Origin of the sequence: Actinomycetospora endophytica (assembly GCF_021026375.1) — a bacterium.
GTDB classification, from domain to species: Bacteria; Actinomycetota; Actinomycetes; order Mycobacteriales; family Pseudonocardiaceae; genus Actinomycetospora; species Actinomycetospora endophytica.
The window spans coordinates 112871-224583 of sequence record NZ_JAJNDB010000002.1 but is presented as its reverse complement, the minus strand read 5'-3'; the positions used below and the strand labels follow the sequence as shown (position 1 = coordinate 224583).

107 protein-coding genes, 1 tRNA gene and 2 pseudogenes are annotated in these 111713 nt (G+C 73.3%); 43 read left to right on the top strand and 67 right to left on the bottom strand.

The window, feature by feature from the left end:
- The first annotated feature begins 487 nt into the window (after positions 1-487).
- Positions 488-1588: a rolling circle replication-associated protein gene (locus LQ327_RS11970; protein ID WP_230733665.1), complete on the top strand. Its 1101-nt coding sequence runs from the start codon at positions 488-490 to the stop codon at positions 1586-1588.
- A gap of 177 nt (positions 1589-1765) precedes the next feature.
- Here the strand turns inward: LQ327_RS11970 and LQ327_RS11965 are convergent, their stop codons facing one another.
- Positions 1766-4408: a P-loop NTPase fold protein gene (locus LQ327_RS11965; protein ID WP_269069870.1), complete on the bottom strand. Its 2643-nt coding sequence runs from the start codon at positions 4406-4408 to the stop codon at positions 1766-1768.
- A 152-nt stretch (positions 4409-4560) separates the two neighbouring features.
- Positions 4561-4992 (bottom strand): NUDIX hydrolase, encoded by a 432-nt coding sequence (locus tag LQ327_RS11960; RefSeq protein WP_230733662.1) that lies wholly within the window; start codon positions 4990-4992, stop codon positions 4561-4563.
- Positions 4993-5067: 75 nt separating this feature from the next.
- Here LQ327_RS11960 and LQ327_RS11955 point away from each other — a divergent pair, with 75 nt between their 5' ends.
- The 8 genes from LQ327_RS11955 (at position 5068) to LQ327_RS11920 (ending at position 9564) form a co-directional block, all read left to right on the top strand.
- Positions 5068-5844, top strand: coding sequence for a GntR family transcriptional regulator (locus LQ327_RS11955; RefSeq protein ID WP_230733661.1), 777 nt, complete (start codon positions 5068-5070; stop codon positions 5842-5844).
- A gap of 107 nt (positions 5845-5951) precedes the next feature.
- Positions 5952-6374 (top strand): hypothetical protein, encoded by a 423-nt coding sequence (locus LQ327_RS11950; RefSeq protein ID WP_230733660.1) that lies wholly within the window; start codon positions 5952-5954, stop codon positions 6372-6374.
- The gene (locus LQ327_RS11945) at positions 6371-6733 is read left to right on the top strand and encodes a WhiB family transcriptional regulator (RefSeq protein ID WP_230733659.1); all 363 of its coding nucleotides are present in this window, start codon (positions 6371-6373) and stop codon (positions 6731-6733) included. Before LQ327_RS11950 ends, LQ327_RS11945 begins: the two co-directional genes overlap by 4 nt.
- Positions 6733-7989, top strand: coding sequence for a hypothetical protein (locus LQ327_RS11940; RefSeq protein ID WP_230733658.1), 1257 nt, complete (start codon positions 6733-6735; stop codon positions 7987-7989). Before LQ327_RS11945 ends, LQ327_RS11940 begins: the two co-directional genes overlap by 1 nt.
- Complete coding sequence (locus LQ327_RS11935) at positions 7986-8216, top strand: hypothetical protein (RefSeq protein WP_230733657.1); 231 nt, start codon at positions 7986-7988, stop codon at positions 8214-8216. The genes LQ327_RS11940 and LQ327_RS11935 overlap by 4 nt, the downstream gene beginning before the upstream one ends.
- Positions 8213-8563: a hypothetical protein gene (locus LQ327_RS11930; RefSeq protein ID WP_230733656.1), complete on the top strand. Its 351-nt coding sequence runs from the start codon at positions 8213-8215 to the stop codon at positions 8561-8563. The genes LQ327_RS11935 and LQ327_RS11930 overlap by 4 nt, the downstream gene beginning before the upstream one ends.
- A gap of 3 nt (positions 8564-8566) precedes the next feature.
- On the top strand, positions 8567-8749 hold the full coding sequence (locus tag LQ327_RS11925; protein WP_230733654.1) for a helix-turn-helix domain-containing protein: 183 nt from the start codon (positions 8567-8569) through the stop codon (positions 8747-8749).
- Positions 8749-9564, top strand: coding sequence for a hypothetical protein (locus LQ327_RS11920; protein ID WP_230733653.1), 816 nt, complete (start codon positions 8749-8751; stop codon positions 9562-9564). Before LQ327_RS11925 ends, LQ327_RS11920 begins: the two co-directional genes overlap by 1 nt.
- Positions 9565-9633: 69 nt before the next feature.
- Here LQ327_RS11920 and LQ327_RS11915 read toward each other — a convergent pair.
- Positions 9634-9706, bottom strand: a tRNA-Thr gene (locus LQ327_RS11915).
- A gap of 293 nt (positions 9707-9999) precedes the next feature.
- Here LQ327_RS11915 and LQ327_RS11910 point away from each other — a divergent pair.
- On the top strand, positions 10000-11376 hold the full coding sequence (locus LQ327_RS11910; protein WP_230733651.1) for a threonine/serine exporter family protein: 1377 nt from the start codon (positions 10000-10002) through the stop codon (positions 11374-11376).
- A gap of 36 nt (positions 11377-11412) precedes the next feature.
- On the opposite strand, the gene LQ327_RS11905 is transcribed toward LQ327_RS11910, so the two are convergent.
- Positions 11413-12504 (bottom strand): LacI family DNA-binding transcriptional regulator, encoded by a 1092-nt coding sequence (locus LQ327_RS11905; RefSeq protein ID WP_230733648.1) that lies wholly within the window; start codon positions 12502-12504, stop codon positions 11413-11415.
- Positions 12505-12697: 193 nt separating this feature from the next.
- Between LQ327_RS11905 and LQ327_RS11900 the strand changes: the two genes are divergently transcribed.
- Genes LQ327_RS11900 through LQ327_RS11890 form a run of 3 tightly spaced genes read left to right on the top strand, consistent with a single transcriptional unit; the run spans position 12698 to position 15437 of the window.
- Entirely contained in the window at positions 12698-13627 is a 930-nt protein-coding gene (locus LQ327_RS11900) for a metal ABC transporter solute-binding protein, Zn/Mn family (protein WP_269069869.1), read from the top strand.
- Positions 13628-13683: 56 nt separating this feature from the next.
- A complete protein-coding gene (locus LQ327_RS11895; protein ID WP_230733646.1) occupies positions 13684-14526 on the top strand; it encodes a metal ABC transporter ATP-binding protein in 843 nt (280 codons plus the stop codon).
- Positions 14523-15437 (top strand): metal ABC transporter permease, encoded by a 915-nt coding sequence (locus LQ327_RS11890; RefSeq protein WP_230733644.1) that lies wholly within the window; start codon positions 14523-14525, stop codon positions 15435-15437. The genes LQ327_RS11895 and LQ327_RS11890 overlap by 4 nt, the downstream gene beginning before the upstream one ends.
- Here the strand turns inward: LQ327_RS11890 and LQ327_RS11885 are convergent.
- A pseudogene (locus LQ327_RS11885) lies at positions 15407-16285 on the bottom strand (MEDS domain-containing protein); the annotation flags it as partial. The gene LQ327_RS11890 and the pseudogene LQ327_RS11885 overlap by 31 nt on opposite strands.
- A gap of 67 nt (positions 16286-16352) precedes the next feature.
- Here LQ327_RS11885 and LQ327_RS11880 point away from each other — a divergent pair.
- Positions 16353-18077 carry an adenylate/guanylate cyclase domain-containing protein gene (locus tag LQ327_RS11880; RefSeq protein ID WP_230733642.1) on the top strand — a complete coding sequence of 575 codons (1725 nt, stop codon included), beginning with the start codon at positions 16353-16355 and terminating at the stop codon, positions 18075-18077.
- Between the two features lie 145 nt (positions 18078-18222).
- Positions 18223-19098 carry an alpha/beta fold hydrolase gene (locus LQ327_RS11875; protein WP_230735027.1) on the top strand — a complete coding sequence of 292 codons (876 nt, stop codon included), beginning with the start codon at positions 18223-18225 and terminating at the stop codon, positions 19096-19098.
- A 166-nt stretch (positions 19099-19264) separates the two neighbouring features.
- Here the strand turns inward: LQ327_RS11875 and rlmB are convergent, their stop codons facing one another.
- Both rlmB and cysS read right to left on the bottom strand, forming a co-directional pair.
- Entirely contained in the window at positions 19265-20368 is a 1104-nt protein-coding gene (gene rlmB, locus LQ327_RS11870; protein WP_230733640.1) for a 23S rRNA (guanosine(2251)-2'-O)-methyltransferase RlmB, read from the bottom strand.
- Positions 20368-21792 carry a cysteine--tRNA ligase gene (cysS, locus tag LQ327_RS11865; protein ID WP_230733632.1) on the bottom strand — a complete coding sequence of 475 codons (1425 nt, stop codon included), beginning with the start codon at positions 21790-21792 and terminating at the stop codon, positions 20368-20370. Before cysS ends, rlmB begins: the two co-directional genes overlap by 1 nt.
- A gap of 138 nt (positions 21793-21930) precedes the next feature.
- Here cysS and LQ327_RS11860 point away from each other — a divergent pair, with 138 nt between their 5' ends.
- From LQ327_RS11860 to LQ327_RS11845, 4 genes are all read left to right on the top strand, one after another.
- Positions 21931-23055: an NDMA-dependent alcohol dehydrogenase gene (locus LQ327_RS11860; RefSeq protein WP_230733629.1), complete on the top strand. Its 1125-nt coding sequence runs from the start codon at positions 21931-21933 to the stop codon at positions 23053-23055.
- A 2-nt stretch (positions 23056-23057) separates the two neighbouring features.
- Positions 23058-24023 (top strand): AAA family ATPase, encoded by a 966-nt coding sequence (locus LQ327_RS11855; RefSeq protein ID WP_230733621.1) that lies wholly within the window; start codon positions 23058-23060, stop codon positions 24021-24023.
- 173 nt (positions 24024-24196) lie between these two features.
- Positions 24197-24976, top strand: a complete 780-nt coding sequence (locus LQ327_RS11850; protein ID WP_230733619.1) for a VWA domain-containing protein — start codon at positions 24197-24199, stop codon at positions 24974-24976.
- 137 nt (positions 24977-25113) lie between these two features.
- Positions 25114-26034, top strand: a complete 921-nt coding sequence (locus tag LQ327_RS11845) for a TIGR03619 family F420-dependent LLM class oxidoreductase (RefSeq protein WP_230733617.1) — start codon at positions 25114-25116, stop codon at positions 26032-26034.
- Positions 26035-26066: 32 nt separating this feature from the next.
- Here the strand turns inward: LQ327_RS11845 and LQ327_RS11840 are convergent, their stop codons facing one another.
- From LQ327_RS11840 to LQ327_RS11820, 5 genes and pseudogenes are all read right to left on the bottom strand, one after another.
- The gene (locus tag LQ327_RS11840) at positions 26067-26858 is read right to left on the bottom strand and encodes an ESX secretion-associated protein EspG (RefSeq protein ID WP_230733615.1); all 792 of its coding nucleotides are present in this window, start codon (positions 26856-26858) and stop codon (positions 26067-26069) included.
- The gene (locus LQ327_RS11835) at positions 26855-28306 is read right to left on the bottom strand and encodes a hypothetical protein (protein ID WP_230735118.1); all 1452 of its coding nucleotides are present in this window, start codon (positions 28304-28306) and stop codon (positions 26855-26857) included. The genes LQ327_RS11840 and LQ327_RS11835 overlap by 4 nt, the downstream gene beginning before the upstream one ends.
- Positions 28307-28371: 65 nt before the next feature.
- The gene (ispF, locus tag LQ327_RS11830) at positions 28372-28836 is read right to left on the bottom strand and encodes a 2-C-methyl-D-erythritol 2,4-cyclodiphosphate synthase (protein WP_230733613.1); all 465 of its coding nucleotides are present in this window, start codon (positions 28834-28836) and stop codon (positions 28372-28374) included.
- 113 nt (positions 28837-28949) lie between these two features.
- Positions 28950-29621: pseudogene (gene ispD, locus LQ327_RS11825) on the bottom strand (2-C-methyl-D-erythritol 4-phosphate cytidylyltransferase); the annotation flags it as partial.
- Between the two features lie 14 nt (positions 29622-29635).
- A complete protein-coding gene (locus LQ327_RS11820) occupies positions 29636-30118 on the bottom strand; it encodes a CarD family transcriptional regulator (RefSeq protein ID WP_116707106.1) in 483 nt (160 codons plus the stop codon).
- Positions 30119-30458: 340 nt separating this feature from the next.
- On the opposite strand from LQ327_RS11820, the gene LQ327_RS11815 reads away from it, so the two are divergent.
- Both LQ327_RS11815 and radA read left to right on the top strand, forming a co-directional pair.
- Complete coding sequence (locus LQ327_RS11815; protein WP_230733609.1) at positions 30459-31010, top strand: copper chaperone PCu(A)C domain-containing protein; 552 nt, start codon at positions 30459-30461, stop codon at positions 31008-31010.
- A gap of 38 nt (positions 31011-31048) precedes the next feature.
- Complete coding sequence (gene radA / locus LQ327_RS11810) at positions 31049-32467, top strand: DNA repair protein RadA (protein ID WP_230733607.1); 1419 nt, start codon at positions 31049-31051, stop codon at positions 32465-32467.
- Here radA and LQ327_RS11805 read toward each other — a convergent pair.
- Entirely contained in the window at positions 32464-33339 is an 876-nt protein-coding gene (locus LQ327_RS11805; RefSeq protein WP_230733605.1) for a DUF4232 domain-containing protein, read from the bottom strand. The two genes, radA and LQ327_RS11805, sit on opposite strands and share 4 nt — an antisense overlap.
- A gap of 110 nt (positions 33340-33449) precedes the next feature.
- On the opposite strand from LQ327_RS11805, the gene LQ327_RS11800 reads away from it, so the two are divergent.
- From LQ327_RS11800 to LQ327_RS11790, 3 genes are all read left to right on the top strand, one after another.
- Positions 33450-34373 carry an HhH-GPD family protein gene (locus LQ327_RS11800; protein ID WP_230733603.1) on the top strand — a complete coding sequence of 308 codons (924 nt, stop codon included), beginning with the start codon at positions 33450-33452 and terminating at the stop codon, positions 34371-34373.
- Positions 34374-34382: 9 nt separating this feature from the next.
- Positions 34383-34703, top strand: coding sequence for an antibiotic biosynthesis monooxygenase family protein (locus tag LQ327_RS11795; RefSeq protein WP_230733601.1), 321 nt, complete (start codon positions 34383-34385; stop codon positions 34701-34703).
- A 107-nt stretch (positions 34704-34810) separates the two neighbouring features.
- Positions 34811-35560: an SIR2 family NAD-dependent protein deacylase gene (locus LQ327_RS11790; protein WP_230735025.1), complete on the top strand. Its 750-nt coding sequence runs from the start codon at positions 34811-34813 to the stop codon at positions 35558-35560.
- A 40-nt stretch (positions 35561-35600) separates the two neighbouring features.
- On the opposite strand, the gene LQ327_RS11785 is transcribed toward LQ327_RS11790, so the two are convergent.
- Positions 35601-36707 (bottom strand): winged helix DNA-binding domain-containing protein, encoded by a 1107-nt coding sequence (locus tag LQ327_RS11785; RefSeq protein WP_230733599.1) that lies wholly within the window; start codon positions 36705-36707, stop codon positions 35601-35603.
- A gap of 121 nt (positions 36708-36828) precedes the next feature.
- On the opposite strand from LQ327_RS11785, the gene LQ327_RS11780 reads away from it, so the two are divergent.
- Positions 36829-37809 (top strand): helix-turn-helix transcriptional regulator, encoded by a 981-nt coding sequence (locus LQ327_RS11780; RefSeq protein WP_230733597.1) that lies wholly within the window; start codon positions 36829-36831, stop codon positions 37807-37809.
- A gap of 3 nt (positions 37810-37812) precedes the next feature.
- Here LQ327_RS11780 and LQ327_RS11775 read toward each other — a convergent pair whose 3' ends face one another.
- From LQ327_RS11775 to LQ327_RS11760, 4 genes are all read right to left on the bottom strand, one after another.
- On the bottom strand, positions 37813-38583 hold the full coding sequence (locus tag LQ327_RS11775) for a DedA family protein (protein ID WP_230733595.1): 771 nt from the start codon (positions 38581-38583) through the stop codon (positions 37813-37815).
- Between the two features lie 316 nt (positions 38584-38899).
- Positions 38900-41476 carry an ATP-dependent Clp protease ATP-binding subunit gene (locus LQ327_RS11770; protein ID WP_230733593.1) on the bottom strand — a complete coding sequence of 859 codons (2577 nt, stop codon included), beginning with the start codon at positions 41474-41476 and terminating at the stop codon, positions 38900-38902.
- A 433-nt stretch (positions 41477-41909) separates the two neighbouring features.
- Positions 41910-42284: a nuclear transport factor 2 family protein gene (locus LQ327_RS11765; RefSeq protein WP_230733592.1), complete on the bottom strand. Its 375-nt coding sequence runs from the start codon at positions 42282-42284 to the stop codon at positions 41910-41912.
- Positions 42281-42982: a DUF4386 domain-containing protein gene (locus LQ327_RS11760; RefSeq protein WP_230733590.1), complete on the bottom strand. Its 702-nt coding sequence runs from the start codon at positions 42980-42982 to the stop codon at positions 42281-42283. Before LQ327_RS11760 ends, LQ327_RS11765 begins: the two co-directional genes overlap by 4 nt.
- A gap of 84 nt (positions 42983-43066) precedes the next feature.
- On the opposite strand from LQ327_RS11760, the gene LQ327_RS11755 reads away from it, so the two are divergent.
- From LQ327_RS11755 to LQ327_RS11745, 3 genes are read left to right on the top strand one after another with little or no spacing between them, the layout of a single operon-like run.
- Positions 43067-43573 carry a MarR family winged helix-turn-helix transcriptional regulator gene (locus LQ327_RS11755; RefSeq protein WP_230733588.1) on the top strand — a complete coding sequence of 169 codons (507 nt, stop codon included), beginning with the start codon at positions 43067-43069 and terminating at the stop codon, positions 43571-43573.
- Positions 43570-44547, top strand: a complete 978-nt coding sequence (locus LQ327_RS11750; protein ID WP_230735023.1) for a ribose-phosphate diphosphokinase — start codon at positions 43570-43572, stop codon at positions 44545-44547. Before LQ327_RS11755 ends, LQ327_RS11750 begins: the two co-directional genes overlap by 4 nt.
- Positions 44547-45032 (top strand): GNAT family N-acetyltransferase, encoded by a 486-nt coding sequence (locus tag LQ327_RS11745; protein ID WP_230733586.1) that lies wholly within the window; start codon positions 44547-44549, stop codon positions 45030-45032. Before LQ327_RS11750 ends, LQ327_RS11745 begins: the two co-directional genes overlap by 1 nt.
- Before the next feature lie 4 nt (positions 45033-45036).
- Here LQ327_RS11745 and LQ327_RS11740 read toward each other — a convergent pair whose 3' ends face one another.
- The 5 genes from LQ327_RS11740 to exaC all read right to left on the bottom strand — a co-directional run bounded on the left by LQ327_RS11740 (position 45037) and on the right by exaC (position 49016).
- Entirely contained in the window at positions 45037-45657 is a 621-nt protein-coding gene (locus tag LQ327_RS11740; RefSeq protein WP_230733584.1) for a TetR/AcrR family transcriptional regulator, read from the bottom strand.
- Between the two features lie 70 nt (positions 45658-45727).
- Positions 45728-46096, bottom strand: coding sequence for a histone-like nucleoid-structuring protein Lsr2 (locus LQ327_RS11735; protein WP_230733582.1), 369 nt, complete (start codon positions 46094-46096; stop codon positions 45728-45730).
- A 195-nt stretch (positions 46097-46291) separates the two neighbouring features.
- Complete coding sequence (locus tag LQ327_RS11730) at positions 46292-46891, bottom strand: cysteine hydrolase family protein (protein WP_230733580.1); 600 nt, start codon at positions 46889-46891, stop codon at positions 46292-46294.
- A 114-nt stretch (positions 46892-47005) separates the two neighbouring features.
- A complete protein-coding gene (locus LQ327_RS11725) occupies positions 47006-47446 on the bottom strand; it encodes a DUF779 domain-containing protein (protein ID WP_230733578.1) in 441 nt (146 codons plus the stop codon).
- 46 nt (positions 47447-47492) lie between these two features.
- A complete protein-coding gene (exaC, locus tag LQ327_RS11720; RefSeq protein ID WP_230733576.1) occupies positions 47493-49016 on the bottom strand; it encodes an acetaldehyde dehydrogenase ExaC in 1524 nt (507 codons plus the stop codon).
- Between the two features lie 301 nt (positions 49017-49317).
- Here exaC and LQ327_RS11715 point away from each other — a divergent pair, with 301 nt between their 5' ends.
- Positions 49318-50760 (top strand): GAF domain-containing protein, encoded by a 1443-nt coding sequence (locus LQ327_RS11715; protein ID WP_230733574.1) that lies wholly within the window; start codon positions 49318-49320, stop codon positions 50758-50760.
- A 72-nt stretch (positions 50761-50832) separates the two neighbouring features.
- On the opposite strand, the gene LQ327_RS11710 is transcribed toward LQ327_RS11715, so the two are convergent.
- The 21 genes from LQ327_RS11710 to dacB form a co-directional block, all read right to left on the bottom strand.
- A complete protein-coding gene (locus LQ327_RS11710; RefSeq protein ID WP_230733571.1) occupies positions 50833-51696 on the bottom strand; it encodes a type III pantothenate kinase in 864 nt (287 codons plus the stop codon).
- Between the two features lie 11 nt (positions 51697-51707).
- Positions 51708-52145, bottom strand: coding sequence for an aspartate 1-decarboxylase (gene panD / locus LQ327_RS11705; RefSeq protein ID WP_230733570.1), 438 nt, complete (start codon positions 52143-52145; stop codon positions 51708-51710).
- Between the two features lie 52 nt (positions 52146-52197).
- On the bottom strand, positions 52198-53127 hold the full coding sequence (gene panC / locus LQ327_RS11700; protein ID WP_230733567.1) for a pantoate--beta-alanine ligase: 930 nt from the start codon (positions 53125-53127) through the stop codon (positions 52198-52200).
- On the bottom strand, positions 53124-54065 hold the full coding sequence (locus tag LQ327_RS11695; RefSeq protein WP_230733564.1) for a Rossmann-like and DUF2520 domain-containing protein: 942 nt from the start codon (positions 54063-54065) through the stop codon (positions 53124-53126). Before LQ327_RS11695 ends, panC begins: the two co-directional genes overlap by 4 nt.
- 403 nt (positions 54066-54468) lie before the next feature.
- The gene (locus LQ327_RS11690) at positions 54469-55977 is read right to left on the bottom strand and encodes a PrsW family intramembrane metalloprotease (RefSeq protein ID WP_230733563.1); all 1509 of its coding nucleotides are present in this window, start codon (positions 55975-55977) and stop codon (positions 54469-54471) included.
- 47 nt (positions 55978-56024) lie between these two features.
- Positions 56025-56714, bottom strand: a complete 690-nt coding sequence (locus LQ327_RS11685) for a DUF6779 domain-containing protein (RefSeq protein ID WP_230733561.1) — start codon at positions 56712-56714, stop codon at positions 56025-56027.
- 50 nt (positions 56715-56764) lie between these two features.
- Positions 56765-57232 (bottom strand): DUF3180 domain-containing protein, encoded by a 468-nt coding sequence (locus tag LQ327_RS11680; protein WP_230733559.1) that lies wholly within the window; start codon positions 57230-57232, stop codon positions 56765-56767.
- Positions 57229-57753, bottom strand: a complete 525-nt coding sequence (folK, locus tag LQ327_RS11675) for a 2-amino-4-hydroxy-6-hydroxymethyldihydropteridine diphosphokinase (RefSeq protein ID WP_230733557.1) — start codon at positions 57751-57753, stop codon at positions 57229-57231. The genes LQ327_RS11680 and folK overlap by 4 nt, the downstream gene beginning before the upstream one ends.
- Positions 57750-58139 (bottom strand): dihydroneopterin aldolase, encoded by a 390-nt coding sequence (gene folB / locus LQ327_RS11670; RefSeq protein ID WP_230733555.1) that lies wholly within the window; start codon positions 58137-58139, stop codon positions 57750-57752. Before folB ends, folK begins: the two co-directional genes overlap by 4 nt.
- Positions 58136-58957: a dihydropteroate synthase gene (gene folP / locus LQ327_RS11665; RefSeq protein WP_230735021.1), complete on the bottom strand. Its 822-nt coding sequence runs from the start codon at positions 58955-58957 to the stop codon at positions 58136-58138. Before folP ends, folB begins: the two co-directional genes overlap by 4 nt.
- Positions 58958-59037: 80 nt before the next feature.
- Positions 59038-59682 (bottom strand): GTP cyclohydrolase I FolE, encoded by a 645-nt coding sequence (gene folE / locus LQ327_RS11660; RefSeq protein WP_230733553.1) that lies wholly within the window; start codon positions 59680-59682, stop codon positions 59038-59040.
- A gap of 86 nt (positions 59683-59768) precedes the next feature.
- Positions 59769-62351 (bottom strand): ATP-dependent zinc metalloprotease FtsH, encoded by a 2583-nt coding sequence (ftsH, locus tag LQ327_RS11655; protein WP_230733551.1) that lies wholly within the window; start codon positions 62349-62351, stop codon positions 59769-59771.
- A gap of 249 nt (positions 62352-62600) precedes the next feature.
- The gene (locus LQ327_RS11650; protein WP_230733549.1) at positions 62601-64163 is read right to left on the bottom strand and encodes a helicase HerA-like domain-containing protein; all 1563 of its coding nucleotides are present in this window, start codon (positions 64161-64163) and stop codon (positions 62601-62603) included.
- Between the two features lie 182 nt (positions 64164-64345).
- On the bottom strand, positions 64346-64996 hold the full coding sequence (locus LQ327_RS11645; RefSeq protein ID WP_230733547.1) for a hypothetical protein: 651 nt from the start codon (positions 64994-64996) through the stop codon (positions 64346-64348).
- Positions 64997-65030: 34 nt separating this feature from the next.
- Positions 65031-66254: an ABC transporter permease gene (locus LQ327_RS11640; RefSeq protein WP_230733545.1), complete on the bottom strand. Its 1224-nt coding sequence runs from the start codon at positions 66252-66254 to the stop codon at positions 65031-65033.
- Entirely contained in the window at positions 66251-66964 is a 714-nt protein-coding gene (locus tag LQ327_RS11635; protein WP_230733543.1) for an ABC transporter ATP-binding protein, read from the bottom strand. Before LQ327_RS11635 ends, LQ327_RS11640 begins: the two co-directional genes overlap by 4 nt.
- Complete coding sequence (locus LQ327_RS11630) at positions 66961-68736, bottom strand: efflux RND transporter periplasmic adaptor subunit (RefSeq protein WP_230733541.1); 1776 nt, start codon at positions 68734-68736, stop codon at positions 66961-66963. The genes LQ327_RS11635 and LQ327_RS11630 overlap by 4 nt, the downstream gene beginning before the upstream one ends.
- Before the next feature lie 93 nt (positions 68737-68829).
- Positions 68830-69384 carry a hypoxanthine phosphoribosyltransferase gene (gene hpt, locus LQ327_RS11625; RefSeq protein WP_230733539.1) on the bottom strand — a complete coding sequence of 185 codons (555 nt, stop codon included), beginning with the start codon at positions 69382-69384 and terminating at the stop codon, positions 68830-68832.
- Between the two features lie 46 nt (positions 69385-69430).
- Positions 69431-70438 (bottom strand): tRNA lysidine(34) synthetase TilS, encoded by a 1008-nt coding sequence (gene tilS / locus LQ327_RS11620; protein WP_230733530.1) that lies wholly within the window; start codon positions 70436-70438, stop codon positions 69431-69433.
- Positions 70439-70457: 19 nt separating this feature from the next.
- Entirely contained in the window at positions 70458-71549 is a 1092-nt protein-coding gene (locus LQ327_RS11615) for an Rv3626c family coenzyme F420 biosynthesis-associated protein (protein WP_230733523.1), read from the bottom strand.
- A gap of 24 nt (positions 71550-71573) precedes the next feature.
- On the bottom strand, positions 71574-73085 hold the full coding sequence (gene dacB / locus LQ327_RS11610; RefSeq protein ID WP_230733522.1) for a D-alanyl-D-alanine carboxypeptidase/D-alanyl-D-alanine endopeptidase: 1512 nt from the start codon (positions 73083-73085) through the stop codon (positions 71574-71576).
- Positions 73086-73302: 217 nt separating this feature from the next.
- Between dacB and LQ327_RS11605 the strand changes: the two genes are divergently transcribed.
- Entirely contained in the window at positions 73303-73797 is a 495-nt protein-coding gene (locus LQ327_RS11605; RefSeq protein WP_230733520.1) for an inorganic diphosphatase, read from the top strand.
- Between the two features lie 63 nt (positions 73798-73860).
- Here the strand turns inward: LQ327_RS11605 and LQ327_RS11600 are convergent, their stop codons facing one another.
- Positions 73861-76641 (bottom strand): MFS transporter, encoded by a 2781-nt coding sequence (locus tag LQ327_RS11600; protein ID WP_230733518.1) that lies wholly within the window; start codon positions 76639-76641, stop codon positions 73861-73863.
- On the bottom strand, positions 76638-77183 hold the full coding sequence (locus LQ327_RS11595) for a MarR family winged helix-turn-helix transcriptional regulator (protein ID WP_230733517.1): 546 nt from the start codon (positions 77181-77183) through the stop codon (positions 76638-76640). The genes LQ327_RS11600 and LQ327_RS11595 overlap by 4 nt, the downstream gene beginning before the upstream one ends.
- Positions 77184-77317: 134 nt before the next feature.
- Here LQ327_RS11595 and LQ327_RS11590 point away from each other — a divergent pair, with 134 nt between their 5' ends.
- Positions 77318-78133, top strand: coding sequence for an enoyl-CoA hydratase/isomerase family protein (locus tag LQ327_RS11590; protein ID WP_230733515.1), 816 nt, complete (start codon positions 77318-77320; stop codon positions 78131-78133).
- A gap of 154 nt (positions 78134-78287) precedes the next feature.
- On the opposite strand, the gene LQ327_RS11585 is transcribed toward LQ327_RS11590, so the two are convergent.
- The 3 genes from LQ327_RS11585 to LQ327_RS11575 are packed head-to-tail and all read right to left on the bottom strand — an operon-like array spanning position 78288 to position 81100.
- Positions 78288-79499, bottom strand: a complete 1212-nt coding sequence (locus LQ327_RS11585; RefSeq protein WP_230733513.1) for an acetyl-CoA C-acetyltransferase — start codon at positions 79497-79499, stop codon at positions 78288-78290.
- Between the two features lie 33 nt (positions 79500-79532).
- On the bottom strand, positions 79533-79985 hold the full coding sequence (locus tag LQ327_RS11580) for a MaoC family dehydratase (RefSeq protein ID WP_230733511.1): 453 nt from the start codon (positions 79983-79985) through the stop codon (positions 79533-79535).
- A 59-nt stretch (positions 79986-80044) separates the two neighbouring features.
- Positions 80045-81100: an LLM class F420-dependent oxidoreductase gene (locus LQ327_RS11575; protein ID WP_230733509.1), complete on the bottom strand. Its 1056-nt coding sequence runs from the start codon at positions 81098-81100 to the stop codon at positions 80045-80047.
- Positions 81101-81129: 29 nt separating this feature from the next.
- Here LQ327_RS11575 and LQ327_RS11570 point away from each other — a divergent pair, with 29 nt between their 5' ends.
- Positions 81130-81588, top strand: a complete 459-nt coding sequence (locus LQ327_RS11570; RefSeq protein ID WP_230733507.1) for an acyl-CoA thioesterase — start codon at positions 81130-81132, stop codon at positions 81586-81588.
- Here LQ327_RS11570 and LQ327_RS11565 read toward each other — a convergent pair.
- The 4 genes from LQ327_RS11565 to LQ327_RS11550 form a co-directional block, all read right to left on the bottom strand.
- Positions 81567-82190, bottom strand: a complete 624-nt coding sequence (locus LQ327_RS11565) for a flavin reductase family protein (RefSeq protein ID WP_230733505.1) — start codon at positions 82188-82190, stop codon at positions 81567-81569. The genes LQ327_RS11570 and LQ327_RS11565 overlap by 22 nt on opposite strands.
- A 47-nt stretch (positions 82191-82237) precedes the next feature.
- Positions 82238-82993 carry a hypothetical protein gene (locus tag LQ327_RS11560; protein ID WP_230733503.1) on the bottom strand — a complete coding sequence of 252 codons (756 nt, stop codon included), beginning with the start codon at positions 82991-82993 and terminating at the stop codon, positions 82238-82240.
- A 789-nt stretch (positions 82994-83782) separates the two neighbouring features.
- Positions 83783-84688 carry a DMT family transporter gene (locus LQ327_RS11555; RefSeq protein ID WP_230733501.1) on the bottom strand — a complete coding sequence of 302 codons (906 nt, stop codon included), beginning with the start codon at positions 84686-84688 and terminating at the stop codon, positions 83783-83785.
- A gap of 123 nt (positions 84689-84811) precedes the next feature.
- Positions 84812-85378, bottom strand: a complete 567-nt coding sequence (locus LQ327_RS11550; RefSeq protein ID WP_372460656.1) for a hypothetical protein — start codon at positions 85376-85378, stop codon at positions 84812-84814.
- A 202-nt stretch (positions 85379-85580) separates the two neighbouring features.
- On the opposite strand from LQ327_RS11550, the gene LQ327_RS11545 reads away from it, so the two are divergent.
- Genes LQ327_RS11545 through LQ327_RS11525 form a run of 5 tightly spaced genes read left to right on the top strand, consistent with a single transcriptional unit; the run spans position 85581 to position 88346 of the window.
- Positions 85581-85970, top strand: a complete 390-nt coding sequence (locus tag LQ327_RS11545; protein WP_230733497.1) for a YidH family protein — start codon at positions 85581-85583, stop codon at positions 85968-85970.
- Positions 85967-86284 carry a DUF202 domain-containing protein gene (locus LQ327_RS11540; RefSeq protein ID WP_230733495.1) on the top strand — a complete coding sequence of 106 codons (318 nt, stop codon included), beginning with the start codon at positions 85967-85969 and terminating at the stop codon, positions 86282-86284. The genes LQ327_RS11545 and LQ327_RS11540 overlap by 4 nt, the downstream gene beginning before the upstream one ends.
- Positions 86285-86287: 3 nt before the next feature.
- Entirely contained in the window at positions 86288-87649 is a 1362-nt protein-coding gene (locus tag LQ327_RS11535) for a chloride channel protein (RefSeq protein ID WP_230733493.1), read from the top strand.
- Between the two features lie 23 nt (positions 87650-87672).
- Positions 87673-87945 carry a type II toxin-antitoxin system Phd/YefM family antitoxin gene (locus LQ327_RS11530; protein WP_230733483.1) on the top strand — a complete coding sequence of 91 codons (273 nt, stop codon included), beginning with the start codon at positions 87673-87675 and terminating at the stop codon, positions 87943-87945.
- Positions 87945-88346 carry a type II toxin-antitoxin system VapC family toxin gene (locus LQ327_RS11525; RefSeq protein ID WP_230733481.1) on the top strand — a complete coding sequence of 134 codons (402 nt, stop codon included), beginning with the start codon at positions 87945-87947 and terminating at the stop codon, positions 88344-88346. The genes LQ327_RS11530 and LQ327_RS11525 overlap by 1 nt, the downstream gene beginning before the upstream one ends.
- A gap of 1 nt (position 88347) precedes the next feature.
- Here the strand turns inward: LQ327_RS11525 and LQ327_RS11520 are convergent, their stop codons facing one another.
- Together LQ327_RS11520 and LQ327_RS11515 are read right to left on the bottom strand one after the other, a co-directional pair.
- On the bottom strand, positions 88348-89685 hold the full coding sequence (locus tag LQ327_RS11520; RefSeq protein WP_230733478.1) for an NAD(P)/FAD-dependent oxidoreductase: 1338 nt from the start codon (positions 89683-89685) through the stop codon (positions 88348-88350).
- A gap of 16 nt (positions 89686-89701) precedes the next feature.
- Complete coding sequence (locus LQ327_RS11515) at positions 89702-90997, bottom strand: acyl-CoA dehydrogenase family protein (protein ID WP_230733477.1); 1296 nt, start codon at positions 90995-90997, stop codon at positions 89702-89704.
- A gap of 375 nt (positions 90998-91372) precedes the next feature.
- Between LQ327_RS11515 and LQ327_RS11510 the strand changes: the two genes are divergently transcribed.
- Both LQ327_RS11510 and LQ327_RS11505 read left to right on the top strand, forming a co-directional pair.
- Positions 91373-92356 carry a carboxypeptidase-like regulatory domain-containing protein gene (locus LQ327_RS11510; protein ID WP_230733475.1) on the top strand — a complete coding sequence of 328 codons (984 nt, stop codon included), beginning with the start codon at positions 91373-91375 and terminating at the stop codon, positions 92354-92356.
- On the top strand, positions 92353-93174 hold the full coding sequence (locus LQ327_RS11505; RefSeq protein ID WP_230733473.1) for a YceI family protein: 822 nt from the start codon (positions 92353-92355) through the stop codon (positions 93172-93174). The genes LQ327_RS11510 and LQ327_RS11505 overlap by 4 nt, the downstream gene beginning before the upstream one ends.
- Before the next feature lie 201 nt (positions 93175-93375).
- On the opposite strand, the gene LQ327_RS11500 is transcribed toward LQ327_RS11505, so the two are convergent.
- The 9 genes from LQ327_RS11500 to LQ327_RS11460 form a co-directional block, all read right to left on the bottom strand.
- Positions 93376-94263, bottom strand: a complete 888-nt coding sequence (locus tag LQ327_RS11500; protein WP_230733471.1) for a type IV toxin-antitoxin system AbiEi family antitoxin — start codon at positions 94261-94263, stop codon at positions 93376-93378.
- A gap of 344 nt (positions 94264-94607) precedes the next feature.
- Positions 94608-95648 (bottom strand): YoaK family protein, encoded by a 1041-nt coding sequence (locus tag LQ327_RS11495; protein ID WP_230733469.1) that lies wholly within the window; start codon positions 95646-95648, stop codon positions 94608-94610.
- 92 nt (positions 95649-95740) lie between these two features.
- Positions 95741-97753: an MFS transporter gene (locus LQ327_RS11490; protein WP_372460672.1), complete on the bottom strand. Its 2013-nt coding sequence runs from the start codon at positions 97751-97753 to the stop codon at positions 95741-95743.
- 220 nt (positions 97754-97973) lie between these two features.
- Positions 97974-98645, bottom strand: a complete 672-nt coding sequence (locus LQ327_RS11485; RefSeq protein ID WP_230733468.1) for a hypothetical protein — start codon at positions 98643-98645, stop codon at positions 97974-97976.
- A 122-nt stretch (positions 98646-98767) separates the two neighbouring features.
- Positions 98768-99148, bottom strand: coding sequence for a 4-carboxymuconolactone decarboxylase (pcaC, locus tag LQ327_RS11480; protein WP_230733466.1), 381 nt, complete (start codon positions 99146-99148; stop codon positions 98768-98770).
- Complete coding sequence (locus tag LQ327_RS11475) at positions 99145-100527, bottom strand: lyase family protein (RefSeq protein ID WP_230733464.1); 1383 nt, start codon at positions 100525-100527, stop codon at positions 99145-99147. The genes pcaC and LQ327_RS11475 overlap by 4 nt, the downstream gene beginning before the upstream one ends.
- A gap of 49 nt (positions 100528-100576) precedes the next feature.
- Complete coding sequence (locus LQ327_RS11470; RefSeq protein WP_230733462.1) at positions 100577-101116, bottom strand: type 1 glutamine amidotransferase domain-containing protein; 540 nt, start codon at positions 101114-101116, stop codon at positions 100577-100579.
- A 161-nt stretch (positions 101117-101277) separates the two neighbouring features.
- The gene (locus LQ327_RS11465; protein WP_230733461.1) at positions 101278-101775 is read right to left on the bottom strand and encodes a DUF309 domain-containing protein; all 498 of its coding nucleotides are present in this window, start codon (positions 101773-101775) and stop codon (positions 101278-101280) included.
- Positions 101732-102748: a TerC family protein gene (locus tag LQ327_RS11460; protein WP_230733459.1), complete on the bottom strand. Its 1017-nt coding sequence runs from the start codon at positions 102746-102748 to the stop codon at positions 101732-101734. The genes LQ327_RS11465 and LQ327_RS11460 overlap by 44 nt, the downstream gene beginning before the upstream one ends.
- A gap of 211 nt (positions 102749-102959) precedes the next feature.
- On the opposite strand from LQ327_RS11460, the gene LQ327_RS11455 reads away from it, so the two are divergent.
- Positions 102960-104210 (top strand): phosphodiester glycosidase family protein, encoded by a 1251-nt coding sequence (locus tag LQ327_RS11455; RefSeq protein WP_230733457.1) that lies wholly within the window; start codon positions 102960-102962, stop codon positions 104208-104210.
- A gap of 254 nt (positions 104211-104464) precedes the next feature.
- Here LQ327_RS11455 and LQ327_RS11450 read toward each other — a convergent pair whose 3' ends face one another.
- The 3 genes from LQ327_RS11450 to LQ327_RS11440 all read right to left on the bottom strand — a co-directional run bounded on the left by LQ327_RS11450 (position 104465) and on the right by LQ327_RS11440 (position 108013).
- A complete protein-coding gene (locus LQ327_RS11450; protein ID WP_230733455.1) occupies positions 104465-104911 on the bottom strand; it encodes a DUF4190 domain-containing protein in 447 nt (148 codons plus the stop codon).
- Positions 104912-104989: 78 nt separating this feature from the next.
- Complete coding sequence (locus tag LQ327_RS11445) at positions 104990-107026, bottom strand: acyl-CoA dehydrogenase family protein (protein WP_230733453.1); 2037 nt, start codon at positions 107024-107026, stop codon at positions 104990-104992.
- A gap of 183 nt (positions 107027-107209) precedes the next feature.
- Positions 107210-108013: a TetR family transcriptional regulator gene (locus LQ327_RS11440; RefSeq protein WP_230733451.1), complete on the bottom strand. Its 804-nt coding sequence runs from the start codon at positions 108011-108013 to the stop codon at positions 107210-107212.
- A 74-nt stretch (positions 108014-108087) separates the two neighbouring features.
- On the opposite strand from LQ327_RS11440, the gene LQ327_RS11435 reads away from it, so the two are divergent.
- From LQ327_RS11435 to LQ327_RS11425, 3 genes are read left to right on the top strand one after another with little or no spacing between them, the layout of a single operon-like run.
- Entirely contained in the window at positions 108088-109377 is a 1290-nt protein-coding gene (locus tag LQ327_RS11435; protein ID WP_230733450.1) for an acetyl-CoA C-acetyltransferase, read from the top strand.
- A 9-nt stretch (positions 109378-109386) separates the two neighbouring features.
- Entirely contained in the window at positions 109387-110772 is a 1386-nt protein-coding gene (locus tag LQ327_RS11430) for a 3-oxoacyl-ACP reductase (protein ID WP_230733448.1), read from the top strand.
- A 52-nt stretch (positions 110773-110824) separates the two neighbouring features.
- Positions 110825-111679, top strand: a complete 855-nt coding sequence (locus tag LQ327_RS11425; protein WP_230733446.1) for a MaoC/PaaZ C-terminal domain-containing protein — start codon at positions 110825-110827, stop codon at positions 111677-111679.
- Positions 111680-111713: the final 34 nt, after the last annotated feature.

Below are 111713 nucleotides of genomic sequence, written 5' to 3'. Positions count from 1 at the left end.
AGGCCCTGACGGATCTTGTGGCGAGGCCGCGCGTCCGCATCCGGTCACAGGCACCTGCGAGACGGCCTCTCCGAGAGGTCCCGCCGTGTCCCCCTCACCCAGCTCGAGCATCCGGTCCAGCCCGTCCTCGTCCAGGTCGGCGCGGGCGGCGTGGGCTGTGCTGCCTGATCCGTGGCGCTCGTACTCCCCTGCGCCTGTTTCCTCTGCTTCGTCGGTGGCGGCCGTGGGAGGCGGGGCCGGCCCGCCGGCCCGGGTCGAAGACAGGAGCGGCCGGCGGGAGCCGGCCGCGTCCGACCCGGCCGCTGCCCCGGCGTCAGCCGAGGGCCCCGCGCCTGGGCTTGTTCTATGTGCCATATCGGGCCGCAGGCCCACGAACACGACCGATGACCTCGATGAGACCCCGGCCGGCACCGAGGTTCCGGACAGCGCGGCCGGGCTGTGGACCCCGGCGTTCCCCTCCCCTGAGCTGGTCGATGCGGCCGCCGCGATGCTGCCCGCCGTCCGCGAGGAGCCCGGAACTCTGGCGGAGGGACCGCGGTGGGAGCTGACCGTCGGACCGGGCATCTTCGCCGTCGCCTGTCGGGACTGGGCGAGGCGGGAACGCACCGAGGAACGGGCCCGTTCGGCCCGGGTGAAGGACGTCGACTCGGCGGTTGCCGCGTTCGTCGCCACCGGGGAATGGCCTGAGCCGCCGACTCCCCGGACGACGATCACGTGCTGGTCGCGCAAGAGCAGGGCGAACATGGTCCGCCGGCTCTGCGAGCTCGACTACACCCCGCTCTACGCCTCGGGGCGGCTCCCGGCGATGGTCACGCTGACCTACCCCGGCGACTGGCTCACCGTCGTCCCTACGGGCGCCGTGCTCAAGCGGCACATGAAGGCGTTGCGGAAGCGCTATGCCCGCGCCTGGGGCGAGGAGTGGCGCTGTGTGTGGAAGCTGGAGTTCCAGCGCCGGGGCGCGCCCCACGTGCACATGCTCTGCACCCCGCCCCACGGCACCGCCCGCACCACCGGCGAGAGGTTCGCGGTGTGGCTGTCCCGATCGTGGGCCGAGGTCGTCGACCACCCCGACCCTGAGCAGCGCCGCCGCCACCAGCGCGCCGGGACCGCCCTCGACTACGCCGATGGCCTACGTGCCACCGACCCACGCCGGGTCGCGGCCTACTTCACCAAGCACGGGCTCATGGCCGCTAAGGAGTACCAGCACGACGTCCCACCCGAGTGGTCCGACCCCGGCACCGGGCCCGGCCGCTTCTGGGGCGTGTGGAACCTCAGCCGCGCCACCCGCACCGTCCGCGTCTCCCCCGAGCACGGCATCCGTGCCGGCCGCATCGCTCGCCGGTGGGCCAAGGCCCAACACCGCACCCGCCAGACCTGGAGACCACGTGTCGACCAGGCCACCGGCCGCATCCGCCATCGACGCAGCCGGACTCGCGTCCGCCTCATGACACACGGCAACCGCGGCTGGATCGCCGTCAATAGTGGGCCGAGCTTCGCTGCGGCGGTCGCGCATTGGGCTATCGCCGTCCCAGCTCCGTACGCGGTTAACCGCAATGAGGAACGGGTTGAGACGAGCTTGGCCAACTAAAGCCTAAACGCACAAACGGCCGTATCAGAGTCGGTCCGTTGGGAGCTCACGCAGCGCGCCGAACAGAAAAGCGCTATCGAGGATGATTCGGGAGAAGCAAGCTCATATCGACCCCCTCCCGCTGGGCCGGTCATCCGTGCGCTTCACCGTGCACATGGACAAGACGCCTCGCTGGCCTCATGTGCCGTCGTGCGCGGAGCCTGTCGCGTCATCACCTTGCTTGAATGTTTGAGTTGGGTCGGCGTCACTTGGTGCGCCGCTGCACGCGCGAATTGCGTCCTCTGTTAGAAGGCCTCCTCGAAATTTCAGAAGAGCCTGCACTTCAAGACTCTCAACGAGAGGTCGCAGCTCGTCCGGCAACCGGCCGGCTACCGCCGATGCGTCCGCGTGAGCAAGTCCAGCTGCGAACTCCGGATGCTCGGCTAATGCGTGAGCAAGTGAGGGCCATCGCATCAGGATGACGGTCCAAACTGCGAGGGTGTCGCCGTCGATCGCGACACCCTCAAGAGTCCGGGTCGCCCGCAACATGCTGTAGAAGTTCACAAAGCTCTTCACGCTTCGAGGCGTAGGCTCCAAAAGTGTAGAGAACTTTTGTAGGTTGTGCTCCGTAAGGCGAGCAAGGTCAGGGTCGGCCAACTTCTTAATTGCAATCGGTGCAACTCGCGAACGCACGACAGCGGACGTCCTCGAGAGAACATTGACGACCTCCTTCTCGCTTCCGCTGCTCATCACGCGATCGCGCACCCGACTTTCTTCTGGATCGGAATTTGAAGGAGAATGCTGGCTACCAGGCGCAACTTCGAGCAAACGGTCTAAGAAATCTCTCGCAACACCGGATCCAAGCGAAGGGACCTGAACTGTGAGCTGAAAGAGCTTAGCGAGAAACAGGTAGCCAAGTGGCCGGCCCGATTCGCCAATCGCTCCTGCGAATTTCTCATAGACCGTCTCATAAGCCGTCCGAATCCAAGCTCCGTCGCCCGCCACGATAAAATAGGGTGCGGCATGCAGTCGGCCATTCGCTGGTCCATCTTTTACCAAGGTCTGAATCGAGTCCAACAAGGCCACTGTAAATTTCTCGTCACACCGATCCAGATCGTCAATAAATACCACGGGCCGGTTGCGAAATTGACTGAGCAACCAGTCAAAGTGTGCCGACACTTCTTCCATGGGATTGCTATGGCTGTTCTCCAGCCGTTGTGCCCCTCGCGCAGAATCCCAAAATACGAATCGTGCGAAGAGCACAGTTCCCGACCAGATGGCTGCTATCGCCGCCGCGACTCCGCCTACACTCTTGAGCGTGCTCTCAGTTCCCGAAAGGTTGAATAGGGCAGAGCCAAATAGCAAGAGAGCACCAACGATGCCGATCGTCAAAAGGGCAGATGTCAGTAAGTATGGCGAACTCCCGCGACGAGCGCGTGCAAGCACTTCTTTGACTCGGAGTATCGGGCGAGACAACATTGCGCGGTCCAGCACGAGAGTTGTTCGTAGGGTGGTTAGTAGTCCCCACCACGGAGGGCTAATAGAAGAGTTCTTCCAGGCATCGAAGCGGATGACTTCAAAATCGTCGGGGAGCTCCTGCTCTATAAGCGAGAGAAGGGTCGACTTTCCGGAACCCCAACGGCCGTCAACATGGATCAGAAACGAGCTACCGGCGTCCATCTGCGAGAAATCGCGAAGGCGCGACGCCACGAGTGCAGCGAGTGCCTCGCGGTTAAGTTCATCCGAGTCAGCGGGCGAATCGGCGAGCCACTTGGGGTGGACGTCTCGGCGCATGAGCGCCGCTTCGAAGAGAGAGGTTCGCTCAAGTACTTCCCCTATGCCATCACCTTCTAATAGCGGAAGACAGAATTCACCCACGAGGCGGTGGATGGAATATTGTTCGTCGCTTCGCCCCACAAGAGCAGAGTCCGCGAGTCGAGCGAGCACCTCTTTGGCATCCTCGATGGTCAGCTCACAGACGACCGAAACGACGTAGGTATCGAACGGCCTATCGGCCACGGATAGCCTTCTAAGAGCCGTTTGATCCTTTCTGTCGATCGAACCGTAAGCCTGCTGCAGAATTGAGCCCGCTATGTACCGGCCACTCGTGCCCATGTCCACTTCACGCTCAAGTCTCTGCACCAAGTCGGAGGCCGAGACCTGCAGTAACAGAGTAGCGACCATACTTGCGACGAAGGGGCTCCCCCCAATCAGTGCGACAAGCCTGTCCACCATTCCAGCATCGTGAACCTCGCTCGGAATCACCGCCTGTGAGACTAAAATCTGGCGCACTTCATGATCTGTCATCGGAGGCACGTCGATGATCTCAACTTCGACGGGCCAGGCCACCTGTTCCCCGGCTCTCGATGTAACTACAACCAGGCTTGCGGAGGGTCCGAACTTCACTAGATCTTCTAATAGTTCTGATCGAGCCATCAAATCGTCTATAACAACTAGAAGTCGCCGTTTCCGAAGTGCGCGGCCAATTAGGCCGACGAACTCGAGTTCGCCTCGATCATCCGAGGCATCAGCCAGTCTCAACGTCAACGCTATTTCTTTTGCGATCTCCGATGACTGCCTGTGGCTGGCCGACACGAACACGAGTTGATCGAACTCGTCGGCCACGGACTCCATCCACGCCCTCGCGGTGGAGGTCTTTCCCATCCCGCCTGCGCCCGCAAGTATCGCGACGCTTAGGCGCGCCGTGCCTGTTCTAGCGCTTGCAAGGATAGCGTCCAGATGCTCTTCGACAGAGCCACGGTAAATGTACGGAGGATTGACCTCGTCGCGGACTCCAGGAGCGGACGACGCAATCGGCTCGCCGCTTCTACCAGTTGGCATCTCTTCGACCTTCTCGTGCTACTGAACCGTGCCTGGTCGTTTCGAACCATCTGCGCGTCCGCCGAGACTTGAGGTGTCAGAAGTAGCTGAACGACTCTCCTCGGACACTTGCGACACGCTGCCGTCATTCTACCGTGAATCCTCAACTCGCACTAGAGACTGCCGACGATTTGCTCGCCGTCATGCGACCTAACAGCGACTTGAGACCCGAAAGCGTCGCGAATTCTAACGGAGTAAGCCGGGGCCATTAGCTTCTCAGCGCGGTCCAACGTTAGCCATCGCACGCTTGCGCTCTCTTCCGTCGCACCGACAGGCCCACCTTCTATTCTGCATCGGAAGACTAGGGCAACGACGCCAGCGCTGAGGTTCTTGTAAATTCCTGTCAACCGCTCGACAGCGATCAGCGCTCCGGTCTCCTCCAGAACTTCGCGCCTAACGCCTGCCTCGGGGGTTTCCAGCAGTTCCAACACACCGCCGGGAGGCTCCCAGTGACCATTGTCTCGACGTTGGATCACGAGGACACGGTCTTGGGCGTCGACAACGATGCCGGCGACGCTCACCGAGTGCTTTGGCGTGTCAGCCACTGTCGCCTCCTGACGTCCGTCAACGTTCGGTAGCGTTCGGTACTGATCGTAGAGGTCCAGTCGTCTGGAGGAGTCGTGCAGCTCGGTGCCATCGACCGCGCCGACGACCGGCCGCCCTACCGGCAGATTGCCGACCAGCTCCGGGCGGTCATCGACCGCGGCGACCTCGTGGCCGGCGACAAGCTCCCGAGCGAGGCCGTGCTCATCGAGCACTATGGCGTGGCCCGAATGACGGTCCGGCAGGCCGTCCAGGAGCTGCGCAACGAGGGCCGCGTCGTCGCCGAGCACGGCAAAGGCACCTTCGTCCGCCAACCGGTCCAGGTCCGACGGCTCGCCTCCGAACGGTTCGCCCGACGTCACCGGGAGGCCGGCCTCGCCGCGTTCAGCGTGGAGGCTCAGAAGACCGGCTTCACACCCAACGTCGACCAGCTGGAGATCGCGACCGGCCCGGCCAGCCCGGAGATTCGGGACCGCCTGCGCCTGGGCGACGACGAGCAGGTCGTGAGCCGGTCCCGGCGCTACCTCGCCGATGGGCAGCCGGTCGAGATGGCGGTGTCCTACCTGCCCGCCTCGGTCGCCGCCGGCTCCCAGATCGTCGAGGCGGACACCGGCCCCGGCGGCATCTATGCCCGCCTGGAGGATATGGGCTTCGAGTTGGACCACTTCACCGAAGAGGTCTCAGCCCGGATGCCGACCGCCGAGGAACGCCGACGGCTCCAGCTCACCGACGGTGTGCCCGTCGTGGTGCTCGTCCGCACCGCCTACGACACGACCGGCCGTCCACTGGAGGTCTGCGACACCCTCAAGGCAGCCCCGGCCTACGTGCTGGAGTACGACGTCCCGGCTCGCTGACCTGCACGAACAACGGGCTTATAACGTCGATCCAACTCCTCTAGACGACTATCTGGGTCGTGTTAGTCTTAAGACGTCTAGAGGAGTACAAGCGAGGAGAAGACGACGTGATCCAGAACTTCGCCATCGACCAGGCCGCGACCTTCGAGTCGCTGCTGTTCCTGTCCTGTGAGCCCAAGACCGCGTTCGGGGACTCGTTCCGGCAGGAGACCACCAAGGACGGCGACCCCAAGTGGGAGGCCCAGCTTGTCGCGCGGTTCCGCCAGTTCGGCCGGGCCACCAACGAGATCATCAAGGTCGGCCTCGCCTCCGAGCGACAGCCCGCCACCGACCTCGCCCCGGCCACCCCGGTGGAGCTGATCGGCTTCGAGATCGGCGTGATGGACAAGAAGGACCGCAACGGCAACGTCACCGGCGCCCAGGTCTGGTATCGCTGCCAGGAGGTCCGCTCCACCGCGTCCACGACGTCCCGTTCCCGGGGCGGAAACCAGAGCGGCCAGGCGGCGTCGTCCGAGGCGGCGGCGTCATGAGCTGGCAGACCGGCGCCGCGTGCCGCGACGCCGACCCCGAGCTGTTCTTCCCGCCCACCGACGACGACACCAGCCTGATCACGGTCCGCCACAAGCTCGCCGTCGCGCCGATCTGCCGCGCCTGCCCGGTCGCCACCGACTGTCTGCGGTGGGCGCTCGACACCGGCCAGGACCACGGCCTGTGGGCGGCCACGACGCCCACCGACCGGCGTGCCATCCGCCGCGCCCGGCTGGCCGGCGTCCCGGACCCGGTCGCCGACGACGAACCGATGTGCCCGGCCTGCGCGCTGCTGTTCCCGATGCCCGCGGTGGACGGGCAGCTGTGCTCGCGCTGCTCGGAGCGCAAGGAGCCCGCCTGATGAGCACCGAGCGCACCCCGGCGCGGCGCCACCCGGTCCGCTGGCACACCGGCGGCCCGGGCGGCGCCCGTCGTCTCCTGGGCCGTCTGCGGGCCCGCCTCGAGGAACAGCAGCGCGCCGAGACCCACCGGATGCTCGAGGCGGACATGCGCGGTCTCTGGCGCGAAGCGTGCACCGGCGTCGGGCTCTGCCAGTACATCGACGTCGCGGCCGGCCTGACCGTCCGCACCCCACGGTTCGGTGCTCTGCGCCTCGGCCGGTCTGGGAGCTCGTTCACCGTCGAGCTGATGCCCGGCGGCGAACCGCAGGACATCGAAGCCCACGCGCCGCGCCTGGCGCACTCCCTCGGGTTCGCCGGACTGCGCGTCCAGCCCGTCGCCGGGCGCTGGGTCCGCGTCGTCCTGCACCACCACGACCCCCTAGCGTCGATGTTCCGGCTCCCGCACACCGTCATCGGCCGTGCCGACGAGGCCGTGCTCCTCGGACGGGCCGAGGACGCCCGGCTGATCGAGCACGCGCTGGCCTCGCCCGGGCACATCGCCGTGCAGGGCCAGAACGGGTCCGGCAAGACCCAGCTCTCCTACGGGCTGCTGGCCCAGCTCGCCGCCGCCGCAGACGTCCTGATCACCGGCTCGGACATCACCGGTCTGCTGCTCGGGCGGGTGTGGGACGGCAGCGCCCACCGCGAATGGCAGGTCACCGGCTCCCGCGACCTCGTCGCGCACGCCGAGCACCTCGACCGGCTCGTGGCCTGGATGGACCAGCGCCTCGACGCGATGCCCCCTCGGCAGGACTCGATCACGCCGACCGCACAGCACCCGCTGGTGCTCGTCGCCCTGGAGGAGTTCCCCGGCCTGCTCCGCGCCGCCCAGGCCAAGGACCGCAAGCTCGCCGAACGCATCACCTCGGCCGTGCTGCGGCTCCTCTCCGAGGGACGCAAGGCCGCGTTCCGGGTCCTCATGCTCGCCCAGCGCTTCGAGGCCAACGCCGTCGGCGGCGGCTACGCCCGCGACCAGTTCGCCCTCCGGCTCTCGTTCCGCGTCCCGGCCGACAGCCTCGTGATGCTCCACGGCGACGACGCCCGTTCCCTCGGGACCGAGCACGCCAACGCCGCCCCCGGCATCGCCTACCTCTCCGCCCCCGGACACGACTGCACCCGGCTGCGGGCGGCGTACGTGGGCGGCTACGGCGCCTTCTGCGACCGCATCGCCCGCGACGCCCGCCGGCCCGACCGACGCCGGGAGGACGCCGCGTGAGCCTCATCGCGATCGTCGTCATCGCCGGACTGGTCACGGTCCTGCTCGCCAAGAGCCACAAGGCCGGCCCTGCCGTCGCCTCCGGCGTGATCACCCTCTGCTTGCTCTTCGCCGCCTTCCCCTCCCTCGGCCCCGCCGTCACCAGCGGCACCGCCGAGTTCGCCCACCAGCTCGGCGACGCCACCGACCGCGCCGCCGCCGTCCCGGACCAGGAGGCCCGGCGATGACCACCCCCATCGCCCGCGACATCGAGCGCGCCGCCGAGAACATCCGCGCCGCCAACCACGCCACGATGCGCTGCCCCCTCGACGGCCCAGACACCTACAGCGCCGTCGGGAACCTCGCCGAGCTCCTCGGCCGCCTGCCCCAGGTCCTCGACTACCTCGCCCGCTCGCTGCGCCGCGCCGACCCCGCCGAGCACTACGACGACCGCGGCCACGACCCCGCCCACACGCTCGACCACGCCGACGCCGACCTCGTCGACGCCCGCCACCAAGCCGGCGCCCTGATCGACCACCTCACCGCCGCCCACAACCACCTCGGCCACCTCGGCCGCTGGCTCTCGGAGGACTGACCCATGGATGCCTTGCTGTTCACCGCCGAGGAAGCCGCCGAGCTGCTCAAGATCAGCCGCTGCAAGGTCTACGACCTACTCCGCAATCACGACCTTCGCTCGGTGAAGATCGGCGGCTCTCGACGCATCCCCCGCTCGGCCCTGGAGGAGTACGTCGCCCGCCTCCTCGACACGGAGGCCGCCTGATGGCCGAGGAGAAGCGCCGGCCACGCCGGGCCAACGGTGACGGATCGATCTACCAGCGCTCCAGCGACGGCAAGTGGGTCGGGAGCGCCTACGTCTATACGTCCTCCGGGCAGGTCAAGCGCCGGCCGGTGTACGGATCGAGCTACGACGACGTGCGGGCCAAGCTCGATGAACTCAAGGTCAACTCGGCCAAGGGGATACCGGTCCCGGACCGCTCGTACAGCGTGGCCCAGTGGTTCGAGCGGTGGTTGGCCACGATGCGCTCAGAACGCCGCCCCACGACCTATGTGGGCTACGAGAACGCGGTCCGGCTCTACATCATGGTCGCCCCGATCGACACCACGGCCATGGTCCGCAACATGGTCGCCCCGATCGACACCACGGCCATGGTCCGCAACATGGTCGCCCCGATCGACACCACGGCCATGGTCCGCAACATGCTGGGCGCGGATCTCACCAGGAGTCTGGCCCACTCGTTCGGCGCCATACCCGTATCGGACCTGCTGGGCGTCTGGAACGAGGCGGCAACGTTCAGTGCGGCCACGCCGCATACCGACGGCGTCTTGACCCGACTGCAGACCGACGTCCCGTCGTTGCCGCCCGCCGCCTTGGTCGGCGTGATCATGTGCTTGGTCTGGCTTGTGCTGATGGGTCTGTTGTCCAGCGCTGCGTTCGAGAACTCCGAGGTCGCGAAGGAGTTCATCTCACTGACGGGGCTGAGTCCCGCGTTCGTCTCGACCGCCCTCGCCGGATGGAGTGGATACGCGGTCAAGCAGTGGCAGGCGAGGCAAGACGCTTCCAAGCCAGACGACTGATCGAGCCCACTGCTACACGCGCTGCTACATCTCGATCTTGGTCTGTCCGGGACACCCCGTCTGACGTTGAGCCGGCGCGGGGAATCGAACCCCGGACCTTTCGCTTACAAGGCGAGTGCTCTGCCGATTGAGCTACGCCGGCACCAGGCACCATCGTAGGGGCCGCACCGCGCGCCAGGTCGGGGGCCGTCCGGGGTGCGGATCACACCGACGACCGAGCCGTTCCCCGACAACGCCCCAACCATCGAGGCGTCCCACGAGGTGACATCCATGAAGATCCCCGGGATGCGGCGGTCGTCGCACGACCACGCGACTCCCGAGACCGGAGAGGAGGAGCCGCCCGTGGGGGTGGCCCAGCGAGCCCGTTCATTCCGCCGACACGTCCCCCTGCCGTCCGCCGATGAACTCCGGCGTGCGGCGATCGACGCACCCACCGTGCGCGAGAACCTGCTGCCGGCGATCCCCGGCCCGCAGGTCGCCGACGAGACCCTCGTCCTGCGCGTGCTCGACCTCGCCCTGCGCATCGGCGAGGTGCAGCTCGCGACGGGCGCGGGCGCGGCGGTCGCGCACGACACGATGCTGGCGATCGCCGGCGCCTACGGTCTGCCGACGTGTGACGTCGACATCGCGTTCTCGACGATCACGATGTGCTGTCACCGCGGCGTCGAGGCCGGTCCGGTGACGACGATGCGCAACGTCCGGTACCGGACCCAGGACTACACCCGGCTCGCCACCATCGACGCCCTGATCAAGGACATCGTCGACCAGGACGTCCCGCTGACCTCGTCCGAGGCCTTCGAGCGGCTCGCCACGGCCGTCGACGCCGCCCACCCCTACCCCCGCTACGCCGCGGGGCTCGCCCGGTCGGCGTTCGCGTCGGCGGTCGCGATGCTCATCGGCGGTGGGGCCGGGGTCGCGCTCGCGACATTCCTGCTCACCGGCATCGTCTGGGGCGGCGCCCGCTGGCTCGGGCGCCGCAACGTGCCGATGTTCTTCCAGCAGGTGTTCGGCGCGATGGTGGTGACGACGGCCGCGATCGGGCTCGCGTACTCGGGCGTGCTGCTCGACGCGCCGTACTACATCGTCGCGGCCGGGATCATCGTGCTGCTCACCGGACTGTCACTGGTGGGCCTCGTCCAGGACGCGATCACCGGGTTCCCGCTGACCGCGGCGGGGCGCGTGGTGGAGGTCGTGCTGGCGACGGCGGGTCTGCTGGTCGGCGTCGTCGTCTCCATCAACCTGGCGGGCCTCGTCGGCGGCCCGTCGGCGACGTCCTACGCGCTGACGATCCCGCGGGACCTCACCCCGCAGGCCGACCTCGGGTCCCTGATCGCCGCAGCGGCCGCCGGCCTGTTCTTCGCGCTCTCCGCCTACGCCCCGCTGCGCTCGCTGCCGGTGGCGGCGATCGGCGGGGCGGTCGCCTGGGGGATCTACGCGACCGGGGTGCAGCACGGCATGGGGCAGGTCGTCGCGTCCGCGCTGGCCGCCGCCGTCATCGGGCTCGTCGCGATGGTGCTGCCGCAGCGGCTCAACCTGCCGCCGCTGGTGCTCGTCGTCGCCGGGATCATGCCGCTCCTGCCCGGTCTGACCCTCTACTCCGGGTTCGCGCAGCTCGCCGGCAGCGGCGGTGGGACCAACGGTGCGGTGAGCCCGATCGGCAACGCCAGCGTGACGATCCTGCTCGCGCTCACGATCAGCCTGGGTCTGGCCGCCGGGGTGTCCTTCGGCGAGCAGATCGGCTGGCCGCTCGCGAAGGCGCAGCGCCGGCACGCGACGGCGAACGTGCGCAGCCGGCGCCCGCGGATCTTCTGAGGGGAGGGGCTGCCCGCGGTCCACACCGCGGGCGGCTCACTCCGCCGGCGGCCCGCTCGTGTCGCGCACCATCAGCTCCGTCGGGAGCAGCAGCGTGCGCGACCGCTGCCGGTCGCCGCGGTCGAGCAGCAGCTCCCCCGCGGCCCGGCCCTTGTCCAGCGAGGGCTGACGCACCGTGGTGAGGCCGACCCGCTCGGCGGCGGGCACGCCGTCGAACCCGGTCACCGTGATCTGGCCGGGCACGTCGCGGCCCGAGGCGCGGACCGCCCCCAGGGCACCGAGGGCGAGGATGTCCGAGGTGCAGATCACGGCGGTGACGTCGGGGTGGCGCTCGAGCAGCTGCTCGACGGCGGTCGCCCCGGCCGACTCGGTGTGGTCGAAGCGCTCCACCACCGGGACCGTCGACCAGTCCACGCCGAACTCGGTGAACCCGTCGCGCAGGCCGGCGATACGACGACGCTGGACCTCGTAGCGCGCCGAGTCCTGCCGCGCGACCGGGGCGAACCCGTCGTTGCGGTCGGTCGAGAGGCGCATGCAGAGCACGCCGACGCGCCGGTGACCCAGCCCGCCGAGGTGCTGGGCGAGCTCGACCATGGACGCCTGGTCGTCGATGCCGACGCGGTCGACGTCGGGCACGTCGGTCGGCTGGTCGCAGACCACGACGGGGACCGGGCGCTCGAGGACGGCCGCGAAATGCTCGTCGTCGTCGGGCATGGAGTACACGACGAAGCCGTCGACGCCGGCGCGGGCGACCGCCCCGACGTCCTCGGCCTCGGGACTCACCGGGACGAGCAGCAGCCCGGAGCCGTTGTCCTCGCACGCGAGCGCGAGGCCCTCCAGGAACTGGATGGCCACGGGGTCGCGGAACGCGTAGGAAAGTGCTTCGGTGAGCAGGAGTCCGACGGCTCCGGCCTTGCGGGTGCGCAGCGAGCGTGCCACGGGGTCCGGGCCCGGATAACCGAGGCGGCGCGCGGTGTCGAGTACGCGTCGCCGGAGTGCCGGGGAGAGCTGGTCGGGCCTGTTGTAGGCGTTCGAGACCGTCGTCCGGGACACCCCGAGCTCGGCGGCCAGTGAGGCCAGCGTCGCGGTACGACGCGTGGACCTCCGCCCCTCGAGTGCCTCTGCCACCTGCGCAACGTAGCGACTATATCGATCTAGGGCCACCGCTCGTCGCCGTTTCGCACTCCGTCCGTGTCGTGGACGCCACGCTCGCCACCGATAACGAGAACGGTTATCGTTTGCGAGCCACCTGAGGATGCGGCGTTGCTGACGTTGGGCGTCAGCGCTGCCGCATCGCTGACACGACCCCGGAGCCGCCCCCATGACCGTCGCCCGCCGCGCCGTCCTGTCCGCAGGCGGCACCGTCGCCGCCCTGGCCCTGGTCGCGGGCTGCGGGAGCTCGGGGGACCCCGCCGCCTCCGGGAACGCCGCGCCGGGGACGCTCACCGTCGTCGCCAGCACCAACGTGTGGGGCGCCGTCGCGAGTGCCGTCGCCGGGCCGGACGCCCAGGTGCGCTCGATCATCGCCGACCCCGCCGGCGACCCGCACTCCTACGAGAGCACCCCCGCCGACGCCGCCGCGATCACGAACGCGAACCTCGTCGTCGCGAACGGCGGCGGGTACGACACGTTCGTCGACAAGGTCACCAGCACCGACGACAGCGCGAAGGCGAAGACGGTCGAGGCGTTCGACCTGCGGCCCGACAAGGCCGACGACAACGAGCACGTCTGGTTCGACCCCACGACGGTGAAGGCGGTCGCCACGCAGGTCGCCGACCGGCTCTCCGCGTCGGAGCCCACGCAGGCGGCCGGCCTGCACCAGCGGGCGCAGGCGTTCGAGGCCCAGGTCGACCGGATCGCCGCGCAGACGGCCGCCATCGGGCAGTCGAAGCCCGGCACCAAGGTCTTCTCCACCGAGCCGATCGCGCACTACCTGCTGCGCACCGCCGGGGTCACCGACGCCACCCCGCAGGACTTCGTCGAGGCCATCGAGAACGAGACCGACCCGTCCGCGGCGTCCCTCGTCCAGGTCGGCAACGCCCTGAGCGCGAGGCAGGTCTCCGCCCTCGTGTTCAATCCCCAGACGGAGACCCCCGTCGTCACCGGCCTGCGCGACCGGGCGGCCGGGGCGGGTGTGCCGGTCGTCGACGTGACCGAGACGCTGCCGGCGGGCGTCACCGACTACCTGCAGTGGGTCGAGGCCGAGCGGGCGGCGCTCGCGAAGGCCGTCGGCGCACCCGCCCAGGGGTGACCCGCGGCGCCCGGCGACCACCACCGCCGGGCGCAGCCGAAGCCGAGAGGACGAGCATGAGTGCAGCGCAGACCCGTCAGGGGACGGTGTCGCTGTCCGGCGCCGAGCTGCGTCGCGGGCCACGCACCCTGTGGTCCGGTCTGGACCTGGACATCCACCCCGGCGAGTTCGTCGCGGTCCTGGGCCCCAACGGCTCCGGGAAGACGACGCTGCTGCAGGTCCTGCTCGGGCTGCTGCCGCTCTCGGCGGGCGAGGTCCGCGTCCACGGCGAGGAGCCCGCGCGCGGCAGCTCCGCGGTCGGCTACATCCCGCAGCAGCGGGCCCTCGACCCGCTCACCCCGCTGCGCGGGCGCGACCTCGTCGGGCTCGGCCTCGACGGGCACCGCTGGGGCCCGGGCCTGCGCGGCCGCGCCGCCCGCCGTCGTCAGGTCCACGCGGCGCTGGCGCAGGTGGACGCGCTCGACTACGCCGACGCCCCCGTCGGGTCGCTCTCCGGTGGCGAGCAGCAACGGCTGCGGGTGGCCCAGGCCCTCGTCGGGGACCCGTCGCTGCTGCTCGCCGACGAGCCGCTGCTCTCGCTCGACCTCGCCCGCCAGCGCGAGGTGGTCGACCTCGTCGACCGGCGCCGCCGCACCCACGACACGGCCGTGGTCTTCGTGACCCACGAGCTCAACCCGGTGCTGCCCGTCGTCGACCGCATCCTCTACCTCGTCGACGGCCGGTTCCGGATCGGGACGCCGGACGAGGTCATGACCTCGGAGAACCTCACCGAGCTCTACCGCACCGACGTCGAGGTGGTCCGGGTGCGCGGCCGGATCCTGGTGGTCGGCGCGGAGGACGCCCCGGTGCACCACCACGAGGAGCCCGCGGCCGGCCGCCAGGAGGTCGGCGCGCGATGAGCACCACCCTGGAGCTGCTCGACGTCGGGTTCGTCCGCCAGGCGCTGCTCGCCGGCGCCGTCCTGGCGTTGCTGGCCGGGCTGCTCGGCCCGCTCGTGGTCGGGCGCGGCATGGCGTTCGCCGTGCACGGCACCGCCGAGCTCTCGTTCGCGGGCGGCGCGGGTGCGCTGCTGCTGTTCGGGGCGGGCGCGGTCGGGTGGGGCGCACTGGTGGGTGCGGTCCTCGTCGCGCTGGTGTTCGGGGCGCTCGGGCTGGCCGCGCACGAGCGCGACTCCGTCATCGGCGTGCTGCTCTCGTTCGGGCTCGGACTCGGCGTGCTCTTCCAGTCCCTCTACACCGGCCGGTCGGCGAACAAGTTCGGGCTGCTCGTCGGGCAGATCGTCGGGGTCGACACCGGGGACCTCGTCTCGCTCGCGGTGACGGGCGTGGTCGTCGTCGGGGTCCTCGGCGTCGCCTACCGCCCGCTGCTGTTCGCGAGCCTGGACCCGACGATGGCCGCGGCCCGCGGCGTGCCGGTGCGGGCGCTCTCGATCGCGTTCGCGGTGCTGCTCGGCGCGACGACGGCGCTCGGCGTGCAGATCGTCGGGGCGCTGCTCGTGCTCTCGCTGCTCATCACACCGGCCGCCGCGGCCGCCCGGGTGACGGCGAGCCCGCTGGTCGCGACGGTGCTCGCGGTGGTGTTCGCCGAGGTTGCGGTCCTGGGCGGGATCGTGCTCTCCCTCGCGCCCGGGCTGCCGATCAGCCCGTTCGTGGCCGGGATCGCGTTCGTGACCTACCTGATCTGCCGCGTCGTCGGCTCGCTGCGGACCAGGCGCCGCGCGAGCCGGACCCGTGTCCCGGCCTCGTCGACCGCCACGTCGACGTCGTCGCAGAGCACCCTCGCCAGCCAGAGCCCGCGCCCGCGGTCCTGATCCAGCGGCGGCGGCACCACCCCGGGGAACGGCTCGCGGAAGCAGCCGGTGTCCCCGACGAGGCACACCGCCTCGCCGTCGGCGACCCACGTCCAGAGCACCCCGGTCCCGGCGCCGTGCTCCACCGCGTTGGTGGCGATCTCGCTGGTCGCGTAGACGAGGTCCTCCCCCGCCTCGGCCTCCAGCCCACTCGCCGCGATCGCGACCGTCAGCTCGTGGCGCAGCCACCCGAGGTCGTCGGCGGCGAAGCTCCAGCGCCGCGCGCCCTGCGGGGCGGCCGCGACGGGGACCTCCGGCAGCCCGCTCACCACCTCGGACGGGTCGCGGCGCGCGGCGTTGGGCACCGGGCGGTCGAGGGCGTCCGCCCCCACCAGCTCGCGGTGGGTGGCGAGGTACGCCGTCGGGATCCCGTCGGCGTGGACCGGCAGCGGGCCGGGCCCGAGGCGGTAGGCGCACAGCAGCGTCACGGGCAGGCCGCGCAGCGCCTCGTCGAGCGCCGCCTCGAGGCGCAGCCAGAAGGTGTCCGCGAGGCCGAGCCCGGGCTGGTGCTGGGTGACGACGAGGCTCCGCCGCCCGTCCCGGGCCGCCTCCACCACCGACGTCGCGCGCCGGGCGGCGAGCTGGAACGCGTCGGAGCGGGCGGGGCGGGTGGGGTCGAGGAACTCGAGGTCGGCGAGGACGTCCGCGGCGAGCCCGTCGCGCACGACGGCGGCGGTGGGCGCGTCCAGCGCGACGGTCACCGCGTCGCCGGCGCGGGCCGCGCGCTCCAGCGACGGGACCAGCGCGGCCCCGAGCACCGCGGGGTCGGTGTAGGAGACCCCGCGATGCACCAGATCGGGCACCGCCATGCCCGCATGGTAGCGATCACCTTGCCGGGACCGGACGGGCTCGGGGCCGCCGCTAGGGTCGGCGTCCATGACGCGGCGGGTCGCCCACGAGTCGGCGGTGGCGCGTCGGGACCGTGACATCGCCGGGCTCGGCCTGTTCACGCGCCTGACCCTGGTGCTCGTCGTCGTGCTCCCCAACCTCGTCGGCGCCGGCGTCGTCCTGGTCCTCGCCGCCTGGGTGCTACCGACCGACGTGCTGATCTCCGACCCCGGCGCGCTGACCCGCAACCTGCTGGTCTTCGGGCCCTACCTCGCCGTCGCGGTGGTGTTCGGCGCCTGGTGGGGGCACCGACGGATGCGGGTGCCGCCGGTGCCCGCGGGTGCCGACGACGCGACCCGGGAGCGGGTGGTGCGGCGGCTGCGGCGGGTCGTGCTGCGCGGGCCGCTGCGGCTCGCGCTCGTCCAGGCGGTGCTCTGGGCGATCGCGGCGGTGCTGTTCGTGCTGCTCAACGTGTTCTCGTCGGGGCGGCTGGGCTTCCAGGTCGGGTCGACGGTGGTGCTCGGCGGGGTCGTGGTCGTCTCCATCACCTACCGGCTGGTCGAGGTCGTGCTGCGCCCGGCCGTGCGCCGCGTGCTCTCGGTGCGCCCGCCGTCGGGCGGGGTGCTGCCGGGCGTGCTCATGCGCACGGTCGGCGGCTGGCTGTTCGGTACCGCGGCACCACTGCTCGGGGTGCTGCTCGCGGCGAGCGGGGCGCTGGCGTTCGGTGGCTACTCGGTGGACCGGCTCGCCGTCGTCGTGATGGTCCTCAGTGCCGTGGCGCTGGTCTTCGGCGGCACCGTCATCACGCTGACCGCGATGTCGACCGCCGCACCGGTGCTCGCCGTCCGCCGGGCGCTGCGGCGGGTGGAGTCGGGCGACTACGACGTCGACGTGCCGATCTTCGACACCACCGAGCTCGGCCTCCTGCAGGCCGGGTTCAACACCATGGTCGCCGGGCTGCGCGAGCGGGAGCGGGTGCGCGACCTGTTCGGCCGGCAGGTCGGCGAGGACGTCGCCCGCAACGCGATGGAGAACGAGCTCGAGCTCGGCGGCGAGGTGCGCGAGGTCGCGGTGCTCTTCGTCGACGTCGTCGGCTCCACGACGCTGGCCGCGACCCGCCCGCCCACCGAGGTCGTCGAGCTGCTCAACCAGTTCTTCGCGCTGGTCGTCGACGTCGTCGAGGAGCACGGCGGCTGGATCAACAAGTTCGAGGGGGACGCGGCGCTCGCCGTGTTCGGGGTCCCGACGGGGCTGTCGGACGCGGCCGGGGCTGCGCTCGGCGCGGGGCGGGTGCTGGGTTCGCGGCTGGCGGCGGAGGTGTTCGACGCGTCCGGGCAGCAGGTGCGCGCGGGCATCGGGATCTCGGCCGGCGAGGCGGTGGCCGGCAACGTCGGGGACCGGCGGCGCTACGAGTACACCGTCATCGGCGACCCGGTGAACGAGGCCGCGCGGCTGTGCGACGTGGCGAAGGAGACGCCCGACGGCGTGGCGGCGTCGGGGGCGGCGCTGTCGCGGGCCTCGGCGCGGGAGGCGGAGCGCTGGACCGGGATCGGGAGCCGGCACCTGCGGGGGCGGACGGCGGAGACGGAGGTGGTGGTGCCGCGTCGGTCCGCGGGTTCGCCGCCCGAGGATTCGAGCTCGAGCGGCCCCGGTTCGAGCGCCCCCGGTTCGAGCGCCCCCGATTCGAGCGGCTCCGGTTCGAGCAGCCCCGATTCGAGCGGCTCCGGTTCGAGCAGCCCCGATTCGAGCGAAGGTGCCCTTCAGTCGAACTAGCCGCTCGTGGGCGCCCCTCGCCGGAACCAGTAACCCGTCGTCGTACTGAGCGAAGGGCCCCCTCGCTCAATAGATTCGACGGTGGGCGCCCCTGGCCGGAACGCGCCCGACCACATCGCCGACGCGAGGGAGCGCCGTGACCGAGATGCCCGCCCCGTTCCGCGAGGAGCGGATCGACGCCGACGGTACGACGATCCACGCCGCGGTCGGCGGCTCCGGCGACCCCGTCCTGCTGCTCCACGGCTATCCGCAGACCCACCTGATGTGGCGCCACGTCGCGCCGGCGCTCGCGGCCGACCACACCGTCGTCGTGCCCGACCTCCGCGGCTACGGCGCCAGCGACAAGCCCACGCCGGACGCGGCGAACCGGACCTACGCCAAGCGTGAGATGGCCGCCGACCAGCTCGCCGTGATGCGCGCGCTGGGGTTCGAGCGGTTCGCGCTGGTCGGGCACGACCGCGGCGCCCGCGTCTCCCACCGCCTCACCCTCGACCACCCCGAGGCGGTCTCCCGGCTCGCCGTCCTGGACATCGTCCCGACGCGGCACGTCCTCACCCACGTCGACCTCACCCTGGCCCGCGGGTACTTCCACTGGTTCTTCCTGTCCACGGGCGGGGACGTCCCCGAGACGCTGCTCGCGGGCGCGCCGGAGTTCTGGATCCGGACGATGGTCGAACGGCTCCTCGCGCCCGGGTCGTCCATCGAGCCCGAGGTCATGGACCACTACGTGCGCGCGTTCTCCGACCCGGCGACGATCGCGGCGACCACTGCCGACTACAAGGCCGGCGCCACCACCGACCTCGCCGACGACGAGGCCTCCCACGCCTCCGGCGCGCGGGTGGACTGCCCGGTGCTGGTGCTGTGGGGCGAGCAGTCGTTCGTCGGGAAGGCCTACGAGCCGCTGGCCGTGTGGCGGGAGTACGCCGCGGACGTCTCCGGGACGGGGCTCCCGGTGGGCCACTTCCTGCCCGAGGAGGCTCCGGAACAGGTGCTCGCGCAGCTCCGGGCGTTCCTGGGCTGAGCCGGCGCGGCGCCCTGCCCGACGAGGGGCACTCCACGCATCCCGCGCGGCCGTCCGACCTGCGCTGTGTGCCCCTGATCAACGGCGCAAGACCGGCTCAGCCCGCGCGAGGGGAGGATCCGGTCGCTCTGTCCGACCGAGGGCTCCCCTCGTGCGGGGAGAAGAGTCAGCCCGAACGACGACGCCGCGCGACCTCCGCCAGCGCGACCCCCGCCGCCACCGACGCGTTCAGCGACTCCACGTCGCCCGCCATCGGGATCGCGACCGTCCCGGTGCACGTCTCGCGCACCAGCCGCGAGAGCCCCTTGCCCTCGGACCCGACGACGAGCACCAGCGGCCCGCCCGCGGCGTCCGGCCCGGCCACGGCGTCAAGGTCGTCGATCGTCTCCGGCACCTCGCCGTCGAGACCCACCGTGACGAACCCGTCGTCGTTCCAGGCGCCGAGCGTCCGCGACAGGTTGGTCGCGCGCCCGATCGGCATCCGCGCCGCCGCGCCCGCCGAGGTCCGCCACGCGACCGGCGTCATCCCGACCGAGCGCCGCAGCGGCAGCAACACACCGTGCGCCCCGAACGCCGCCGCCGAACGCACGACCGCGCCGAGGTTGCGGGGATCGGTGACACCGTCGAGCGCGACCAGCAGCGGCTCGACCTTGGCGAGGTGCGCCGCCTGCCGGACCTGTTCGAGCAGATCGTCGGGGTGCAGGTACTCGTAGGCGGGCACGGTGAGCGCGAGCCCCTGGTGCACCGCGCCGTCGGCCATCCGGTCGACGTCGCCGCGCGGCACCTCGAGCACCGAGATGCGCTGGTCACCGGCCGCGCGCAGCGCCTCGCGGACGCGGTCGTCGATGTCGATGCCCTGCGCGACGTGCAGCGCCGTCGCCGGGATAAACGCCCGCAGGCTCTCCACCACCGGATTGCGCCCGACGACGACCTGGGGCCCGTCGGGCGCGTCACGCCGGCCGGAGGCGCTGCGCGGCCGGCCCTGGCCGCCGCCACCACCACGGTTGCCACCGCCGCCGCCACCCGGGCCACCGCCTCCCGGACCACCGCCGCCGTCGGGAGCCGGTCGACGCGGCGCGGCGGGACCCTGACCGCTCTTCCCGGTCGACCCGCCGCCGCGGTAGGCCTTGTGGTTGGGGCGCTGGTCCGCGGGCGGGGTCGGGCCCTTGCCCTCGAGACCCTTCGCGCGGTTGCCGCCCGAGCCCTTGGTGGGGCCCTTCTTCGAACCGGGGTTGCGTCGTGCTCCGGGGCGGCGGGAATTGCCGGCCATCAGCTCTCGTCGTCCTTCAGGGTCCAGATCGGACCGTCGGAGGTGTCCTCGATCCCGACGCCGGCCGCGGTCAGCTGCTCGCGGATGGCGTCGGCCCGGGCGAAGTCCTTGTCACGGCGGGCGGCGGTGCGCTGGACGAGCAGGTCCCCGACGAGGGCGCCGAGCGCGGAGCGCGCGTGGTCACCGCCACCGGTCCGGTCCGCGCCCGCGGCCCAGTGCGGGTCCATCGGGTCGAGCCCGAGCACGCCGGTCATCTCCCGCACCGCGGATGCCGCGGCGACCGCGGCGTCGCGGTCGCCGTCGTCGAGTGCGGTGTTGCCCGCCCGGACCTGCTCGTGCACGACGGCGAGGGCGGCCGGCGTGCCGAGGTCGTCGTCCATCGCCGCGGTGAAGGCCGCCATCGTCTCCGGGGCGGCCGTGGTGCCCACGGCACCGATCCGCTCGTGGACGCGCCGCACGAACGTCTCGATCCGCCGGTAGGCGGCCGAGGCCTCGGCCAGCGCGCCCTCGGAGTACTCGACCGTCGACCGGTAGTGCGGCGCGACCAGGTAGTAGCGCAGCTCCACGGCCCGGACCCGCTCGAGCACCGCGGGGATCGTGAGCGTGTTCCCGAGCGACTTCGACATCTTCGAGCCGGACATCGTCACCCAGGCGTTGTGCATCCAGTACCGCGCGAACGCGTCACCCGCGGCGTTGGACTGCGCGCGCTCGTTCTCGTGGTGCGGGAACACCAGGTCCAGCCCGCCGCCGTGGATGTCGAACGTCGGCCCGAGGTAGTGCGTGGCCATCGCCGAGCACTCCAGGTGCCAGCCCGGACGGCCCCGCCCCCACGGCGTCGGCCAGCTCGGCTCGTCGGCCTTGGCGGCCTTCCACAGCGTGAAGTCGCGGGGGTCGCGCTTGCCGCGGGACGGCGCCTCGCCCTGCTCCATCTCGTCGACCCGTTGCCCGGACAGCGAGCCGTAGTCCGGCCAGGTCCCGACGGCGAAGTAGACGTCGCCGGAGCCGGAGTCGCAGGGGTAGGCGTGACCGGCCGCGATCAGGCGCTCGATCAGCTCGATCATCTCGGTGACGTGCCCCGTGGCGCGGGGCTCGACCGAGGGCGGCAGGCAGCCGAGGGCGTCGAACGCGGCGGTGAACTCGCGCTCGTGTGTCGCCGCCCACTCCCACCACGGCCGGCCCGCCTCGGCGGCCTTGGTCAGGATCTTGTCGTCGATGTCGGTGACGTTGCGGACGAGCGCGACATCGAGGCCCTTGTGGGCGAGCCACCGGCGGAGCACGTCGAAGTCGACGCCGGACCGGACGTGGCCGACGTGAGGCACCGCCTGCACCGTGGCCCCACACACGTACAGCGACGCCCGGCCCTCGTGCTGCGGGGAGAACTCCCGCAGCGCGCGTGCAGCGGTGTCGTACAGGTGCAGGCTCACCACGCGGATCCTACGGACGGGGGCGAATCGCGTCCGAGACCGGTCCACCTGTCCGCAAACCCTGGTCCCCGCGTGATCCAGAACATAGGGTGCGGCTGAGCACGTTCTACAGGCCCGTTGCGCGAGGAGTGGTGAGCGTTGTCAATCACGTGCCGTACGTCGTTGGTCCGGTCGGCCCCGGGCAAGTACGAGACGGCGACCGTCCAGGTCGATGATCCCCGGCAGGACGAGATCCGGGTCAAGATGGTCGCGTCGGGGCTCTGTCACTCCGACGACCACATCGCCACCGGTGACATCCCGGTCGGCGTCTACCCGTTCGCGGGCGGCCACGAGGGCGGCGGGATCGTCGAGTCGGTCGGCCCGAACACCAAGGGCTTCGAGGTCGGCGACAAGGTCCTGTTCTCCTTCCTCCCCGCCTGCGGCAAGTGCAAGTGGTGCTCCACGGGGCACTCGAACCTCTGCGACCTCGGCGCCGGCCTGCTCGCGGGCACCCGCTGGGACGACCCCTCGACGCGCCTGCAGCTCGAGGACGGCTCCCCGGTCGGCCAGATGTGCGGTATCTCGACCTTCACCGAGTACACGACGGTGGCCATCGACTCGGCCATCCGCGTGCCGCAGGAGACCAACCTGACGTCGGCGTGCCTCCTCGGCTGCTCGGTCGGCACCGGCTGGGGCTCCGCGGTGAACACCGGCGACGTCATGCCCGGCGACACCGTGATCATCCAGGGCATCGGCGGCATCGGCGCCAACGCCGTCCAGGGCGCCGCGCACGCCGGCGCCGCGAACGTCATCGCGGTCGACCCGGTCGCGTTCAAGCGCGAGAAGGCCCAGGAGCTCGGCGCCACCCACGCGGTGGACTCGATCGAGGAGGCCACCGAGCTCGCCAAGGGCTTCACCAACGGCCAGGGCGCCGACGTCTCGATCGTCACGATCGGCATCACCAAGCCCGAGCACGTCGGCAACGCCTTCGCCTCGATCCGCAAGCAGGGCACCGTCATCGTCACCGGTCTCGGCGACATCACCGAGGTCGGCGTGCCGATCCCGATCGGCGAGCTGACGCTGTTCGAGAAGAAGATCAAGGGGTCGCTGTTCGGGTCGTCGAACCCGCGCGCCGACATCCCCAAGATGCTCGACCTCTACAACCACGGGCACCTCAAGCTCGACGAGCTCGTGACGAAGCACTACAAGCTCGACGAGGTCGCGCAGGGCTACGAGGACATGCACGCGGGCAAGAACATCCGCGGCGTCGTGGTCTTCGACTGACGTTGACCGCCCTCCACAACGGCGTGCTGCCCCGGGCCGGTGTCCTGCCGGCCCGGGGCATGCTCGACGCGGCCCGCGCCGCCGTCGTCGGACGCCACACCGAGTCCGAGGTCCTCGCCGCCGCGCTCGCGTCCGGGCGCAGCATCCTGCTCGAGGGCCCGCCCGGCACCGGCAAGACGACCCTGCTGCGCGCGCTGGCGGACGGCGCGGGCGTCGGGTTCGAGCTGGTCGAGGGCAACGCCGAGCTCTCCCCGACCCGGTTGGTCGGGCACCACGACCCGTCGCGCGTGCTCACCGAGGACTACCGGCCGGAGAACTTCGTGCCGGGGCCGCTGGTGCGTGCGCTGCAGAGCGGGGCGCTGCTCTACGTCGAGGAGCTCAACCGCGTCCCCGAGGAGACGCTGAACGTGCTGCTCGGGGTCCTCTCGGAGCGCCGCCTGCACGTGCCGCGGCTCGGCGTCGTCGACGCAGCCGAGACATTCCGGCTGGTCGCGGCGATGAACCCCTCCGACGGCGTGGGCACCGGCCGGATCACGCCCGCCCTCTACGACCGCTCCTGCCGGGTCGCCTTCGACCACCAGAGCGCCGAGGAGGAGCTGGCCATCGTCCGGCGCGTCGAGTCCGAGGCGCCCTCCGAGGCGTTCGCGCGGCGGGCCGTCGAGGCGGTGCGGGCCACGCGTTCGCACGCCGATCTGCGCCTGGGCTCCTCGGTCCGCGGGGCGCTGGACCTGGTGGCGCTGGCCTCGTCGCTGGCGTCGCTGCGGGACGAGGCCGCGCCCACGGAATCGACCGGGGCGGACGCGGCCCGCGCCGCGCTCACCGGACGGGTCGCGCTGGTCGAGGGCTCGCCGCGCACCGTCGAGGAGGTCGTCACCGCGATCTGGGCGGCCACGGCGCCCGCTGACGACACCTCGGATTCCGGTTCCGGCTCCGACGGCGGCTCCGGGGACGCTCCGGGAAAAGCCTGACCCCGGGTCGCTCGCCCGGGGCGCCCCCGCAGGTCGTATCGGACCCGGCCCAGGTCGCGGATCTGCTGCGCGACCAGTCGCGCCGCACGACCACCCGCGCCGAGCTGGAGAACCGGCACGGTGACGGCCTGGCCCAGGTCAGTCCGCGGGTCGGCGTGCTCGACGAGGCCGCGATGTCGGACCGCTCGGTCGAGGACCCGGACGGCGCGGTCGACCTGCTCGCCGACCTCGCCCGGGCCACCGACCCGACCCTGCGCGCCGCCGCCCGACGGCTCGCGGCGCGCCTGGTGATCCGCGCGCCGCGGCTGGGGCGCGAGGAACGGCGGGGGACGACGAAGCTCGCCACCGTCCACCGGGAGGGCCCCGACGTCGACCTCGACGCGACGCTCGAGCGCTCACCCCGGCCGACCGAGGGCGACCTGCGCTGGCGGGGCTGGCGCTCCTCCACCCGCGCGACGGTGCTGCTGGTCGACGCGTCCGGCTCCGTCGCCGGGCGACCCTTGTCGACCGCGCTGACGACGGCGGGTGCGCTGGCCGCCGGGCTGCGTCCGGGCGACGAGCTGGGCGTCGTGGCGTTCTGGTCGCGGGCGGTGGTGCTGCGGCCGCGTTCGTCGGTCCGTCCCGCGTCCTCGGTCCTGGACGCGCTGTTCGACCTGCGCGGCGGCTCGACGACCGACCTCGCGCTCGGACTGCGCACCGCGCTCGCCCAGCTGCGCGACGCCCGGGCCGCGGAGCGCGAGATCGTCGTGCTCACCGACGGCGCCTGGAACGAGGGCGAGGACCCGGTCCCGGTCGCGGCGCGGGCCGGGGTGACGGTGTCCGTGCTGCGCACCGTCGACTCCGCCGAGGCGGTCGCGGCGTGCTCGCGGCTGGCGGGCGCCGGGGGCGGGCGGCACGCGGCCCTGTTGCGCGCCTCGGACGCCCCAGCCGCGGTCGCGGCCGTGCTGCGCTGAGCCGCCCTCTCCGCTAGCCCTCCCGCCTGGCCCTCCCCCGGCCCCTCCCGCTCACCCCGGAACGCACGAACGGCTCGTTCGTCACCATCGACCGGCACGAACGAGCCGTTCGTACCCGCCGGTGGAAGGGTCGCGGCGTGCCCGTCGATCTCGGTCTGACCCTGCCCCAGTTCGGTGCCGCGGCCGGCGACGCCGCGCGGCTCGGGCGGTTCGCCGCCGACGCCGAGGCGGCGGGAGCGGCCTCGTTGTGGGTCGGTGACCGGCTGCTCGCCGCGCGCGACCCGGAGATCGGCTACGGCGGCGCCGACACCATCCCCGTCGAGTTCCGCCGGGCCCTCGATCCGTTCGCCCTGCTGGCGGCCGCCGCGGTCACGACGACGACCGCCCGGCTCGGCTCGAGCGTGCTCGTCGCCCCGCTCTATGCGCCGGCGATCCTGGCGCGGTCGCTGGCCACGGTGTCGGCGCTGTCCGACGGCCGGCTCTTGGCCGGGCTCGGCATCGGCTGGTCGCCCGAGGAGTACGCCGCGGCCGGTGTCGGGTTCGACCGTCGCGGCGCCCGGCTCGACGAGCTGCTCGACACCCTCGACGTGCTCTGGTCCGGCCGCGGCGAGGGCCTGGACGGCCGGTTCTGGACGACGCCCGCCTCCTGGGTGGAGACGCCGTCCCCGCGCGTGCCGATCTACGTCTCGGCGTTCTCGGAGCCGGCGCTGCGCCGGGTCGGCCGGCGCTGCGACGGGTGGCTGCCGGTCGCGCGGCTGACGGAGCGCGCGGTCGAGTCGGCCGACAAGGCCGTCGAAGGGCTCACGACGATGCGCGCCACGATCGACGAGGCCGCGCTCGCCGCCGGTCGTGATCCGGCCGACGTCGGGACCGAGCTGCGGATCAACCTCACCGCGGACGTCGACCGCGACGAGCTCGCGGAGGCCGTCGCACTGCTCGCGGACCGGACCGGGTTCCGGCGGATCTTCCTCGACCCGATGTACCGCGACGACTCCCTCGAGGACCGGTTGGCGACGTTCACGCAGGTGCGCTCCTCACTGGGTGCGCCCGGCTCGTGAGCACTGATCCGTGCTCCGGCACGGATCAGTACTCATGTGCCGGCCCGGCGCTGGATCTCGTGGGCGATGCGGACGCGGTCGGCGGGCACGACGTGGGCGTCGCTCCCGACGACCTCGACGACGATCCGACCGGCCACGGTGTCCACGACGGTCAGCGGACCCACCCGGTGCCGGCCCGCCCCGCGGTAGAGCGCCGCGCCGAGCTGCATCTGCCGGCGGGGCGGATCGGCCCGCAGTGCGGCCAGGCGGTGCGCGACGGCGGGGGCGAGGTCGTGGACCGGTCGGTCGCCGAACAGGGCCGCCGCGGGCACCGTCATCGGGACGCCGGGGAGCGCGGGGTCGTCCGGCAACCGCGCTAGCAGGCCGGCCGCGAGGACGCCCACGGCGGCGCCGGGCGTGGTCGCGGATGCCCCGCGGGAGGCGAGGTCCAGGACGAGGCCGCCGCGGTCGGCGTCGGGCTCGACGACGACGGCGAGCTGGCCCGAGACCGCGGCGTACCCGTGCCGTGCGACGGCGGAGGGGCCGTCCCAGCAGCGCAGGTCGACGTCGACCTCGGGGCGGGCGAGCACGGCGAGGGCGTCCGCCAGGTCACCGATCGGGACGGGAGGCGTGCCGGGTCCGCCGGTGCGCGCCAGCCCGCGGGTCTGCAGCGCGGCCAGGGCGGCGCGGTCGGCGGCGTCGCGGGCGGAGAGCGTGGCGCCGTGGTCGGGGACGTCCAGCAGCGGCGGCCGGTCGCCCAACCGGAGGTGGCGCCAGGCGGCGAGGAACGCGTCCCGGTCGAGGCGCAGCCGCCGTGCGGGCACCTCCGGGACCGGGGCGGTCACTCGCCGATCACGGGTGGGGCGACGCGGGGGAGCTCGCCCGCGATGGCGTCCGGGTCGTCCTCCTGCAGGTATCCGGCGCGGGGGATGCGCTGGTCACCGCTCCCGCCGCCCCCGTAGCCGCCGAGCGGCGCGAACGGCAGGGCGCCGCGTTCTCCGACTGCTGCCGTCCCGGCACGGCCGCCGAGGGCGGACTCGAGGATCGGGTTGCTGCCGGTGCCGGTGCGGGCGCCCGGTTCCAGACCTGGTCGTCCGGTGGCGGGGTCGGGTGAGGGGCGGACGCCGTCGGGGGTCGGGGAACCGAGTCGCGGTGACTCGGTTGCGCCGGAAGCTCCCGACCCGAGCCGGCCCGCTGCTCCGGCACCCGCCGATCCGCCGCTCACGCCCGGCTCTCCTGCGCCGGGCCCGATCGCCCCCGTGCCCCGCGTCCCGCCGGCCGAGGGAGCGCCCTCGGCGGCCCCCGATCCGACGCCTCCCCCGCGTGCGCCTCCCGCCCCGACCCCACCGCGTGCGCCGCCCGCACCCCCGACCGCGCCGGAGCCGCCGCGTGCGCCGCCGGCCGCCCCCGCCCCAGCGCTGCCCGTCCCGCCCGCGCCCACCCCGCCGGTCCCGCCGACGCCGCCTCGCGCCCCACCGGCTCCGTCCGCAGCCCCGGGGCCCACTCCGCCGCCGGACCCACCCGCACCTCCGGCCGGCGTCGTCCCGGCCACTCCGCCGCCACCCGATCCCGTGCCCGGGAGACCGCCCGACGCCGCACCCCCGGCGCCGGGGACACCCGACGTCGTACCCGCGTTTCCCGAGCCGCCGGGCAGGCCGGCCGGGCCCGTGGCCGCAGAGCCCGAACCGCCGTCGGCCGCCCCCGACCCGCCCGGACCGAGCCGACCCGCCGTCGTACCCCCCGCCCCGGCCGGGACCACCGTGACCTGCGGTGCTCCGCCCGCGGGCGCGGCGAACTGTGGTAGCGCCGAGGAGCGCAGGGCGCTGGCGTCCTGGTAGCGGCCCATCGCCGAGCGGGCCTGGCGCTCGGCGTCGAGCGAGGCCCGGTCCGCCCGGTCCGCGTCCAGCGCGGCCAGACTGCCCGCCTCCTCCCACGTCATCCGCGTGACGGGCGCCCGCGCGGACTCGGGCGCGGGCGGCGGCACCGCCGCGCGGGTGCTCGCCAGCGCGCGGGACTGCTCGTGCGAGACCGACCCGACGGCGTCGCTGAACGCACGGGCCTGATCGGCCCACGCCCCCATCGGCCCGACCGCCCCGCGGGCCGCGTCGGCCGCCGCCCCGGCACGTGTCGCCGTGATGCCCTGCGTCGCGTGCTCGACGGAGCCCGCGACCTCCCGCAGCCGCGACGCCAGCTGGTTCCACGCGCCGCCCGCCTCGGAGAACCCGGAGCCGCGGCCCTGCAGCTGGGACCAGATCTCGGCGTGCGAACGCGCCTCCCAGTTCACGTCGAACACGCCGGCCTCCCCTCCCAGGGCAGGCAAGCACACCGCCCCGTCACGCGGGGGCGGTTCGGGAGAAGTCAGGCGGGGAGGAGCAACGCGGTCGCGACGGCGGCGAGCCCCTCGCCGCGCCCCGTGAGACCGAGCCCGTCGGACGTGGTGCCGGACACCGCGACCGGGCCGCCCGCGGCCTCGGAGAGCACCTGCTGGGCCTCGTCGCGTCGGGTGCCGATCTTGGGACGGTTCCCGATCACCTGGACCGCGGCGTTGCCGAGCACCCACCCGTCGTCGCCGACGAGCCGCCGGACCTCGCCGATCAACCGGACGCCCGACGCTCCGGCCCACTCGGGGCGCCCGGTGCCGAACACCGCGCCGACGTCACCGAGTCCGGCGGCGGAGAGCATCGCGTCGCAGAGTGCGTGGGCGGCCACGTCGCCGTCGGAATGACCCGCACAGCCGGGGAGGCCGTCCCAGAGCAGGCCCGCCACCCAGCACGGCTCGTCGTCGGCCAGCGGGTGCACGTCCGTACCGATGCCGACCCTCATCGGGTGATCTCCGTCCCGGGCGCACGTGAGCAAGGCGTCGTCCTGACGTCAGGTTTGTCAGCATCGGAGCAGCACGCCGACGGGGGACCATCGCTGATACCGGGTCGGGCCCCGAGGAGCGCCTCGGCCATCGCGAGGTCGAGCGGCGTCGTGATCTTGAACCCACGGGGATCCCCCGGCACCGTGACGACCTCACCGCCGATCTCCTCGACCAGCCCGGCGTCGTCGGTGGCCCGGGCCGCGGCCGACGAGCCCTCGGCCGCGGCGTGCGCGCGCCGCAGGACGTCCGCGGCGAAGCCCTGCGGGGTCTGGACGGCGAGCAGCCCGGTCCGGTCGACGGGGCCGACGACGCGCCCCGTCGGATCGACCCGGCGGACGGTGTCGGCCACCGGGCTGGCCGGGATCACGGCGCCGTGGCCCTCGCGGACCGCGGCGACCACGGCACGCACGACGTCGGGCGGGCACAGGCACCGCGCGGCGTCGTGCACCAGCACCACGTCCGCGTCGTCGACCACGGCGAGGCCGAGCGCGACGGACGCGACCCGGTCGTCACCGCCCACGACCACCCGGACGGATCGGCGCACCGCGGCCCGCATCTCGTCCACGTGATCGACGGGCGCGACCACGACGACGTCGTCGACCACACCCGAGGCGAGCAGGCCCTCGACGGCACGAGCCACCATGACCTCGCCCGCGATCGTGACCAGGGCCTTCGGGCGACCGGCACCGAGCCGTTCACCCGACCCGGCCGCCGGCACGATCGCGGCGACGTGCCCCGCGGACACCGGTGCGGAAGAACTCAGGAAGCGAGGACCTGGTCGAGGAGCGACTCGGCCGCCACCTCGTCGGTGCCCTCGGCCAGCGCGAGCTCGCTCACCAGTATCTGCCGGGCCTTCGCCAGCATGCGCTTCTCGCCCGCGGACAGGCCGCGGTCCTTCTCCCGACGCCAGAGGTCGCGCACGACCTCGGCCACCTTGTTGACGTCACCCGACGCGAGCTTCTCGAGGTTCGCCTTGTACCGGCGCGACCAGTTGGTCGGCTCCTCGGTGTGCGGGGCGCGAAGCACCTCGAACACCCGGTCCAGGCCCTCCTGGCCGACCACGTCGCGAACACCGACGATCTCCGCGTTGTCCGCGGGGACCCTGACGGTCAGGTCGCCCTGGGCAACCTTGAGAACGAGGTACTTCTTCTCCTCGCCCTTGATCGTCCGGGTCTCGATCGCCTCGATGAGAGCGGCACCGTGGTGCGGGTAGACGACGGTCTCGCCGACCTTGAAAACCATGTGTCCCCTAGCCCCTTTCGCTGCTACCAGGTTAACACGTCCGCGACACGACCACGGAGGGGGATCGGCCCGTCTTCGCAGGTCAGGGGGTTGACAATCGGGGAATCGCCGTGCTCCCCGAGGTCGGGAGGGCTGTGGGCGACCGCCGGGACCGACCGCGACCCGACCCGTTGCGCCACCCGGACGGGCGCAGGCCACCGGCAGCGCGCACGCCCGTCGGGCGCGCGGGGGCTAGGGTGTCGCCGACCCGACCGGGACGGGCACCACCACGAGCGACGCGACCCCACGACTCGACAGCGCTCCGGCCCGACCGCACCGCCGCCCCTGGAGGACACGCGTCATGACCCGCCGCCCGACGGGACGTCCGCGCCGTACGGCACTGCTCGTCGCGACCCTCCTCGGCGCAGCCGCCGTCGTCCTGTCCGGCTGCAGCGCCGGCGCGGTCACCCAGACCGACACGACGGTGTCGTCCGTCGCGGGCTCCGAGGGGCAGGTCGGCCAGATCGCGCTGCGCGACGTCACGCTGGACCCCGGCTCGGCCGTCACCGTGCCCGTCGGCGCGACCGTGACGCTCAAGGGCACGCTCGTGAACCAGGGTCTCGCCGACGACCAGCTGCTCTCGGTCTCGAGCCCGTACGTCTCGCAGGTCCGCAGCGAGGGCACCACGACGATCCCGGGCGAGGCCGCGACGCAGATCGTCGGCTCCGAGCCGGGCCCGGTCGGGAAGCCCTCGCCGACGCAGATGAACGGGACCCTCCGGCTCACCCTCGCGGGCGTCACGCAGGTCCTGCACGGCGGCCCGACCTACCCGGTGACCTTCACCTTCGCCAAGGCCGGCTCGATCACGCTGCCGGTGCCGGTGCAGACGACGAGCCCGGTGCCCGCCTCGTAGGTGCGAGGCCGTCGGGGGTCGGGCCTAGTGTCCGGCGCGTGACCACGAAGTCGGGGACGTCCAAGGCGAAGAGCCGGCCGTTCGAGTGCACCGCGTGCGGGCAGCCCGCCGCGAAGTGGCTCGGCCGCTGCCCGGGGTGCGGCGGCTGGGGGACGATCGAGGAGGGCCTGCCGGCGGCGGCCTCGGTCGGCACGCCCGGCGCCGCTCCCCGCGCCACCACCCGCGCCGCCAGCCCGGTCCGGCCGATCGGCGAGGTCGGCCTGGAGACGGTGGTGTCCCGGCCGACCGGGGTGGGCGAGCTGGACCGGGTGCTCGGCGGCGGCCTCGTCCCCGGCGCGGTGGTGCTCCTCGCCGGCGAGCCCGGGGTGGGCAAGTCGACGCTGCTGCTCGAGGTCGCCGCCCAGCGGGCACGTGGGGGCGGCACGGTCCTCTACGTCACCGGTGAGGAGTCCGCGGGCCAGGTCCGGCTGCGGGCCGAGCGCACCGACGCCGTCGTGCCGCACCTGTTCCTCTCCGCCACCGCGGATCTCGAGGAGGTCGCCGCGCACGTGGAGTCGGTCGACCCGGGCCTGCTGGTGGTCGACTCCATCCAGACCGTCGGTTCCGCCGACATCGAGGGCACGCCCGGCGGGGTGTCGCAGGTCCGGGCGGTGACGAGCGCGCTGGTCGCGCTGGCCAAGCAGCGCGACCTGCCCGTGGTGCTGATCGGGCACGTCACCAAGGACGGTGCGGTCGCCGGTCCCCGCACGCTGGAGCACCTGGTCGACGTGGTGCTCTCCTTCGAGGGGGACCGGCACTCCACGCTGCGGATGGTGCGCGGCCTGAAGAACCGCTTCGGCCCGTCGGACGAGGTCGGCTGCTTCGAGATGTTCGACGGCGGGATCCACCAGGTCACCGACCCGTCCGGGCTCTTCGTCGGGGCGATGACGGGCACCGTCCCCGGTCAGGCGGTCACCGTCGCCATGGAGGGCAAACGGCCGCTGATGGCCGAGGTGCAGGGCCTGGCGTCCAAGGTGGGCTCCGAGGCACCGGCCCGCCGGACCGCGTCCGACCTCGACACCAACCGCGTGCTGAAGATCCTCGCGGTGCTGCAGCAGCGGGCCAAGGGGTTCTCGTTCACCCAGCACGACGTGTTCGCGGCGACCGTCGGCGGGATGAAGCTGCGCGAGCCCGCGGCCGACCTCGCGATCGCGCTGGCCATCGCCTCGTCGTTCCGGAACGCGCCGCTGCCCTACGGCCTCGTCGTGATCGGGGAGGTCGGGCTGACCGGCGAGATCCGGCGGGTGCCCGCCACCGACCGCAGGCTCGCCGAGGCCGCGCGGCTCGGGGTCCCCAAGGCGGTCATCCCGTTCAGCCCGGGCATCACGGCGCCGGAGGGCATCGAGCTCACGCAGGTCGACAACCTGGAGGGCGCGCTCGACGCCGTCGGGCTCCTGGTGAAGCGGGACAAACGCTAGGAGGTGATGGTGAACTTCGCGGGATCGCTGATGGTGCCGTCGAGCCGGGTGAGCAGCTCGTAGTCGCCCGGGGGGACGACGCTGCGGTCGCCGCTGCAGCCGGGCGACGACCGGCGGCCCGCCCAACGGACGGAGAACACCGTCTCCTGGCCGGGGGCGAGGGTCCGGACGTCGTTCGAGTGCGCGGGCGAGCAGTCGTTGCTGCCCCAGAGCCCGTCGCCCGGCTTGATCACAACTGCCATGGCCTGACGGGCGGCGTCGAGGTCGCGGGAGCACGGGGTGGAGCCGGTGTTGGTGATCACCAGGCTGAAGAGGGGGTGCTCGGCGGCGGTGTAGCGGGGCTTGTCGGTGCGCGCGGTGATCCGCAGGTCACCGTCGGCGCAGCGCGGCGGAGCGGCCGCGGCCTGCGGGGCGGAGACACTCGGCGAGGCGGGAGCGCTCGGGGCGCTCGGCGCGGCCGGGGACGACGGGGTGGCCGCCGTCGTGGTGGACGACGCACCCCCGCCTGGCCGGCCTTCCCCGCCCGGGTGCGCTCCGCCGGGCTGCGAGTCCGCCCCGGGGAGCGCGGCGGCGCCCGGCCGCGATCCGTTCCCGGTCTGCGAGGGGGTCCCCGGGAGGACCCGCGAGCCGAGCAGGGCCGCGGCGTCGGACGGCGGGGGCAGCGCGCCGCGGGACGCCACGGGCTCCGGCGGGCCGGACGCCGGAGCCGGTGCCGGAGGCGCGGCGGCGGGCACGTCGGACCCGCCGTCGGCGGACACCGCGGCCGCGATCGCCCAGACCAGCAGCGCGAGGACGAGGACGGCGGCCGCGATGGCGACGGCCCGGCGTCGCCAGTACACCGACGGCGGGAGCGGACCCACCGGCTGCAGCATGCCGGGAACGGTAGGAGCGTCGTCGGCGCGCGCGACCCGCCCGCGCCGGGGGGTCGAGGGAAGTCACCCGTGCGTGGATCACCTGGTCGAGCGGGGCAGGATCGGTCCCGATGACCCTCGCGCCCGACACCACCCTGGCCGACCGGCTGCTGCCCTGGTACGTCGCGCACGCCCGCGACCTGCCCTGGCGCCACGCCGACGTGACCGGTTGGGGCGTGCTGGTCAGCGAGATCATGCTCCAGCAGACGCCGGTCGCGCGGGTCGAACCGATCTGGCACGAGTGGATGGCCCGCTGGCCACGTCCGTCCGACCTGGCCGCGGCGCCGACCGCGGAGGTCCTGCGCGCCTGGGGCAAGCTCGGTTATCCCCGCCGCGCGCTGCGCCTGCAGGCCGCGGCCGCCGTCGTCGCCGCCGAGCACGACGACGTCGTCCCGTCCGACGTCGAGACCCTGCTCGCCCTGCCGGGCATCGGCGCCTACACCGCGCGTGCGGTCGCCGCGTTCGCCTACGGACGGCGCTGCCCCGTCGTCGACACCAACGTCCGCCGGGTCGTCGCCCGCGCCGTGCACGGCCGCGCCGAGGCCGGCGACGCCTCGGCGCGTGATCTCCCCGAGACCGAGGCGCTGCTCCCCCTCGACGACGCCGCCGCGGCCCGCACCTCGGCCGCGCTGATGGAGCTGGGCGCGACCGTGTGCGTCGCGCGGGGCCCCCGGTGCGCGGACTGCCCCGTGCACGATCTCTGTGCCTGGCAGCACGCCGGCCGGCCGGCCCGGGACGGCCCGGTGAAGAAGGCCCAGCGCTGGGCGGGCACCGACCGCCAGGTCCGCGGGCGGTTGCTCGACGTGCTGCGCGGCGCCCCGGGACCGGTCGAGGCGCCGGCCCTGGAGTCGGCGTGGCTGACCGATCCCGCGCAGCGCGCCCGCTGCCTGGACTCGCTGCTCGTCGACGGGCTCGTCGAGCAGCTCGCCGACGGCCGGTTCGCGCTCCCGGGCGAGCCCGTCGACACACAGGCCACGCACGACCCGTCGTCGTAGGGTCGGGGCATGGCCGTCGTGAAGATCAATGCCATCAAGGTCCCCGAGGGCAACGGGGAGGAGCTGGAGCGCCGCTTCGCCGCCCGCGGCGAGTCGATCAAGGAGACGCCCGGCTTCCTCGGCTACGAGCTGCTGCGCCCCACGGCCGGGGACGACCGCTACTTCGTCTACACCCGCTGGGAGTCCGAGGAGGCCTTCGCGGCCTGGCGTGACGGCGGGGCGGCCGCCGCGGCGCACGCCGGTGAGCGCAAGCAGCCGGTCTCCTCGGGTGCGGACCTGTACGAGTTCGAGGTGGTGCTCTCGGTCGGGAAGGGCGGCGGGGAATCCTGAGCTCCCCCGAGCCCGACGAGGCTCAGGCCGGCGATCCCGACGACCTCGCGCAGGCGGCGGACCTGCTCGCCGGCGCGACGTCGCTGGTGATCGCCGCCGGGGCGGGCATGGGCGTCGACTCGGGCCTCCCGGACTTCCGGGGACCCGAGGGCTTCTGGCGCGCGTACCCGCCCTACCGGCGGCTCGGGTTGCGGTTCGAGGAGCTGGCCGACCCGGCGCACTTCGACGACGACCCCGAGCTCGCCTGGGGCTTCTACGGCCACCGGCTGGCGCTCTACCGCGCGACGGTGCCGCACCCCGGCTTCGGCGTGCTGCGCGGCTGGGCGGACCGACTGCCGACGCGGGTGTTCACCTCCAACGTCGACGGTGCGTTCCAGATGGCCGGGTTCGACGACGAGGACGTGACCGAGTGCCACGGCGCGATCGGCACGCTGCAGTGCTCGCGCCCGTGCCGCGAGGACACCTGGTCCGCGGACCGGGTCGAGGTGGCGGTCGACGAGACGACGATGCGGGCCGTCCCGCCGCTGCCGGGGTGCGATCGCTGTGGAGCGCTCGCGCGGCCGAACATCCTCATGTTCGGGGACGGCTCGTGGGTGCCCGGCATGCACGGCGAGCGGATGGCCGCCCACCGGGCCTGGCTGCGGGCGCAGGACGCGGCCGGGGTCGCCGTGGTCGAGCTCGGGGCGGGAACGGCCGTCCCGACGGTGCGGCGCCACGCCGAGCTGGCCTCGGCGTCGTCGGGGCGGCTCGTCCGGATCAACGTGCGGGAGCCGGAGGTCCGCCACGGGCACGGGGTCGGCCTCGCGGCAGGTGCGCAGGCGACGCTCGAGGCGTTGGACGCGCGGCTGGGCTGGTGAGGCGGCCGTCAGCGATGGCCCTCCGCTGACAGTTCTGACGTCAGGATGAACCTGTTCTGACATCGGCCAGCCGCAGCCCCCGCGCCGCCGCGACCCGCTCCGCCTCCTCGTCGAGACCCGACCACGACCCGTCGTCGAAGGCGGTGACCGCGAGCGTCAGCGTCCGGCCCGAGGCCTGCGGCCGCCAGGTCCCGACCACCTCGCCGTCGGCCAGCACCGCACCCGGGTGCCCCAGCGACGGCCACAACGTCCGCCGCCGGCCGGTCTCCGGGACGAGCAGCGCCCGGTCCCGTCCGGCGAGCAGCGGGTCGAACGGCGGCAGCAGCCGCAGTCGAGGCGGCGTGGGCGGGTCGGTGAGCAGGTCGAGCCGGTCGGGTGCCACCCACGCCCGCCGCCCCTCGACGGTCACCTCGGCGAGCCCGGCCGCGTCGACGGCCGGCCGCAGCGGCCCGGCCCCGGTCCCCACCCAGGCCGCGAGGTCCGCCGTCGTCACCGGCCCGAGGACCCGCACGGCTGCCGTCACGAGCCGGGCGACCGCGGCGGGCGAGCCCGGCCCCGACGGCGGTGTCCACCCGGGCGGGCGCGGGGTGAGCCGCAGCGTGCGGGCCGACGCGTCGAGCCCGATCCCGGCGGGGCCCGCGCCCAGGCGCAGCAGCTGGTCGTGGACGTGGGTGGCGCCGCAGGGCACGCAGTCGTACTGCAATGCGCGCGGCAGCACGGCGGAGACGGCGCCGCTGACCTCGCCCTTGGTCATCGGGTCCCGGACGACGTCGGCGAGCGCGCCGGCGACCGTGTCGATCGCGGCCAGCGGGGTGGTCCCGGTGCGCTCGACGCCGGGTCCCGACCAGTTCAGCCGGGCCGCGGCATCGTCGTCGTCGAGCGGGCGCAGGGCGTCCGCCCACGACCGCAGCGATCCGGCCCCGTGCCAGTGCGGCGCCCCGCGGTGGGTCCAGGCGAGCTCGAGGCCCCGCTCAGCAGGGGTCTCCGGCGCGCCAGGAAGACGGGCGGCCAGCGCGATCGCGGCGGCGGGGCCGAGGTGCTGAACGCCGAGCGCCAGGACGGCCGCGGCGCCGTCGTCGTCGTCGACCCGTCCCAGACCCTGCGCGGCGATCCGGAACGCGATCGCGCGCTCCCTGCTCACGTCCATCCGGCCAGCCTGCCGGTCGCCGGCTGACACGTGCTGTCAGGTCCGGCCGACGGGATCGCGTGAGGACACGGCGTGGGGAGGGTGACAAGAGCTGTCAGGTCATGCGGTAGGACTGTGACCCGTGCGTGCGAGCCGACTGCTCTCCCTGCTGATGATGCTGCAGGCGCGCGGCCGCATGACGGCGCGGGAGCTCGCCGACGAGCTCGAGGTGTCCATCCGCACCATCTACCGCGACATGGACGCCCTGACCGAGTCCGGCGTGCCGGTCTACGCCGACCGCGGTCCCGACGGCGGGTATTCGCTGCTCGAGGGCTACCGCACGCAACTCACCGGGATGTCCGCCGAGGAGGCCGACTCGCTCGCCCTGTCCGGCATGCCGGGCGCCGCCGCCGAGCTCGGACTGGGGCGGGTCCTCGCCGCGGCCCAGCTCAAGGTGCAGGCGGCGCTCCCGACCGAGCTGGCCGAGCGCTCCGCCCGCATCGCGGAGCGCTTCCATCTCGACGCACCCGGCTGGTTCCGGGAGGCCGACCACGTCCCGACGCTGACCGGGATCGCCGACGCGGTGTGGAACCAGCGGGTCGTGCGGATCCGCTACCGGCGGTGGGGCGACGAGGAGGTCGAGCGGGAGCTGGAGCCGCTCGGCATCGTGCTCAAGGCCGGGGTCTGGTATCTGGTGGCGCGGCCGCACGGCGTCGGGGATCCGCGCACCTACCGGGTCGCGCGGGTGCTCGAGCTGGAGACGCTCGACGTGCGCTTCGACCGGCCCGAGGGGTTCGACCTGTGGCGGTACTGGAACGAGCGGTCCTCCGAGCTGACGGCGTCGCTGTACCAGGCGGAGGCGGCGGTGCGGCTCTCGTCGTTCGGGATGGAGCTCGCGCCGGTGGTGCTGCGGCCGCACACCGCGCGGGCGCTGGCGGAGCGGGAGTGGCCGGTCGACGACGGGGGGTGGACGAGTGCGGTGATCCCGATCGAGTCGATCGCGGCCGCGCGCTCGGAGCTGCTCGGGCTCGGCGCGGAGATCGAGGTCGTATCGCCGCCCGCGCTGCGCGAGCAGATGCGTGACACCGCGGCGGCGCTGGCGTCGTTGTACGGGCCCGGCTGAGGATCAACGCCCGGCGGTGCTCGGCTGTCCCCGTCGTCCCGCCCGGAAGGAGATGACGAGGATGAGCGCGATGCTGACCCACAGCGCGTACTGATCGACCTTCAGCACGACGTCGACGGCGGTCTGGCCCAACCCGTACCCCAGGCCGGCGACGAGCCCGACGACGAGGGCCGACCCGATCGCGTCGAGCACCAGGAAGACCACCAGCGGCAGCCCGGCGAGCCCCGCCAGCAGGAACAGCGGCACGGACGGCACCCCGGGCAGCGCCGCGGCGATGACGATCAGCCCGATGGTCCACGGCGGCCATGACCGGACGCGCTCGACGAACCGCGTGGCGCGCCCGGGCGGGGTGAAGAACCGGACGCCCTTCGCGCCCCACCGACGGCCGGCCCACCAGAAGAGCCAGTCGAACTTGATCATGCCGAACACGCCGGCCGCGACGACGAGCCACACATCGGTGCCGCCGATCCGAGCGAACGCCGACGCCGCGCCGACCGCCGACAGGCTGCCGGTGACGGCGCTCAGCGCGACGGGGTGCGTGGCGAGCAGGAACGGTCGGACCGGCAGCGATCCCAGCAGCAGGACGGTGACCGCGACCGTCGAGAAGATCAGGACCTTGTCGGCGCGGGCCATCGGGTGCTCCCACGGCCGGATGTCGCGCCACTGCTGCTTGGCGGCCTCGATCTCCTCGGGGGTGTACTCGCGACGGGACCACGGCCGCCGTGGGGAACCCTTCGTGGACGGTGTCGGCGCGCCCTCGTCCGGCTCCCCCACGTCACTCTCCTCGCGCCGCTGGTCCACCTCTCCGGGCCCGACGCTAGCGAACGGGCGGGCGCCGACGAGAGATCCGATCGCCGGGCCGCCCCGAGTTCCGAGCGAGGGGCACGTTCGGTCGATCTATTCGAGCGAAGGGCCCCTTCGCTCAGAACGAGCGCCCGCCCGGCGTTCTGGCGGTGGGCGCCCATGGCCGATCTATTCGAGCGAAGGTGCCCTTCGCTCAGAACGGGGACGGAACAACCCGGGCCCCGCACACACGACGACGCCCCGGCCACCACGAGGGTGACCGGGGCACCGGGTCGTGCGGGGTGGATCAGCCGTCCGCCTGGTCCGCCTGGTCCGACGTGCCCGAGGTGCCGACCGTGGCCACCTCCGGGGTGTCCGGAACCGGGGTCGGCTTGGCCTCACCGCGGAACGTGAACGTCGCCGATTCGGGCGCGGCCTTCGTCCGGCCCTGGTCGTCGGTCTCCGGCGTCCAGCCCTCGACGTCGACCAGCACGATCTGCCCGGGCTCGATCTCCCCGAACAGGATCTTCTCGGAGAGCTGGTCCTCGATCTCGCGCTGGATCGTGCGACGCAGCGGCCGGGCACCGAGCACCGGGTCGAAGCCGCGCTGGGCGAGCAGCTTCTTCGCGTTCTCGGTGAGCTCGATCGACATGTCCTTGTTCGCCAACTGCTTCTCGGTGCGACCGATCAGCAGGTCGACCATCTGCGTGATCTCGTCCTCGCGCAGCTGGTGGAACACGATGATGTCGTCGATGCGGTTGAGGAACTCGGGACGGAAGTGCTTCTTGAGCTCGTCCGTCACCTTGTTCTTCATGCGCTCATAGTTCGAGCCGGTGTCCTGACCCGACTGGAACCCGAGGCCGACCGCCTTCGAGATGTCCTGCGTACCGAGGTTCGACGTGAACACGATGACCGTGTTCTTGAAGTCGACGATCCGGCCCTGACCGTCGGTCAGGCGGCCGTCCTCCAGCACCTGCAGCAGCGTGTTGTAGACCTCGGAGTGGGCCTTCTCGATCTCGTCGAAGAGGACCACCGAGAACGGCTTGCGGCGCACCTTCTCGGTGAGCTGGCCGCCTTCCTCGTAGCCGACGTACCCGGGGGGCGCGCCGAAGAGCCGCGAGGCCGTGTAGCGGTCGTGGAACTCGCCCATGTCGATCTGGACGAGCGCGTCGTCGTCACCGAACAGGAACTCGGCGAGTGCCTTGGTCAGCTCCGTCTTCCCGACGCCCGAGGGCCCCGCGAAGATGAACGACCCGGACGGCCGCTTCGGGTCCTTGAGGCCGGCCCGCGTGCGGCGCATCGACTGCGAGACCGCCTTGACGGCGTCCTCCTGGCCGATGATCCGCTTGTGGAGCTCGTCCTCCATGCGGAGCAGACGGGTGGTCTCCTCCTCGGTGAGCTTGAAGACGGGGATGCCGGTCCAGTTGGCCAGCACCTCGGCGATCAGCTCGTCGTCCACCTCGGCGACGACGTCGAGGTCACCCGACTTCCACTGCTTCTCGCGCTCGGACTTCTGGCCGAGGAGCTGCTTCTCCTCGTCCCGCAGGCGCGCGGCCTTCTCGAAGTCCTGCGCGTCGATCGCCGACTCCTTGTCCCGGCGGACGTCGGAGATCTTCTCGTCGAACTCGCGCAGGTCCGGCGGCGCGGTCATGCGGCGGATGCGCATGCGGGCGCCGGCCTCGTCGATCAGGTCGATCGCCTTGTCCGGCAGGTATCGGTCGTTGATGTACCGGTCGGCCAGCGTCGCGGCGGCCACGAGGGCCGGGTCGGTGATCGAGACGCGGTGGTGCGCCTCGTACCGGTCGCGGAGCCCCTTGAGGATCTCGATGGAGTGCGCCACCGACGGCTCCCCCACCTGGATCGGCTGGAAGCGGCGCTCGAGCGCGGCGTCCTTCTCGACGTGCTTGCGGTACTCGTCGAGCGTCGTCGCGCCGATGGTCTGCAGCTCACCGCGGGCGAGCATCGGCTTGAGGATCGACGCGGCGTCGATCGCGCCCTCGGCGGCACCGGCACCCACGAGCGTGTGCAGCTCGTCGATGAACAGGATGATGTCGCCGCGGGTGCGGATCTCCTTGAGCACCTTCTTGAGGCGCTCCTCGAAGTCACCGCGGTACCGCGAGCCGGCCACCAGCGACCCGAGGTCGAGGGTGTAGAGCTGCTTGTCCTTCAGCGTCTCGGGGACCTCGCCCTTGACGATGGCCTGGCCGAGGCCCTCGACGACGGCGGTCTTGCCGACGCCGGGCTCGCCGATGAGGACCGGGTTGTTCTTGGTCCTCCGGGAGAGGACCTGCATGACCCGCTCGATCTCCTTCTCCCGGCCGATGACCGGGTCCAGCTTGCCCTCGCGGGCGGACTGGGTGAGGTTGCGACCGAACTGGTCGAGCACGAGCGACGACGACGGGGTGCCCTCGCCACGCTGGCCGCCGGACTCCGTGGGCTCCTTGCCCTGGTAGCCCGAGAGCAGCTGCAGCACCTGCTGGCGCACCCGGTTGAGGTCGGCCCCGAGCTTGACGAGGACCTGGGCGGCGACGCCTTCGCCCTCGCGGATCAGCCCGAGCAGGATGTGCTCGGTGCCGATGTAGTTGTGGCCGAGCTGCAGCGCTTCGCGCAGCGACAGCTCCAGCACCTTCTTGGCCCGCGGGGTGAACGGGATGTGCCCACTGGGGGCCTGCTGACCCTGGCCGATGATCTCCTCGACCTGCTGGCGTACGCCCTCCAGGGCGATGCCCAGCGACTCGAGGGCCTTGGCGGCGACGCCTTCGCCCTCGTGGATCAGCCCGAGCAGGATGTGCTCGGTCCCGATGTAGTTGTGGTTGAGCATCCTGGCCTCTTCTTGGGCCAGGACGACCACCCGCCTCGCGCGGTCGGTGAACCTCTCGAACATCCGTCACTCCTGACTGCTGCGCCGGCGGACTCCCGCGCACCGCCCCGTCGTTGCCGACACGGCCCGCACGGACCCTGGCTGGTGCCCCCGCGACCCGGGCGCACCCGGAGCGCGATGACTCGACACCGTACGACCATCGTATCGGTCGCGGGCGCCGCCACCGGGTGTCGCTGGTTGCGGCACCGTGACGGCGGACACGTCGATCTTCGGTGGTCGTGCGTGGTCGGAGCGGGCTCGTGCCCGCCCCGCACGGTCACCGCCTGGTCACCGTGTCGTTGCCAACGATGCCAACTGGACCACTGTTCCGGGAAGGCGTTCGCGGAGGGAGAACGCCCGGATCGGGCGATGCCCGGGGAAGTTCCGGCGCCGCGGGCAGATGCTGCACGCGCCCCACCCCGACCCGGACCTCACCGGCCCCACCCGACGACGGCCGTCACGCCACTCCCTCCGGGATCGGCCCGGACAGGTGGAGCCCGAGCACCCGCCACCGCCCGTCGTCGCGGCGCAGCACCAGGGTGATCCGGAACCGGCCGTCGGCCCGGTGCCCGCCGTAGCTCGCGCGCTGGTCCTGCACCCCGACGACGAGGGCCGTGTCGCCCCGCACCCGGGTCGTCCCGACGGCGAGGGTGACCGACTCCACACGCAGTCCGTCGCGGTGCCGGCGCCGCCACGCCGGGCCGTCGAGGACGAACCCGACCGGCCCGACGGCGAGGAAGTCGTCGGCCAGCAACCCGGCCGTCGCCGCGTCGTCGCCCGAGGCCTCGGCCGCCTCCCAGCGGCGCACGACGTCCTCGACCTCGGCGCTCATCGGACCGGCTCCGGGTCGCGGGCCTCGGCGACCCGACGCCGGGTCACCGGCAGCACGGCGCTGACCCACACCAGCCAGATCAGCCCGCCGAAGCGCACCACGGGGAGCAGGTACTGCAGCGGCGGCACCACCAGCGACAGCACGGCCACCACCGCGACGGCGGCCAGCACCAGCCCGGCCCACGCGAGCGGCGACGGCACCGTCCGCCCCAGCAGCGTCGGCACCGAGACGCCCGCGATGAGCAGACCGAAGGCGACGACGAAGCCGGCCCCGCCGGCGGCGAAGGACAGCTGGTTCATCCCGACGACGGCGGCGCTCGGGTCGCCGGGGAGGGCGGCGAGGGCGGCGCCCGCCCAGGCCGCGACACCGGAGAGCGCGAGCATCCCGGCGGCGAGGAGCCCGCCGGCGAGCCCGAGCGTCGGGCCGGCCACCCGCAGGCCGAGCCGGTGCAGCCGGTGGTGGACGGCCGCGACCCACACCGCCAGCGGCACCGCGGACGCCAGCAGGAGGGTCGCCGACAGCTGCGCGGCGACGACGTGGTCGCGCAGCAGCGCGAGCGTGGTCGCCGGGTCCGCGTCCGGACGGGTGCCGGGATGCAGCACCGCGGCCGCGACGGTCAGCGCGGCCCAGGCCAGGGCGGGCGCGAGAAGGGGTGGCCCGCCGCGGCGGGCGTGGGTGGGGACGGCGTCGGACGTCATCACGGGTTCCTTCGCTGGAAGAATCGTTACAAGTTGTCATCGTTGACTCGGAGATACGATCCGTCAAGAGGTACCGTTCGGTCCGTGGACGAACGACGGCCGACCGGAGCGGCGTTCCTGCTCACCCAGCTCGGCACCCACGCCGCGCGCCGCTTCGCCGACCGGGTGTCGGCGGTGGACCTCACGCCGCCGCAGTCCGGGCTGATCCGCGCCGTCGCGCAGGAGCCGGGACGCAGCCAGCAGGCGCTGGCCGCACAGCTGGGGACCCCGGCGACGCGGCTCGTCGCGCTCGTGGACGCCCTGGAGAAGCGCGGCGTGCTGGAACGGCGGCGCAACCCCGACGACCGGCGGCTGTACGCGGTCCACCTCACGCCGGCGGGCGAGGAACTGCTCGCCGACCTCGGCCGGCTCGCCGCGGAGCACGAGGCCGACCTGCTGGCCCCGCTCTCCCCGGAGGAGCGGCGCTCGCTCGCCGGGCTGCTGGGTCGCGTCGCGGCCGCGGAGGGCCTCACCCCCGGCGTGCACCCGGGCTACCGTGACCTCCCGGACGACGACCGTGGACCCCAGGGAGCTCCGCCGTGCGGGACATGACGATCTTCTCCGGTTCGGCGCACCCGGAGCTGGCCCAGGCGATCTGCCGCCAGCTCGACGTGCCGCTCTCCCCCTCGCGGCTGACCCGCTTCACCAACGACTGCCTCGAGGTCCAGCTCCAGGCCAACTGCCGCGAGCGCGACGTGTTCCTCGTCCAGCCGCTGGTCCCGCCGGTCCAGGAGCACCTCGTCGAGCTGCTGCTCATGATCGACGCGGCCCGGGGCGCGTCGGCCGCGCGGATCACGGTCGTCATGCCGCACTACGCGTACGCGCGCTCGGACAAGAAGGACGCCCCGCGCATCTCGATCGGCGGGCGGCTGGTCGCCGACCAGATCGTCGCCGCGGGCGCGGACCGGATCCTCGCGACGACGCTGCACTCGCCCCAGGTGCACGGCTTCTTCTCGGTCCCGGTGGACCACCTGCACGCGCTCTACGAGCTGGCCGGCCACCTGCGCGGCGTGGACCTCTCCAACGCCGTCGTGATGTCCCCCGACCTCGGCAACGCCAAGGAGGCCAGCTCGTTCGCCCGCATCCTCGGGGAGCCGGGGCGCCCGCTCCCGGTCGCGGCGGCGGCCAAGCAGCGGATGCCGGACGACCGGGTCGAGATCTCGTCGATCATCGGCGACGTCGAGGGCCGCGACGTGATCGTGCTCGACGACGAGATCGCCCGCGGCTCGACGATCATCGAGCTGCTCGACCGGCTGCGGGATCTCCACGTCGCGTCGGTGCGGGTGGGGTGCACCCACGGACTGTTCACCGAGGGCGCCCTCGACCGGATCGCCGCGCGCGACGACGTCACCGAGATCTTCTGCACCGACACCGTGCCGAGCCCGTCGGCCCACGGGACCGACAAGCTCACGGTCGTCTCCGTCGCGCCCGCCCTCGCCGAGGCGATGCGACGGATCCACAACGGCGAGTCGGTGAGCGTCCTGTTCGACCCCGCCGGGGCCGAGCTCGCGGGGCCGGACCGCTGATGGACGTCCGGGCGTTCGCCGACCACGACTGGCCGCAGGTCTGGGCGCTCGTCGCCGGGGCCGCCCGTGACGGCGACACCTACGCCTACGACCCGGGGATGACCGAGGAGAGCGGCCGGCGCGCGTGGCTGCGTCCCCCGCCGGGACGGGTGCTGGTCGCAGCCGACGGCGAGGCCGTGCTCGGCACCGTCAGCATGGGGCCGAACCGCGACGGGCCCGGTCGCCACGTCGCGAACGCGAGCTTCCTGGTCGCGCCGGACGTCCGCGGCCGCGGGGTCGGGCGCGCGCTCGTGCGCGCCGCGCTGGAGACGGCCCGCGCCGACGGCTACGCCGGGATGGTGTTCAACGCGGTCGTCGCGACCAACGTCCACGCGGTGCGGCTCTACGAGCAGGAGGGGTTCGCGATCGTCGGCACGGTCCCCGAGGCGTTCACGCACCCGACGGCGGGCCGGGTCGGCCTGCACGTCATGTACCGGGCCCTCTGAGCCGTCACGCCGTCGGTTCCCGGGCGAGCAGCGCCCCGGTCCCGGTCCGGGTGATCTGCTCGACCAGTTCGAGCCGTTCCAGGGGCACCCCGCCGGCCAGCCACCGGGTGACCAGGTGGGTCGTCCCGGCCACGACGAACACCGCGGCCGTCCGCAGCCGCTCACGGTCCTCGGGGCGCAGCCGGAGCACCTCGTCGAGGACCAGGTCGGCGAACTCGTCGACCGCGTCGTCCCGCCGGGCCAGGAGACGCGGCTGGCCGGGCGACTCGGCGTAGAGGCGCGCGACCGCCGGGTTGCCGTCGAGGGTCTCGGTGAACACCTCCACGGCCCGGGTCGCCCGGGCGCGGGTGTCGCCGTCCACCTCGCGCAGCGACGCCACGATCGCCCCGTGCAGGCCGGCGTAGACGTCGTCGGCCAGGGCGGCGAGCACGGCGTCGCGGTCGGCGAAGGCCTCGTAGAAGTACCGCTTCGTCAGGCCCGCGCGGGCGCACACGGCCTCGACCGTGAGGCCCACGACGCCGACCCCGCCGACGACGTCGAGCGCACCCGAGAGGAGGCGGGCCCGGCGATCCGTGCGGCGTTCCTCCGCGCTGGCCCCGCGATAGGTCCTGACGGCGGGCGACACCCCTCCATGGTGACACGGATCTCCGACAGCCCGTGTCGCACCGTCGAGGGGACCCCTCCGGAAAGACAGATCAGGAATGTGCCTTGTGGTAGGCCTCGCTGACCTCGGAGGGAATGCGGCCGCGTTCGGAGACCGTCATGCCCTGCTTGCGGGCCCATTCCCGGATCGCCTGGTTCTGCTCGCGGTCGACCGACGCGCGGCCACCGCCGCGGCGCGTGGTCGCTCCCGAGGCCGGAGCCGCGCCACGCGACGAGCGCCGGCGGCCGGACAACCGCCGGGAGTGCGCGACGTAGTCCGCGAGGATGTCACGCAGCTTCGCGGCGTTCGAGTCGGACAGGTCGATCTCGTAGGTGGCCCCGTCGATCCCGAACTCGACCGTCTCGTCGGCCTCGGTCTCGTCCAGGTCGTCCACGAGGGACACGACCACTTTCTGCGCCACGCGGCAATTCCTTCCACGACCCCCGATGAGGCCGGCATGACGGCGAGACGCGCCGCACTACCGGAATGGTTCGCGGCGGAGCGTAAATGTGCCGACCACGCCGTGTCGAGTCGACCCGGCCGATCACGCCGACCTCACGGGAATCGTGTGCCGCACCCCGCCACGGATTTCCCGCGGCGGGGTGCGCTGAGCTGCTCAGTCGGGAACCGAGGACTCGTCGTGCACGACCACGGCGAACATGTCGGAGAGCGCCGCGAGGCTCGCCTGCTGCAGCGAGGAGGCGGGCACGGTGCCGTCCGGACCCGGCAGGGCCCGCGTCGCGGTGGCGCCCGCGACGACCGTCGGGGCGAATCCGAGGTTGAACGCGCTGCGCGCCGTCGAGTTCACGCACATGTGCGTCATGAACCCGGCGAGGACCAGGTTCGTGACGCCCGCGCCGCGCAGGTACTCCTCGAGGTCGGTGCCGACGAACGAGCTGGGGAGGTTCTTGACGACCCGGTGCTCGCCCGGCTTCGGGGCCACGGCGTCGACGATCGCGCCGATCTCGGCGTTCGTGTCGTACGGCGTGCCCGCGCCCGCCTCGTGCTGGACGTGGACGATCGTCGAGCCGGCCGACCGGGCCCGGTCGAGCAGCCGCGCGGCCTGCTCGATGGCCGGGTCGACGTTCTCGAGCGCCATCACGCCCTGGGTGTAGGTGTTCTGGAGGTCGATCATGATCAGCGCGGAGCCGGTCAGCGAGGCCGGGTCCCCGGACATGCCGGTGAGTTCACGCAGGGTCGCGCTCGGGGTGGTCATTCGTTCTATCTCCTCGTCGAGATGGGTCGAGAACGGGTCGTGACGCACCGAAGGGCACCTCCGGCCGCCCGGAGCGGTCGGAGGTGCCCTTCGGCGTGGAGAGCTACGGGAGGCTCACCGGCCCTCGAGGGCCCGCCATTCGTCGTCGGAGAACAGCCGCGAGCGGATGATGAACCGGACGCCTTCCGGCGCCTCGACCGAGAATCCGCTGCCGCGTCCCTTGACGACGTCGACGGTGAGGTGGGTGTGCTTCCAGTACTCGAACTGCGAGGCCGACATGTAGAAGCCGATCGGCTTCTCCAGGCCCTCGACCTTGAGGTCACCGAGGTGCACGTCCTGGCCGCCGATCTTGAACTCACCGTCCGGGTAGCACATGGGGGCGCTGCCGTCGCAGCACCCGCCGGACTGGTGGAACATCAGCGGGCCGTGGATGTCGGTGAGCGTCACGAGGAGCTCGGAGGCCTGCGGGGACAGGGCGACCCGTTCGGTCGTCCCGGAGCCCGGCACCTCCGGCACCTGATCGGTGACGTCGGTACTCGTGCTGATCTGCGTCATGAGATCCCCTCCTCCTGCCGGCCGGACCGTGTCCTGATCGGTGGGATCAGAAGAAGCCCTGGGCGTTCTCCGAGTAGCTCACCAGCAGGTTCTTGGTCTGCTGGTAGTGGTCGAGCATCATCTTGTGGTTCTCACGACCGATACCCGACTGCTTGTACCCGCCGAACGCCGCGTGGGCCGGGTAGGCGTGGTAGTTGTTCACCCAGACGCGGCCGGCCTGGATGTCACGCCCTGCACGGTAGGCCGTGTTGGTGTCCCGCGACCACACTGCGGCACCGAGGCCGTAGAGGGTGTCGTTCGCGATCGAGATCGCGTCGTTGTAGTCGGAGAACTTCGCGACCGAGACGACCGGACCGAAGATCTCCTCCTGGAAGATCCGCATCGAGTTGTTGCCCTCGAACACGGTCGGCTGGATGTAGTAGCCGCCGGAGAGGTCGCCACCGAGGTCGGCCTTCTCGCCACCGGTGAGGATCTTCGCGCCCTCCTGGCGGCCGATGTCGATGTAGGACAGGATCTTCTCGTACTGGTCGTTCGAGGCCTGCGCGCCGATCATCGTGTCGGTGTCGAGCGGGTTGCCCTGCTTGACCTGCTCGGTCCGCTTGACGGCCTGGCTCAGGAACTCGTCGTAGATGCCGCCCTGGATGAGCGCACGCGACGGGCAGGTGCAGACCTCGCCCTGGTTCAGGGCGAACATCGCGAAGCCCTCGAGCGCCTTGTCGTAGAACGCGTCGTTCTGCGAGGAGACGTCGTCGAAGAAGACGTTGGGGCTCTTGCCACCCAGCTCGAGGGTGACCGGGATCAGGTTCTCGGAGGCGTACTGGGAGATCAGACGGCCGGTGGTGGTCTCACCGGTGAACGCGATCTTCCGGATGCGCGGCGAGGACGCGAGCGGCTTGCCCGCCTCGACGCCGAAGCCGTTGACGATGTTCAGCACGCCGGGGGGCAGCAGGTCGCCGATGACGTCCATGAGGACGTGGATCGAGGCCGGGGTCTGCTCGGCGGGCTTGAGGACGACGGCGTTGCCGGCCGCGAGGGCGGGCGCGAGCTTCCAGATCGCCATGAGGATCGGGAAGTTCCAGGGAATGATCTGGCCGACCACGCCCAGCGGCTCGTGGAAGTGGTAGGCGACCGTGTCCTCGTCGATCTGGGACAGGTGGCCCTCCTGGGCCCGGATCGCACCCGCGAAGTAGCGCAGGTGGTCGATCGCGAGCGGGATGTCCGCCACCAGGGTCTCGCGAACGGCCTTGCCGTTCTCCCAGGACTCCGCGACGGCGATCTTCTCGAGGTTCGCCTCGATGCGGTCGGCCGCCTTGTTCAGGATGTTGGCGCGCTCGCCGACCGAGGTCTTGCCCCAGGCCGGAGCGGCGGCGTGGGCCGCGTCCAGGGCCTTCTCGACGTCCTCGGCGGTGCCGCGGGCGACCTCGGTGAAGACCTGGCCGGTCTGCGGGGTCGGGTTCTCGAAGTACTGGCCCTTGGCCGGGGCGACGTACTCGCCCCCGATGTAGTGGTCGTAGCGGGGCTTGAAGCTGACGACGGAGCCGTCGGTGCCCGGGGCCGCGTACGTGGCCATGCCTGATCCTCCCGATATTCGACCTGGCAGGCGGCTCTTTCCGCCCGCCGATGTGACGCACGATGTGCGCCCACCTGTGACGTAGGACGCTAGGAAGCCCGGGGTTGCAGCCGCGTTGCACGCGGACGCGGCGCTCACGCGAGGGTCACATCCGTAGATGCGGGTCACTGGACCGATCGAGTTAGGATTGCCTCACTAGCAGTCCGGGAGCACGATGGAAGGTCGACACGATTCCACGAGGTGGTGGATGACGAGAGGTCTCAGGGGTTCCGGGGCCGACGCACTCATCTGGGGAGATCCCATGGAGCGCGCGGCCCTCCTCGCGCGCGTGCGCGATGCGGTGCTGGCCGGCGGGTCGGCCGAGGTGGCGCCCCGGGACGTGGTCTCGGACTCCTGGCGCCGCTCGCTCGCGGCCCACGTCGACCCCGATCACGGGGCACCGACCCATGTCTTCGACGATCGTGAGCTCGCCGCGGTGCGGGAGTCCCACCCGCTGGCGCCGGTGCTGCCGATCCTGCGGACGACCTTGCTCGAGATCGCCGACGAGGCGATGCACGTCATGATCGTCACCGATGCCCAGGGCCACATCCTGTGGCGCGAGGGCGCGGCTGGGATGCTGCACATCGCGGACGACCTCGAGCTCGCCGAGGGCTTCCGGTGGAGCGAGGACTCCGCGGGCACCAACGCCATGGGCACCACGCTGGCCTCGGACTCCCCCGTCCAGATCCACTCCTCCGAGCACCTGGTCGCGCAGTACCACCGGTTCACCTGCGCCGCGGCCACGATCCACGACCCGGACTCCGGCGAGGCGGTCGGCGCCGTCGACCTCACCGGTCCGGTGCGCACGTTCCACCCGAGCACCCTGGCGCTGGTGTCGGCGGCGGCCAAGCTCGCCGAGAACCACCTCGCGACCCGCCAGGCCATCCGGGACGAGCGGCTGCGGGCCAGGAACCTCCCGCACCTCACCGGGCTGGGCGACGCGCCCGGTGCCCTGCTCAGCCCGGCCGGCCGCGTGCTCGCGGCGACCCCGCACGGCTGGATCGACGACCGGATCACGCTACCCGGCGCGGGCGAGCGGATCGGGCTCGGCGAGCACGGCGAGGGCGTGCTCGAGCCCCTCGCCGAGGGCTGGCTGCTCCGGCTGGAGCGTGCGTCCTCGGTGCGGCACCGCCCGACGCTCGCGCTGCCGTTCCTGGGTGTGCCACGGCCGGTCGCGCGCCTCGACGGCCGCCCGGTGCGGCTCAGCGCCCGCCACGCCGAGCTGCTCGCGCTGCTGGCGCTGCACCCCGAGGGGCTGACGGCCGACGCGCTCGCCGTCGAGCTCTACGGCGAGCGCGGCAACCCGGTCACCGTGCGCGCCGAGATGCACCGGCTGCGGGCGCTGCTGGAGGGCACCCCGAACGGCACCGGGGCGGTGCGGACGGGGCCCTACCGGCTCGAGGCCCGCGTCGACGCCGACTTCCTGACGCTGCGGGAGGCGGTCCGGGCGGGCCGGCTGCCCGACACCGAGCTCGTCGGGCGCGGCGAGCTGCTGCCCACCTCGGACGCGCCGGGCATCCGCGCACTGCGCGACGAGCTCGACGTCGGGGTGCGGTCGGCCGTGCTCCGCAGCGGCGACACGGCCGCGCTGTGGGCACTCGCGCGCACGCCGGCGGGGCGCCAGGACGCCGAGCTGGTCGAGCGCCTGCGCCACGTGCTGCCGGTCAGCGATCCCCGGCACGCGGAACTGTTCACGCCGGAATAGGTGCGCTTCGCGCTTGTGAGCACTAATTGAGGCTCTGGCGTCAATTAGTGCTCACAGGCGACGGAGTCGCACCTACCGACGACGACGCTCCTCCCGCGCCCGGGCGGCGGCGCGCACGCGCACGAACACCGCCCGCAGGCCCTGGAGCGTGAGGTCGGGGATCTGGTGGGTCACCGTCGAGCACTCCGGCGCCACGACCGGCGCGAGCCCGCCCGATGCCACCACCGCGACCGGCCGCCGCCCCTGCCCGTCGCGGGAGGCGATGTCATCGGCGAGCCGGGTGACGAGGCCGTCGACCATCGCCGCCGCGCCGAGCACGAGCCCGACCTGCATGCTCTCGACCGTCGAGCGCCCGAGCGCCGACCGCGGCGCCACCAGCTCCACGGGCCGCAGGCCGGCCGCCCGCGTCGAGAGCGCCTCCGCCGAGACCGCCACGCCCGCCGCGATCGCGCCCCCGAGGAACTCCCCGGACGCCGAGACCGCGTCCACCGTCGTCGAGGTCCCGAACACGACGACGACGCACGGCCCCCCGACCCGCTCGTAGGCCGCGAGCGCCTGCACCACGCGGTCGGCGCCGACCTCCTTGGGGTTGTCGACGAGCAGCGGCACGCCGGTGCGGACCCCCGGCTCGACGAGCACCTGCTCGACGCCCGGGAAGTGCCGCTCGCACATCCCCCGGAGCTCCCGCAGCAGCGCCGGCACGGTGGACAGCGCCGCGACACCGTCGACCTCGGCGAGCAACGGCCCGAGCATCCCCCGCACGGTGAGCGCCAGCTCGTCAGCCGTGGCACGCCGCTCGGTGCGGATCCGGGCCGACCACCGAGCCGTCGCGCGGTCGGCGCCGCCGGCCTCGTCGTCAGGATCCTCCGTGGTCTCCGGACGGGGGTAGAGCGCCAGCGCGGTCTGGGTGTTGCCGACGTCGATGCAGAGCAGCACCCGGACCGGCCCTAGTTCAGCGCGGCCTGCGCCCGGGTGCCGGGCACGAGCAGCGAGGACTCCGGCGCGTTCTCCGGGACGCGGGCCGGGTCGGCCGACTCGTCGAGCACGCGGTTGGCGTCGTCGACGAAGACCACCCGCGGCTGGAACTCCCGCGCCTCGGCGTCGTCCATCTGCCCGTAGGCGATGAGGATGACCAGGTCGCCCGGGTGGACCAGGTGCGCGGCGGCACCGTTGATCCCGATGACACCGGACCCCTCGTCGCCGGAGATCACGTAGGTCTCGAGGCGGGCGCCGTTGGTCACGTCCACGATCGCGACCTGCTCGCCCGGCAGCAGATCCGCCGCGGCCATGAGGTCGGGGTCGACCGTGACGGACCCGACGTAGTGCAGGTTTGCGTCGGTCACCGTCGCGCGGTGAATCTTCGACTTGAGCATCGTGCGCAGCATCAGATTCTCCCCACGGGCAGGTACTGGTTCGTCGTGGTCGGCGTCGACACGGTCATCCGGACAGCCCCGACTCCTTGCGCACCACGGAGACCGCGGCGTTGTCGATCAGGCGGGTCGTCCCCGCCCGGGCGGCGATCAGCAGCCGGGCGGGGCCGATCTCGGGAGCCGGGCCGAGGTCGGGGTCGCGCAGCTCGACGTACTCGACGTCGAGCCCCGCCTCGCCCTCGAGGACGCCGCGGGCGGCGGCCACGACCGCCGCGGGGCCCTGCTCCCCCGCGTACCGGCCCGCCGTCAGGGCGGCGGAGATCGCGACGGCGGCGCGCCGGCCGTCGTCGTCGAGGTAGGCGTTGCGCGAGGACCGGGCCAGGCCGTCCTGCTCGCGCACCGTGGGGACGCCGACCACGTGCACGTCGATGTCCAGGTCGCGCACCATCCGGCGGATCAGTGTGAGCTGCTGGTAGTCCTTCTCGCCGAAGAACACGACGTCCGGGGCGGCGATCGCGAAGAGCTTGTTGACCACGGTCAGCATCCCGCCGAAGTGCCCCGGCCGGGCCGCGCCCTCGAGCTGGTCGCCGAGCGGGCCCGGGTCGATCGAGGTCGCGAAGCCCGCCGGGTACATCGTCTCGACATCGGGGGCGAACACCAGCTCCACGCCCTCCTCGCGGCACATCTGGAGGTCGGCCTCGAACGCCCGCGGGTAGCGGTCGAAGTCCTCGTGCGGCCCGAACTGGCGCGGGTTCACGAAGATCGACACGACGGTCGTCGAGCCGGGGATCGAGCGGGCCCGGCGCATCAGCTCGCGGTGGCCCTCGTGCAGGGCCCCCATGGTCGGCACGAGCGTCACCCGGCGCCCGCCGCCGCGCAGCGCCTTGGTCACGCGGCGCAGCGTGTTGGGGTCCGAGTGGACGGTCAGGTCGTCCCGGGCGTAGCGGGGCTTCGGACGCCCGGTCTCGTTGGTACGCAGGCTGGACGGGCGGGTCACGGCGAGTGCCTCTCGAGCGCGTCGGCGATGTTGGCGGTGTCGTCCGGCCCGATCAGGCCGCCGTCGCGGGCGCGCTCGGCGGTCCGGCGGGCGAGGGCGCGGTAGAGATCGGCCGACGCGGGTGCGCGCCGGTCGAGTTCGCGCAGGTGGGTCGCGACGGTGCCGGCGTCGCCCCGCGCGACGGGTCCGGTGAGAGCCCGGTCCCCGTGACGCAGCGCATTGTCGAGCGCCGCGGACAGCAGCGGGGCGAGCACCCGTTCGGCGGGCTCGATCCCGGCGTTGGTGAGGATGTCGGCGGCCTCGCGGACCAGCGTGATCAGGTGGTTCGCGCCGTGGGCGAGCGCCGCGTGGTACAGCGGGCGGAGCTCCTCGGGGACGCGGACCGGCTCGGCCCCGATCTCGACGACGAGGGCCTCGCCGACCAGCCAGGCCGCCTCGGCGTCCTCGGTGCTCGCGTCCCCGGCCGTGACCCCGACGCACGCGCCGGCGAGCCGGGTGACGTCCTCGGCCCGCCCGGTGATGGTCATCGCCGGGTGCAGCGCGATCGGCAGGACGTCGTGCTCCGCGGCCGGGCCGAGGACGCCGACGCCGTGCGCGCCGCACGTGTGCACGAGAATCTGGCCCGGACGCAGGCATCCGGACGCCGCGAGGCCCCGGACCAGTCCGGGCAGCACGTCGTCCGGGACGGCGAGCAGGGCGAGGTCGGCCTTCCGGACCACCTGGTCGGGCGGGAGGATCTCCGCGTCCGGGAGGAGCTCCTCGGCACGGGCTCTCGACGCGCGGGACACGGCGGAGGCGGCGACGACCGAGTGGCCGGCACCGGCCAGCGCGGCGCCCATCACGGCGCCGACCCTCCCGGCGGAGACGACCCCGACGTCGAGACGGGCCGGTCTGGGCTCAGGCGTTGCCGGCCCGGCGTCCTTGCCGGAGGCAGTCACGTGGACACCCCTCACTACGGTCGTCGTTCCCGTCCCGCGCAGCGGGTACCGGACGATGCGACCGCGAGGGTAGACGCGGAGTGACCCGGACACGGCGTCCGGGTGATCGGCTTCACCGCGGGGGTCGGCGCCGTGCGTCGCCGCGAGGGGCACTCGGCGCAGGTTCCGAGCACGCGCGAGCGGCGTCATGTGCTCGTGATCAACGTTCGGGGCGGGCTCCATCCGACGAGGGGCACTGTGCGCAGGTGCTGAGCGGGCGCGAGCTGCTTGTAGTGCTGTTGATCAGCGTATGGGGAGGGCCCTCTCCGACGTGGGGCACTCGGCGCAGGTTCCGAGCCCATGCGAGCTGCCTCATATGCTCGTGATCAAGCCGACGGGGCGGCGGCTCCGGCGGCCGAGTTGATCAGCGATCCTCCGGCCGCCCGTGCCGCGGCCCCGACCCCGGCTGGCCCGGACCCGGCTGCCCCGGATACGGCTGCTGCCCCGGACCCGGCTGCCCCGGATACGGCTGCTGCCCGGGATACGGCTGCGCGGGAGGCGGCGGGCCGGGCGCGTACCCGGGCGGGCCCGGCTGCGGCGGGATCGGCCCCGGCCCGGGCGGACCGGGCGGCCCCGGCTGCGGCGGCATCGGCCCGGACGGCGGGCCGGCGGCGTGCCCGGGCGGACCAGGCTGCCGCGCCGGGCCGGGCGGAGGCGGACCCGCGTACGACGGCCCGCCAGGCTGCGGCAGCGCGCCCGACGGCGGGTACGGCCCACCCGGGCCGGGCGGCCCCTGCTGCGGGACGCCGGGCGCGGTGACCGCGGCCATCCGGGTGCGGCGCACGTTGTCGAGCAGTTCGTCGTGCCACTCGGGCTTCGGGGGGATCGCCCCGCGGTCGGCCCGGGCGCGCAGGAACGCCAGCTCCGAGACCGCGTGCTGGTAGTGCACGACGGCGTCCGCGGCCGGCTTGCCCGCGGTGCGCTTGACCGCGGCGCGCCAGCGTCGGCGTCCCGCCATGCTGCCGAGCAGTGGCACCTCGCTCTCGGCGATCCAGCCGGCCGCGGCGAACCCGGGCATCTGCCGGGCCAGGACGTCGCGCTCCCGGCGTCGCTGCCACAGCACCAGCGCGACGATCGCGAGGAACATCGGCAGCATGATCAGGATGTAGACGCCGAAGAAGCCGGGCCCGAGCTGCGTGGCCGAGTTCCACAGCGCGTGCAGGATCACCGCGAGCACGTACCCGACCAGGATCGCCAGGGCCCCGCCGGCCCGGGAGCGCACGGTCGCCGCGATGCCGACCCCGATGCCCGTCATCGACGTGAACAGCGGGTGGGCGAACGGCGAGAGCAGGCCGCGCAGGATGAAGGTCGCGACGATGCCCGCCGTCGGGGTCGCGCCGGCCTCGGTGAACGCGCGCCCGAAGTAGATGATGTTCTCGGTGAACGCGAAGCCGGCACCGACGAAGCCGGCGTAGACGATCCCGTCGACGATCCCGTCGAACTCGCGCCGCCGGAGCAGCAGCAGCCCGACGAGGAACGCGCCCTTGACGAACTCCTCGACCAGCGGCGCCGAGACGACGGCGCCGACCACGTCGCCCTGGCCCTGCCCCAGCAGCAGTTCGGCGGCGATCACCGCGCTCGAGTTGATGACGAGCGCGACGAGCGCGGCCAGGCCGGCGCCCCAGAGGAACGCGGTCAGCAGCAGCCGCGGCGGCTCGGGCTCCCACCGGTCGATCCACGCGAAGGCCAGCAGCACCGGGCCGACCGGCAGCAGGGCACAGATGGCGCCGACGATGACGCCGGCCGAGCCGATCTCGGTGCTCGCGAGCCCGACCGCCGCGAGCGCACACACCCCCAGCACGATGAGCCCGAGGATGGGCCAGACGAGCGTGCGCCGTTGTTCGGGCGCAAGCCGGACCGGGGTGGCGATCACCCTGCCGCAGGGTAGTGGCGCGGCAGTCGGAGTACCGAACGGGGACGTCAGCGCCTGCGGCGGCGGCCCTCTTCGGAGTGCGCGGCCAAGAGCTCGGCGACGGTGCGCCCGTCGGTCGCGGGTCGCGACGACGGGGGCGGCGGACCGGGCGCACGCCGCGGCGGGCCCGGGGGCGGTCCGGCCGGCGGGGTCGGCGGACCGGAGGGTGAGATCGGTGGGCCGGACGGCCGGCCCCCGGCCACGACCTGCAGCGCCGGACGGACCGCGTGCGTCTCGGTCTGCTCCAGGTGGGACCGCAGCCGCTCCAGCTCGGCGCGCAGCCCGGCGATCTCCTCACCGGACTCGGCGGCCACCTCGCGGCGGACGGTCCGTTCGACGGTGAGCTCGTGCTCGCGCCGTGCGTCCACCTCGGCGGCCAGCTCGAGCTCGTAGGTGCGGCGCAGGGACTCCTCGCGCGCCGCGGCGTCCCCGCTGCGGGCCGCTCCACTGCGGCGGGCCAGCGCCGCGACCGCGAGCAACGTCGCCCACAGCCCGGCGATGACGCCGAGGCGCAGCATCCGCCCGTCCTCGCTCACGACGACCACGACGGCCGCCACCACCGCGAAGGCCCCGGTCAGGGCGAGCAGGATCCGGACGACCGGGTCACCGGCCCGTCCGGCGCCGCCGTCGGATGCCGGGGGAACCCCTCGACGTCGGGACCCGCGGTCCCGGCCGGCGGCACCCTCCTCGGATGCCATGGAGCTCAGCCTAGGCGAGAGCGGATGTCCGGTTACGCCCTGGTGGGTGATCAGTGGTCCGGGGCGGGCGGGGCGTCCTGATCGTCGGGAGTACGACAGCACCACTCGAGGCCCAGCGCGGCCGCCACGAGGACCGCCGCGCCCACGATCCCGATCACCGCGGCGGTCGTGTCCGACGCGGCCGCCGCGACCTGGTCACGCCGGGGCAGCACGTACGCGAGCACCCCGACCCACACCCCGCCGACGAGCGCCCCCGCCACCGCGGAGGCCTTCGCGAGGGCGACCGCCCGGGCCGCGGACAGTGCGTCGACGGGGCGCGCGCCGGGCCGGCGCCGGATCCGGCGGTAGAGCACCACCGCCACCCCGGCCTCGACCAGCCCGAGCACCAGGAACGTCAGCCCCGCCGGGGCGGGCAGCGGGGGCAGCGAGTTGTAGAACAGCCCGACGAGGAGGTTGGCCGCGAGTCCGGCGGCCACCGCGACGACGAGCAGGATCGACGGGCTGGTCCGGGTCGTCACCGGTCGTCTCCCCCTCCTCCGTCGTCGTGTCGCACCACGCCGTCGCGCTCGTCGGCCGGCAGCGCCGCGAGCAGGTCCGCGACCCGTCCGCGACCCGGCACCGTCGTCGTCGGCTCGATCTCCGCCCATGGCACCAGCACGAACGCGCGCTCGGACAGGCGGGGGTGCGGCAACAGCAGGGTCGGGTCGTCGCTGGTCACGCCCGTCCCGGCGTCCTCGACGATGAGCACGTCGACGTCGAGGGTGCGGGGGCCCCAGCGCACGGCCTCCGGTGAGCGGTCCCGGGCCCGGGCCCGCTCGGCGCGCTGCGCCCGGTCGAGCCAGTCGTGCGCGCCCGCGTCCGGGTCGTCGACGGCGACGACGAGGTTGAGGAAGTCGTCCTGGGCCACCCCGCCCCACGGCGCCGTGGTCCAGATCGACGACACCGCCGTCGTCCAGGGGGCGAGGACCTCGAGCGCATGGCGCAGGTGGGCCTCGCGGTCACCGACGTTGGACCCGAGGGAGAGCACGGCGCGCGTCACGACCGGCTCCGCGTGATGCGCACCGCCACGTCGTCGAACGGGCGGGCGATCGGCGCCTGGGGCTTGTGCAGCTCGACCTCGACGCCCGCCACCCGCGGGTCGGAGAGCACCGCCGCGGCGACGTCGGCGGCGACCGCCTCGATCAGCGAGCGCGGCGGTCCCTCGACGACGGCGGCCGCGGCCTCGGCGAGCGCGCCGTAGTCGACGGTGTCGGCGAGGTCGTCGCTGGCGCCCGCGGCGGTGAGGTCGGTCCACAGGACCAGGTCGAGGACGAAGTCCTGGCCGTCGCGGCGCTCGTGGTCGAACACGCCGTGGTGGCCGCGCACCCGCAGGCCCCGCAGCTCGATCCGGTCGGCCGGCCGGTCGCCCGGCCCCGGAGTGCTCACGAGTCCGCCCGGGCCGCCCGGGACGTGCCCCAGTGCCACGCGGCGGCCACCGCCACCGCGTCCAGCGAGGCCGCCACGTCGTGCACCCGGACGCCCCAGGCGCCGGCGTTCGCGACGAGCGCGGTGACCGCCGCCGTCGCGTGCTCGCGCCCCTCCGGGCGGCGTGGCGTGCCCTCGTCGTCGGCGAGCAGGGCGCCGAGGAACCGCTTCCGGGACGCACCGACCAGGATGGGGAAGCCGAGCGAGGTGAAGACGTCCAGCTTGCGCAGCAGCTGCCAGTTGTGGGCGGCGGTCTTGGCGAAGCCGAGGCCGGGGTCGAGCACGAGCAGCGCGGGGTCGACCCCGGCGAGCACCGCGCGGTCGACCTGCTCCACGAGCTCGGCCCGCACCTCACCCACCACGTCCTCGTAGCTGGCGAGCTCCTGCATGCGCTGCGAGGGCCCGCGCCAGTGCATGAGGACCCAGCCCACGCCGGCCTCCGCGACGACCCGGGCCATCTGCGGGTCGGCGAGCCCGCCGGACACGTCGTTGACCAGCTCGGCGCCCGCCTCGATCGCGGCGGCCGCGACCTGGGCCCGCGTGGTGTCGACGCTGACCCGGACCCCGGCGGAGACCAGGTCGGAGACCACGGGCACGACCCGGGCGGCCTCGGTGTCGGCGTCGACCCGGGCGGCCCCGGGGCGGGTGGACTCGCCGCCCACGTCGACGTACGTGGCGCCGCGGACCGACATCGCGACGCCGTGGGCGACCGCGTCGTCCCGGTCCAGCCAGCGGCCGCCGTCGGAGAACGAGTCGGGCGTGACGTTCAGGACGCCCATGACCAGGCAGTGGTTCGGGCGGGCCACCGGCCGGCCGGGACGGGATCCGGACGCGGGCGGCTCGGCTGCGGGCGCCACGCTCAGCCGCCCCGGATGAGTCCGAGGGCCTCGGCGCGGGTGCTCGCGGACGACTTGAGGGTGCCGCGGACCGCGGAGGTCGTCGTCCGCGACCCCGGCTTGCGCACCCCGCGAGCCGACATGCACTGGTGCTCGGCGTCGATGACGACGATGACCCCGCGGGCCTCCAGCGTGCGGTCGAGGGCGTCGGCCACCTGCGTGGTCAGGCGTTCCTGGACCTGGGGCCGGCGGGCGTAGAGATCGACGAGCCGCGCGAGCTTCGACAGGCCCGTCACGCGTCCGTCGGGGCCGGGGAGGTACGCCACGTGCGCGAGCCCGTGGAAGGGCAGCAGGTGGTGCTCGCACATCGAGAACATCGGGATGTCCCGGACCAGGACGAGCTCGTCGTGGTCCTCGGAGAACGTCCGCTGGAGCACCGTGTCGGGCTCGGTGCGCAGTCCCGCGAACAGCTCCTCGTAGGCGCGCGCGACCCGCGCGGGGGTGTCCCGCAGGCCCTCGCGGTCCGGGTCCTCCCCGATACCGATGAGGATCTCCCGGACCGCGGCCTCGACCCGGGGCCCGTCGAACCCCGGGACGGAGCCCTCCGCGGGGTCGTGCCCGTTGCTGCGGTCCGCCGTCGACCGGACGGCGTCCTCGCTGGTCGTCACGTCTCCCTCACCCCGGTATTCGCTGCGGGACGGGGCTGGACCTGCAGTCGGACATGAGCCTCCCGCAGGAGGGTGGCCGCCGTTGGTCAGCTCTCCGATCGGCCATCGGGTCGACGACCGTCCGGATCACCGTACGGGTTCGGTGCACCCTCGCCGGGTGAGTTGAACGACCCACCGTTCGAGGGGTCCGCGTCGGGAGCGTTGCGCCACCCGGACGACGGGGCTCCGTCCTCCGGCGCCGCGTGCTGTCCGCCGGACGAGTTCCAGCCACCTGGCGACGAGCCGGTGCCGTGCTGGCCGTACGGACGCTGGCCCGGCTCCCAGGAGGTGCCGCGCGGCGTGGTCGCCGGGGTCCACCCGGGCGGGGCACCGTAGTTCGGCGGGACCGACGACGGCGGCTGCGAGGAACCACCCGTGCGGTACACGTCCGGGATGCCCCAGCCCGACTGGCCACGGCCCGAGGAGTCGCCGGCCTGCCGACCCTGGTCCGCGCCCGGCCCAGCGGCCGTGGGTGTCCCGACCGGCGGCGTGTTCGGGGCGCCCCAGCCGTTCTGCCCGGGGTTCTGGCCGGCGCCGTTCGGGCCGGGCCCGTACTGGCCCGAGCCGTTCTGCGCGGAGCCGTTCTGCGCCGAGCCGTTCTGGCCCGCACCGTGCCCGTTGCTGCCGGAGCCGACGCGCGCCGGCTCGCGGCGCTCGTCCTCCGGCGGCCACGGCTCGCCGCGCTCGGTCGCGATCTCGCGCCGCGTCTTGATCGGCGGGCGGTCGGACGGGGTGCGCTCGCCGAAGTCGTTGAACGCGGTGATGCGGGGCCGCTTGGTGACCGAGGCGAACAGCCGCTCGAGGTCCTTGCGCTGCAGCGTCTCGTGCTCGATCAGCTCACCGGTCAGCGTGTCGAGCGCGTCGCGGTGGGTGTTGAGGATCTCCCACGCCTCGGTGTGCGCCGCCTCGATGAGCTTGCGCACCTCCTCGTCGATCTCGTGGGCGACCTCGAGCGAGTAGTCCGACTGCTTGCCCGCGGTGCGGCCGAGGAAGGGCTCGCCCTGCTCCTGGCCGTACTTCACCGCGCCGAGCTTGGCGCTCATGCCGTACTCGGTGACCATCGCGCGGGCGATCTTCGTCGCCTGCTCGATGTCGGAGGACGCCCCGGTGGTCGGCTCGTGGAACACCAGCTCCTCGGCCGAGCGACCGCCCATCGCGAAGACCAGGCGCGCGATCATCTCGGAGCGGGTCATGAGCTCCTTGTCGTCCTCCGGGACGACGAGGGCGTGGCCGCCGGTGCGACCGCGCGGCAGGATCGTCACCTTGTAGACCGGCTCGATGTCCGGCATCGCCCAGGCGGCCAGCGCGTGGCCCGCCTCGTGGTACGCGGCGACCTTCTTCTCCTGCTCGGAGATGATCCGGCTCTTGCGGGCCGGGCCGCCGATCACGCGGTCGACCGACTCCTCGAGCGCGGCCCCCGTGATCTGCTGCTGGTTCAGCCGGGCCGTGAGCAGCGCGGCCTCGTTGATGACGTTCGCGAGGTCGGCGCCGGAGAACCCGACGGTGCGCTTGGCCAGCCCGTCGAGGTCGGCGTCCGGCGCCAGCGGCTTGCCCTTGGAGTGCACGTCCAGGATCGCGCGCCGACCCGCGAGGTCGGGCGCCGCGACCGGGATCTGGCGGTCGAAGCGGCCGGGCCGCAGCAGTGCCGGGTCGAGGATGTCGGGGCGGTTCGTCGCGGCGATGAGGATGATCCCGCCGCGCGCGTCGAAGCCGTCCATCTCGACGAGCAGCTGGTTCAGGGTCTGCTCGCGCTCGTCGTGACCGCCGCCCATGCCCGCACCGCGGTGGCGACCGACGGCATCGATCTCGTCGACGAACACGATGCAGGGCGAGTTCTGCTTGGCCTGCTCGAACAGGTCACGGACACGCGAGGCGCCGACACCGACGAACATCTCGACGAAGTCCGACCCGGAGATCGTGTAGAAGGGCACCCCGGCCTCGCCCGCCACCGCGCGGGCGAGCAGCGTCTTACCGGTGCCGGGCGGGCCGTAGAGCAGCACGCCCTTCGGGATCTTCGCGCCGAGCGCCTGGTAGCGCGTCGGGTTCTGGAGGAAGTCCTTGATCTCGTAGAGCTCTTCGACGGCCTCGTTCGCGCCCGCGACGTCACCGAAGGTCGTCTTCGGCATGTCCTTGTTGAGCTGTTTCGCCTTGGACTTGCCGAACGAGAGGACGCGGTTCCCGCCGCCCTGCGCGTTCATCATCCAGAACAGCAGCACCAGGACGAGGCCGAGCGGGATCAGGTAGATCAGCATCTGGCCGAGCAGGGACTCCTGGGTCACCTGCGTGTCGAACCCGCCGCGCGCCGGGTTCTGGCGCAGCTCGGCGAAGATCTGACTCCCGGCGGCCGCCGGGTACTGCGCGTAGATCTGGTTGGTGCGGACGGGGGCCCCACTGGTGCCGTCCGCCGGCGGCACGTCCACGGGGTTGACCAGCGTCATCCGCAGACGCTGCTCCTTGTCCTCGAGCGTGACGTCCGCGACGTTGTGCGCGTCGATCTGCGTGAGGGCGAGGGACGTGGACGCCTGCGTGTAACCGCGGGTGTCGCTGAACAGCGACGACACGGCCAGGTAGACGACGAAGAGCACCACGATCCAGATCAGTGGATTGCGGAGCAGGCGCTTGCGGTCCATGCGGTGGCGGCCGGTGCGGCCTCGACCCTCCCCGGGTTGACTGCTGCCGTGTCGTCTCCCGGACGCGGCGTGACGGCGCAGGCGCCGTCTCGACGACGGCGACCCCGCGACGCCTGCCCGTCCGGGCTGCGTTCCAGGGAAGCCCTGATCTGCTCAATGTACCCCGGAGCACCGACACCCGGTCGTCCGCGGCGGCCGTCCGGCGTCACCGCGGCGTCCGCCGGGCGCGAACGTCCGACGCCCACCTACTCAGCGTCGTCGTGCGGTCCCGAAGAGCCCCCGGCTGATCTCCCGGCCCGCGGCGCTCGCGGCCGAACGGAGGAACGACTTCACCATCGGGTTCGACATCGCCTGCTCGAAGATCCCGGGGCCCTCGTGTTCCTCCTGCCGCGGGGCCTCCGGCGGCGGGGCCTGCGGCGCGGGGGCCTGGGGCGCGGGAGCCTGCGCCTCGGCCGGGGCGCTGGTGGCCCCGGTGCGCGCCGAGAGCCGCTCGTAGGCCGACTCCCGGTCGATGGTCTCGCCGTACTTGCCCCAGATCGGCGACGCCTTCGCCGACTCCGTCACCGCGGGCTCGCCGATGGCGGCCATGAGTGAGCGCGGGGCCCGCAGCCGCGTCCAGGCGACTGGGGTCGGGGCGCCCCGCTCCGAGAGCACGGTGACGATGGCCTCGCCGATCCCCAGCGAGGTCAGCGCCGTCTCGATGTCGTAGACCGCCGACTTCGGATAGGTCCGCGCGGTCCGGGTCAGCGCCTTCTGGTCGTCCGGGGTGAACGCGCGCAGCGCGTGCTGCACCCGGGCGCCGAGCTGGGACAGCACGTCGTTGGGGATGTCGGTGGGCAGCTGCGTGCAGAAGAAGACGCCGACGCCCTTCGACCGGATCAGCTTCACCGTCTGCTCGATGCGGTCGAGGAACGCCTTCGACGCGTCGGCGAAGAGCAGGTGCGCCTCGTCGAAGAAGAAGACCAGCTTCGGCTTCTCGATGTCGCCGGCCTCCGGGAGGTCCTCGAACAGCTCCGCGAGCAGCCACATGAGGAAGGTGGAGAAGAGCGTGGGGTCCGCCTGCTGGTCGGCCAGTTCCAGCAGCGTGACGACGCCCTTGCCGTCCTCGACGGTCAGCAGGTCGGACGGGTCGAACTCCGGCTCGCCGAAGAACTCGTCGCCGCCGCGGGCCTCGAGGTTGACCAGCGCCCGCAGGATGACGCCCGCCGTCGCCGCCGAGACCCCGCCGATGCCCTTGAGCTCGGCCTTGCCCTCGTCGGAGAGCAGGTGCTGGATGACCGCGCGGAGGTCCTTGGTGTCCAGCAGCGCGAGGCCCTGCTGGTCGGCCCAGTGGAAGATCAGGCCGAGGGTCGACTCCTGGGTGGCGTTGAGGCCCAGGACCTTCGACAGCAGGATCGGGCCGAACGCGGTGATGGTCGCGCGGACCGGGACGCCGATCCCGGAGGCGCCGAGCGAGAGGAACCGGACCGGGAAGGCGGTCGGCGCCCAGTCGTCACCGGTCTCCTGCGCCCGCTTGGTCGTGCGGTCGCTCGTCTCGCCGGCGCGCGCGAGCCCGGAGAGGTCGCCCTTGACGTCGGCGAGGAGCACCGGAACCCCGGCGGCCGAGCACTGCTCGGCGAGGTTCTGGAGCGTCTTCGTCTTGCCCGTGCCGGTCGCGCCCGCGACGAGGCCGTGGCGGTTGAGGGTCGCGAAGGGGATGCGGACACGGGCGGACGCGTCGGCGGCGTCGTCCACCACCACCGCACCCAGCTCGAGGGCGGCCCCCTCGGTCGCGTACCCGGCGGCGATCTCGCTGGCGGCGTTCCCGGTCACGAGCGGGAGACTAGCGCCTCGCGCGCGACCGGTCGCCGTTCTCGCGCACCCGGACGTCCTCGCGTCGGCGGGGCCGGTTCGACCTTCCCGGCCGCCTTGATCACCAGCACACCACACAGCCCGCACCCGCCGTCGACGTGCCTGACGTACCCCTCGACGCCGACGAGCCCCTAGACCGGCCGCTACCTCGCCGGCAGGTCCACCCGCGTCGCGATGGTCTCGCCGCGCTGGTCCCGTTCCCCCGCGATCGTGACCTGCGAGCCGACACGCAGTGCGGAGTTTCCACCGGCCGCCGGGGTCGCCACGACGGTGCCCGGGGTCGTCTGCAGCGCGGTCAGCGTCCCGTCGGCCGCGCGGACCGTCACCACCGGCGACCCGCCCGGCGGGGTGTCCACCGACTCGATCACCCCGACGGCGTTCGGCACCGATCCCGGCCCGGTGGCCGGCGCCGTGGCCCGCCCGATCAGCAGACCCGCGGCGAGGAACACGACGGCGCCGAGGACCAGCAGCAGGATGCGGGTCGAACGCGCCATCCCCGGCCGGTTCAGGCGTTCGGCGACGGTCGTGTCGTCCATGGGGCGGTCGAGGACCTCCGCCGACGTGGCGGGGGTGGGCGGGGGCGGCGGGTCCTCCCAGCCGCGGGCGGGCCCACCGCCGCCCCCGACGGTCGCGGGCCCGAAGGCCGGCTGCCGGCTGGGCGTGTGGATCGGGCCGGTGTCGTCGCCCCGGGTCCCGTCCGACGAGGCCGGGGCGCTCTCGCCGACGACGGTCGGCGCCTCGTCCGCCGTCGTCCCCGTCGACTCGTGCGGACGCGACTCGTCCTCCTGCGCCATCCCGGCTCCTCCTTGGCGGTCCGTGCCCGCGCCGTCACTCACGTCGCAGGGCCTCGATCGGGCGCAGACGCGCCGCGCGGCGCGCCGGGTAGCCACCGAAGAACACCCCGATGGCGATGGACACGACGACGGCGGCCACGACGGCCGCGGGCACGACGACCGCGCGGAAGCCGCCCGGCAGCGGGATCAGCGTGCCCGCGATGCCGATCCCGACCCCGATCACGCCGGCCAGGGCCGACAGGATCGTCGCCTCGACGAGGAACTGCCCGAGGATCGCCCCCGGTGTCGCGCCGAGCGCCTTCCGGATTCCGATCTCCCGCGTCCGCTCGGTCACCGAGACCAGCATGATGTTGGTGATCCCGATCCCGCCGACCACGAGCGAGATGGCCGCGATCCCGGCGAGCAGCGCGGAGAGCGCACCGAGCGTCGAGTTGAGGACCTGGGCGATCTGCGCGGAGCTGATCACCTGGTAGTCGCGGTCGTTCGGGTTCGTGATGCCGTGGCGCCGGTCCAGGATCGACTCGACCTCGGACTGGGCGGCGGCCTGCGTGTCCGTCGACTGCGAGCCGATGAGCATCTGGTCGAGGTTCCCGAACCCGGTGAACGTGCTCTGCACGGTCGTGATCGGGGCCAGGACGTTCGAGTCCGGGTTCGACAGCCCGCCGCCCTGGCCCTTGTACTTCAGGATGCCGATCACCTGGAACGGGGCGCCGTTCAGCAGGATGGTCCGGCCGGTCGGGACCGAGCCGACACCGAAGACGTCGTCGGCCACCGTGCGCCCGATCACCGCGACCGGCTTGGCCTGGTCGACGTCGGCCTGGTCGTAGGCGCGTCCCACCTCGACGACCGAGTTCGAGCCGGGGAAGTAGGCCGCGGTGCTGCCGATGACCGTGGCGTTCTCGGAGTTCCGCCCGGCCGCCGCCGTCGTCGTGGTCTGCACGACCGGCGCGACGTAGGTGACGTCGGGGGCGCCCTGCGGGTCGCCGAGCGCCGCGGCGTCCTGGGAGGTCAGCGGACGGGCGGCCGAGCCCGCCGTCGACCCCGCGGTCTCCCCCGGCGAGCGCGCGAACACGGTGATGCTGTTCGCGCCGAGCCCGGAGATCTGTCCCTGGATGTACTGCGCGGCCCCGTTGCCCAGCGACGTCAGCAGGATGACCGCGGCGATACCGATGATGATCCCGAGCATCGTCAGCAGCGACCGAAGCCGGTTGGCCAGCAGCGCCCGGACGGCGAACCGGATGATCTCGACACTGCTCACGAGCGCAGCCCGACCTGGTCGCGCAGGCGCCCGTCGGTCACCACGACCGTCCGGTCGGCGCGTTCGGCGACCTCGCTGTCGTGGGTGATGAGCACGATCGTGCGGCCCGCGGCGTGCAGGCCGTCGAAGAGGCTCAGGACGTCCGCGGTGCTCTGGGAGTCCAGGTTGCCGGTGGGCTCGTCGGCGAGCAGCAGGGCGGGCCCGGTCACCAGGGCCCGCGCCACGGCGACGCGCTGCTGCTGGCCGCCGGAGAGCTCGTTGGGCCGGTGGTCGGCGCGGCCCGCGAGCCCCACGAGATCCAGCGCCGCGAGCGTGCGCTCCCGACGGTGCCGCCGCGAGATCCCCGCGTAGACCATCGGCAGCTCGACGTTGGCGAACGCGGTGGTGCGGGGGATGAGGTTGAACGACTGGAACACGAACCCGATCTGCCGGTTCCGCAGCACCGACTGCTGGCGCTCGTCCAGGTTCGCGACGTCGAGGCCGTCGAGCAGGTAGCGACCCGACGTCGGGGCGTCCAGACAGCCCAGGATGTTCAGCAGCGTCGACTTCCCCGACCCCGACTGCCCGATCACGGCGACGTACTCGCCCCGGCGGACGAGGAGGTCGACCTCCCGCAGGGCGTGCACCGCGGTGTCGCCCTCGCCGTAGACCTTCGACAGGTTCCGGACGTCGAGGACCGCAGGGTCCGCCCCGACGGCGGGGGTCGTCATCGCCCGCCGCCACCGCCGCCGCCGGCACGACCGCCGCCGCTCGGCAGCGGCGCGGGCGCCGAGGTGGGCAGCACGACGAGGTCGCCGGTGGAGAGGCCCGAGGTCACCTGGGTGACGGTGTCCGAGGCCAGCCCGGTGCCGATCGTGCGCTGCACGGTGCTGCCGTCGGGCTGCAGGACCTGGACCGTGGCCGAGCCGGAGTCCGGCCCGCCGACCGGCGTCACCGCCACGGACGGCAGGAACGTCACGTTGTTCGCCTGGCGCGTGGTGATCGAGACGCTCGCCGACATCCCGGGACGCAGTCCCGGCGGCGGCGCCGGCATCAGCACGGCGGTCCCGTACTGCACCGTCGACTGCGAGCCGGGGAGCAGGTTGACCGACGAGACGGTCCCCTGGATCTTCTGGCCCTGCAGCGCGTTCACCGACACCGCGACCGGCTGCCCGTTGGCGACGTTCCCGACGTCGAGCTCGGGCACCTGGGCGAGGACCTGCATCGCGCCGAGGTTGGCGATCGTCATGACGGCGGGCGCGGTCTGGGCCGCGGTGACGCTCGACCCCGCGCTGGCCGTACCGCCGCCCCCGGAGCTCCCGGAGGAGCCGCTCGATCCGCTGCTCCCGCCACTGCTCCCGGAAGAGCCGGAGCTCCCGCCGCTCGACGCGGACTGGCCCGACCCGGCGCCGCTCGAGATCGCCGAGCCGTCCGGCAGCCGCCCGCCGCCGGGGTTACCGGTCGCGGTGTTGCTCATGACGATGCCCTGCGGTCCCGCGAGCTGCCCGACGATCCCGTCGAGGCTCACGACGGTGCCGTCCTCGGGCGCCACCAGGTCCAGGTTCTGCGTCGCCTGCTGGGCGTTGATCTGGCTGGCCTTGTCCTGGTCGAGCTTGGCCCGGGCGCTCCGGACGGCCGCCTCGCCGGGGTCCTCGGAGGTCTGGGCCGTCGAGCCGGACGAGCCGGAGGTCGAGGCCGTCGAGCCGCCGGCCGTGCTGGAGCCCGACGTCGAGCCGGTGGCGGCGGTGCTCCCACCGGTCGTCGAGCCGGTGGCACCGCCGGTCGTCGTTCCGCCGGTGCCCCCCTGCTGCTCGGGCGCCGGGGCGACGTCCTCGACGCCGCGGTTCGACCCGGCGAAGTTACCCAGCAAAAGGCCGTTCTGTTGCGGAGGCTGCGCCGGTGGCGGAGGGGGCGCGTGCCGGACAGGCGGGCCGGGCGGCGGAGGCGGCGGGGGCGGCGGGGGCGCGGGCGCCGCGGGAGCGATCCGAGCAGAGTTCGTAGTGGCCGAGTTGCCGCCAGCCGCGGCCCCACCGGCCGTCATCCCGGTCGCCGTACCAGCGCCGGCCCCGGCCTGCGTCTGCGTCCCCGACGCCGAGGACTGCGACGACTGCGGGTGGTCCTTCTGGTACTCGGCGTCGTCGAGCGCCTGCTCGTCGGACGAGACCAGCGCGTTCGCAGCCTTGAGGTTGGCGTCCGCGTACTCGTTGTCGAGTCGCGCCACCGTCTGCCCCTTGGTGACGTGGTCACCCAGCCGCACCCGGATCTCCGCGATCTTCCCGCTGGTCGAGAAGTTCAGCGTCGCGCTGGAGGCGGAGGTGACGGCGCCGGCGGCGGTCACCGTCTCGGCGACCGTGCCCCGCCCGACCGGCGTCGTGCGCAGCCCCGTGTCCGTGCTCGACGAGGACTTCGTCAGCGCGTACACGGTGCCGCCCGCGGCGAGCAGCAGAACGAGCACGATGGCGCCGTTCACGATCAGGAGTCGGCGGGACCGACCGGGCGTCATGCGCCGCAGACTAGGGCCACATGGATCTGCGGCTGCGCCGGGGGTGTGACGATCCGGGAGCCGACTCCCGAGTGTGTGACGCCCAGGTGACGCTCAGGCGTACACCGAGGGGTGCAGGGTGCCGATGTAGGGCAGGTCGCGGTATCGCTCGGCGTAGTCCAGCCCGAAACCGACCACGAACTCGTTCGGGATGTCGAAGCCGATGTAGCTGACGTCCACGTCGAGCTTCGCGGCCTCGGGCTTGCGCAGCAGCGTGACCACCTGCAGCGAGGCCGGGCCCCGCGACTCGAGGTTCTTCCGCAGCCACGACAGGGTCAGCCCGGAGTCGATGATGTCCTCGACGATGAGCACGTGGCGTCCGGAGATGTCCCGGTCGAGGTCCTTGAGGATCCGCACGACACCCGACGACGAGGTGGCGGACCCGTAGGAGCTGATCGCCATGAACTCGAGCTGGGTGGGGACGGGCAGCCGGCGCGCGAGGTCGGTCATGAACATCACCGCGCCCTTGAGGACGCCCACGAGGAGCAGGTCCGGCTCGTGCGGTCCGGGGTCCCCGTAGTCGGCGGCGATCCGGTCGGCGAGCTCGGCGACCTTGTCCTGGATCTCGTCGGAGGTGATGAGCACGGACGCGATGTCGCCGTCGTACACCTTGAGCGGACTCCTTCGTCGGGCTCGTCGATCTTCCCCAACCGTTCTACGCGCCGGGTCCGCGCGGGGCCCGGCGCACGGCCAGCTTCCCACGCACGCGGGTGACCTCCAAGCCGCCCGGTAGTGACGGTGACCCCTGTCCACGCCACCGGGCGACCAGGGCGTCGACCCCGCGCAGCTGCGCGTCGCCGAACCCGCGCGCCCCGGCAGCGGTCAGCCAGGCCCGCAGGACCCGCCGTCGCACGGCCGCCGGGAGGTCCGCGAGCGCTGCCGCGTCGAGCCGGCCCTCGTCGTCCCGGGCGGCCGCGAGGACCTCGTCGGCCTGGCCGGAGAGCGCGCCGTCGTCGTCGGCGAGCTGCGCCGCGGTGCGGGCGAGCGCCTCCGCGACGCCCCCGGCGAGGACGTCCTCGAGCAGCGGCAGCACCTCGTGCCGGAGCCGGACGCGGGTGTAGCGCGGATCGTCGTTGTGCGGGTCCTGCCAGGGCTCGAGCCCCGCCTCGTCGCAGGCGGCCCGGGTCACGGCGCGGCGGATCCCGAGCAGCGGGCGGCACCACGGCGGGCTCCAGGCCCGCATTCCGGCGAGCGAGCGTGCCCCCGACCCGCGCCCGAGGCCGAGCAGCACGGTCTCGGCCTGGTCGTCGAGGGTGTGCCCGAGCAGCACCGGCGCCCCGCCCCACGCGCGCGATTCCTCGCGCAGCGCCGCGTACCGGGCCCGGCGGGCCGCGGCCTCGGGGCCGTCGCCACCCGCCGTCACCGTCACCCCCGTCACGCGCGCGTCGACCCCGAGCCCGGCGAGCGCGGCGCAGGCCTCGCCCGCCCTCTCCCCCGACCCGGCCTGCAGCCCGTGGTCGACGACGACGCCGTGCACGACGATGCCGCGGGCGGCGCCGACGTGGGCGGTCGCGGCGGCCAGCGCGAGCGAGTCCGCCCCACCGGAGCACGCGACGACGACGGCGGGTGCCGGCACCGCGTCGTCGGGGGCGGGAAGGGCCTCGTCGAGCGCCGCCCGGACCGCGCGACGGATCTCCGCGGTCGCGGGCGGGACGCGGGGCATCGGACGCGCGCGGGGCCGGTCAGCCGTGGACGCGCTTCACCCAGGCCGAGGGGTCGGTGATCTCGGCGCGGCGCGGCAGGGTGTCGGGCGAGGTCCACACGGCGTTGAAACCGTCCATCCCGATCTTGCCGACGACGTCGTCGACGAACACCCGGCCCTGCTCGTACTGCTGGATCTTCGCCTGGACGCCGAGCAGGACCCGCAGCAGCCGGTCGACGGGTCCGCCGCCGCGGCGCCGCGCGGTGAACCGGCGCCGGATGACCTCGACCGAGGGCACCACCGCGGGGCCGACCTCGTCCATGACGTGCTCGGCGTGCCCCTCGAGCAGGGTGGTCAGCGCGAGCAGGCGGTCCAGGATCTCGGTCTGCTCGGGCCCCTGCAGCAGTTCGAGCAGCGAGACGTCGGTGCGGGAGCGCAGCGCCTTGGCGATGTCGGGCAGGCGCTCGAGCGCCGCCGTCACGCCGCTCTCCATGCCGGAGGCGAACGAGGTGACCTCGTCGCGGAAGTGCTCGCGCAGCCACGGCACGGCGGTGAACTGCAGCCGGTGGGTGGCCTCGTGCACGCAGACCCAGAGCGCGAAGTCGTCGGCGTCGACGTCGAGGGCCTCGCGCGCCGCCATGATGTTCGGCGCGACCAGCAACAGCCGGCCGGCGTGCTCCGGCCCGGCGAACGGGTCGTACTGGCCGAGCACCTTGGTGGCCAGGAACGAGAGCAGCCCGCCCATCTGGGCGGCGGCGACGGTCGAGGTCACCTCGCCCGCCGCACGGGTCAGCGCGCTCGGGCTCCCGGAGCGCACCGTCGGCAGCCGGACCTCGGAGGTCAGCTCGGCGATGCCCTCGGTGGCCGAGCTGATCCACCCGGGCCGGTCGACGACGGCGGCCTCCGGGATCGGCAGGTCGACGCCGAGGCCGGTCAGCTCCCGCACGTGCCCCTCGCCGACCCGGGCGCCGTCGGCGAGCCGGGCGACCTCGGCGGCGGCCTCGGCGGCCGAGACCGCGGGCCCCGGCGGGACCAGGCGCGAGCCCGTCGCGGCGGCGAGCCCCCAGCGCACGGGCAGGCCGGTGGTGGCGGTCTCGGGGGCCGCGGCGTCGGGGGTGTCCTGGACGGTCACTCCCCCACCGTACGGCGGCCGGGCTCAGCGGCAGCCGCACCCGCGCAGTGCGGCGGCCAGCGCGTCCAGCCGGGGCCGGGCCCCGACCGGGTCCGGACCGTTGGACATGAACGCGAACACGAGCAGCCGGCCGTCGACGTCGGGCACCACCCCGGCGAGCGCGTTGGTGCCGGTGAGCGTGCCGGTCTTGGCCCGCACCCAGCCGCGGGCGTCGCCGTTCGGGGTCCCCGCGGTGTAGCGGTCGACCAGCGTCCCGGTGCCCGCCGCGACCGGCAGCCCGTCGAGGATCGGGCGCAGCGCCGGCGTGCGCGGGTCGGAGCCGACCGGGGCCGCGGCCGGGGTGAGCACCGACGCGAGCACCGAGGCCGGGATCCGGTCGTTCGTGGACAGCCCGGAGGTGTCGGAGAGCTTCACCGCGGAGACGTCGATCCCGTGCGCGGTGAGGATCTTCGTCACGGACGAGGCGGCGCCCTCGAACGAGGCGGGCGCCCCGGCCTGGCGGGCCACCTCCCGGCCGATCGCCTCGGCCAGGATGTTGTCCGAGTTGGTCAGCGCGGTGTGGATGAGCTCGGTCAGCGGCGGCGACGAGACGCTGCCCAGGGGCGCGGCGCCTGCCGGTGCCTGCCCCTGCTTGACCGCCACCGTGGCGCCGAGCCGCTGGCCGAGCGCCCGCGCGGTGTCCTCGGTCGGGGTGGCCGTGCGGGGGCCGTCGAGCGCGGTCGGGTCGAGCCGGCCGCCGTCGAGCATGGCCGGGACCATCGGGGTGAGGTTGCCGCCGGCGATGTCGGCGGGGTCCCAGCCGGGTGCGAGCGGGGCGCCGCTGTAGCGGGAGTCGTCCACGTACACCGTCGTGAGGGGCTTGCCGCCGCGCGCGGCCTTCACCTGGGCGACCAGGTCGTCGAGGTGGGCGGCGCCGGGGTAGACCGACTGCCGGCCGTCGGGCAGCGAGGACAGCGTCGGGTCGCCGCCGCCGACGAGGACCACCGAGTCGGGGGTCGGGCCGGCCACCACCGTCGTCGTGAACCGGGTCTCGGGATCCAGCGACATGAGCGCGGCGCTCGTCGTCAGGAGCTTGGTCGACGACGCCGGGACCTGCGGCTCGGCCGGGTTGCGCTGCCAGAGCGGGGTCTGCGGGTTCGTCGGGTCGATGACCACCCCGGTGAGGTCGCCGAGCCCGGCGACCTTGCCGTCGAGCACGCCGGCGACGCCCGACGCGGTCGGCGCGGGCCCGTCGGAACCCAGCGCGGTGAGCTGCGGGACGAAGGTCACGGGGGCCGGCGGGTCGACCGAGGCCGACACCGGGAGCCCGAGACGGCGGGCCAGGCCGGGCGCCGTCAGGACCGCGGCGGTCCCGGCGCCGACGACCAGCAGGAGCACGACGAGGCCGATGAGGAGGCGCTGGACGATCTTGCGCGACCTGGGGACGTCGGCGCGGTGGCTGTGCCGACCCCGCCCCTGACCTGGGTCCTCGCCTGACGTGCCGTCGTCACCCGGCGGGGTCGCCCCCGCGCGGTGACCGACACCACTCGCCGTCACGATCCCCTCTCTCCGGTCGGGGTCCGGACTGTCCGATCGTGCGACCAGACCCACTCCCGTCCGTCGTGGCGTGCCGGCCGCGATGCGACACACTAGACGCGACCGACGACGGGTTCCCGGGTCCGGTCGGGTGAGACGGACCCGGGTGCGACGGGGACCTCCCCTCCAGACATCAGATGCGGCCGGAGCCGCGAAGCCGAAGCAGTGAGGACGCGCCGTGGAGTTCGACGTTCTGATCGAGATCCCCAAGGGTCAGCGGAACAAGTACGAGATGGACCACGAGTCCAACCGCCTGCGCCTGGACCGGACCCTCTTCACCGCGACGCAGTACCCGGCCGACTACGGCTACATCGAGAACACCCTCGGCCTCGACGGCGACCCGCTCGACGCCCTCGTGCTCGTGCAGGAGCCGACCTTCCCGGGCTGCCTCATCCTCGCCCGCACCATCGGCATGTTCCGCATGACCGACGAGAAGGGCGGCGACGACAAGGTGCTCTGCGTGCCCGCGGGCGACCCGCGCCAGGAGCACCTGCGCGACATCCACCACCTCTCGGAGTACGACCGGCTCGAGATCCAGCACTTCTTCGAGGTCTACAAGGACCTCGAGCCCGGCAAGAGCGTCGAGGGCGCCTCGTGGGTGGGGCGCAGCGACGCCGAGCAGGAGATCCGCGACTCGCTCAAGCGGGCCGAGCAGCAGGGCGTGCACCACTAGCCGCCCCACCGACGACGACGGGCGCCCCGGGGATTCCCCGGGGCGCCCGTCGTATGTGTCGGGTCAGCGGGTGACCGGCAGCGGGTACGTCTCGGCGTCGAGGGCGTCCGGGACCGGGGCCGACGACGCCGGCTGCGGCGGCTCGACGACGAGGTCCACGGCCTCGTGCCTGCCGCGGGCGACGGTGACCTGCGCGGTCACCGGGGCGTAGCCGCTCGCGGTGAGCAGGTAGCGCCCCTCGGCGAGGTCGGTGACCGCGAAGTGCCCGGCGGTGTCGGTCACGGTCGACGCGACGACCCGGCCGTCCGCGCCCATGAGCACGACGAGCGACTCGGCCACCGCCCGGCCCGACGACGAGAGCACCTGGCCCCGCACGCCGAAGCGCGCGACCGGCACCCGCACGTCGTGGCGCGTGGTGCGCCGTCCGGCGGGCGTCGGCTCGGCGACGACGAGTCGCTCGGCCACCGGCTCACGTCCGGGGGCCAGCACCGCGACGGTGTAGGTCCCCGGCTCGAGCTCCGGGCACTCCCAGGTCCCGTCGGCGCCGGTGCGGCGCACCGCCCGCACCCCGCCGCCGGGGTCGGTGACGGTCACCGTCGCGCCGACGACCGGGATGTCGGCTGCGTCGCGCACCGCCCCGCCGACCGGGGTCGACCGGCGCAGCCCGAACCGGCGCCGCACCGGCACCCCGTCCAGGGCGACGAGCTCGGCGTGCGGCCGGAACACCCCTGGCGTCGCGAGGACGACGTAGCTGCCCGGGGCGGGCGCGTGCAGCCGGAACGACCCGTCGGCCGCGGAGAACGTGCGGTCGACGACGGTGCCGTCGAGCGCGTGCAGCGCCATCGGTACCCCGACGAGCGCGCCGTCGGTCGGCCGGGCGAAGCGGTCGTCGGCCGTCTCGCCGGCCGGCTGGTCGGCGGCGTCGACGAGCGTCCCGAGGACGACCGAGTCACCGTGGTGCTCGGGCGCCTCGTGCCGGCCGTGCCCGGCCGGGCGCGGACCCGGCGTCGGACGCCGGCCGTCGAGCCGGACCAGGCGGTCGCCGCCCGCGGCACCGGCCGCGCCCACCGGGGGCGCCGAGACCGGGACGTCCATCGCGCCCCGGCCGGGGCCGGTGACCTCGGCGGCGGCGTCGACCGAGCCGGGGCCCGCGCCGGGGCCGGACTCCTCGGCCTGGCGGGCCTGGATACCCGACGTCGTGCGCAGCGGGACCTCCTTGAGGAACCAGATGAGCACGAAGCCCACGAAGATCACGCAGGCGGCGACGAGGAACACCAGGTCCATCGACTGTGCGAAGCCGGCGAAGAACGGCTCGGCCAGGCGCGGGTCCATCCGCTGCAGGATCGAGGAGTCCTGGACGACCTGCGCGGCGCCGGTCGCCGGGTTCACCGCGGCGGCGTTGACCGGGTTCGAGGCGACCGCCGGGTCGGCCAGGGCGGCCTGGAACGACGGGGTGCCCGCGGCGCTCCGGAACGCCGAGATGATGTTGCCGCCGACCGTCGAGAACAGGATCGACAGGAACACCGAGACGCCGAGCGTGCCGCCCATCTGCCGGAAGAACGTGGCCGAGGCGGTGGCGACGCCCATGTCCGAGGCGGGCACGGCGTTCTGCACCGCGAGGACGAGGGTCTGCATGCAGTTCCCGAGCCCGAGGCCGAACACGACCATCAGGATCGCGATCTCCCAGTACGGGGTGTCGGCGTGCAGCAGGAAGTGGAAGAGCAGCATGCCGACGGTCATCAGGCCGAGGCCGATCACCGGGAAGACCTTGTATCGCCCGGTGCGGCTGGTGAGCTGACCGGAGATGATCGAGGCCACCATCAGCCCGCCGACCAGCGGGATCATCTGCAGCCCGGCCTGCGTGGGCGTCGACCCGTTCACGATCTGCAGGTACTGCGGAACGATCGCGATGCCGCCGAACATGCCGATGCCGGTGATGACCGCGATGACAGTCGTCAGGGAGAACACGCCGTTGCGGAACAGGCGCAGCGGCAGCAGGGCGTCGTCGCCGTAGGCGCGCTCCGCGATCACGAAGCCGATCAGGCCGACGATGCCGATCACGTAGCAGAGGATCGCGTCCGTCGAGCCCCAGCCCCAGCTCTGGCCCTGCTCTGCCACGATCAGCAGCGGCACGAGCGCGATGGCCAGCGCGACGGCGCCGGGCCAGTCGATGCGGCGCTCCCGACGGGTGTGGGGCAGGTTCAGCACCCGCCACACGACGGCGAACGCGAGGATCCCGATCGGGACGTTCACCAGGAAGACCCAGCGCCAGCCGTCGATGCCGATGATCGAGGTGGTGCCGGCGAAGAAGCCGCCGACGACCGGGCCGATGACGCTCGACGTCCCGAACACCGCGAGGAAGTAGCCCTGGTACCGGGCGCGCTCCCGGGGCGGGACGATGTCACCGATGATCGTGAGCGCGAGGCTCATGAGACCGCCGGCGCCGATCCCCTGCAGGGCGCGGAATCCCGCCAGCTCGTACATCGACGTCGAGATCGTGCAGAGCACGGAGCCGATGACGAAGACGCCGATCGCGAACAGGAAGAACGGCTTACGGCCGTAGAGGTCCGAGAGCTTGCCGTAGAGCGGCGTCGAGATGGTCGCCGTGATCAGGTAGGCCGTTGTGGCCCAGGCCTGCAGGTTCAGGCCGTGCAGGTCGTCCGCGATGGTGCGGATCGACGTGGAGACGATGTTCTGGTCGAGCGCGGCCAGGAACATGCCGAGCATCAGCCCGGACAGGATCGTCAGGATCTGGCGGTGGGTGAATCCGCCGGTGGTCGGCGCGGGTCTCGCGCCGGCCGTCGTAGCGACCGCCGCGGTGCTCGACGCGGTCGTGCTGGTCATCGGTCCTCCTCCGCGCCCTGGGGGGCGGGGACGTCGTCGTGGGTTTCGGGGTGGTTGGCCTCGAGCGCGGTGGTGAAGCGGTCCATCAGTTCGACGAGCCGCTCGCGGTCGGCCTCGTCCCAGTCGCTCGTGATCCGGCTGATCTCGCGGTTGCGGAGGTCGCGGTTCTCCTCGAAGACCCGGTGGCCCTCCTGGGTGGCGGCGAGCAGGCACGCGCGGCCGTCGGCGGGGTCGGGGCGTCGCTCGACGTACCCGATCCGGACGAGCGCCGCGATCTGCCTGCTGACCGTGGAGGGGTCGGAGTGCACGGCCTCGGCGAGCGCGTTCGAGCGGTGCGGCCCGTCGATGACGAGCCGGGCCAGCAGGACGTACGCGGCGCGCTCGACGCCGTTGCCGTCCTTGCCGACCTTGGACACCCGCTTGCGCTCGATGAGGCGGATGAGCCGGATGAGCTGGAGGCCGATCCGGTCCGAGGTCACCCACTGCTCGTCGGTGCCCTCGGGGATCGGGGGTCCGGGTCGAGCACCGACTGCTGCATTCATTGCGTGCTCCGTACAATCGCTTGGTCGGTACAACTATGCACCCGACCCGCACGCTCTGCCAGCGGGGGTACCCGCTCGGGGGATGTGATCCGGGAGTCACCCCCTCCCAGGGGACGGCGCTAGCGTGCGCGCCCATGAGCGACGAGGCCCCCGGACCCGACGTGCGTGTGCGCTTCGCCGACCGCGTCCGCTACGAGCGCACCGGCCACGTCGCCACCATCACCTACGACCGGCCCGACAAGCTCAACGCCATCGACGGCGCGATGCGCGACGGCCTCAACGAGGCGTTCGCCCGCCTGAGCGCCGACGACGAGGCCTGGGTCGGCATCGTGACCGGCGCGGGGCGGGCGTTCAGCGCCGGCGCGGACTTCGGCTCGGAGCGCAACCCGGCGGGCGAGTTCCCGGGATCGTTCTGGGAGCGCCCGACGGTGAACTCGTTCGAGTCCGGCTGGGAGCTCCACAAGCCGGTGATCGCCGCGGTGAACGGGCTCTGCCTGGGCTACGGCCTGACCCTCGTGACGTGGTGCGACTTCGTCGTCGCCTCCGACCGCGCGACGTTCGGCTACCCGGAGGTCAAGCTCGGGGTCCCGACGATCGTGGGCGCGCTGCGGCTGCCCCAGCGGATCGGCTGGCAGCCGGCGATGGAGCTGCTACTGACCGGGGAGACGGTGTCGGCGGCGCGGGCGAAGGAGATCGGGCTGGCGCTGCAGGTGGTCGAGCACGACGACCTGCTGCCCGCCGCCGGGCGCCTCGCCGACCGGCTGCTCGCCGGGGCACCCCTGGCGCAGCGGGCGATCAAGGAGGTCGCGCGCCGGGGCCCGGAGATGTCGCAGACCGACGCGATCCGCTTCGGCGAGACGATGCGGCGCGTGGCCGGGGCGACCGAGGACGCCCAGGAGGGTGCCGCGGCGGCCCGGGAGAAGCGGCCGCCGCGCTGGCAGGGTCGCTGATTCCCTTCTCGACGAGGAGCACACCAGGCAGGTTCACCGCCGCCGAGCCCTGCCCCCCGTGCTCATGATCATGGCGGCCGGGCGGCCGGGCGGCCGATGTCAGGAAGGGTTCATCCTGACGTCAGATGTCAGCGATGGACCATCGCTGACGAACTCAGGCCAGCCGCTCGAAGATCGCCGCGAGACCCTGACCGCCGCCGATGCACATCGTCTCGAGCCCGTAGCGCGACCCGCGGCGGTCCATCTCGCGCAGCATCGTCGTGAGGATCCGGACCCCGGTGGCGCCGACAGGGTGGCCGAGCGAGATCCCCGAGCCGTTCGGGTTGACCCGCTCGTCGGAGATCAGGTCGATCCCCCACTCGCGGCCGACCCCGAGCGCCTGCGCCGCGAACGCCTCGTTGAGCTCGATCACGTCGAGGTCCGCCAGCGACAGGCCCGCCCGGCCCAGCGCCTGCTCGGTCGCGGGGACCGGCCCGATCCCCATGATCTCCGGGCCGACCCCGCCGAGCCCCCAGGACACCAGTCGCGCCAGCGGGCGCAGCCCGAGCTCGGCGGCCTTCTCCGGAGTGGTCACCAGGCAGACCGCGGCGCCGTCGTTCTGGCCCGAGGCGTTGCCGGCGGTGACCGTCGCGTCGGGGTCGGCCTTGCCCAGGATCGGGCGCAGCTTCGCCAGCGACTCCAGCGACGCGTCCGGCCGGATGTGCTCGTCCTGATCCACCACGGTGTCGCCCTTGCGGCCGTGGATCGTCACCGGCACCAGCTCGTCGGCGTAGCGACCCTCCTTGACCGCCGCGGTGGCCTTCTCGTGCGAGCGCACCGCGAGCCGGTCCTGCTCGTCGCGCGGGATCGAGTAGCGCTTCCGGACGTTCTCCGCCGTCTCGATCATCCCGCCCTTGACCGGGTGGTTCACGCCGCCGGCCAGCACTCGGCCCTGCGCGAGCGAGTCCTTCATCTCGAACCCGCCCGCCTTGGTGCCCCAGCGGACCGCGTCGGTGAAGTACGACGCCCCGGACATCGACTCCGCCCCGCCGGCCAGCACCAGCGACGCCCCGCCGGTGGCCACCGACATCGCCGCGTAGAGCACGGCCTGGAGCCCGGAGCCGCAGCGCCGGTCGATCTGCAGCCCGGGCACCGTGACGTCCAGGCCCGCGTCCAGCGCCGCGACGCGCCCGATCGCCGGGGCGTCCATCGTCGGGTAGCAGTGCCCGAAGACCACGTCGTCGATCTGGTCCGCGGTGACGCCGGTGCGCTCGACGAGCTCGCGGATCACCGTCGCGCCCAGCTCCTGCACCGGGACGTCCCGCAAGGCCCCGCCGAACCCCCCGACGGGGGTGCGGATCGGCTCACAGACGACGGCGTCAACCACGGCAGGTCCTTCCGGGGAGAGCTATTTTCGAACTCAGAATAGATAACGCAGGACGACCTCGGCGACACAGGCAGGCTTCGGCTGGTCCTCGATCTCCACCGTGCCCCCGATCGTCGCCTGGACGCCACCGCTCACGTCGGTGACGTCGAGCAACTTCGAGTGCCCGCGCACGCGGCTCCCGACCGGAACCGGCGCGGGGAAGCGGACCTTGTTCATGCCGTAGTTGACCGTCATCGAGACGCCCTCGACGGCGAACGTGTCCCACCCGAAGGCGGGGATGAGGGCGACCGTCAGGAACCCGTGCGCGACGGTCCCGCCGAACGGCCCGCCCTTCGCCCGCTCCGGGTCGACGTGGATCCACTGGTGGTCGTCGGTGGCGTCGGCGAACAGGTCGATCCGCTTCTGGTCGACCGTGATCCACGAGCTGGTGCCGAGGTCCTCCCCGACCACCGCCCGCAGTTCCTCCACGCCCTGGAACGTCCGCATCGTCGCGCCTCCTCGATCGGTCCTCCCCGGCCGGCCCGTGTCCCGGCCGGGACGTGCCCCTACAGCCCGGCGGCGATCTCCTTCGCGGCACCGGTCAGCGCCACCCGGTCGGCCGGGGTGCCGCCGAGCGGGGTGAGGTTGAGGGTCGTGACGCCGGCCTCGGCGAACGCGGCCATGCGCTCGGCGACGTAGGACCGCGGGCCGATCAGCGAGATGGCCTTGAGCAGCTCCTCCGGGACGGCCGCGGCGGCCTCGTCCTTCCTGCCGTCCAGGTAGAGGTCCTGGATGGACTTCGCCTCGTCCACGAAGCCGTACCGGCAGGCGACGTCGTTGTAGAAGTTCTGGCCGCGGGCCCCCATGCCGCCGACGTAGAGCGCGACGAAGTGGCGCATCCCGTCGAGCATGGCCGTGGCGGTGGCCTCGTCCTCGGTGATGCAGAACGAGGTCTGCAGGTAGACCTCCAACGGCTTCAGGCCGGCCTCGCGCTTGGCGAGACCTGCCGCCAGGGAGTCGCCCCAGACCTCCTGCGCCTTCTCCGGCACGAAGAAGATCGGCTGCCAGCCGTCGGCCTTCTCGGCGACCAGCGTCACGTTCTTCGGACCCAGGGCGGCGACCACGATCGGGATCGACTCGCGCACCGGGTGGTTGATGAGTTTGAGGGGCTTGCCCAGGCCGGTGCCCTGCTCCGGCGGCAGCGGGATCGTGTAGTTCTTCCCCTGGTGCTCGAGGCGCTCGCGGCGCCACACCTGCCGACAGATGTCGATGATCTCGCGGGTGCGGCCGAGCGGGGCGTCGTAGCGCACCCCGTGGAAGCCCTCGATGACCTGCGGGCCGGACGCCCCGAGCCCGAGCGTGAACCGGCCGCCGGAGACGTAGTCCAGACCGGCCGCGGTCATGGCCGTCAGCGTCGGCGTCCGGGTGTAGATCTGCAGGATCCCCGAGGCGATCTGGACCCGCTCCGTCCGGGCGGCGATGAACCCGAGCTGGCTCACCGCGTCGTAGCTGTAGGCCTCGGGGACGAAGACGATGTCGAGCCCGGCCTTCTCGTGCTCGGCCAGCTCGGCCATCGTCTCCTCGAAGCCGCCGCTGTAGTTCAGACCCATCCCGATGCGCACGCCCGGGAGCCTGCCACGATCCTGCGTCCGTGAGCACCACGAGCGGGGAGCACTCCGCGACGCTGGTCGTGCGCGGGTACGAGACCGACGCCAACGGCCACCTCAACCACGCCGTCTACCACCAGTACGGCGAGCACGGCCGGGTCGAGACGTTCCGCGCGGCCGGGGTGGAGATCGCGCCGCTCGCCGCGGCCGGGCTGGGCCCGGTGATCCTCGAGACCACGGTCCGGTTCCTGGCCGAGCTGCGGGTGGGCGAGGAGGCGGAGGTCACGACGGCGATCCGGTTCGGCACCGGGAAGTCGTTCCGGATGGACGCCGAGATCCGCCGGGGCGGGACGGTGTGCGCGACGCTCACCGGGGTGATGGGAGTCCTCGACCACACGACCCGCCGTCTGGTCGCGGACCCCCGCGGCCGGCTGCGTGCGCTCTCCGCCGACCCCGACGGCTTCGACCGGGTCTGCGGCGTTCAGGAACCCGCGGGGTCGTAGCCGTTCGGCCAGTCCTCGACCCGGATGCGCGGCTTGTCCAGCACCCGGCCGATCGTCGACCACTCGTCACGGCCCAGGCGGGCCAGCGGCTTGAGCAGCCCGACCTCCGGGTGCCCGTCCACGAGCACCTCGTCGGCCACCGCGGCGTGCACCACCCGACCGAGCACGACCGTCGAGTTCCCCAGGCCGAGCGTCGAGTGCAGCGTGCACTCCAGCGCCACCGGGGACTGCGCCACGCGAGGCGGGCGGACCCGCTCGGACGACTCGGAGTCCAGCCCCACCTCGGAGAACTCGCCGCGCTCCCGGGGGAAGTTCGTCGCGGTCGCGTTGACCTCCTCGAACAGCCACTCCGGCGTCAGCGAGATGGTGAACTCGCCGGTGGCCTCGGCGTTGGCCAGCGAGTCCTTCCGCCCCACCGACGTGAACTGCACGATCGGCGGGTCCACGCACGAGACCGTGAAGAACGAGTGCGGCGCGAGGTTGTCGATCCCGTCGGGCGAGGTCGTCGCCACCCAGGCGATCGGCCGCGGGACGATCACGGCGTTGAGCAGCTGGTAGAAGCCTCGGGCGCCGATCTCGGTGGGATCGAAGGCGGTGCGCACGGCGGGAGGACCTCCTCGGGGAGCGAGCGCGCCCCGATCGGTCGCGCTCAGGGGGTGGGGACGTCCAGCGTGGCGCCCGGTGCGCGTTCCTGCGACCGGGTGGTGGTCGTCGTGGCCGGCGCGCTCGTCGTCGTGCGCGTGGCGGTGCGTTCCCCGGAGGTCGTGGTCTCGCCGGCGGAGGTGGTCTCCCCGCTGCTGGTGGGGGCCTCGGTCGTCGTCGTGGCGGCGCGGGTGCCGAAGACCTCGCCGATGCTGGTGCCCTCGCCACCGGAGAGCGGCGAACCCTTGACGCGCTCGATCCCGGTGACCACGACCATCGCGATGAGGAAGATCACGATGCCGGTCGCGACGAGCACCGCGATCCGCTTGCCCCGCCCGGACCGGGTCGGCGGCGACACCTCGTCGAGGGTGATGACGCGGGTCGGCGACTCGTCCGCCTCGGGCGGCATGGCCATGGTCTCGAGGGCGGCCGGGGCGACGCGTGTCCGGTCGGCCTGCTCCGGCGACATCACCGCGGTGGCGTTCGCGCCGGGGCGGGCGCGCGTGCGGTGCGCGTCGATGCTGGTGCGGACCTTGTTGCGGGTGCGCTCCAGGGAACGCTGGTAGATCGCCTCACCGACGGTCGTCACGACGGAGGCGACCGCGGCCCCGGCGACGGTGCCGCCCGCGCCGCCGAGGAATCCGCCCGCGGCCGCGGTGGTCACGGCGGCCATCGCCTGACCGGTGACGCGGACGCCGGACAGGCCACTGCTCGCGGCCGGTGGGGTCGTGGGCGGCCCGCCGGTCCCGGACGAGGGGGGCACCGCCGCCGTCGGTGCGTCGGACGGCGCGGGCGGTGGCCGGCCGCCGCCGTATCCCTCGGGCCCGCGGCCGGGACCGTCGGAGCCGCGGCCGGGTCCGTCCGGGCCACCACGGGCGCCCTGGCCCGCGGGGCCGCCCGGCGGACGGTTCACGGGCGGGGGGCCCGTCGGCCGGCCCGGGCCGGGTCGGGCGCCCTGGCCCGGCGGTGGCCCGGATGGCGGAGGACCTCCGAGCGGCGGGCGACCGGGAGGCGGCGTCGACGGACGGCCCGGGGACGGACCTCCCGACGACGGGTGCGGGGCACCCGGAGCGGACGGATCCGGTCCGGGTCCGCCCTCACTCCCCCGACCGTCGATGACGTCCGCCGGAACCGCGCAACATGACGGGACGGGAGCCCCGCTCGCTGTTCGCGGAGTCCTCGCGCCGGAAGGAACGGCGCTCGAGGCTCCGGTCGATGCGGCCGAAGGAACGCCTGACTTCATCGTAAATCGGCGTCTGGGTCATGCCCGGAGACCCTACGACGGTCACACTTCGCCACCCGCCCGACCCTGACCACCCCTGTGAGGGGTTTGACCCGTCGATGACCAGGGGAAACGGTGATCGACGGACGGTCCGGAGCCACGACGCGGCGCCGAAGTGGAACAGGAGGAACCTCCACTCCACGCCATCGGACGAACGATGTGATCAAACCGACACTCTGCGTCACATTCGGTCGCGGTCCCCGGTGAACGGCGTGACGAGGTCGTTCGAGAGAAGGAACTCTCCGACACCGGACCGCCCGACCCGATGCGTCAGCCGGGCCCGTGCGCCGGGGTCGGGCCCGCGCGGATGAGCGCCACCAGCCCCACGACGGTGACCGCGGCACAGAGCACCGCGAACCCGGCCCCCGTCACGCCGCCCTCGAAGCGCTCGTCGAGCACGAGGATCCCGATGAGGCCCGCGACGACCGGGTCGATGGTCGTCTGGGTGGCGAGCCCGGCGTCGAGCCCGCCGTCGCGGTAGGCGAGCTGGAGCAGCAGCACCCCGATCACCGGCAGCACGAGCACCGCGATCCCGGCGACGACCACCCCGGCGTCCAGCGGGCCGCGGTGCAGCCCGTGGAGCACCGGGCGCACCAGGCCCGACGTCACCCCGGCGCACAGTCCGGCCCCCGCCGCGCGCGACACCGCCCGGGAGCGCCACCCGAGCCGGTTGCCGACCAGCGCGATCGCGACGAGCGCGGCCGCCGCGGCGAGCGCCGTCGCCACGAGACCGCCGGTGCCCGCCTGCCGGGTCTCGCCGTGGTGCGGGGCGAGCGTGAGCAGGCCGGCGAGACCGGCGACGAGCAACGCCGCCGACGCCCACTCCGCCCGCCGGATCGTGCGGTGCTCGAGCCGGGCGTCGAGCGGGAGCGCGAGGACCAGCGCCAGCACCCCGACCGGCTGGACGAGGGTGACCGACCCGAGGCCCAGGGCCACCACGTGCACCGCGGCACCACAGCCCATCGACGCCAGCCCGGTCCACCACAGCGGCATCCGGGCGAGGGCACCGAAGAACGCCCGTCCGTCACGCGGATGGGTGCCCTCGTTCGCGGCGCGGGACGTCGCCAGGCGCTGCAGCGCGGCGGCCAGCGCGTAGAGGAACGCCGAGCAGAGGGCCAGCAGGACGGCGGCGACGGGATGGGACTCGAACGGCGGCCCCGGGGCGGGGGGTCTCACGCGCCCGACCGCCTCACCGTGCTGCCTCCTCGACCCGTCGTCCCCGTCGGTGCCGACCGTACGGCGGGCCGGGCCGGACGTGCGCGTACCCCCGCCGTCGTCACCGGTCGTCGCCGCCGGGCGTCAGCCCCCGCCGGAGGGTGGGGGACCGCCCGGCAGCGGCTGCGACTGCTCGCTGAACCTCCCCGTCCACGCGGCCCGCGCGCCGGACTCCCCGATCCGGTAGACGGTGACGACGGACCCGAGGGCGAGGACCACGGTGAGCACCGCGATCACGATCGTCGCGACCGTCCCGCCCGGCGGGGTCGCCCGGGCCGTCTCGGGCGCGAGGGCGGCGCCGGGGCCCTCGCGCCGCGCCCGGTCCCGGACGTCCAGCACGTGCCGCGCCGCGAGCACCACGGCCACGACCGCCAGGCCGATCACCCACGGGAGCATCGTGTCGCCGAGCTCGGTGTGGGTGTGCACCAGCGCCGAGCGCGCCACGTGGTGCTCGAGCCACTCGCCCGCGTCGGTGGTCAGGGGCACCGCGACGAGGGCGAGGAGGGTCAGGACCAGCGCCGGCCAGACGAGCCGGTACCGCGCCGCGGGCCACAGCGCGACCAGCACGAGCAGCAGGGCGCTCAGCGGGACGAGCACCACCACCGCATGGACCAGCAGGACGTGGGCGGGAAGGCCGTCGATGGTCGACACCGGTCGCATGCTGCCGAGCCCGACCGCCCCGCCCAACGGTCCGCGGCGTTCTCTTACCGAGTTCCGACCCGGCGACCGGCGGGGCCGGCGGCGTGACGCCCGCGGAGAGGCCGAAGACGCCGTGGCGTCCGGGACCGACTGGCGCCATCCTGGGGCGCCGCGTGGCACGGCGCGGTGATCGTCGAGGGCGGGAGGGCAGCGGATGACCGGGGCCGGTGCGGCCGGGTCGGAGAACGACGACGGGGAGCCCGACGACGAGCGGGAACCCGACTACCGCTTCACCCTCGCCAACGAGCGCACCTTCCTCGCCTGGCTCCGGACCTCGCTCTCACTGCTCGCCGCCGGGGTCGCCGTCGTCCAGCTGGTGCCGTCGTTCACGATCCCCGGGGCCCGGGCGGTGACCGGTGGCCTGCTGGCCGCGCTGGCCGTGGTCGCCGCGGCGTCCGGGGTGCTGCGCTGGCGCTCGGTGGAGACCGCCATCCGGCGCGACCGCCCGCTGCCCGTCCAGCGCGTCCCCTGGCTGATGGCCGCCGGCCTCGTCGTGCTGGCGCTGTTCGGGTTCGTGCTGATCGTGCTGCGCGGCGTCACGTGACCAGTCCGTCCGACGCCGGACTGCAGGCCGAGCGCACCGGGCTCGCCTGGAGCCGGACGTCGCTGGGGTTCATCGGCAACGCCGCCCTGCTCGCCGCCCGGGAGATCTCGCACGCCGAGGTGACGCTCGCGCTCGTCCCGGCGGGCCTGGCCCTCGTCATCGCGATCGCGACCGCGCTCTACGGCCGCCACCGCACCCGGGTCCTGCGCCACGGCCCGCTCCCCGACCCACTGGCGGCCCGCCGGGCGGTCCCGCTGCTCGGCTGGTCGGTGGTGGTCCTCGCCGTGATCTCCGGCGTCGCGCTGGTCGGGTAGTCCGTGCTGCAGCCGAACGTCCCCGACAGCCCCGGCGGCCAGGTCAGCCTCGCGCCGCGGTTCTGGGCCGTCGTGCTGCTCACCGGGATCGGGGCCGGGCTCGCCGGCGGTGCGCTGACGCTGCTCCTCTACCTGGTCCAGCACACCGCCTTCGGCTACACCGAGGCGACGTTCCTCATCGGCGTCGAGCGGGCGCCGTGGTGGCGGCGGCTGCTCGTGCTCTTCCTCGCCGGCCTGATCGCGGGGCTCGGCTGGTGGCTGCTGCGCGGGCCGGTCAGCCGCCGGCTCGGCCGGGCGTCGGGGGTCTCGGCGTCGGTGTGGAGCCCGGACGGCCGGATGCGCCTGCGGCGGACGGCGCTCGACGGCGTGCTGCAGATCGTCATCGTCGGGATGGGGGCCTCGCTCGGGCGGGAGGGCGCGCCCCGTGAGGTGGCCGCGGCGATCGGGTCACGACTGTCCGAGCTCGCCGGGCTGACGGCCGAGCAGCGGCGGCTGATCATCGCGTGCGGCGCCGGCGCGGGGCTGGCCGCCGTCTACGACGTGCCGTTCGGGGGCGCGCTGTTCACCCTCGAGGTGCTGCTCGGATCGCTGTCGCTGCCGCTCGTGATCCCCGCCGCGGTGACGTCGCTGCTGGCCGTCTGTGCCGCCTGGGTGGTGATCGGCGACCGCCCGGTCTACACGTTCCCGGCCCTGGCCCCGAGCGCGTCCGTGATCGTCTTCGCCGTGGTGGCGGCACCGGTGGGCGGGGTCGCCGCCGTCGGATTCGTGCGGCTGGTGGCCTGGTCCCGGCGATCCCGGCCCACCGGGTGGCGCCTGCCGCTCGCGACGACGGCCGTGTTCACCGCGATCGGCGCCCTCGCGATCCCGTTCCCCGAGCTGCTCGGCAACGGCAAGGGCCCGGTCCAGCTGGTGCTCGACGGCAGTGGATCCCTGGGGCTGCTCGTGGCGCTGACAGTGCTCAAGCCGTTGGCGACCGCGGCGTCGCTGCGCAGCGGGGCCTCCGGCGGGCTGTTCACCCCGACCCTCGCGACCGGCACGCTGCTCGGGGCCACGCTCGGGATCCCGTGGGCGGCGCTGTGGCCGGGCAGCGCGGCCGGAGCGTACGCGCTGGTGGGCGGCGCGGCGTTCCTCGCCGCGGCCTTGCAGGCGCCGCTGTCCACCGTCGTGCTGCTGCTGGAACTGACCCACGCAGGCACGGGCCTGCTGGTCCCGATCGCCCTCGCCGCGGTCCTCGGCACGCTCATCGCGCGGCTCATCGAGCCCCGCTCGACCTACACCGCGGGTCTCGGCGAGGCGGCGGTCGGCGCCCCGGATCCGCTCCCGCCGCCGTCGTCGTCGGAACCACTCGACGGGGACCGGAAGTAGTACGTCCGTAGTACTATCGTCCCATGGCCGAGGTCCCCGTCCGCACGCTCAACCAGGACACCGCGGGCGTGCTCGCCCGGGTCAAGGCCGGCGAGCACCTGGCGGTCACCGAGCGCGGCCAGGTCGTGGCCTACCTGACCCCGGCGGTCCCGGCCGCGCTGGCCGACCTCGTGACGTCCGGTCGCGTCCGTCCGCCGACGCTGCACGGACCGCTGCCCCGTCCGGGCGGTCCGGTGCGGCCCGAGCTCGACGCCGGAGCACTGCTGCGGGAGCTGCGCGACGACGAGCGCGGCTGATGCTCTACCTCGACACCGCGGCCCTGGTGAAGCTGATCCGCCACGAGCCGGAGACCGACGAGCTCATCGACTGGCTCGACGACCGGACGACGGTTCCATGGCTGACCTCGGTGATCGCCGAGGTCGAGCTGTCACGAGCGCTCCTCCGCGCGGCCCCGACGACGCTCGCGGCGGTCCCGGCCCTCCTGGCCCGCCTGAACCGGTGCGAGCTGGACGAGGTCGTGCGGGCGACGGCCGCGTCGCTCCCGGGCGAGCACCTGCGCACCCTCGACGCGATCCACCTCGCGACCGCGGCCGTCGTCGCGGGCACGGAGCTCGACGGCTTCGTCACCTACGACCCTCGTCTCGCCGCCCACGCGCGGGAACAGGGACTCCCGGTCGAGGCCCCCGGCGCCGGGTGATTCACGAGCGCGCCACGACCTCGCGGACCTGCTCCGGGGAGAGGTAGCCGTCGGTGTGCTCGAACTCGGCGAGCCGTCCGGTCGACCCGCCGAGGAACCCGAGCCGCACCGCGTTCGACATCCCCGCCGCATGCAGCGCCCAGTTCGCCGCCACCCGCGCGACCGCGCCCGGGGCCCGCAGCGCCCACAGGTGGTAGCCGCGGGTGACCGCCTGGGCGGGCAGCCCGGCGAGGCCGATCCCGAACGGCTTCGCGACGGCGTCGGTCCCGCCGAGGTCGACGACGAGGCCGAGGTCGCGGTGGCGGTAGTTCTTCGTCGGGCGGCCCTGCAGCGAGGCGACGACGTTCGCGGCGGCCACCGGGGCCTGCCGCGTGGCGTGCTGGGCGGTCGGCGGGCAGACCGCGTCCGGCCCGACGGCCAGATCGGGGACCGCGGCCGAGTCGCCGAGGGCGAACACCTCGGGGTGCCCGGGCACGGCCAGGTCGGCGCCGACGACGAGGCGGTCCCGCTGCGTGGGCAGGCCGAGCCGCCCCATCAACGGGCTCGGCGCCACGCCGGCGGCCCAGATCACGGTCGACGTCGCGAGGGTGCGGCCGTCGGAGAGTCGGGCCGAGCCGTCGTCGATCTCGACCAGGCTCGTCCCGAGATCGACCTGCACCCCGCGCGAGCGCAGCGTCGCGGCGGTGTCCTCGCCGAGCCGGGCGCCGAGCCCGGGCATGAGCTCGGGCGGGTGCTGGACGACGTGCCAGCGCAGCAGCGACGGGTCGAGCCGGTGGAACCGGCGGACGAGGGCCGTCGTCATGAGCTGCAGGTTCGCCGCGGTCTCCACGCCGGTGTAGCCGCCACCGACGACGACGAAGCGGCAGCGCCGTTCCCGTTCCGCGGGGTCGGAGGACGCGTTGGCGAGCTCGAGCTGCGCCATCACGTGGTCACGCAGGAACTCGGCCTCGGCGAGCGTCTTGCAGCCGCGGCCGTACTCCCGCAGCCCCGGCACGTCGATGACCTTGGTGACGCTGCCCGGGGCGAGCACCAGCCGGTCGTAGTCGAGCACCTCGTACTCCCCGGTGATGCTCGCGACGACGACGCGGCGTGCCTCGACGTCCACCCCGACCGCCCGGCCCGGCACCAGCGTGGTGTTCGCCAGCCGCGTGGTCAGCGACACCACCGCGGCGGGCGGCGGGATGACGCCCGCGGCGACCTGAGGCAGCAGCGGCAGGTAGAGCGAGTAGTCCTCGGGCGCGACGAGGCGGAGGTCGGCGTCGGGGAGGCGGCGTTCGAGACGTCGGGCCACCCCCGCGCCGGCGAAGCCCCCGCCGACGACGACCACCCGCTGCGACACGGTGCCTCCTCGGCGATCAGTGCACGAAGGCGCTGTGCCCGGTGACGGCCTTGCCGACGATCAGCGTATTCATCTCGCGGGTGCCCTCGTAGGAGTAGAGGGCCTCGGCGTCGGCGAAGTACCGGGCGATGCCGTTGCCGACGATGATCCCGTTGCCGCCGACCACCTGGCGGCCGAGCGCGACCGTCTCGCGCATCCGGTCGGCGCAGAACTGCTTCGCCAGCGCCGAGTGCGCGTCCGACCCGCCGCCGTCGTCGATCAGCTGGGCGTTGCGGGCGGCCATGCCGATCGAGGCCGTGGTGTTCCCGAGCATCTGGACCAGGGCGTCCTGGATCATCTGGAACCCGGCGATCGGGCGCCCGAACTGCTCGCGCTCCTTGGCGTAGGTCAGGGCGAGCTCGTAGGAGGCCATCTGCACCCCGGTGCACGCCCACGACGCGTTGCCCCGCGTCCGGCGCAGCACCGCCCCGGCGTCGGCGAACGTCCCCTTCCCGCCCGAGAGCAGCCGGTCCCCACCGACCCGCACCCCGTCGAGGGTGATGTCGGCGTTCTGGGTGATCCGCAGCGCCGTCTTGCCCTCGATCTTGGCGGTGCTCACGCCGGGCGTCTCCCGGTCGACGACGAATCCGCGGACGGCCTTGCCGTCGGCCCCGTCGGACACATCGCGCGCCCAGATCACGAGCACGTCGGCGAAGGTTCCGTTGCCGATCCAGCGCTTGTGGCCGTCGAGGATCCACTCGTCGCCGTCGCGCCGGGCGGTGGTCTCCATGCCGCCCGCGACGTCGGACCCGCCGTGCGGCTCGGTCAGCCCGAATGCCCCGATGGTCTCCATGCGCGCCATCGGCGGCAGCCAGCGCTCGCGCTGCTCCGGCGTGCCGCAGGCGTCGATCGAGCCCATCGCGAGCCCGCTGTGCACCCCGAGGAAGCTGTTCGTCGAGGCGTCCACGCGCGCGACCTCGGCGTGGACGAACCCCATGAGCACCCGCCGCGCGGGCTCGTCCGACCAGGCGGAGAGGCCGTAGGGCAGCCCCGCGAGGTCGAGCCCGGCGAACCCGTCGATCAGCTGCGTGGGGAACGCGTCGTTCGCCCACGCCTCGTCGACCACCGGCGCGACGTCGCTGGCGAGATAGGCGCGCACCCGCCGGAGCAGGTCGCGCTCGGCGCCGGTGAGCAGCTCCGCGTAGGAGTAGAAGTCGGCGACGTGCGCGGTGTTCGGGTCGAGCTCCAGGTGCGGGCGCGGGAGGTCGTCGAACGGCGAGCCGGCCGGCGCTCCGGCGCGGTCGGGGGCGAGGGACTCGGTCGGCGCGGCCATGGGGATCAGCGTCCTCCCGGGGTCCGGACGACGCCACGTCGATCATCGTGGTTCGAACCACCCGTGCGGGCGGCCCCGGCAAAATGCTTGTACTATTCAAGTGAAATGAGGGTGGTTCGGCACGGTCCGGGTGGCCGCCACCCCGCGTGGGCGAGCACAGTGGGTCCGAGCGGGAAGCGACCGACCGGAGCCGGGGGTGTCCCGGACGGGGCATCGTCGGAGGAGCCGGATCATCAGCGGGCCGCTCGGACGTCGGATGAGTGAAGGGCCGGCGCGGCTCGCGGGTGCACCGCGGTGGGACCCGGTGGCACCTGGTCAGGCCGGTCACCTCACGACGGGGACGCGGGCCACGAGGCACAGCGGAGGAGTGCGACGGTGGACGGACAGCAGCCGATCATGATCTTCGGTCGGGTGACGCGAGGGGACGGTGCACCGCTCCCCGGGGCCGCGCTGACCCTCTGCGATCTCGCCGGCGACCAGCTCGATCGCGCAGTGGCCGACGACGGGGGCCACTACCAGCTGGCGCCGTCGACGGGCGGCACCTACCTGGTGATCTGCTCGTCGTCGACCCATCAGCCCAAGGCGTCCCTCGTCGCGGTGTCCGACCGCCCGCTGCGCCACGACGTCGGGCTCTCCGGCGGCGGCGCGACCCTCGAGGGCACCGTCGGGACCGGGCGCGAGGGTGGGGTCGCCGGGACGGCGGGCGTGGTCCTCACGCTCACCGACGTGCGCGGCACCGTCGTCGCAGTGGCCCGGTCGAACGCGGACGGGTCGTACCGCTTCGCCGACCTCGACGAGGGCTCCTACACGCTCACCGCCGCCGCCCCGGACACCACGCCGATCGCCGAGACCGTCCAGATCCCGGCCGAGGGCCGCGTCACCCGCGACATCGCGCTGGCCACCCAGCTGCGCCTGTCCGGCGTCGTGCGCTCCGCGTCCGGCGGCCGCCCGGTCGGCGAGGCGCTGGCCACCCTGGTCGGCTCCGACGGCAACGTCGTGGGCGCCGCGGTCACCGGTGACGACGGCACGTTCGTCTTCCCCGAGGTCGCCCCCGGCACCTACACGATCACCGCGAGCGGCTACGCCCCGGTCGCGAGTGAGATCGAGGTCGGCGCCGGGCAGCCCTCCGACGTGACCCTCACCCTGACCCCGCCGGCACTCGGCCCGGTCGACGACGGCCCGGCCTACGAGGACGACCACACCTTCTCGCGCGGCTTCGGCGCGGAGGACTTCGGCAGCGACGCGGTGCCCGCGGGCGCCTACACCAACGGGCACAACGGCCGGCACGCCTCCGGGCCGTCGGCCGAGCACCCGGGCGCGGGAGACCTCGGCTTCGACGCCGACGGTGGGCGCCGGTGACGGCGACGCAGCACGACGTCCAGCGGGTCACCGGCACGGCCGTCACCAGCGACGGCTGGCCGGTGCCCTTCGCCGTCGTCACCGTCATCGACGCGGCGGGCCAGCAGATCGGCGGCACCCCCGTCGCCGACGACGGCGGGTTCGTCCTCGACGGCCTGCCCGCCGGACCGTGCACCGTGATCACCTCCGCCGTCGGCCACACCCCGGCCGCCCGTCCTGTCGGAGGGCCCGCGTTCGGGGCGCTCGGGCGGGTCGTGCTGACCCGGACCGGCGCCCTGGAGCTGCCGGCACCGGGCCGCTGGGACATCGACCCGGTGCACTCGCGCATCTCGGCGTCGGCGTTCCACCTCGGGATCACCAAGGTCCACGGTCGGCTGCGCCGGTTCACCGGGCACATCGACATGGGCGCCGACCTCGCCTCGACGCGGGTCTCCTCGGCGATCGAGGCCTCGAGCGTGGACACCGACGACGAGCGCCGGGACGAGCACCTGCGTGCCCCCGACTTCCTCGACGTGGCGCGGTTCGCCGACATCAGCTTCGACTCCACGGAGATCGTCGGGCACACCCCCGACCACTGGACGATGTACGGCAACCTCCTGCTCAAGGGCGTCGGGAACCGGGTGGCGCTCGACGTCGTCTACCACGGCGCGGGCCCCGACCTCTGGGGCGGCGAGCGGGCCGGCTTCTCCGCCACCACGCAGCTCTCCCGCGACGACTTCGACATCTCGTGGAACCAGTCGGTGATCGCCGGCATCTTCGCGATCGGCCGCACGCTGCGCATCGAGATCGACATCGAGGCGGTCCGGGTCTCCGGCTGAGCGTCCGTCGGCCCGGCCGGGTGCGCATCCGCGCCCGGTCGGTTCGCTCCGGCCTCGCTCGGCCCGCCTTGTCGCGGTCTCCCACCCCACCCGGTGCGCCTTGTCGTTCTGATTCACAACGACAAGGCGATCGCGCGACCGCCGGAGGCCGCGACAGAACGGTCCGATCCTCCCGAGAAACCACACCGGGACCGCTCGTGATCACGCTGCGACCTCGCCGATCGCCCGGCGCACCGTCCGGACGTACGCCCGGCCTCGGCGGAACACGTCGTGCCACGAGAACCTGATGATCGTGAGGTCGCGGAGGACGATCTGGTTCTCCCGGTCCCGGTCCTCGAACACGGCCCTCTCCATCCCGTGCTCCGACCGCCCGTCGAACTCGAGGCCGACCCGCTGCTCCCGGTACGCGAGGTCGACGTGCGCGTCCCGACCGTCGGCCCGGGTGATCGGGAACTGGAGCTCCGGCTCGGCGAGTCCGTCATCGACGAGGGCCAGCCGGCCGGCGGTCTCGAGCGGTGAGCCGGAGAGCGGGCGCGCGGCGGCGATCCGATGTCGGGCGCGGGCGACCCCGGGGACCCCCCGACACCGATGCAGCGCTTCGACGAGCTCCTCGGTCGTCACCTTCTCCCGAGCGAGAGCTCGCTCGACGGCCCACACCGCCCGGAACTGCTCCTCACAGCGGCACAGGTCGACGAGGGTCCGGGCGATCGACGTGAGCTCCAGCCCGCCGATGTCGACGACGTCCTCCGCCGCGAGGACCGTCGTGTGGAAGCGCAGCTCCGCGCGGTGCGGACGACGCTCGGCCCGCGGGATCGTGACCTCGTCCGCCCCGCCGAGGGGCACCTCGAGCTCGTGGACCCGCGCCGCCGTCCGGTGACTGGCGACGGCCCGGCAGCCGCCGACCGTGGCACACGCGGCCCACGCTCGATCCCAGCAGTCCGGAACCCCGTCCTTGTAGATGCCGCGATGGATCGGGGTGATCAGCTTGCGTCGGAGCGCCTTGTCGACGAGCGCCGGATCCTGCACGGCGACGAGATGACTCCGCCGGAGCAGTCCGGCGTCGTCGGGAGCGGGCTGGAACCAGGACATGGCGTCGACGGTGGCGGTGGCGAGCCCGGAACCGTGAACGGTGCGCCGGCCGACGTGGACAACCCCGGGTCCCGCTGCCTGTGTGGACAGGTCGCTGCTCCGAACGCCGTACTCGGCCGACCTGTTGCGCCCACGAGCGAACATGAAGTCGACCCGGCTGCAGGAGCCCCACCGCCTTGTCGCGGCCTTCCGCGGAGGCGCCTCTGCCTTGTCGTTGTGAATCAGAACGACAAGGCGCGCGGGGCGAGGGGAATCACCGCGACAAGACGGGCCGGGCAAAGGCGCGCGGAGCGAGGGGAATCACCGCGACAAGGCGAGGCGGGGCGCTCCGATCTCCGGCCCGGTCAGGCCGTCGCCGGCACGGGCTCGCCCAGCACCACCTCGTGACGCACCGGGGCGCCGTCCACCGACACCATCACCGCCCGCGGCGGCACTCCTCCGCCGCGCGGTGTGCAGATGAGCACGAACTGCCCGTCGTCCGGGGGCTCCATCTCGAAACCGCCGTCGACCGCGGTGTCCTCGCGGCGGACCTGGCGCCCGGCCATGTCGACGAGCGTGACCGCGGCGGACCGCGGCTCCCCGGAGGCGTCGACCACCCGACCCAGCACCCGACCGGCGCCCGCCAGATCGTCCTCACCGGCATCCACCGGAACCGGGGCGAACTGCGGCTCGCCCGCGACGAGTCCACCGTGGTTGGCGCGCGTCACCCGCGCCATCATCACGATCGCGACCGCCACGAGCACTATCGGCGCGGCGAACGCGAGGTCGGGGACCTGGTGCTGCAGGACGGCGTTCCCGGCCGCAGCGACGACCATGACGCCGATCCGCAGCGGCGAGTTCCAGTTCCAGCGGAACGGCTGGTGGAACTCGACGAGGCTGGAGACCCAGTTGGTCACGGTGCCGGAGAGGAAGCTGGTCGGGGTGCCGGCCGGGCCGATGTAGCGCATCGCCGCCGCCTGGATGCCCATCGCGAGGCCGGCCCCGACGACGAGCACGACGACCTTCGCCTGGGCTGTCACCGACCCGTCGTCGACACCCCACCAGTACAGGCCGACGGCGACGAGCAGCGCGAACTCCACGGTGAGCGCGACGCCGACGGCGTTGCGCCAGGGCAGGCGGCGCATCGCCACCCCGCACACGAGCGTGCCGATCACGAGGCCGCCGCAGTAGCCGAGCATCGCGCAGACGTTGTCGACGACCTGGTCCCACTCGCCCTGCCCGACGCCGAGGCCGAGCAGGACGAGGTTGCCGGTCATCGTGGACGCGAAGACCTGGTTGAAGGCGAAGTAGGTGACGACGTCGATGGCGCCCGCCGCGGCGGTCAGCACCACCGTCACGGCACCGAGCAGTCCGGGGCGGCGTTCAGGGTGATCGAATCCGGTCACGCCTCCCGACGGTCCCGGAAAATCTTGAACATGCGATTACCTGAGCCGGTGACGATCATTACCGAGATCCCGGGAACTCGGGAACCCCCTGGTCAGCTGGGCACGCGCCGGTCGAGCACCAGGTCGAGGTCGACCGGGACGGTGCTCACCGACACCTGGGTGGCCCGCGGCGCCACGGAGCCGTCCGAGCCCTGCGGCGTGGCGATCACGAGGAACTCACCGGCGGCCGGGGGCTCGATGCGGAAGTGGCCCTCGTCGTCGGAGACCGCCCGACCGGCCTGGCGTCCCGCCCGGTCGACCAACGTGAGGACGGCCGGCGCCGGCAACGCGTCCGGCCCGATGACGCGGCCCTGGAGCAACCGCCCCGGCCGCACCCCGGCCCCGTCGTGGGCACCACCGCCGTCAGGAAACCCGGCACCCGCGCCGACGAGCGTGCGCTCCGGCGCCACCTCGGCCTCGGTGACCGAGGCACCGTCGAGCTCGTCGGCGCCGTCGGCCGCGACGACCGTCGCCGACGACGGCTCCTGGTAGGCGTACTTGCCGCCGCGCAGCAGCGAGGCCAGCCCGGCGATCACGCAGCACAGGGCCGCGAAGACCAGCGCGTAGGTGAGGCCGTCACCGAACGGACCGGTGATCAGCGACGGGAAGAAGCTCCGCCCGGTGAGGTACTCCGCCTGCTGCGGACCCACCTGGGCGAGCACCTGCGGTCCGAGCAGCGTCTGCATCGGGTTGTAACCGAGCAGCGACGCGAACAGGGTGCTCACCGGCGGCAGCTCGGAGATGCGCTGGGCCGCGTCGGCCGGCACGCCGTGTGCGAGCAGTCCGCTGCGCAGGGCCGCGGGCAGCGAGCTGGAGAGGCCGAGGATCAGCATCGAGAAGAAGATGCCGATCGAGAGCACCGTCGCGGCGTTCTGGAACGTCGAGGTCATGCCGGCTGCGGCGCCGCGCTGCCGGGGCGGCACCGAGTTCATGATCGCGGCGCGGTTCGGCGAGGAGAACAGGCCCATCGAGAGGCCGTTGACCGCGAGGATGATCGCGAAGCCCCAGTAGGAGAAGTCGACCGGCAGGAACTTCAGCAGCAGGAAGCTCACCGCCGCACCGACCATGCCGATCGTCGCGTAGGCGCGGGCGCCGTGGCGGTCGGACAGCACGCCCGAGATCGGTCCGGCGACCAGGAACCCGATCGTCAGCGGGACCATGTAGATGCCGGCCCACAGCGGCGTGGACTCGTAGTCGTAGCCGTGCTGCGGCAGCCAGATGCCCTGCAGCCAGATGATCAGGATGAACTGCAGACCACCGCGGCCGAGCGCGGCCAGCAGGCTCGCGATGTTCCCGGCCGTGAACGCGCGGATCCTGAACAGCGACAGGTGGAACATCGGCTCGGCGACCTTGGTCTCGATCACCGCGAAGATCGCGAGCACGACGACGCCGCCGATGAGCAGGGTGAGCACCATCGGGCTCGTCCAGCCCATGACGTGCCCGCCGTAGGGCTGGATGCCGTAGGTGATGCCCATGAGCACCGCGACGAGGCCGACGGCGAAGGTGATGTTGCCCCACCAGTCGATCCGCGCCGCGTGGCGCTCGCCTGCCTCCTTGAGCTTGAAGTACGCCCAGATCGTGCCGAACACCCCGATCGGCACCGAGACCACGAAGACCAGGTGCCAGCTGATCGGCGCGAGCACGCCGCCGATGACCAGCCCGATGAAGGACCCGGCGATGGCGGCGATCGAGTTGATGCCCAGCGCCAGACCGCGCTGGTGGGTGGGGAAGGCGTCGGTGAGGATCGCCGTCGAGTTCGCGAGCAGCAGCGCGCCGCCGATGCCCTGCAGCACCCGCATGATGATCAGGTAGATCGCGCCGGCGTCGCCCTGCAGCCAGGTGACGGCAAGCAGGATCGAGAAGAACGTGAAGACCGCGAAGCCCAGGTTGTACATCCGGGTCCGGCCGTACATGTCGCCGATCCGCCCGAAGCTCACGACGAGGACCGCGGTCACGACGAGGTAGCCCATGATCAGCCACAGCAGGTAGCTGATGTTCGAGGCCGCCAGCGGGTCGATGTTGATCCCGCGGAAGATGTCGGGCAGCGCGATGAGCAGGATCGACATGTTGATCGTGACGATCAGCACGCCGAGCGTGGTGTTGGACAGCGCGACCCACTTGTAGCGGTCGGACCGTCCGGGCTGCTCCGTCGCACCCGTCGGTGATGCCGTCGCCGTGGTCACGCGGCAGTCCCCCTTGTCGTTAGCGTACGCAAAAGAATGCTACGCCGGGGATACCCGCTCGGCGCGCCCGACGGACGCGGGGGTGACGGACGAGACCGCGCCGTCAGGATCCGGGAGGCACCAGGACGGGCAGGACCCGCTGGGCCAGGTCGACCAGCACCGACCGGCTCTGGTCGGCCGACAGCGCGCCGCGGCCCAGCGTGAGGCTCACCGTCACCTGCTTGTAGGCGACGACGAGGATCGGGCCGTCCGGGTCGGTGAAGTAGGTGCCGGTCGCGGCGCCGATCGGGGTGTCGACGCCGTTCACCCCGGAGCGCTGCTCGACCTGGTTGTTCACCGCCACCTGCGCCTGGGCGGCCTGCGGGCCGTTGTAGCCGCTGGCGATCAGCTTGAGGACCTGCGAACCCTGGCTCGGCGCGCCGGCACCCCCGGTGGAGCTGTAGGTGCAGGTCACCCGCTCGAGCCGGCCGACCGACGGGGCGGGCACGTCACGCAGCGAGCGCACGTCGACCGAGCCGATCGGCAGGCCGAGCAGGTTCGGCAGCTGGTCCTTCGACACGATCTGGTTGCAGTCGGTCGGGACGAGCGTCGAGCGGGGCGCCGGGGTGGACGTCGCGGGCGCCGCGCCCGGACCCGGGAAGGTCGGGATCGACGGCGTCGAGAGGTCCGACCCCGAGGAGCAGCCCGCGAGCAGCGTCATCGCGGCGAGGGCTCCCACGACGGCCGTCGCGAGTCCCCCGGGCACCGCGCGCCGGCGGGCCCCCGTCGTCGTCACGATCCGTCCTCGCACCCTCGTCCCCTCGACCGCACCGGCTGGTGCCCGCCCACGGTAGTGGGCGCACCGGCGAGTTCCCCGCGCGGCGCACGGGTGCGTCGCACCCACGACCGGGGCGCGGCTCAGTCCTCCGCGACCTCCGCGAGCACCCGCTGCGCCACCCCGAACGCCCGGTTCGCGGCGGGCACCCCGGCGTACACCCCGACCTGGAGGAGAACCTCCCGGATCTCCTCGCGGGTCAGGCCGTTGCGCAGCGCCGCCCTGACGTGCATCGCGAGCTCCCCGTCGTGGTGCAACGCGGCGAGCACCGAGAGGGTGACGATGCTGCGCTGCCGGCGGTCGAGGCCCGGTCGGTTCCAGATCCCGTCCCACGCGTAGCGGGTGATGAACGCCTGGAAGTCCGCGGTGGTCTCGTCGGAGTTCGCGAGCGCGCGGTCCACGTGCTCGTCGCCGAGGACCTCCCGGCGGGTCGCGAGGCCGGCGGGGTCGAGGTCGTCGGTCACGGATGCTCCTCGGGGTCGACGGCGGAGGTGCGGGCGGCAGCGGTGCGGGCGGCAGCGGTGCGGGTGGCGAGGAAGTCGTCGACGAGCTCGAGGGCCTCACCGACGTGGGCCGCCGGGTCGAGGGCGGCGTCGATCTCGGCGCGGGTGACGTCGGTGCCGGCGAGGGCGTCGGCGAGCACGTCCGCGAACGGCCTGCCCTCGTCGAGGCTGGTCGAAGCCGCGGTGGTGACGAGGCCCTTCGGGTCGTCCACGCGGCCGCGCAACGTCGTCGTGACGTTCTCGGCGAGGAGCAGCCCGCCGGTGACGTCGAGCGAGGCGGCCACCCGGGCCGGCTCGAGCACCAGGTGCCCGAGCGAGTCCGCGAGCCAGGTCGCCCCGGAGCCGACCGTGCGCAGCAGCTCCGAGGTCGGCCGCCACTCCGCGTGCCAGGACCCGGCGGCGCGCTCGTACTCGTGACCCGAGGCCGCCGTCAGCAGGGAGGCGACCAGGCCCGGGACCGCGATCGCGGCGGCACGGGCGGAGACGGCGCCGACCGGGTTCCGCTTGTGCGGCAGCGTCGAGGAGCCGCCGCGTCCGGGCACGTCCTCGCGAACCTCGCCGACCTCGGTCTGCGCGAGCAGCACCAGGTCGGTGGCCACCGACCCGATCGCCGCGCCAGCACATCCGAGCACCCCGGCGAGCTCGGCGACGCGGCCCCGCTCGGTGTGCCAGGGCAGCGGCGGCTCGTCGAGGTCCAGCCTCCGGGCGAGCGCGGCGCGTTCGGCGCGCCCACGGCCGGCGAAGGCGGCCAGCGTGCCGACGGCGCCGCCCAGCTGGACCGCGGGGCGCCAGGACTGCAGCGCGGCCACCGCCCCGTCGAGCCCGTTCGCCCACCCGGCCGCGCGCAGCCCGACGGTCACCGGCGCGGCCTGCTGCAGCAGCGTCCGGCCGGCGGCCGCGCGATCGCGGTGCTCCCGGGCGAGTCCGGCCGCCGCGTCTGCGGCCGCGGTGAGGTCGCCGACGACGACCGCGAGGGCGCGGCGGGTCACGAGGGCGCTCGCCGTGTCGACGACGTCCTGGCTGGTCGCGCCCCGGTGCACCGCGGCGGCGGCCTCGTCGCCCGCGTGGGCGCGGACGAGCTCACGCAGCGCGGCGACCAGCGGGACGACGGGGTTGCCCGCGTTCGCGGCCTCGACGGCGAGCGCGGCGATGTCGAAGCGCTCGGGCCGGCAGGCGGTCGCGATGGACGCCGCGACGTCGGCGTCGAGCCCGCCCGCGTCGGCGGTCGCGCCGGCCAGGGCGGCCTCGACGTCGAGCAGAGCGGTGAGCCAGGCGGTGTCGTCGACCGCCTCGCGGGCCCCGCCGCGGGCGAGGATCTCGTCGAACAGGCCCGGCGTCACGGGCGCATCATGCCGCGCGCGTCACCCGGCCCGGCCAGGGCGTTTCCGCTCAGGCGAACTCCTTGACCAGCGTCGCGCAGAACGCGTCCAGGTCGTCGGGGTTGCGGCTGGTGATCAGGCCCTGGTCGACGACGACCTGCTCGTCGACGACGGTGCCCCCGGCGTTGCGGATGTCGGTGCGCACGCTCGGGAAGGAGGTGAGGCGCTTCCCACGCACGATGTCGGCCTCGACCAGGGTCCACGGCGCGTGGCAGATCGCGGCGATCGGCTTGCCCGCGCGCGCGACGGCCTGCACGAACGCGATCACGTCGGCGTTCTGGCGCAGGGTGTCGGGGTTGCAGGTGCCGCCGGGCAGGATGAGCGCGTCGAAGTCGTCGGCGGAGACGGAGCCGATCGCGGCGTCGACGGTGAACGTGTCGGCCTTGTTGATGTCGGCGTTCATCGCCTGGATCTCGCCGGTGTCGACGGAGACGAGGGTGGTGATGGCGCCGGCGTCCTGGACGGCCTGACGCGGCTGCGTCAGCTCGACCTGCTCGACGCCGCTCGCCGCGAGGATCGCCACGCGCTTGCCGGAGAGCTCGTTGGCCATGACGGAGGGCCACCTCCTGAAAGTTCTGGTGCGCTGGACGGGCGTGGATGCCCGACCGTCAGCACTCCCGAAACGATGTGAGGATGGCGCCTTCCTGACGTCTGATGTCAGCGATGCAACCGAGCACGTCGATGGGGGACCTTCGCTGACCGGGGCTGGGGTCAGTCCTGCAGCCGAGGCGCCCCGCCCGACTCCTCCCCCGCCTCGACCGCGTCCGCCCTCGACCGCGCCCACCCGGCCAGCCGCGCCGTGTCGACGCCGTGCCGGGTCCCCGTCGCCGGGTCCTCGGTGATGTTGTCCGCGCCGCGGCGCAGCAGCGACGGGGCGCCCCGCCGGTTCCCGCGCTGCTCGTGGGTCAGCCCGACGGCGAGCTGGGCGAGGCCCTGCCAGAACGCGCGCTCGTCGTCGGGACCCGACTTCCAGGCGCCCTCCAGGACCTCGTGCGCGTGGAAGGGGTAGCCGCCGTCGAGCAGCCGCTGGGCCTCGGTGAGCGCGTCCTGCGGGGCGAGCACCACGTCCTCGTCGACCCGCTCGACCCCGGCCTCGCCCGGCGGGAGGGGCCGGCCGGACGCGTCGCGCGGGCGGGCGTTGCGGGCGCGACCGGTCGGGTCGCGGTCACGATCGGCGCTCGCCTGCCCGTGGGCTCCCGGTGCCGTCATGCTCCGAGCCTGTCACCTTCGGCGGCCGGGTGGCGACGAGGCTGGTGGCGGTGACGATCGCCAGCGTCGCCACGATCACCGCGAGCGAGAGCCAGGTCGGCACCGCGGGGATCGAGGGCGAGACGTCCTCGTGGAGGTAGAGCAGGATCAGCTTCACGCCGATGAAGGCCAGGATGAACGCGAGCCCGTAGGACAGGTGCACCAGGCGGTCGAGCAGCCCGACCAGCAGGAAGTACAGGGCCCGCAGACCCAGCAGGGCGAACGCGTTCGCGGTGAAGACCAGGTAGGCGTTCTGCGTGATGCCGAAGATCGCCGGGATCGAGTCGAGCGCGAACACCAGGTCGACCGAGAGGATCACGGCGACCGCGATGAACAGCGGGGTGACCCCGAAGCGGCCGCCGATGCGCCGGGTCAACCGGCCGTCGTGCGGGTCGCCCGCGGCCGTGTCCTCCTCGTGGACGGTCACGAGCCGGCGGGTCAGCCGCACCGCGGCGTTGTCGCTCATGTCCTTCGGACCGGCACCGTGGGAGCGGATCAGGCCGTACGCGGTGTAGAGCAGGAACAGCCCGAAGATCACGAAGACGAACGCGAACGCCGAGATCACCGCGGCGCCGATCAGGATGAAGATCGCGCGCATCACGAGGGCCCCGATGACGCCCCAGAGCAGCACCCGCTGCTGATGGCGCTTGGGCACCGCGAACTGGCCCAGGATCACCGCGAAGATGAAGAGGTTGTCGACCGAGAGGCTCTTCTCGACCAGCCACCCGGCGAAGTACTCGGTGGCCGGCTGCGTGCCCATGAAGATCCACAGCCCGACGCCGAACGCCAGCGCGACGACGATGTAGATCACCGACCACAGCGTCGCCTCGCGGAAGCTCACCTCGTGCGGCGACCGGGCGTGCCAGATGTCGACGGCGACCAGGACGGCGATCCCACCGACCGTCGCCGCCCAGACCCAGAACGGGACCGTCACGCTGTCCTCCTCGAGCCCCGTCCGCGCGGCGCCTCGTCGCGATACTCCCCTTGATGACGAATGGGAATCGCTTGAGGTTCCCTTTACCTGGTGAGGTCCGCCACGTCACCCGACGAGGGGGACTCTCCCCGGCGCGCCCGTCGCGCGCATCCCCGCCGTCGCCCGATCGGAGATCGTCCGCCGCGCCACAGCGGTGATCGATGGGAGAGCGATGCGGGCGGTCGGGCCGGTGCGCCCCCTCGCGGGCGGGTTCGCGGCGCTGGTGACGACGCTCGTCGTCGCCCCGTCCGCCCTCGCCGGACCGGACGCCCCGGCGCCGCCGCCCCCACCTCCGGCCCCTCCCGGGCGTGTCCTCGACCAGGTCCTCGGCCCGCGTGACGTCGACGTCCCGGGCACCGAGTACCGCGACTTCACGACGACGGAGGCCGCCGGCCGCGTGCGCGGCCACGTCGTCCGGGTCGACCTGGCGAACCGGAAGGTGGCGATGGCGCTGCTCCACCCACCGGTCGTCACCGCGACGGCGACCGTGCCCGACCTCGCCGGCCGGGCGAACGCGATCGCGGCCGTCAACGCCGACTTCTTCGACGAGGGCGGCACCGGGGCGCCCGTCGGGGTCGAGCTCGCCGACGGCGTGCCGATCACCTCGGCCGTCACCCCCGGCCGCCGGCCCGCCCCGCCCGGGCCGCCCGGCTCCGACCCGGACACCGTCCTCGGCGTCGACCGATCCGGCGCCGCGCGGATCGACACCGTGCACTTCGCGGGAGGCGCCGACGCACCGTCGGGCACGATCCCGCTGACCGGTCTGAACACCTACGCCGTGCCGGTCGGCGGCGTCGCGGTGTTCACCCCGGCCTGGGGCGCGCTGCCCCGGTCGCGCACCGTGTGCGGCTCGGACACCGACCCGAAGGCGCCGTGCAGCCCGGACGCCGTCGAGGTGCAGGTGCGTGACGGGAAGGTGATCGCCACCGGGCCGGTCGGCACCGGAGCCGTCCCCACCGGCGCGGTGGCGCTCGTCGGGCGGGACGCCGGCGCGGATCTCCTGCGCGGGCTCCGGGTCGGCGACCCGGTCGTGCCGCACTGGGAACTGCGCGCGGGGGGATCGCCGTCGTTGCGCACCGCGGTCGGGGCACTGCCCCTGGTCCGTGCCGGGGCGCCGTGGCCGGGGCTGCAGGACACCGAGCGCGCACCGCGTACCGCGGTCGGCCTCTCCGCCGACGGCCGGACCCTCGCTCTGATCGCGGTGGACGGCCGGCAGCAGGCCAGCGTGGGAGCCACCCTCGCCCAGCTCGGGCGACTGGTCTCCGAGCTGGGCTACCCGCAGGCGGTCGCGTTCGACGGCGGCGGCTCCACCCAGATGGTGCGGCGGCCGGCCGGGGGCGCGCTCGCCGTCGCCAACAGCCCCTCCGACGTCCAGCTGCGCCGCATCCGCGACGCCCTCGCGGTGGTGCCCGGCGGCGGATGATCCGGGCTACGCAGATTTTCTCGGTGGCCCAGGAACATCACGACGGGCCACTTGGTTGAATGGGGCGTCCGGACCGGGCGCCATGTGCCCCCGGGTCTCAATAATAAGAGCCGCCAGGGACGATCGTTCGGCTGAAGCCCTGGTGTGCCACGCGCCGCGAGGCGGCTCATCGCCCGGTTCGGACACCCACTCACACGACGGGCCCCGCACCTCACCCGAGGTGCGGGGCCCGTTCGTGTCTGGGGACCGCGCTGCTACCCGCCGTTGAGGCCGGGAACCTGTTGCCGGCACTGCTCGAACGCCTGCTGCGGGGACGCGCCCTGGGCGATCCGTTGCTGCGCGCACTGCTGCGCCTGCTGGAAGACCGCCTGGCCGCCGCCCGAGACGAAGAAGAACCCGACGAAGATCCCGATGACCACGAAGATGATCCCGACGATGAGGCCGAGGACGCCGGTGACGATGCCGGCGATCGCCACGCCACGGTTGTTCGCCACACCTCGCCGGGCCCGGCCGGCCCCGATCACGCCGAAGACGATCGCGAGGATGCCGAAGAGGACCCCGCCCGCGGCGGTCCAGCAGGAGAGGATGGCGAGGATGCCGAGGACCAGCGCGGCGATGCCCATGCCGTTCCTGGGCCGCGGCGGGGGCGCCGCCTGGGCGCCCGTGTCCCACTGGCCGTAGCCCTCACCCGGTGCGCTCACGTCGACGTCCTCTCTCGGATGCGTGCGCACCTTCTACCACCCGGGACGTCCGAATTCACCCGTCCTGCGCGGCCGTGGTCAACTCGTCGCAGCGCCCGCGTCCGCGTGGGCGTGCGCACTGGCCTCGTCCTGACGGCGGGCCTCGTCGCCGACGGCGATGGGTGCCCCGATCCAGCTCTCCGGGATGCCGAACGCGTCGATCAGCGCCCGGGCGTGCGGGCGCAGTCCCTGACAGAGCCGGTTGACCTCGGCCGTCACGGCCTTGGCCCGCGAGGCGGAGATCCGGCCGTGCTCGAGGAACCAGCCCTTGTCGTCCTCGATGACCGAGAGCGCGTAGAGGTCGCAGACCTGCCGCATCAGCGTGCGCGCCGCGGGGTCGGTCCGGGACTCGCAGGCCCGGTTGAACGCGTCGAGCACGAGCCCGTCGAGGTGGCTGCGCGCCGCCCGCAGCAGGTGGTCCTGGGCGTTGTTGAAGATCTCGAAGGCCCGGTCGGCGCCCACCCCCTTGCCCCGCGCGGGCCGCAGCCGGCGCACCAGCGAGTCGAGCGTGTGCTCCTCGCGGTCGTCGAGCAGCTTGATCTGCCAGGAGCTGTCGAGGACCTCGTCCTCGTCGCCGCCCGCGGCGCCGCGCAGCCGCTCCGCCAGCGAGTGCAGGGAGGTGCGCTCGGCGACCGAGTCGAGGACCTGGTCGGCGACGAAGCGGATGGTCCCGAGGGTGTCGAGGTGACCGAAGTCGTCGGCGTACCCGGAGATCAGGCCCTTGGCGACCAGCTGGAGCAGGACGGTGTTGTCGCCCTCGAAGGTGGTGAAGACGTCGGTGTCGGTGCGCAGCGCGCCGAGCCGGTTCTCGGAGAGGTAGCCCTGCCCGCCGCAGGCCTCCCGGCAGACCTGGATGACCTCGGTGGCGTTCCAGGTGGAGAGTGCCTTGATGCCGGCCGCGCGGGACTCGAGCTCGCGCTGGCGCTTCTCGTCGACGTCGCCGCCGGCCTCCCGGGTGGTCTGGATGTCGTGGAGCATCTCGACCAGCTCGTTCTGGGCGAACCGCAGCGCGTAGGTCCGCGCCAGGAGCGGGAGCAGTTTCCGCTGGTGGGCGAGGTAGTCGAGGATCGCGATCTCGCCGTCGCCGCCGGGCGCGGAGAACTGCCGGCGGACCTCGCCGTAGCGGACGGCGATCGTCAGCGCGAGCATCGCGGCGCCGACCGCCGAGCCCGACACGCTGATCCGCCCGCGCACCAGCGCACCGAGCATCGTGAAGAACCGGCGGTTCTCGCTCTCGATGGAGCTGGAGTAGGAGCCGTCGGCGGCGACGGTGCCGTAGCGGTCGAGGAGGTTCTCGCGCGGCACACGGACGCCGTGGAACGCCAGGCGCCCGTTGTCGACGCCGTTGAGCCCCTCCTTGTGCCCGTCGTCGGTGATCTCGACGCCGGGCAGGACGGTGCCGTCCTCGTCGCGCAGCGGGACGAGGATCGCGTGCACCCCGTAGCGCTGCGGTTCCTCCCCGGCGGGCGCGGTGAAGAGCTGGACGAACAGCGCGGCCATCCGCCCGTCGCGGGCGGCGTTGCCGATGTAGTCCTTGCGGGCCGACTCGGTCGGGGTGTCGATGACGAACTCGTCGGTCGCCGGGTCGTACGTCGCAGTGGTGTGCACCGACTGGACGTCCGACCCGTGGCCGGTCTCGGTCATCCCGAAGCAGCCCGGGAGGCTCAGGTCCATGACCGACGGCAGGTAGCGCGCGTGCTGCTCGGGGTTGCCGAGGGCCTGGATCGCGCCGCCGAACAGTCCCCACTGCACACCGCTCTTGACCTGCAGCGACAGGTCGGCGAAGGCGAGCATCTCGAACGAGACCACGGACCCGCCGATGTCGCCGTGCCCACCGACCGACGCGGGGAAGCCGTGCAGGGCGTGCCCGTCGGCGGCCAGCCGGCCGAGCATCTCCCAGACGCGGTCGCGGTAGGTCTCCGAGTCGGTGCCGGGCGCGACGCGCAGCGAGGCGAAGTCGTCGCGGGCGCGGATCTCGTCGCGCAGGGCCGACCAGCGTCCGTCGAGGGCGTGCCGGACGGCGACGACGGCCGCGGGCGTCACCGAACCGGGGTCGAGGGGTGTGCTGGCGGTCATCGTCCGGACCTCCCGGGAGGCGGGGATGACGACGGTCGGACGACCGCCGTCGACTTGAGGTTACCCGCGAGTAGGGATGCCATTCCGCTGGTCAGCCCGTCGACGCGGTGGTCACGGTCACGATTCCCGGGGGAGATGTCCCAGACACCCGGGGAGCGCCGGACGACGCCGTCCGGGTGACGTCTAGGCCGACGCGGCGGCCTCGTTCACGGTGCGGGAGAGCCCGGCCCACGCGAGGTCGGCGATCTCGGTGGCGATCGTCTCGCGCGGCACCTCGGGGCGCACCGTCAGCCAGTGGTCCCCCACCGAGCGCACCATCCCGACGAGCGCGTGCCCCCAGGTGGTGGCCGGCGTCGCGTCGCGGTTCTGGCGGTGCAGCTCCGTCGAGATGATGTCGCCGACGAAGTCCCCGATGAACGAGGTCAGGTCGCCGACGAAGTCGTTCGGGCCGCCCGAGGACGAGGAGCGCTCCGAGGTCGGCGGGCGCATCACGTAGCGGTAGATGTCCGGGTCCGCCTCGATGAGCCCGAGGTAGGCGTCGACGCCCGCGAGGAGGGTCTTCTCCGGCGGGCCCGCCTGGCGCATCGCCTCCTGGACCTGGCCCACGATCACCGCGCCGACCCGCTCGCAGACCGCCTGGTACAGGTCGAACTTGTCTGCGAAGTGGCGATAGACCACGGTCTTGGAGGTGCGCGCCTGCGCCGCGACCTGGCTCATCCCCACGTCCGCGCCGTGGGCGCGGATGGCGACGATCGTGGCGAGGGTCAGCTCCTTGCGGCGGGCACGACGGTGCTCGTCCCAGCGGCTCGAACGTTTGTCACGACGTGGCGGCGGGGCACTGTCCTCGTCAGCTCCACCCGCACCGGCGTCGTCGCCGGCCGGGGCGTCGGCCGCAGCGCCGTCCGACGAGGAGCCCGGGTGGCCTCGACGAGATCCGTCGCGACGGCCCTGCCCCTCGTCCCCGTGACGTTGCGAACGACGGCTCACGGCACCCACGGTACCTGCTACTTTCGAGTAACACAGTTTTGCCTACTACAGAGCCAGCACCCCTGGAGGAACCAGTGGCCAGCCCCCGTCGCGCGGCGGTCGTCGGTGCCAACCGCATCCCGTTCGCCCGATCCAACGGCGCCTACGCGCGCGCCTCCAACCAGGACATGCTCACCGCGGCCCTCGACGGCCTCGTCGCCCGCTTCGGGCTGACCGGTGAGCGCATCGGGGAGGTCGTCGCGGGCGCCGTGCTCAAACACAGCCGCGACTTCAACCTCACGCGCGAGGCCGTGCTCGGCTCGCGCCTGTCCGCCGCCACCCCCACCTACGACGTCCAGCAGGCCTGCGGGACCGGCCTCGAGGCCGCGATCCTCATCGCCAACAAGATCGCCCTCGGCCAGGTCGAGGTCGGCATCGCGGGCGGCGTGGACACCACCTCGGACGCCCCGATCGCGGTGAACGAGGACCTGCGCGAGGTCCTGCTCGCCGCCAACCGCGCGAAGTCCACCGCGGGCATGCTCAAGGCGCTCGCCGGACTGCGCCCGGGCCAGCTCGTTCCCGAGATCCCCGCCAACCGGGAGCCGCGCACCGGCATGGCGATGGGTGATCACGCCGCCATCACCGCCGCGTACTGGGGCATCGAGCGCACCGCCCAGGACGAGCTCACCGCGCTCTCGCACCAGAACCTCGCGAGGGCCTACGAGGACGGGTTCTTCGACGACCTGCTGACGCCCTACCTCGGGCTCACCAAGGACAACAACCTGCGCGCCGACTCGACCGTCGAGAAGCTCGGCAAGCTCAAGCCGGTGTTCTTCCCCGCGGGCGGGGACAGGGCCGAGGCCACCATGACGGCGGGCAACTCGACGCCGCTGACCGACGGCGCGGCCACCGTGCTGCTGTCCTCCGACGCGTGGGCCGCCGAGCGCGGTCTGCCGGTGCTCGCGCACCTCGTGGACGCCGAGACCGCGGCGGTGGACTACGTGCACGGCGACGAGGGCCTGCTCATGGCCCCGGCCTACGCGGTGCCCCGGCTGCTCGAGCGCAACGGCCTCACGCTGCAGGACTTCGACTACTACGAGATCCACGAGGCGTTCGCGTCCACGGTCCTCGCGACGCTGGCCGCGTGGGAGAGCCCGCAGTTCTGCAAGGAGCGCCTCGGGCTCGACGCGCCGCTCGGCTCGATCGACCGCGCGAAGCTCAACGTGCACGGCTCGTCGCTCGCGGCCGGGCACCCGTTCGCGGCCACCGGGGCGCGCATCGTCCCGACGCTGGCCAAGACGCTGCACGCCAAGGGCAGCGGCCGCGGACTGATCTCCATCTGCGCAGCCGGCGGCCAGGGCGTCGTCGCCATCCTCGAGGCCTGAGAGGTAGTCATGTCGCACGACTGGTACTCCGACTTCGTCAACTCCGGCGTCGGCAAGGCGATCGCCGGCAACGTCGGCCTTCCCCCGGTGCCGAAGCTGCGCCGCTGGGAGCCCGGGCAGCCGCTGCTCTCCGGCGCGGCGCTGCTCGGCACGGCCACCGCGAACGGGCGCGTCGCGAAGGTGGTGCGCGCCGTGCTCACCGAGGCCGGCGTCGAGGTCCACGAGGACCCGAACGCGCCCATCGGCGGCGGCTCGTCGACCTCCAAGGTCGCCGCGGCGATCGTCGACGCGACCGGCCTGTCCTCCCCCGCCGATCTGGCGGCGATCCAGCAGTTCCTGACGCCGGTCATGCGCCGCGTGGGACCATCCGGGCGCATCCTCGTGATCGGTGACGTGCCCGCCGAGGCCGACCGGCCCGCCGTCCGGGCGGCGCGCCGCTCCCTCGAGGGTCTGGTGCGCTCCGCGGCCAAGGAGGCCCGGTACGGCGCGACGGTGAACCTGGTGCACGTCGCGGAAGAGGCTGTCGGGGCCGACCTCGAGTCGACGCTGCGCTTCTTCCTCTCCTCCCGCTCGGCGTTCGTCGACGGGCAGCGGGTGGACGTCGGGACGGTGGCCGGCTACGCGGGCTCGGCGTCGGGCACCGACTGGGACCGTCCGATCGCGGGCAAGGTCGCGGTCGTCACCGGTGCCGCCCGCGGGATCGGGCGCACGGTGGCGAAGACGCTGGCCCGCGACGGTGCGACGGTCGTCTGCGTCGACATCCCGGCCGCCGGGGACGCGCTGGCCCGCACCGCCAACGACGTCGGCGGGACCTCGCTGCAGCTCGACATCACCTCCGAGGGCGCCGGCGCGGCCATCGTCGAGCACGCGAAGCGGCACGGCGGGATCGACATCGTCGTGCACAACGCCGGGATCACCCGCGACAAGCTGCTCGCCAACCAGGACACCGACCGCTGGAACTCGGTGATCGACGTCAACCTCAACGCGCAGCTCGCGATCGACGAGGTGCTGCTCGCGTCGTCCGACGACCAGGGCTTCCACCCCGGCGGGCGCATCGTCACGGTGTCGTCGATGGCGGGGATCGCGGGCAACCGCGGCCAGACGTCGTACGGCTCCTCCAAGGCCGGCGTCATCGGTCTCGTCGAGGCCACCGCCCCGCTGCTGGCGCCGAAGAAGGCGACGATCAACGCGGTCGCGCCCGGGTTCATCGAGACCGACATGACCGCCGCGATGCCGGTCGGGACCCGCGAGGCCGGGCGGCGGCTGTCGTCGCTCACGCAGGGCGGGCTGCCGGTCGACGTCGCCGAGACCATCGCGTACTTCGCGCAGGGCGCCTCGTACGCGGTGAACGGCCAGGTCCTGCGGGTGTGCGGCCAGAATCTGCTGGGGGCGTGATGGCGACGGAGACGCAGCATTCAGGGGAGCACGCCGATAGGGGAGCTCGACCATGAACACGGAGACACTCGACGCGCCGCCGACCCTCGGCGCGCTGTACGGACGGGCGCTGCTCACCGCACGCTCGGGCGGGGACACGCTGCCCGACCGCACGCTCGAGCTCGCCGGGGTGTCGATCTCCGCCGACGCGGTGGCCGACTACGCGCACGTGTGCGGGTTCCGGGTCGGCGGCGACGTCCCGCTGACCTACCCCCACATGCTGGCGTTCCCGCTGCAGATGCGGCTGATGACCGACCGCGAGTTCCCGCTGCCCGCGCCGGGCATGGTGCACCTGCGCAACGTCATCACCCAGCGGCGCTCGCTCGAGGTGGGCGAGCCGCTGCGGCTGGCCGTCCACGCCGAGCGACTGGTCGCCCACCCCAAGGGTGCCCAGGTCGACCTGGTCTCGTCGATCGACACCGGCGACGGTGCGGGTACGTGGTCGTCGCGCTCGACCTACTTCGTGCGCGGGGCGTCGGCGGACGATGCCGCGGAGCCCGCGCCGCCGGAGCCCGCACCCGTCGTCGGGAAGCGGCCGCACGCGGTGTGGAAGGTGCCGGGCGACATCGGGCGGCGCTACGCGGCGGTCTCGGGCGACGTGAACCCGATCCACGTGAACGGGCTCGCGGCCCGGGCGTTCGGGATGCCGGGGACGATCGCGCACGGCATGTGGTCGAAGGCGCGGGTGCTCGCGGCGCTGTCCGGGCGCTACGACCCGGCATCGACCGTCGACGCGGTGTTCCGTGCGCCGCTTCGCACCCCGTCGACGGCGCTGCTCTACACGGCGGCGGCGAAGGACGGCTGGGACGCCGTGCTGCGGTCGACGAAGGGCAAGGACCACCTGCTGCTGACGGTGCGTCCGGCGTAGGCGCTCTTCCGGTCCGTTCTGAGCAAAGGGCCCC

What these genes read in the sequence shown, in the direction of transcription:
- LQ327_RS11970 (WP_230733665.1), top strand. Translation starts at nt 488, where the DNA reads ATGCTGCCCGCCGTCCGCGAGGAGCCCGGAACTCTGGCGGAGGGACCG.
- LQ327_RS11965 (WP_269069870.1), bottom strand. Translation starts at nt 4,408, where the DNA reads ATGCCAACTGGTAGAAGCGGCGAGCCGATTGCGTCGTCCGCTCCTGGA.
- LQ327_RS11945 (WP_230733659.1), top strand. Translation starts at nt 6,371, where the DNA reads ATGAGCTGGCAGACCGGCGCCGCGTGCCGCGACGCCGACCCCGAGCTG.
- LQ327_RS11940 (WP_230733658.1), top strand. Translation starts at nt 6,733, where the DNA reads ATGAGCACCGAGCGCACCCCGGCGCGGCGCCACCCGGTCCGCTGGCAC.
- LQ327_RS11930 (WP_230733656.1), top strand. Translation starts at nt 8,213, where the DNA reads ATGACCACCCCCATCGCCCGCGACATCGAGCGCGCCGCCGAGAACATC.
- LQ327_RS11925 (WP_230733654.1), top strand. Translation starts at nt 8,567, where the DNA reads ATGGATGCCTTGCTGTTCACCGCCGAGGAAGCCGCCGAGCTGCTCAAG.
- LQ327_RS11920 (WP_230733653.1), top strand. Translation starts at nt 8,749, where the DNA reads ATGGCCGAGGAGAAGCGCCGGCCACGCCGGGCCAACGGTGACGGATCG.
- LQ327_RS11900 (WP_269069869.1), top strand. Translation starts at nt 12,698, where the DNA reads ATGACCGTCGCCCGCCGCGCCGTCCTGTCCGCAGGCGGCACCGTCGCC.
- LQ327_RS11895 (WP_230733646.1), top strand. Translation starts at nt 13,684, where the DNA reads ATGAGTGCAGCGCAGACCCGTCAGGGGACGGTGTCGCTGTCCGGCGCC.
- LQ327_RS11890 (WP_230733644.1), top strand. Translation starts at nt 14,523, where the DNA reads ATGAGCACCACCCTGGAGCTGCTCGACGTCGGGTTCGTCCGCCAGGCG.
- LQ327_RS11880 (WP_230733642.1), top strand. Translation starts at nt 16,353, where the DNA reads ATGACGCGGCGGGTCGCCCACGAGTCGGCGGTGGCGCGTCGGGACCGT.
- LQ327_RS11875 (WP_230735027.1), top strand. Translation starts at nt 18,223, where the DNA reads ATGCCCGCCCCGTTCCGCGAGGAGCGGATCGACGCCGACGGTACGACG.
- rlmB (WP_230733640.1), bottom strand. Translation starts at nt 20,368, where the DNA reads ATGGCCGGCAATTCCCGCCGCCCCGGAGCACGACGCAACCCCGGTTCG.
- LQ327_RS11850 (WP_230733619.1), top strand. Translation starts at nt 24,197, where the DNA reads ATGTCGGACCGCTCGGTCGAGGACCCGGACGGCGCGGTCGACCTGCTC.
- ispF (WP_230733613.1), bottom strand. Translation starts at nt 28,836, where the DNA reads ATGAGGGTCGGCATCGGTACGGACGTGCACCCGCTGGCCGACGACGAG.
- LQ327_RS11820 (WP_116707106.1), bottom strand. Translation starts at nt 30,118, where the DNA reads ATGGTTTTCAAGGTCGGCGAGACCGTCGTCTACCCGCACCACGGTGCC.
- LQ327_RS11815 (WP_230733609.1), top strand. Translation starts at nt 30,459, where the DNA reads ATGACCCGCCGCCCGACGGGACGTCCGCGCCGTACGGCACTGCTCGTC.
- LQ327_RS11805 (WP_230733605.1), bottom strand. Translation starts at nt 33,339, where the DNA reads ATGCTGCAGCCGGTGGGTCCGCTCCCGCCGTCGGTGTACTGGCGACGC.
- LQ327_RS11800 (WP_230733603.1), top strand. Translation starts at nt 33,450, where the DNA reads ATGACCCTCGCGCCCGACACCACCCTGGCCGACCGGCTGCTGCCCTGG.
- LQ327_RS11795 (WP_230733601.1), top strand. Translation starts at nt 34,383, where the DNA reads ATGGCCGTCGTGAAGATCAATGCCATCAAGGTCCCCGAGGGCAACGGG.
- LQ327_RS11790 (WP_230735025.1), top strand. Translation starts at nt 34,811, where the DNA reads ATGGGCGTCGACTCGGGCCTCCCGGACTTCCGGGGACCCGAGGGCTTC.
- LQ327_RS11785 (WP_230733599.1), bottom strand. Translation starts at nt 36,707, where the DNA reads ATGGACGTGAGCAGGGAGCGCGCGATCGCGTTCCGGATCGCCGCGCAG.
- LQ327_RS11770 (WP_230733593.1), bottom strand. Translation starts at nt 41,476, where the DNA reads ATGTTCGAGAGGTTCACCGACCGCGCGAGGCGGGTGGTCGTCCTGGCC.
- LQ327_RS11765 (WP_230733592.1), bottom strand. Translation starts at nt 42,284, where the DNA reads ATGAGCGCCGAGGTCGAGGACGTCGTGCGCCGCTGGGAGGCGGCCGAG.
- LQ327_RS11760 (WP_230733590.1), bottom strand. Translation starts at nt 42,982, where the DNA reads ATGACGTCCGACGCCGTCCCCACCCACGCCCGCCGCGGCGGGCCACCC.
- LQ327_RS11750 (WP_230735023.1), top strand. Translation starts at nt 43,570, where the DNA reads ATGACGATCTTCTCCGGTTCGGCGCACCCGGAGCTGGCCCAGGCGATC.
- LQ327_RS11745 (WP_230733586.1), top strand. Translation starts at nt 44,547, where the DNA reads ATGGACGTCCGGGCGTTCGCCGACCACGACTGGCCGCAGGTCTGGGCG.
- LQ327_RS11730 (WP_230733580.1), bottom strand. Translation starts at nt 46,891, where the DNA reads ATGACCACCCCGAGCGCGACCCTGCGTGAACTCACCGGCATGTCCGGG.
- LQ327_RS11725 (WP_230733578.1), bottom strand. Translation starts at nt 47,446, where the DNA reads ATGACGCAGATCAGCACGAGTACCGACGTCACCGATCAGGTGCCGGAG.
- exaC (WP_230733576.1), bottom strand. Translation starts at nt 49,016, where the DNA reads ATGGCCACGTACGCGGCCCCGGGCACCGACGGCTCCGTCGTCAGCTTC.
- LQ327_RS11715 (WP_230733574.1), top strand. Translation starts at nt 49,318, where the DNA reads ATGGAGCGCGCGGCCCTCCTCGCGCGCGTGCGCGATGCGGTGCTGGCC.
- panD (WP_230733570.1), bottom strand. Translation starts at nt 52,145, where the DNA reads ATGCTGCGCACGATGCTCAAGTCGAAGATTCACCGCGCGACGGTGACC.
- LQ327_RS11685 (WP_230733561.1), bottom strand. Translation starts at nt 56,714, where the DNA reads ATGGCATCCGAGGAGGGTGCCGCCGGCCGGGACCGCGGGTCCCGACGT.
- folP (WP_230735021.1), bottom strand. Translation starts at nt 58,957, where the DNA reads ATGGGCGTCCTGAACGTCACGCCCGACTCGTTCTCCGACGGCGGCCGC.
- ftsH (WP_230733551.1), bottom strand. Translation starts at nt 62,351, where the DNA reads ATGGACCGCAAGCGCCTGCTCCGCAATCCACTGATCTGGATCGTGGTG.
- LQ327_RS11645 (WP_230733547.1), bottom strand. Translation starts at nt 64,996, where the DNA reads ATGGCGCAGGAGGACGAGTCGCGTCCGCACGAGTCGACGGGGACGACG.
- LQ327_RS11635 (WP_230733543.1), bottom strand. Translation starts at nt 66,964, where the DNA reads ATGACGACCCCCGCCGTCGGGGCGGACCCTGCGGTCCTCGACGTCCGG.
- LQ327_RS11630 (WP_230733541.1), bottom strand. Translation starts at nt 68,736, where the DNA reads ATGACGCCCGGTCGGTCCCGCCGACTCCTGATCGTGAACGGCGCCATC.
- tilS (WP_230733530.1), bottom strand. Translation starts at nt 70,438, where the DNA reads ATGCCCCGCGTCCCGCCCGCGACCGCGGAGATCCGTCGCGCGGTCCGG.
- LQ327_RS11600 (WP_230733518.1), bottom strand. Translation starts at nt 76,641, where the DNA reads ATGACCAGCACGACCGCGTCGAGCACCGCGGCGGTCGCTACGACGGCC.
- LQ327_RS11595 (WP_230733517.1), bottom strand. Translation starts at nt 77,183, where the DNA reads ATGAATGCAGCAGTCGGTGCTCGACCCGGACCCCCGATCCCCGAGGGC.
- LQ327_RS11590 (WP_230733515.1), top strand. Translation starts at nt 77,318, where the DNA reads ATGAGCGACGAGGCCCCCGGACCCGACGTGCGTGTGCGCTTCGCCGAC.
- LQ327_RS11580 (WP_230733511.1), bottom strand. Translation starts at nt 79,985, where the DNA reads ATGCGGACGTTCCAGGGCGTGGAGGAACTGCGGGCGGTGGTCGGGGAG.
- LQ327_RS11545 (WP_230733497.1), top strand. Translation starts at nt 85,581, where the DNA reads ATGACCGGGGCCGGTGCGGCCGGGTCGGAGAACGACGACGGGGAGCCC.
- LQ327_RS11530 (WP_230733483.1), top strand. Translation starts at nt 87,673, where the DNA reads ATGGCCGAGGTCCCCGTCCGCACGCTCAACCAGGACACCGCGGGCGTG.
- LQ327_RS11525 (WP_230733481.1), top strand. Translation starts at nt 87,945, where the DNA reads ATGCTCTACCTCGACACCGCGGCCCTGGTGAAGCTGATCCGCCACGAG.
- LQ327_RS11515 (WP_230733477.1), bottom strand. Translation starts at nt 90,997, where the DNA reads ATGGCCGCGCCGACCGAGTCCCTCGCCCCCGACCGCGCCGGAGCGCCG.
- LQ327_RS11500 (WP_230733471.1), bottom strand. Translation starts at nt 94,263, where the DNA reads ATGTCCTGGTTCCAGCCCGCTCCCGACGACGCCGGACTGCTCCGGCGG.
- LQ327_RS11490 (WP_372460672.1), bottom strand. Translation starts at nt 97,753, where the DNA reads ATGTCGATCCTGCTCATCGCGCTGCCCGACATCTTCCGCGGGATCAAC.
- LQ327_RS11470 (WP_230733462.1), bottom strand. Translation starts at nt 101,116, where the DNA reads ATGGCCAACGAGCTCTCCGGCAAGCGCGTGGCGATCCTCGCGGCGAGC.
- LQ327_RS11465 (WP_230733461.1), bottom strand. Translation starts at nt 101,775, where the DNA reads ATGACGGCACCGGGAGCCCACGGGCAGGCGAGCGCCGATCGTGACCGC.
- LQ327_RS11455 (WP_230733457.1), top strand. Translation starts at nt 102,960, where the DNA reads ATGCGGGCGGTCGGGCCGGTGCGCCCCCTCGCGGGCGGGTTCGCGGCG.
- LQ327_RS11445 (WP_230733453.1), bottom strand. Translation starts at nt 107,026, where the DNA reads ATGACCGCCAGCACACCCCTCGACCCCGGTTCGGTGACGCCCGCGGCC.
- LQ327_RS11430 (WP_230733448.1), top strand. Translation starts at nt 109,387, where the DNA reads ATGTCGCACGACTGGTACTCCGACTTCGTCAACTCCGGCGTCGGCAAG.
- LQ327_RS11425 (WP_230733446.1), top strand. Translation starts at nt 110,825, where the DNA reads ATGAACACGGAGACACTCGACGCGCCGCCGACCCTCGGCGCGCTGTAC.